General features: G+C 58.2%; 107 protein-coding genes, 2 tRNA genes, 1 pseudogene and 2 riboswitches (2 of these 112 running past the window's edge). Of the genes and pseudogenes, 43 read left to right on the forward strand and 67 right to left on the reverse strand.

Features of this window, described 5'->3' with window-relative positions; all coding sequences use genetic code 11:
* Positions 1 to 1,899 carry the 5' portion of a TonB-dependent receptor gene (locus JSY17_RS00955; protein WP_206401108.1) on the reverse strand. It extends 105 nt beyond the left edge of the window, so the window shows 1,899 of its 2,004 coding nt (coding positions 1–1,899); its start codon is at positions 1,897 to 1,899; its stop codon lies beyond the left edge, outside the window.
* 145 nt (positions 1,900 to 2,044) lie between these two features.
* Between JSY17_RS00955 and JSY17_RS00960 the strand changes: the two genes are divergently transcribed.
* A complete protein-coding gene (locus JSY17_RS00960) occupies positions 2,045 to 2,989 on the forward strand; it encodes a helix-turn-helix transcriptional regulator (protein WP_117164817.1) in 945 nt (314 codons plus the stop codon).
* 15 nt (positions 2,990 to 3,004) lie between these two features.
* Here JSY17_RS00960 and JSY17_RS00965 read toward each other — a convergent pair whose 3' ends face one another.
* Positions 3,005 to 5,500 (reverse strand): TonB-dependent receptor plug domain-containing protein, encoded by a 2,496-nt coding sequence (locus tag JSY17_RS00965; RefSeq protein ID WP_206401111.1) that lies wholly within the window; start codon positions 5,498 to 5,500, stop codon positions 3,005 to 3,007.
* A 345-nt stretch (positions 5,501 to 5,845) separates the two neighbouring features.
* On the opposite strand from JSY17_RS00965, the gene JSY17_RS25555 reads away from it, so the two are divergent.
* From JSY17_RS25555 to JSY17_RS00995, 6 genes are all read left to right on the forward strand, one after another.
* Positions 5,846 to 6,223 (forward strand): DUF2946 domain-containing protein, encoded by a 378-nt coding sequence (locus JSY17_RS25555; protein WP_232849222.1) that lies wholly within the window; start codon positions 5,846 to 5,848, stop codon positions 6,221 to 6,223.
* Between the two features lie 92 nt (positions 6,224 to 6,315).
* Positions 6,316 to 6,921 carry an SCO family protein gene (locus JSY17_RS00975; RefSeq protein WP_117180947.1) on the forward strand — a complete coding sequence of 202 codons (606 nt, stop codon included), beginning with the start codon at positions 6,316 to 6,318 and terminating at the stop codon, positions 6,919 to 6,921.
* The gene (locus tag JSY17_RS00980) at positions 6,915 to 7,424 is read left to right on the forward strand and encodes a copper chaperone PCu(A)C (protein ID WP_162881700.1); all 510 of its coding nucleotides are present in this window, start codon (positions 6,915 to 6,917) and stop codon (positions 7,422 to 7,424) included. The genes JSY17_RS00975 and JSY17_RS00980 overlap by 7 nt, the downstream gene beginning before the upstream one ends.
* A 222-nt stretch (positions 7,425 to 7,646) precedes the next feature.
* A complete protein-coding gene (locus JSY17_RS00985; RefSeq protein ID WP_117164813.1) occupies positions 7,647 to 8,459 on the forward strand; it encodes an energy transducer TonB in 813 nt (270 codons plus the stop codon).
* Between the two features lie 85 nt (positions 8,460 to 8,544).
* Entirely contained in the window at positions 8,545 to 9,267 is a 723-nt protein-coding gene (locus JSY17_RS00990; RefSeq protein WP_117187079.1) for a MotA/TolQ/ExbB proton channel family protein, read from the forward strand.
* Between the two features lies 1 nt (position 9,268).
* Entirely contained in the window at positions 9,269 to 9,670 is a 402-nt protein-coding gene (locus JSY17_RS00995; RefSeq protein WP_117164811.1) for an ExbD/TolR family protein, read from the forward strand.
* Between the two features lie 195 nt (positions 9,671 to 9,865).
* Here JSY17_RS00995 and JSY17_RS01000 read toward each other — a convergent pair whose 3' ends face one another.
* The 5 genes from JSY17_RS01000 to ribBA all read right to left on the reverse strand — a co-directional run bounded on the left by JSY17_RS01000 (position 9,866) and on the right by ribBA (position 15,220).
* Positions 9,866 to 11,020: an ABC transporter ATP-binding protein gene (locus tag JSY17_RS01000; RefSeq protein WP_117180943.1), complete on the reverse strand. Its 1,155-nt coding sequence runs from the start codon at positions 11,018 to 11,020 to the stop codon at positions 9,866 to 9,868.
* Positions 11,017 to 11,832: an ABC transporter permease gene (locus tag JSY17_RS01005; protein WP_117164809.1), complete on the reverse strand. Its 816-nt coding sequence runs from the start codon at positions 11,830 to 11,832 to the stop codon at positions 11,017 to 11,019. The genes JSY17_RS01000 and JSY17_RS01005 overlap by 4 nt, the downstream gene beginning before the upstream one ends.
* A 3-nt stretch (positions 11,833 to 11,835) precedes the next feature.
* Positions 11,836 to 12,792 (reverse strand): ABC transporter permease, encoded by a 957-nt coding sequence (locus JSY17_RS01010; RefSeq protein WP_117180942.1) that lies wholly within the window; start codon positions 12,790 to 12,792, stop codon positions 11,836 to 11,838.
* On the reverse strand, positions 12,777 to 13,802 hold the full coding sequence (locus JSY17_RS01015) for an ABC transporter substrate-binding protein (protein ID WP_117187081.1): 1,026 nt from the start codon (positions 13,800 to 13,802) through the stop codon (positions 12,777 to 12,779). Before JSY17_RS01015 ends, JSY17_RS01010 begins: the two co-directional genes overlap by 16 nt.
* Positions 13,803 to 14,110: 308 nt before the next feature.
* A complete protein-coding gene (gene ribBA, locus JSY17_RS01020; protein ID WP_117180941.1) occupies positions 14,111 to 15,220 on the reverse strand; it encodes a bifunctional 3,4-dihydroxy-2-butanone-4-phosphate synthase/GTP cyclohydrolase II in 1,110 nt (369 codons plus the stop codon).
* A 93-nt stretch (positions 15,221 to 15,313) separates the two neighbouring features.
* Between ribBA and JSY17_RS01025 the strand changes: the two genes are divergently transcribed.
* Positions 15,314 to 15,613, forward strand: coding sequence for a DUF1330 domain-containing protein (locus JSY17_RS01025; protein ID WP_117164805.1), 300 nt, complete (start codon positions 15,314 to 15,316; stop codon positions 15,611 to 15,613).
* Positions 15,614 to 15,757: 144 nt separating this feature from the next.
* Here the strand turns inward: JSY17_RS01025 and JSY17_RS01030 are convergent, their stop codons facing one another.
* From JSY17_RS01030 to JSY17_RS01055, 6 genes are all read right to left on the reverse strand, one after another.
* Complete coding sequence (locus tag JSY17_RS01030; RefSeq protein ID WP_117180940.1) at positions 15,758 to 16,321, reverse strand: NUDIX hydrolase; 564 nt, start codon at positions 16,319 to 16,321, stop codon at positions 15,758 to 15,760.
* 1 nt (position 16,322) lies between these two features.
* A complete protein-coding gene (locus tag JSY17_RS01035) occupies positions 16,323 to 17,075 on the reverse strand; it encodes a GntR family transcriptional regulator (protein WP_117164803.1) in 753 nt (250 codons plus the stop codon).
* A 172-nt stretch (positions 17,076 to 17,247) separates the two neighbouring features.
* Complete coding sequence (locus JSY17_RS01040) at positions 17,248 to 17,733, reverse strand: flavin reductase family protein (protein ID WP_117180939.1); 486 nt, start codon at positions 17,731 to 17,733, stop codon at positions 17,248 to 17,250.
* A 14-nt stretch (positions 17,734 to 17,747) separates the two neighbouring features.
* Positions 17,748 to 19,229: an aldehyde dehydrogenase gene (locus tag JSY17_RS01045; protein ID WP_117180938.1), complete on the reverse strand. Its 1,482-nt coding sequence runs from the start codon at positions 19,227 to 19,229 to the stop codon at positions 17,748 to 17,750.
* Positions 19,226 to 20,059, reverse strand: a complete 834-nt coding sequence (locus JSY17_RS01050; RefSeq protein ID WP_117164800.1) for an alpha/beta fold hydrolase — start codon at positions 20,057 to 20,059, stop codon at positions 19,226 to 19,228. Before JSY17_RS01050 ends, JSY17_RS01045 begins: the two co-directional genes overlap by 4 nt.
* Positions 20,060 to 20,099: 40 nt before the next feature.
* Positions 20,100 to 20,690, reverse strand: coding sequence for an amino acid synthesis family protein (locus tag JSY17_RS01055; RefSeq protein ID WP_095067590.1), 591 nt, complete (start codon positions 20,688 to 20,690; stop codon positions 20,100 to 20,102).
* A 220-nt stretch (positions 20,691 to 20,910) separates the two neighbouring features.
* Between JSY17_RS01055 and JSY17_RS01060 the strand changes: the two genes are divergently transcribed.
* On the forward strand, positions 20,911 to 21,768 hold the full coding sequence (locus tag JSY17_RS01060) for an SDR family oxidoreductase (protein WP_122370923.1): 858 nt from the start codon (positions 20,911 to 20,913) through the stop codon (positions 21,766 to 21,768).
* A 170-nt stretch (positions 21,769 to 21,938) separates the two neighbouring features.
* Positions 21,939 to 23,369, forward strand: coding sequence for an NAD-dependent succinate-semialdehyde dehydrogenase (locus JSY17_RS01065; protein WP_117180936.1), 1,431 nt, complete (start codon positions 21,939 to 21,941; stop codon positions 23,367 to 23,369).
* A gap of 48 nt (positions 23,370 to 23,417) precedes the next feature.
* On the opposite strand, the gene pbpG is transcribed toward JSY17_RS01065, so the two are convergent.
* The gene (gene pbpG, locus JSY17_RS01070; RefSeq protein ID WP_404823331.1) at positions 23,418 to 24,356 is read right to left on the reverse strand and encodes a D-alanyl-D-alanine endopeptidase; all 939 of its coding nucleotides are present in this window, start codon (positions 24,354 to 24,356) and stop codon (positions 23,418 to 23,420) included.
* 258 nt (positions 24,357 to 24,614) lie between these two features.
* Between pbpG and JSY17_RS01075 the strand changes: the two genes are divergently transcribed.
* Positions 24,615 to 25,175, forward strand: coding sequence for a hypothetical protein (locus tag JSY17_RS01075; RefSeq protein ID WP_117180935.1), 561 nt, complete (start codon positions 24,615 to 24,617; stop codon positions 25,173 to 25,175).
* A 96-nt stretch (positions 25,176 to 25,271) separates the two neighbouring features.
* Here the strand turns inward: JSY17_RS01075 and JSY17_RS01080 are convergent, their stop codons facing one another.
* From JSY17_RS01080 to JSY17_RS01090, 3 genes are all read right to left on the reverse strand, one after another.
* Positions 25,272 to 25,454, reverse strand: a complete 183-nt coding sequence (locus tag JSY17_RS01080; protein ID WP_117180934.1) for a hypothetical protein — start codon at positions 25,452 to 25,454, stop codon at positions 25,272 to 25,274.
* Positions 25,455 to 25,625: 171 nt separating this feature from the next.
* Positions 25,626 to 25,979 carry a hypothetical protein gene (locus JSY17_RS01085; RefSeq protein WP_117180933.1) on the reverse strand — a complete coding sequence of 118 codons (354 nt, stop codon included), beginning with the start codon at positions 25,977 to 25,979 and terminating at the stop codon, positions 25,626 to 25,628.
* A gap of 247 nt (positions 25,980 to 26,226) precedes the next feature.
* Complete coding sequence (locus tag JSY17_RS01090) at positions 26,227 to 26,886, reverse strand: YceH family protein (protein WP_206401113.1); 660 nt, start codon at positions 26,884 to 26,886, stop codon at positions 26,227 to 26,229.
* A 158-nt stretch (positions 26,887 to 27,044) separates the two neighbouring features.
* Here JSY17_RS01090 and JSY17_RS01095 point away from each other — a divergent pair, with 158 nt between their 5' ends.
* Entirely contained in the window at positions 27,045 to 27,554 is a 510-nt protein-coding gene (locus JSY17_RS01095) for a DUF1993 domain-containing protein (protein WP_117164792.1), read from the forward strand.
* Positions 27,555 to 27,556: 2 nt separating this feature from the next.
* On the opposite strand, the gene nhaR is transcribed toward JSY17_RS01095, so the two are convergent.
* A complete protein-coding gene (gene nhaR / locus JSY17_RS01100; protein ID WP_117164791.1) occupies positions 27,557 to 28,453 on the reverse strand; it encodes a transcriptional activator NhaR in 897 nt (298 codons plus the stop codon).
* A 132-nt stretch (positions 28,454 to 28,585) separates the two neighbouring features.
* Between nhaR and JSY17_RS01105 the strand changes: the two genes are divergently transcribed.
* From JSY17_RS01105 to JSY17_RS01115, 3 genes are all read left to right on the forward strand, one after another.
* The gene (locus JSY17_RS01105) at positions 28,586 to 28,828 is read left to right on the forward strand and encodes a hypothetical protein (RefSeq protein WP_117164790.1); all 243 of its coding nucleotides are present in this window, start codon (positions 28,586 to 28,588) and stop codon (positions 28,826 to 28,828) included.
* A gap of 32 nt (positions 28,829 to 28,860) precedes the next feature.
* A complete protein-coding gene (locus JSY17_RS01110) occupies positions 28,861 to 29,622 on the forward strand; it encodes a TerC family protein (RefSeq protein WP_117180930.1) in 762 nt (253 codons plus the stop codon).
* A gap of 449 nt (positions 29,623 to 30,071) precedes the next feature.
* Complete coding sequence (locus JSY17_RS01115; RefSeq protein WP_122370925.1) at positions 30,072 to 30,770, forward strand: peptidase C39 family protein; 699 nt, start codon at positions 30,072 to 30,074, stop codon at positions 30,768 to 30,770.
* A 56-nt stretch (positions 30,771 to 30,826) separates the two neighbouring features.
* On the opposite strand, the gene JSY17_RS01120 is transcribed toward JSY17_RS01115, so the two are convergent.
* A complete protein-coding gene (locus JSY17_RS01120; protein WP_117180928.1) occupies positions 30,827 to 32,110 on the reverse strand; it encodes an NAD(P)/FAD-dependent oxidoreductase in 1,284 nt (427 codons plus the stop codon).
* 182 nt (positions 32,111 to 32,292) lie between these two features.
* On the opposite strand from JSY17_RS01120, the gene JSY17_RS01125 reads away from it, so the two are divergent.
* A tRNA-Val gene (locus JSY17_RS01125) sits at positions 32,293 to 32,369 on the forward strand.
* A gap of 133 nt (positions 32,370 to 32,502) precedes the next feature.
* On the opposite strand, the gene JSY17_RS01130 is transcribed toward JSY17_RS01125, so the two are convergent.
* A complete protein-coding gene (locus JSY17_RS01130; protein ID WP_117187087.1) occupies positions 32,503 to 32,724 on the reverse strand; it encodes a ubiquitin-like protein in 222 nt (73 codons plus the stop codon).
* A gap of 309 nt (positions 32,725 to 33,033) precedes the next feature.
* Between JSY17_RS01130 and JSY17_RS01135 the strand changes: the two genes are divergently transcribed.
* Positions 33,034 to 33,110 (forward strand) — tRNA-Val (locus JSY17_RS01135).
* A 515-nt stretch (positions 33,111 to 33,625) separates the two neighbouring features.
* Here the strand turns inward: JSY17_RS01135 and JSY17_RS01140 are convergent.
* The 11 genes from JSY17_RS01140 to JSY17_RS01190 form a co-directional block, all read right to left on the reverse strand.
* Positions 33,626 to 34,222: a hypothetical protein gene (locus tag JSY17_RS01140; protein ID WP_206401118.1), complete on the reverse strand. Its 597-nt coding sequence runs from the start codon at positions 34,220 to 34,222 to the stop codon at positions 33,626 to 33,628.
* A 732-nt stretch (positions 34,223 to 34,954) separates the two neighbouring features.
* A complete protein-coding gene (locus JSY17_RS01145) occupies positions 34,955 to 35,302 on the reverse strand; it encodes a hypothetical protein (protein ID WP_206401120.1) in 348 nt (115 codons plus the stop codon).
* A gap of 1,149 nt (positions 35,303 to 36,451) precedes the next feature.
* Complete coding sequence (locus JSY17_RS01150; protein ID WP_206401122.1) at positions 36,452 to 36,703, reverse strand: hypothetical protein; 252 nt, start codon at positions 36,701 to 36,703, stop codon at positions 36,452 to 36,454.
* Positions 36,704 to 36,788: 85 nt separating this feature from the next.
* Positions 36,789 to 37,055 carry a hypothetical protein gene (locus JSY17_RS01155; RefSeq protein ID WP_206401124.1) on the reverse strand — a complete coding sequence of 89 codons (267 nt, stop codon included), beginning with the start codon at positions 37,053 to 37,055 and terminating at the stop codon, positions 36,789 to 36,791.
* Entirely contained in the window at positions 37,052 to 37,477 is a 426-nt protein-coding gene (locus tag JSY17_RS01160) for a hypothetical protein (protein WP_206401126.1), read from the reverse strand. The genes JSY17_RS01155 and JSY17_RS01160 overlap by 4 nt, the downstream gene beginning before the upstream one ends.
* A gap of 28 nt (positions 37,478 to 37,505) precedes the next feature.
* The gene (locus JSY17_RS01165; protein ID WP_206401417.1) at positions 37,506 to 37,775 is read right to left on the reverse strand and encodes a helix-turn-helix domain-containing protein; all 270 of its coding nucleotides are present in this window, start codon (positions 37,773 to 37,775) and stop codon (positions 37,506 to 37,508) included.
* A gap of 437 nt (positions 37,776 to 38,212) precedes the next feature.
* Positions 38,213 to 39,169: a tyrosine-type recombinase/integrase gene (locus JSY17_RS01170; protein WP_206401128.1), complete on the reverse strand. Its 957-nt coding sequence runs from the start codon at positions 39,167 to 39,169 to the stop codon at positions 38,213 to 38,215.
* Between the two features lie 208 nt (positions 39,170 to 39,377).
* On the reverse strand, positions 39,378 to 39,746 hold the full coding sequence (locus JSY17_RS01175) for an NUDIX hydrolase (protein ID WP_117180926.1): 369 nt from the start codon (positions 39,744 to 39,746) through the stop codon (positions 39,378 to 39,380).
* A 205-nt stretch (positions 39,747 to 39,951) separates the two neighbouring features.
* On the reverse strand, positions 39,952 to 40,320 hold the full coding sequence (locus JSY17_RS01180; protein ID WP_117180925.1) for a hypothetical protein: 369 nt from the start codon (positions 40,318 to 40,320) through the stop codon (positions 39,952 to 39,954).
* A gap of 243 nt (positions 40,321 to 40,563) precedes the next feature.
* Positions 40,564 to 41,628, reverse strand: a complete 1,065-nt coding sequence (locus JSY17_RS01185; protein WP_206401129.1) for an NAD(P)-dependent alcohol dehydrogenase — start codon at positions 41,626 to 41,628, stop codon at positions 40,564 to 40,566.
* 119 nt (positions 41,629 to 41,747) lie between these two features.
* Entirely contained in the window at positions 41,748 to 41,888 is a 141-nt protein-coding gene (locus JSY17_RS01190) for a hypothetical protein (protein WP_206401132.1), read from the reverse strand.
* 85 nt (positions 41,889 to 41,973) lie between these two features.
* On the opposite strand from JSY17_RS01190, the gene JSY17_RS01195 reads away from it, so the two are divergent.
* Both JSY17_RS01195 and JSY17_RS01200 read left to right on the forward strand, forming a co-directional pair.
* On the forward strand, positions 41,974 to 44,787 hold the full coding sequence (locus tag JSY17_RS01195) for a sensor domain-containing phosphodiesterase (protein WP_232849240.1): 2,814 nt from the start codon (positions 41,974 to 41,976) through the stop codon (positions 44,785 to 44,787).
* A gap of 142 nt (positions 44,788 to 44,929) precedes the next feature.
* Entirely contained in the window at positions 44,930 to 45,484 is a 555-nt protein-coding gene (locus JSY17_RS01200; RefSeq protein ID WP_117187091.1) for a hypothetical protein, read from the forward strand.
* Between the two features lie 110 nt (positions 45,485 to 45,594).
* Here JSY17_RS01200 and JSY17_RS01205 read toward each other — a convergent pair whose 3' ends face one another.
* The 8 genes from JSY17_RS01205 to JSY17_RS01240 form a co-directional block, all read right to left on the reverse strand.
* The gene (locus JSY17_RS01205; RefSeq protein ID WP_206401134.1) at positions 45,595 to 46,533 is read right to left on the reverse strand and encodes a carbohydrate kinase family protein; all 939 of its coding nucleotides are present in this window, start codon (positions 46,531 to 46,533) and stop codon (positions 45,595 to 45,597) included.
* A gap of 24 nt (positions 46,534 to 46,557) precedes the next feature.
* Entirely contained in the window at positions 46,558 to 48,039 is a 1,482-nt protein-coding gene (gene xylB / locus JSY17_RS01210; RefSeq protein ID WP_206401136.1) for a xylulokinase, read from the reverse strand.
* 9 nt (positions 48,040 to 48,048) lie between these two features.
* The gene (locus JSY17_RS01215; protein WP_206401138.1) at positions 48,049 to 49,530 is read right to left on the reverse strand and encodes a mannitol dehydrogenase family protein; all 1,482 of its coding nucleotides are present in this window, start codon (positions 49,528 to 49,530) and stop codon (positions 48,049 to 48,051) included.
* A 20-nt stretch (positions 49,531 to 49,550) separates the two neighbouring features.
* Positions 49,551 to 50,651 carry an ABC transporter ATP-binding protein gene (locus JSY17_RS01220; protein WP_117180919.1) on the reverse strand — a complete coding sequence of 367 codons (1,101 nt, stop codon included), beginning with the start codon at positions 50,649 to 50,651 and terminating at the stop codon, positions 49,551 to 49,553.
* A 31-nt stretch (positions 50,652 to 50,682) separates the two neighbouring features.
* Positions 50,683 to 51,516, reverse strand: a complete 834-nt coding sequence (locus tag JSY17_RS01225; RefSeq protein WP_117164776.1) for a carbohydrate ABC transporter permease — start codon at positions 51,514 to 51,516, stop codon at positions 50,683 to 50,685.
* Positions 51,517 to 51,526: 10 nt separating this feature from the next.
* Positions 51,527 to 52,459: a carbohydrate ABC transporter permease gene (locus JSY17_RS01230; RefSeq protein WP_206401140.1), complete on the reverse strand. Its 933-nt coding sequence runs from the start codon at positions 52,457 to 52,459 to the stop codon at positions 51,527 to 51,529.
* A 74-nt stretch (positions 52,460 to 52,533) separates the two neighbouring features.
* A complete protein-coding gene (locus JSY17_RS01235) occupies positions 52,534 to 53,856 on the reverse strand; it encodes an ABC transporter substrate-binding protein (protein WP_117187095.1) in 1,323 nt (440 codons plus the stop codon).
* 239 nt (positions 53,857 to 54,095) lie between these two features.
* Positions 54,096 to 55,001: an AraC family transcriptional regulator gene (locus tag JSY17_RS01240; RefSeq protein WP_117180917.1), complete on the reverse strand. Its 906-nt coding sequence runs from the start codon at positions 54,999 to 55,001 to the stop codon at positions 54,096 to 54,098.
* A 119-nt stretch (positions 55,002 to 55,120) separates the two neighbouring features.
* Between JSY17_RS01240 and cobF the strand changes: the two genes are divergently transcribed.
* Positions 55,121 to 55,876, forward strand: a complete 756-nt coding sequence (gene cobF, locus JSY17_RS01245; protein WP_206401143.1) for a precorrin-6A synthase (deacetylating) — start codon at positions 55,121 to 55,123, stop codon at positions 55,874 to 55,876.
* Position 55,877: 1 nt separating this feature from the next.
* Here cobF and JSY17_RS01250 read toward each other — a convergent pair whose 3' ends face one another.
* Positions 55,878 to 57,146 (reverse strand): glycosyltransferase, encoded by a 1,269-nt coding sequence (locus JSY17_RS01250; protein ID WP_206401400.1) that lies wholly within the window; start codon positions 57,144 to 57,146, stop codon positions 55,878 to 55,880.
* Positions 57,147 to 57,192: 46 nt separating this feature from the next.
* Positions 57,193 to 57,552 carry a response regulator gene (locus JSY17_RS01255; RefSeq protein ID WP_117180915.1) on the reverse strand — a complete coding sequence of 120 codons (360 nt, stop codon included), beginning with the start codon at positions 57,550 to 57,552 and terminating at the stop codon, positions 57,193 to 57,195.
* A 345-nt stretch (positions 57,553 to 57,897) separates the two neighbouring features.
* On the opposite strand from JSY17_RS01255, the gene JSY17_RS01260 reads away from it, so the two are divergent.
* The 5 genes from JSY17_RS01260 to JSY17_RS01280 all read left to right on the forward strand — a co-directional run bounded on the left by JSY17_RS01260 (position 57,898) and on the right by JSY17_RS01280 (position 64,533).
* Positions 57,898 to 61,398, forward strand: a complete 3,501-nt coding sequence (locus JSY17_RS01260; protein ID WP_201014797.1) for a response regulator — start codon at positions 57,898 to 57,900, stop codon at positions 61,396 to 61,398.
* A 40-nt stretch (positions 61,399 to 61,438) separates the two neighbouring features.
* Entirely contained in the window at positions 61,439 to 62,260 is an 822-nt protein-coding gene (locus tag JSY17_RS01265) for a CheR family methyltransferase (protein WP_117180913.1), read from the forward strand.
* On the forward strand, positions 62,257 to 62,871 hold the full coding sequence (locus JSY17_RS01270) for a chemotaxis protein CheB (protein ID WP_117180912.1): 615 nt from the start codon (positions 62,257 to 62,259) through the stop codon (positions 62,869 to 62,871). Before JSY17_RS01265 ends, JSY17_RS01270 begins: the two co-directional genes overlap by 4 nt.
* On the forward strand, positions 62,865 to 64,046 hold the full coding sequence (locus JSY17_RS01275; protein ID WP_206401144.1) for a hybrid sensor histidine kinase/response regulator: 1,182 nt from the start codon (positions 62,865 to 62,867) through the stop codon (positions 64,044 to 64,046). Before JSY17_RS01270 ends, JSY17_RS01275 begins: the two co-directional genes overlap by 7 nt.
* Positions 64,047 to 64,155: 109 nt before the next feature.
* Entirely contained in the window at positions 64,156 to 64,533 is a 378-nt protein-coding gene (locus tag JSY17_RS01280; RefSeq protein WP_025259857.1) for a response regulator, read from the forward strand.
* Between the two features lie 12 nt (positions 64,534 to 64,545).
* On the opposite strand, the gene JSY17_RS01285 is transcribed toward JSY17_RS01280, so the two are convergent.
* The gene (locus JSY17_RS01285) at positions 64,546 to 66,576 is read right to left on the reverse strand and encodes a response regulator (RefSeq protein WP_206401147.1); all 2,031 of its coding nucleotides are present in this window, start codon (positions 66,574 to 66,576) and stop codon (positions 64,546 to 64,548) included.
* A pseudogene (locus JSY17_RS01290) lies at positions 66,573 to 68,057 on the reverse strand (ATPase domain-containing protein). The gene JSY17_RS01285 and the pseudogene JSY17_RS01290 overlap by 4 nt, the downstream one beginning before the upstream one ends.
* A 202-nt stretch (positions 68,058 to 68,259) precedes the next feature.
* On the opposite strand from JSY17_RS01290, the gene JSY17_RS01295 reads away from it, so the two are divergent.
* Together JSY17_RS01295 and nudC are read left to right on the forward strand one after the other, a co-directional pair.
* Entirely contained in the window at positions 68,260 to 69,072 is an 813-nt protein-coding gene (locus tag JSY17_RS01295; RefSeq protein WP_117164764.1) for a crotonase/enoyl-CoA hydratase family protein, read from the forward strand.
* 11 nt (positions 69,073 to 69,083) lie between these two features.
* A complete protein-coding gene (gene nudC / locus JSY17_RS01300; RefSeq protein WP_117187100.1) occupies positions 69,084 to 69,920 on the forward strand; it encodes an NAD(+) diphosphatase in 837 nt (278 codons plus the stop codon).
* On the opposite strand, the gene JSY17_RS01305 is transcribed toward nudC, so the two are convergent.
* The 6 genes from JSY17_RS01305 to JSY17_RS01330 all read right to left on the reverse strand — a co-directional run bounded on the left by JSY17_RS01305 (position 69,888) and on the right by JSY17_RS01330 (position 75,260).
* Positions 69,888 to 70,667 carry a TSUP family transporter gene (locus JSY17_RS01305; RefSeq protein WP_117164762.1) on the reverse strand — a complete coding sequence of 260 codons (780 nt, stop codon included), beginning with the start codon at positions 70,665 to 70,667 and terminating at the stop codon, positions 69,888 to 69,890. The two genes, nudC and JSY17_RS01305, sit on opposite strands and share 33 nt — an antisense overlap.
* 100 nt (positions 70,668 to 70,767) lie before the next feature.
* Positions 70,768 to 71,910: a Gfo/Idh/MocA family protein gene (locus JSY17_RS01310; RefSeq protein ID WP_122370848.1), complete on the reverse strand. Its 1,143-nt coding sequence runs from the start codon at positions 71,908 to 71,910 to the stop codon at positions 70,768 to 70,770.
* Positions 71,911 to 72,125: 215 nt separating this feature from the next.
* Positions 72,126 to 72,893, reverse strand: coding sequence for an SDR family oxidoreductase (locus tag JSY17_RS01315; RefSeq protein ID WP_117180906.1), 768 nt, complete (start codon positions 72,891 to 72,893; stop codon positions 72,126 to 72,128).
* A gap of 24 nt (positions 72,894 to 72,917) precedes the next feature.
* The gene (locus tag JSY17_RS01320) at positions 72,918 to 73,985 is read right to left on the reverse strand and encodes a phosphotransferase family protein (RefSeq protein WP_206401149.1); all 1,068 of its coding nucleotides are present in this window, start codon (positions 73,983 to 73,985) and stop codon (positions 72,918 to 72,920) included.
* 191 nt (positions 73,986 to 74,176) lie between these two features.
* Complete coding sequence (locus JSY17_RS01325; protein ID WP_206401151.1) at positions 74,177 to 74,494, reverse strand: SCP2 sterol-binding domain-containing protein; 318 nt, start codon at positions 74,492 to 74,494, stop codon at positions 74,177 to 74,179.
* A 55-nt stretch (positions 74,495 to 74,549) separates the two neighbouring features.
* On the reverse strand, positions 74,550 to 75,260 hold the full coding sequence (locus JSY17_RS01330) for a histidine phosphatase family protein (RefSeq protein ID WP_206401152.1): 711 nt from the start codon (positions 75,258 to 75,260) through the stop codon (positions 74,550 to 74,552).
* A 205-nt stretch (positions 75,261 to 75,465) separates the two neighbouring features.
* Between JSY17_RS01330 and sohB the strand changes: the two genes are divergently transcribed.
* A complete protein-coding gene (gene sohB, locus JSY17_RS01335; RefSeq protein WP_200977929.1) occupies positions 75,466 to 76,494 on the forward strand; it encodes a protease SohB in 1,029 nt (342 codons plus the stop codon).
* A gap of 741 nt (positions 76,495 to 77,235) precedes the next feature.
* On the opposite strand, the gene JSY17_RS01340 is transcribed toward sohB, so the two are convergent.
* Both JSY17_RS01340 and JSY17_RS01345 read right to left on the reverse strand, forming a co-directional pair.
* Entirely contained in the window at positions 77,236 to 77,730 is a 495-nt protein-coding gene (locus tag JSY17_RS01340; RefSeq protein WP_117165188.1) for a DUF934 domain-containing protein, read from the reverse strand.
* Positions 77,714 to 79,372: a nitrite/sulfite reductase gene (locus JSY17_RS01345; protein ID WP_117180901.1), complete on the reverse strand. Its 1,659-nt coding sequence runs from the start codon at positions 79,370 to 79,372 to the stop codon at positions 77,714 to 77,716. Before JSY17_RS01345 ends, JSY17_RS01340 begins: the two co-directional genes overlap by 17 nt.
* A 568-nt stretch (positions 79,373 to 79,940) precedes the next feature.
* On the opposite strand from JSY17_RS01345, the gene JSY17_RS01350 reads away from it, so the two are divergent.
* Positions 79,941 to 81,044 (forward strand): ABC transporter substrate-binding protein, encoded by a 1,104-nt coding sequence (locus JSY17_RS01350; RefSeq protein ID WP_206401153.1) that lies wholly within the window; start codon positions 79,941 to 79,943, stop codon positions 81,042 to 81,044.
* Here JSY17_RS01350 and JSY17_RS01355 read toward each other — a convergent pair.
* The gene (locus JSY17_RS01355) at positions 81,026 to 81,262 is read right to left on the reverse strand and encodes a DUF2970 domain-containing protein (protein WP_117165185.1); all 237 of its coding nucleotides are present in this window, start codon (positions 81,260 to 81,262) and stop codon (positions 81,026 to 81,028) included. The two genes, JSY17_RS01350 and JSY17_RS01355, sit on opposite strands and share 19 nt — an antisense overlap.
* 105 nt (positions 81,263 to 81,367) lie before the next feature.
* Positions 81,368 to 85,087 carry a methionine synthase gene (gene metH / locus JSY17_RS01360; RefSeq protein ID WP_206401156.1) on the reverse strand — a complete coding sequence of 1,240 codons (3,720 nt, stop codon included), beginning with the start codon at positions 85,085 to 85,087 and terminating at the stop codon, positions 81,368 to 81,370.
* A 150-nt stretch (positions 85,088 to 85,237) separates the two neighbouring features.
* On the opposite strand from metH, the gene JSY17_RS01365 reads away from it, so the two are divergent.
* From JSY17_RS01365 to nfuA, 3 genes are all read left to right on the forward strand, one after another.
* Entirely contained in the window at positions 85,238 to 87,541 is a 2,304-nt protein-coding gene (locus JSY17_RS01365; RefSeq protein ID WP_206401159.1) for a fatty acid cis/trans isomerase, read from the forward strand.
* A gap of 167 nt (positions 87,542 to 87,708) precedes the next feature.
* A complete protein-coding gene (locus tag JSY17_RS01370; protein WP_206401161.1) occupies positions 87,709 to 88,731 on the forward strand; it encodes an acyltransferase family protein in 1,023 nt (340 codons plus the stop codon).
* 69 nt (positions 88,732 to 88,800) lie between these two features.
* Complete coding sequence (gene nfuA / locus JSY17_RS01375) at positions 88,801 to 89,394, forward strand: Fe-S biogenesis protein NfuA (protein WP_025259876.1); 594 nt, start codon at positions 88,801 to 88,803, stop codon at positions 89,392 to 89,394.
* A 61-nt stretch (positions 89,395 to 89,455) separates the two neighbouring features.
* On the opposite strand, the gene cobM is transcribed toward nfuA, so the two are convergent.
* From cobM to JSY17_RS01395, 4 genes are read right to left on the reverse strand one after another with little or no spacing between them, the layout of a single operon-like run.
* Complete coding sequence (gene cobM / locus JSY17_RS01380) at positions 89,456 to 90,202, reverse strand: precorrin-4 C(11)-methyltransferase (RefSeq protein ID WP_117180896.1); 747 nt, start codon at positions 90,200 to 90,202, stop codon at positions 89,456 to 89,458.
* A 14-nt stretch (positions 90,203 to 90,216) separates the two neighbouring features.
* Complete coding sequence (locus JSY17_RS01385; RefSeq protein WP_206401163.1) at positions 90,217 to 90,678, reverse strand: cobalamin biosynthesis protein; 462 nt, start codon at positions 90,676 to 90,678, stop codon at positions 90,217 to 90,219.
* The gene (locus JSY17_RS01390) at positions 90,659 to 91,363 is read right to left on the reverse strand and encodes a CbtA family protein (RefSeq protein WP_206401165.1); all 705 of its coding nucleotides are present in this window, start codon (positions 91,361 to 91,363) and stop codon (positions 90,659 to 90,661) included. The genes JSY17_RS01385 and JSY17_RS01390 overlap by 20 nt, the downstream gene beginning before the upstream one ends.
* An 11-nt stretch (positions 91,364 to 91,374) precedes the next feature.
* Positions 91,375 to 91,560, reverse strand: a complete 186-nt coding sequence (locus JSY17_RS01395; protein WP_117180893.1) for a CbtB domain-containing protein — start codon at positions 91,558 to 91,560, stop codon at positions 91,375 to 91,377.
* A gap of 95 nt (positions 91,561 to 91,655) precedes the next feature.
* A riboswitch (cobalamin riboswitch) is annotated at positions 91,656 to 91,870 on the reverse strand.
* Between the two features lie 57 nt (positions 91,871 to 91,927).
* Positions 91,928 to 92,129, forward strand: a riboswitch (cobalamin riboswitch).
* 108 nt (positions 92,130 to 92,237) lie between these two features.
* Between JSY17_RS01395 and cobW the strand changes: the two genes are divergently transcribed.
* Genes cobW through JSY17_RS01415 form a run of 4 tightly spaced genes read left to right on the forward strand, consistent with a single transcriptional unit; the run spans position 92,238 to position 98,754 of the window.
* Positions 92,238 to 93,302, forward strand: coding sequence for a cobalamin biosynthesis protein CobW (gene cobW / locus JSY17_RS01400; protein WP_232849223.1), 1,065 nt, complete (start codon positions 92,238 to 92,240; stop codon positions 93,300 to 93,302).
* 3 nt (positions 93,303 to 93,305) lie between these two features.
* On the forward strand, positions 93,306 to 97,070 hold the full coding sequence (cobN, locus tag JSY17_RS01405; protein ID WP_206401167.1) for a cobaltochelatase subunit CobN: 3,765 nt from the start codon (positions 93,306 to 93,308) through the stop codon (positions 97,068 to 97,070).
* Entirely contained in the window at positions 97,070 to 98,092 is a 1,023-nt protein-coding gene (locus tag JSY17_RS01410; protein WP_206401170.1) for an ATP-binding protein, read from the forward strand. Before cobN ends, JSY17_RS01410 begins: the two co-directional genes overlap by 1 nt.
* A gap of 53 nt (positions 98,093 to 98,145) precedes the next feature.
* Positions 98,146 to 98,754 (forward strand): vWA domain-containing protein, encoded by a 609-nt coding sequence (locus tag JSY17_RS01415; RefSeq protein WP_206401402.1) that lies wholly within the window; start codon positions 98,146 to 98,148, stop codon positions 98,752 to 98,754.
* Between the two features lie 50 nt (positions 98,755 to 98,804).
* Here the strand turns inward: JSY17_RS01415 and JSY17_RS01420 are convergent, their stop codons facing one another.
* The gene (locus JSY17_RS01420) at positions 98,805 to 99,071 is read right to left on the reverse strand and encodes a hypothetical protein (protein WP_117165174.1); all 267 of its coding nucleotides are present in this window, start codon (positions 99,069 to 99,071) and stop codon (positions 98,805 to 98,807) included.
* 374 nt (positions 99,072 to 99,445) lie between these two features.
* Here JSY17_RS01420 and JSY17_RS01425 point away from each other — a divergent pair, with 374 nt between their 5' ends.
* Positions 99,446 to 100,771, forward strand: a complete 1,326-nt coding sequence (locus JSY17_RS01425; protein ID WP_117165173.1) for a sigma-54 dependent transcriptional regulator — start codon at positions 99,446 to 99,448, stop codon at positions 100,769 to 100,771.
* Here the strand turns inward: JSY17_RS01425 and JSY17_RS01430 are convergent.
* Both JSY17_RS01430 and pnuC read right to left on the reverse strand, forming a co-directional pair.
* Entirely contained in the window at positions 100,715 to 101,293 is a 579-nt protein-coding gene (locus JSY17_RS01430) for an AAA family ATPase (RefSeq protein ID WP_200980265.1), read from the reverse strand. The two genes, JSY17_RS01425 and JSY17_RS01430, sit on opposite strands and share 57 nt — an antisense overlap.
* Positions 101,290 to 101,853, reverse strand: coding sequence for a nicotinamide riboside transporter PnuC (gene pnuC, locus JSY17_RS01435; protein WP_117165171.1), 564 nt, complete (start codon positions 101,851 to 101,853; stop codon positions 101,290 to 101,292). Before pnuC ends, JSY17_RS01430 begins: the two co-directional genes overlap by 4 nt.
* Before the next feature lie 237 nt (positions 101,854 to 102,090).
* On the opposite strand from pnuC, the gene JSY17_RS01440 reads away from it, so the two are divergent.
* Entirely contained in the window at positions 102,091 to 102,921 is an 831-nt protein-coding gene (locus tag JSY17_RS01440) for an undecaprenyl-diphosphate phosphatase (RefSeq protein WP_117165193.1), read from the forward strand.
* A gap of 2 nt (positions 102,922 to 102,923) precedes the next feature.
* On the forward strand, positions 102,924 to 103,388 hold the full coding sequence (locus JSY17_RS01445; RefSeq protein WP_408636079.1) for a DUF1294 domain-containing protein: 465 nt from the start codon (positions 102,924 to 102,926) through the stop codon (positions 103,386 to 103,388).
* On the opposite strand, the gene JSY17_RS01450 is transcribed toward JSY17_RS01445, so the two are convergent.
* Positions 103,353 to 103,697, reverse strand: coding sequence for an MmcQ/YjbR family DNA-binding protein (locus tag JSY17_RS01450; protein WP_117180886.1), 345 nt, complete (start codon positions 103,695 to 103,697; stop codon positions 103,353 to 103,355). The genes JSY17_RS01445 and JSY17_RS01450 overlap by 36 nt on opposite strands.
* Positions 103,698 to 103,815: 118 nt before the next feature.
* On the opposite strand from JSY17_RS01450, the gene pcaD reads away from it, so the two are divergent.
* From pcaD to JSY17_RS01470, 4 genes are all read left to right on the forward strand, one after another.
* Positions 103,816 to 104,607: a 3-oxoadipate enol-lactonase gene (gene pcaD, locus JSY17_RS01455; protein WP_206401171.1), complete on the forward strand. Its 792-nt coding sequence runs from the start codon at positions 103,816 to 103,818 to the stop codon at positions 104,605 to 104,607.
* Positions 104,608 to 104,671: 64 nt separating this feature from the next.
* Positions 104,672 to 105,631 carry a LysR substrate-binding domain-containing protein gene (locus JSY17_RS01460; protein WP_206401172.1) on the forward strand — a complete coding sequence of 320 codons (960 nt, stop codon included), beginning with the start codon at positions 104,672 to 104,674 and terminating at the stop codon, positions 105,629 to 105,631.
* A 74-nt stretch (positions 105,632 to 105,705) separates the two neighbouring features.
* Positions 105,706 to 106,317, forward strand: coding sequence for an FMN-dependent NADH-azoreductase (locus tag JSY17_RS01465; protein ID WP_206401174.1), 612 nt, complete (start codon positions 105,706 to 105,708; stop codon positions 106,315 to 106,317).
* A gap of 305 nt (positions 106,318 to 106,622) precedes the next feature.
* A complete protein-coding gene (locus JSY17_RS01470; RefSeq protein ID WP_117180882.1) occupies positions 106,623 to 107,702 on the forward strand; it encodes an alpha/beta hydrolase family protein in 1,080 nt (359 codons plus the stop codon).
* On the opposite strand, the gene JSY17_RS01475 is transcribed toward JSY17_RS01470, so the two are convergent.
* From JSY17_RS01475 to JSY17_RS01500, 6 genes are all read right to left on the reverse strand, one after another.
* Positions 107,657 to 108,331, reverse strand: a complete 675-nt coding sequence (locus JSY17_RS01475) for a glycosyltransferase (protein WP_200980229.1) — start codon at positions 108,329 to 108,331, stop codon at positions 107,657 to 107,659. The genes JSY17_RS01470 and JSY17_RS01475 overlap by 46 nt on opposite strands.
* Entirely contained in the window at positions 108,328 to 108,927 is a 600-nt protein-coding gene (locus JSY17_RS01480) for an SAM-dependent methyltransferase (RefSeq protein ID WP_206401175.1), read from the reverse strand. Before JSY17_RS01480 ends, JSY17_RS01475 begins: the two co-directional genes overlap by 4 nt.
* Positions 108,924 to 109,682, reverse strand: coding sequence for a PIG-L deacetylase family protein (locus JSY17_RS01485; RefSeq protein ID WP_117180879.1), 759 nt, complete (start codon positions 109,680 to 109,682; stop codon positions 108,924 to 108,926). Before JSY17_RS01485 ends, JSY17_RS01480 begins: the two co-directional genes overlap by 4 nt.
* A gap of 2 nt (positions 109,683 to 109,684) precedes the next feature.
* The gene (locus tag JSY17_RS01490) at positions 109,685 to 110,695 is read right to left on the reverse strand and encodes an acyl-CoA dehydrogenase family protein (RefSeq protein ID WP_206401179.1); all 1,011 of its coding nucleotides are present in this window, start codon (positions 110,693 to 110,695) and stop codon (positions 109,685 to 109,687) included.
* Entirely contained in the window at positions 110,692 to 112,875 is a 2,184-nt protein-coding gene (glgX, locus tag JSY17_RS01495; protein WP_117180877.1) for a glycogen debranching protein GlgX, read from the reverse strand. The genes JSY17_RS01490 and glgX overlap by 4 nt, the downstream gene beginning before the upstream one ends.
* A 163-nt stretch (positions 112,876 to 113,038) precedes the next feature.
* Positions 113,039 to 113,084, reverse strand: the final stretch of a protein-coding gene (locus JSY17_RS01500; protein WP_117187123.1) for a DUF2934 domain-containing protein. The gene runs 311 nt beyond the window's last position; only the last 46 of its 357 coding nucleotides appear in the window; its start codon lies beyond the right edge, outside the window — the gene reads right to left on this strand; it ends in the stop codon at positions 113,039 to 113,041.

Consider the following 113,084-nt stretch of genomic DNA (forward strand, 5'->3'; position numbering starts at 1 on the left):
CAGGTTGTTGCCGTACAGCGCCAGTTCCAGATCGGGTTTCGGTAGCCAGGCAAGGCGTGCATCCACCAGGCTGTAGCCGCCTTGCGACACTTCGTTGTCGACATCGAAATAATGCTTGCCGGTGTAGCTGATGCCGACACTCGGGCGCAGTTCGCCCAGCAGGTTGTCGAAGTAGAAGCTGCGTTCGGCCGAAGCGCGCAAGGTGCGTCCGGGTGTGTAGGTCAGGCTGTTGCCCTGGCGGTCGGAGTCGAGCATGCGGTTACGGTTGACGGTCCCGGCCAGACGAATCAGGGTGGCTTCGTCGGCGCGCCAGTCCAGGGACATTTCCGCCCCTTCACTGCGCGCCTTGCCGATGTTGCTCAAGGCCTGGGTGCCGGTGCCGGCGGCGCCGATGAACTGCTGCACGTCGTCGATATCGATGCGGTACAGCGCGGCGTTGAGCCACAGACGCTTGTCCAGCAGGCTGGATTTGACGCCGACTTCCATGTTCAGCGATTTCTCCGGCGAGTAAGCCACCGAGTCGGCGGTGATGGAGCCGATGCGGTTGTAGCCACCGGCCTTGAAGCCTTTGCTGACCGAGGCATACAGGCGGGTATCCGGCGTCGCCTGGAAGCCCAGCGCCACTTTGGGCGTGGTGCTGGTGAAGGTATCGTTGCCCGTATAAACGAAGCCCGGCGTGAACAGTGCGTCCGCCTGGGTGTAAGTGGTTTCGGCCTTTTCCTCGCTGTGGCGGGCACCCAGGGTCAGGTCCCAGCGTGGTGCCAGATGCCAGGTGAATTCACCGAACACGGCTTTCTCAGTGTTTTCGATACGGCTGTCGGCGAGCCCGAAGGAGCCGAGCAACGGCGCGCCGGTTTCAGGTTCACGCTGTGAATGGCTGCGGCTCTTCTGCCAGTACAGACCGCCCACTGCATCCCAGGCACGGTCTGCGCCCTGGGTGGAGAGGCGCAGTTCCTGGCTGACGGTGCGCTGTTTTTCCGGCCACAGGAAGCCCATGTCGCCGAACAGGCGTTCGTGACGATAGTTTTGCAGCGAGGTGATGGAGGTCAGTTTCAGGGAGTCGCTGAGGTTCCAGTCCAGAGTCGCGCTGCTGGTTTCGACCCGGCGTACATACACCGACTCCATCAGCGGCACACTGGCCCGCCGCTGCTCGTAGGTGGCGTCGGCCAGGTACTGCTCGTTGTAGGAGGTCAGGCGATCACGGGCATAGGCCAGTTTAAGGCTGAAGTCTTCGTTGGGCCGGAACGTCAGCGCGACGTTGCCGCCACCGTTGTCGCTGTCGCCATGATGTTCGCTGCGGGTCAGTTCGCCATTGGTGTCATCGTGGTAGACCGTGCCCTGAATGAACAGCCTGTCCTCGATCAGCGGGGCCGAGCCGCTGGCCGCGACTTGTTGATGCAGGTTGCTGAAGCGGCTTTGCAGAGTGGCCGTCGGGGTGTTGTCCGGCTGGCGGGTAATGATGTTCAGCGCCCCGGCATGGGCGTTGCGTCCGTACAGGGTGCCTTGCGGTCCTTTGAGCAGCTCGATGTGTTCGACGTCGAGCAACTGCTGATTGAAGGTGCCCAGGTACTGCGGGACGCCATCGACGTAGATCGCGACCGGGGCGTTGTAAGGGTCCGAAGAGGAAATCCCGCGCATGCTCAGGCTGGGGAACACGCTGGCGCCGGTATTGCGTATCAGCAGCTCGGGGAACACTCGCTCCAGATCGCCACTGTTATAGACGTTGGCGCGCTCAAGGTCGTCGGCATTGGCCACCGACAGCGCCAGATCGGTCTGATCCTGGGCCTGGGTCCGTTTGCTGGCGGTCACTTGCATTTCCGGCAGGTTGAGAACATCGTCCGCCAGAGCTTGGCCGGATACGGCGAACATGATCGCCAGGCTGAGGATAGAGCGCTGCATGAGAAGACTCTGCTGTGATGGAAGCCGCTATCTTCTGGTTATGGTTATGTTGTTGCGCGTGCGATCGGGGTATTAATGCGCGCAATCGGCACTATAGTTGATAAGTGTTATCATTTGAGTCTGATTCCCAAAAGAGTACGTGCCGATGAGCCTCAATCATTACCACGCTGATTATGAGTTGCCCAAGGTGCTGACCGAAGAGGTGGGCGATGAGCTCGATATCCGCCTGATCGAATGGCAGGTCGAGGAAGACCGGCACCTGGATGCTTCCTGCGAGGCTTCGCTGACTGTCTCCTATCACGCCAACTGCGCGGGCTGGCGCAGCTTTGCCGATACCTCGCCCTTGAGCTGGCGCGAAGATCATTGCTGTCTGTTTCACTCGACGGTGCCGTTACAGGGCGTGGGCTTTGTTCCGGCCGGTACTCGCTGGCGCGGGGTGAACATCAGCTTTGCGGCTCACCGGCTGGGCATGCTTGACCTGGCCACCCAACTGTTCGAGTACGACGGCCCCTGGGAGAAAACCCGCACGCTGGACAGCGCGGCGCGTCTGGCACAGTTCCCTGCGCCACACGTAGTGCGACGCATTGGCCAGGAAATGCTCGGCTGTCGGCTGGAAGGCGTTGCCAGGGACTTGCTGCTGCGCGGTAAGGCCTATGAAATGCTCGGGCAGTTGACCGCACATATTCAGGACCTGGCGCGCTTCACCGGACTGAGTGCCGGCGGTCGCGATCTGGCCCGTGTCGAGCGGGCGCGCAAACTGCTGGAGGCTCATCCCGAGCAGGAATGGACCATCGAGTCACTGGCGCAGTGTGTGGAACTCAACACCAAGAAACTCAAGCAGGGTTTTCGCGACGTCTACGACAGCGGCGTGTACGGCTATCTGCAGAAAGTCCGTATCGAGCGGGCTGCGCAACTTCTAAAGCAAAGGGGATCGGTCAGCGAAGTGGCGGCGGCAGTCGGGTATTCCAATGCCAGCCACTTCGCCAAGGTCTTTCGTCGTTACTACGGCATCAATCCGCTGCATTTCAGTACGCTGGCTGCCAATGGCATGGATGAGGTGGCGATCCGCGCCGGTGCCGATCCATTCTGAGCCGCAAGACGTGCTTCAGAAGTCATAGGCGATCTTGCTGTACCAGAATCCGCCACCCGGATAGAACGGCGGGTTGCTGTAGAGATTCAGGCCATTGGCCGAAGGGATTGCGTTCTTGTCCGGGCGCACATCGAAAATGTTGGTGCCTCCCAGGCTGACCGTGATGTTTTCCTGAATGGTGTAGGACAGGTCCAGATCGGTAATCCATTTGGCACCGAAGCTGCGGTCGCCACTTTCCAGTTGTTGCAGTGTCTTGACCTTGCCGTAACGGGTGGTCTGCAGGTTCACATTCAGGTCGCCCAGGGTCCAGTTGGCACCCAGAACCCATTTGGTCTTGGGTTGGGCATCGGTGAGGTCGCCTTCCCGGGCACGACCGACCCAGGTCAGGCTGCCGCCGGTATTGTCGCCCAGGCCTTGCAAGGCCGAAGGCGCGTTCTTGACGTCGGTGATGATGGTCTTGTTGTAATTGAATCCGGCGCTCCAGCGCACATCGCCAAAGGCACCGTAACGGCTGGAATGATCGAACACGATATCCAGGCCGCGAGTGCGGGTGTCGAAGGCGTTGGCGTAATACGAGGTCCAGGTGCTGTTGTCCACGCCCTGGGCCGTGAGAATCGGTGCCAGTGCCGGGCCGTAAAGGCTTTCGGTGCGTGCGATGCGGTCGGCGATCTCGATCCAGTAGGCATCGACCGTCAGGCTGGTGCGCGGTGCCGGTTGCCAGGTCAGACCCAGGCCCAGGTTGCGGGATTTTTCCGGGTCCAGAGGTGTGGCACCCAGCGCTTGGGCCAGCGCCGAGTTGACCGGCGCAATGCGGGTCACGGCGGGCACGACGGTGCCGTCGGGGGCCGTGCCGACCCGGTTGTCCGAGATGCTGTAGCCGATCTGGGTCAGGGAGGGCGCCCGGAAGCCTGTGCCCACTGTGCCGCGCACCGCGAAGGTGTCGGTGAATTCATAGCGGGAGTTGAGCTTGGCACTGAGGGTGTTGCCCGAGTCGTCATCGAAATGCTCTGCGCGCAGTGCCAGATCGATGAACAAGGGCTCGATGGGCGTGATGCCGAAGTCCACATAAGCCGCATAGTTGTTGCGTTTGATGCTGGTTGCATCCTGAGGCGAAATGACCGCCGCAGCCTGAGCGGCAATCGAGGCCAACTGGCCTGCCAGCGGATTGGGCTGGCCACTGGGCAGAGTGGCCGGGAAACGATAGCCACCCACTTGATAGGCCTGTGCGTCACCGGCGAAGGTCCGGAAGCGCTCCCAGCGATGTTCCAGGCCTGCGGAAACCTGTAGCGGGACGCCGAACACGCCGTCAAAGGCGCGGGTGATATCCAGGTTGTTGACCCACTGCTCGAAGCGATAGGTCGCCAGGTCATCGAATGAAGTCGGGGAGGCCGGCCCCAGTGACGGGTTGATGGTCAGGTCACTGTATTGATGATTGTTGTTGCGTCCGTATGTGGTGCTCAGGTCCCAGTTCCAGCCCAGGGATTCGCCTTTGGCGCCGATCAGGTACTGGTAGTCGGTGTCATCCAGGTTGTTCAGCGGGTAGTAGCCGTCGGGGAACAGTTCCGGAATGTTGGCGTTGCCATTGGGGTAGCGGAAATAGTTGTTGATGATGGCGTCGCGTTGGCCATAGGTGCCGTAGGAATACAGCCGGGTCTGCTCATCCAGGGGCAGTTCGGCGTTGTAGGCCAGGTTGAAGGCCTTGATCTGCGGATCGCCATTCTTGACGCCTACCCGGTCCCAGGTCGCTTCGCGAGGATCGCCGGGGAAATAGGCATTGTTGGTAGCCTTTTCATTCCAGCTGGCATCGCCGCGTTTGCGCGCATCGGCGGACAGGTGCAGGAAACCGCCATCCCCCAGTTCGAAGCCCGTATCGCCCTCGAACTTGGTCACTTCGCCTTCACCGCTGTAGAGCCTGCCATAGGTCACGCCCAGGTGGCCGCCCTGGGCGCTGGATTTGAGGATGACGTTGATCACGCCCGCGATGGCATCGGAGCCATACTGGGCAGCGGCGCTGTCCTTGAGGACTTCGATGCGCTCCACCGCGCTGATGGGGATCATGTCGATATCCACCGAGTTGGCACCGCTGCTGTCGGTGGAGCCGTTGGCGGGGAGGGCACTGTTATGGCGTCGCTTGCCATTGACCAGCACCAGTGTGTAGGCCGGTGCCAGGCTGCGGTTGGACAGAGGGCGGATGGTGGAGTTGTAACCGGCGACGTTGGTGCCGTAATTGAACGAAGGCAACAGCTTGGCGATGGCTTCGGTCAGGTCGGCGCGGCCGGTCTTGAGCAGTTGTTCGCTGGTGACGATATCGATGGGCGCCGGGCTGTCGGTCACCGTGCGTTCGGTGCCGCGAATCCCGGTGGAGATGACCGTGACCTTGTCCAGACGGGTATCATTGCCGGCTTCTTCTGCTGCCTGCACGGGCGTTATCAAGCCCAGACCGGCAAGGGCGATGCCTTTCAACAGGTGAGGGGGCAGGGACGTTCTGGCTGCTCGAGCAGTGAAGGCCATGGGTGATGATCCTTGTCAGTTTCGGGAAGTTTTTCTGAGCCTCCACTGGTAAGGGTCGGTCTGTAAGCGGGAATATATGGTTATGAAACAATCATGTGAAAGTTCTTTTCGGCATAAGCTAATTATGAAAAATATGTATTTATATTTTAAAGTAGATAAATTAATTGCATTTTATGGTCGGTGAATAATCTGTTCTGACCGCCCCGAGCATCTCAGTTGCGCTGCCTGCGCCACTTTGTCGCACCTCGGGCTGTGGCCCGTAACCGCACGCTTCCTGCCTTTGCCTGCATGCCGTCCGTGGATTCGCGGTGTTCGGCGCAGCGTGAGAGTGGTAGATTCGCGACCATGAAATTCGTCCGAACCCACCGCTCGCTCATTGCCTGGATGCTGTATGGCTTCATCCTGTTCAATGGGTTCATGTGCAGCATCAGCCATGGGCAGATGCTGGGGACGTTTTCCTCTGTAGAGGCCGCCGATATCTGTGGCGATCACCCGGACACTTCCCTGTCTATGGAAGGCCCGGACGAGGCCAGGCATGCGTTGGTCATGCAACTGGCGATGCTTGACTGCACCTTTGCCGGCAAGCTGACCGGTTTCGTGGTGTTCTTCATCGGGCTGGGCTGGCTGCTTCGCTCGCGCAATGTCAGGCTGCGCATCCCGCCGGGCCTGATGCGCGAGTCTTCCCGTCACACTTCGCCGGGGCTGGTGCCGCAGGCACCCTGAAGCCCGGTCTTGCGTTCACTGGTTGTCTGCAGCGCATCCGGCATGTGACGTGCTGCATGCCTTGCCTGTTTTCCTTCAAAGGACCGTAATGCATGACTCAATACCTGACCCGTCGCGAAGTGCTCGCGGGCCTCTCATTGCTGAGCCTTGGCGTTCTGACCGGTTGCAATAACTCCAATGCCTTGCCGTTCAAGTACGGCAAGGATCTGAGCAACAAGATCATCGGGCGCAACTTCAAGCTGCGCAACGCTCAGGGCGACGTGCTGACCCTGTCGAGTTTCCGGGGTTACATGCCGATGGTGTTTTTCGGCTTTACCCAGTGCCCGGCAGTCTGTCCGACCGCATTGGCCCGGGCGGCGCAGATCAAGAAACTGATGGGCGCCGATGCCGATACCTTCCAGGTGGTGTTCATCACCCTGGACCCTGAGCGTGACACGCCAAAAGTCATCGAATCCTACGTAAAGGCTTTCGATCCAAGCTTTGTGGCGCTGTCCGGCACTCTGGAAGAAACCGCGGCCACGGCCAAGGAATTCGGCGTGTTCTACGAGAAGGTGCCGCTGGGCGACACTTATACGATTTCCCACACCTCCACCAGCTATGTGTTCGATACCCGTGGCGTGTTGCGCCTCGGCCTGTCTCACTCGCTGTCCGCACAGCAATGCGCGGAAGACCTGCTCACTTTGATGGAAGTATGTTGATGAATACTCTGATCCGTAATGCCCTGACCACTGCCCCGTGCAAAAGCCTGCTGCTGGCCCTTTCCGTGCTGGGTTTCAGCCTGCAGGCCCATGCGCAGACCACCGTTGACGATGCCTGGGTACGTGCCACGGTTGCCGGGCAGCCAGCGACCGGCGCTTTCATGAACATCACTTCGAGCACGGGCGGCAAGCTGGTGGAAGTCAGTTCGCCTGCCGCGAAAGACGTGCAGATCCATCAGATGAGCATGAAGAATGATGTGATGAACATGCAGCAGGTCAAATCCATTGACCTGCCGGCTGGCAAGACAGTAGTGCTGGACTCCAACGGCTATCACGTGATGCTCATGGGGCTGGTGGCTCAGGTGAAGGAGGGCGATCAGGTGCCACTGACCCTGACCGTCGAGGACGACAAGGGCGTCAAGGAGTCGATCAAGGTCAGCGCACCTGTCAGGGCGCTGACTGCTCAGGGGCATTCCGGCCATGGCGATCATAGCGGCCACTGATTGAGGTTTGTCCCGGTCTGTTCCAGGCCCCGTCATGCCCGTGCATGCCGGGGCTTTTTTAATGGTGAGATTTTTATATTCAATTAAAGAATAACAGGAGAACTAAATATTCTTTTCAGGAACAAGCGCGATCAGGGATGATTGCCCGGCGCTACCAACTTGGAAAGGTGACTGATACCAACAGAACCTGGATTTTTACTGAAAAAATGCAGGAGTGTATCAATGGGCAATGTCCAGACCGCAGCCAGTGCGCACGAAGTGCCTTGGCGCCAAACGCCGAGCGGCGAATTGGTCGATCTGGGGCGTCCTTTTCGGGGACCCTTGGCGCAGTCGCGGTTGCACCGTACGCCCAAGCCGGTTCTTGGACGCCGTGAAGCCGTTCTGCTCGGTGCATTTGCTCTGGTGCTGCATGGTGCTGTGATCTACTGGCTGAGTCAGGCCAAGACACCTGTTCTGCCGGTTGTCCCGCCGGAAATCCCGCCGATGACCATCGAATTCTCTCAGCCCGCGCCGCCCGTGGTTGAAACGCCGCCACCGCCGCCGGAGCCAATCGTTCAACCCGTAGTCGAGCCGCCGCCTCCCGTGGAGGATGAGCTGGCCGTCAAGCCACCACCCAAGCCAAAACCCAAACCGGTCGTGAAGCCGCCACCTCCCAAGCCTGTCGCCAAGCCTGTGGAGCAACCGCCAGCGCCACCTGCTCCGCCACAACCGGTTGCAGCGCCCGCGCCACCCGCGCCGCCTGCACCGGCACCGGTGACCCCGGCTTCGGCCAGCGCCGGTTACCTGCGCAACCCGGCTCCGGAATACCCGGCGTTGGCCATGCGCCGCGGTTGGGAAGGGACGGTTCTGTTGCGAGTGCATGTACTGGCCAGCGGCAAACCCGGCGAAATACAGATTCAGAAAAGCAGTGGTCGTGACTCGCTCGACGAAGCCGCCGTAACGGCAGTCAAGCGCTGGAGCTTCGTTCCCGCCAAGCAGGGCGATGTCGCTCAGGACGGCTGGGTCAGCGTACCCATCGACTTCAAGATCAAATAACGGTTGCAACGATTCAATGCGGGCCACCTGACAAAAGGAGCATCGCGACACCAGAACCTGACGTATCAGCACGAGAGCACAGATCATGAACTTACTGGCATCCCCTTTTGAATCCATCGAACACGCGGTCATCTGGCTGCTGGTGGTCTTTTCCGTCGCGACCTGGGGCCTGGCCTTGCTCAAGGGCGTACAGTTTTCACGTCTGAAATCCCAGGATCGCAAGTTCCATAAACAGTTCTGGGCGGCCTCCAGCCTGGATTCGGCCGCCGAGCTGGCTCAGCAACAGCCTGGCGCTGCCGCTCGCGTTGCCCAGGCCGGTTATGCCGCCATTCAGGTTCATGAAGGCGGACAGCAGACGGACCTGAGCCAGTCGATCAACCATCAGGATCGTCTGGAGCGTGCCTTGCGTCAGCAGATCGTGCGTGAGCGTCGTTCGCTGGAAACCGGTCTGGCTATCCTGGCCAGTATCGGCAGCACTTCGCCCTTTATCGGTCTGTTCGGTACGGTGTGGGGCATCATGTCGGCACTCAAGGGCATCAGCGCAGCGGGGTCCGCCAGCCTGGAAACCGTGGCCGGCCCGATCGGTGCGGCACTGGTTGCAACCGGTGTCGGTATCGCGGTCGCAGTACCTGCGGTGCTGGTCTACAACTACTTCCTGCGTCGCCTGAAGCTGACCGCTGCCGACCTGGACGACTTTGCCCATGATTTCTACAGCCTGGCGCAGAAACACTCATTCCGTGTCCTGCTGCACCCGGTCCTGACCAAGAATGGCGCCGGTGCTGGCCAGAAAGTGAAGGAGGCGTCCTGATATGGCCTTCTCCACTCAAGACAATGACGAAGTACTCAGCGAAATCAACGTAACGCCTCTGGTGGACGTGATGCTGGTACTGCTGGTGGTGTTCATCGTCACCGCGCCGCTGCTGACCAACTCGATTCCGATCAATCTGCCCAAGACCGAAGCGGTCGCCCCGGCAGAGCAGAAGGACCCGCTGGTAGTGAGCATCGACGGGAAGGGCAAGGTATTCATCAACAAGGACGAGATCCAGGCAGATCTGCTGGAAACCAATCTTCAGGCCGCCAAGGCCAAGGATGCGCAGGTTCGTGTGCAGCTTCAGGCGGACAACGATGTGAACTACGGCGAAGTGGCTCGCGCCATGGCCTCGATCGAACGTGCAGGTATCACCAAGTTATCGGTGATCACTGCCAAATAGAGCAATACCCTTCAAGACAGTGAAGCCTTTAAGGCCGTATCCCCAGGTAGGTACGGTCTTTTTTTTGCCTGTGGGTTGGCGTTTTTCGCGAATGAATTGGCTCCTGCGGGCAAGAGTCCCGGCAGGAGCCAATTCATTGGCGAACGGTCTTGCGTGCGCAAGCAATGTGGCGGCAGGCGTGTAGAGTCCGCTGCCTCAATGCGCCCCGGCTGCCTTGTTCAGATCGCCTTCGGCCCATTCGGTGTAGATACAGGCATCGGCAGTCGCCCAGCGTACCAGTACCGGATCTCCAGCCTGCAACTGCAGACCGGTGGCCGACAGTGCCTTGACCGTCATGGCTGTGCCGCCGGGCGTGACAACTGCGCAGGTCTGGCTTTCACCGAGAAACAACACTTCCGTCACCTTGGCAGTCACCTCGTTCCAGCCCTGTTCCAGCGGTGTCGCCGCAGCCTGCTGAAGACTCAGGGCCTGGGCTTTTTCCGGGCGGATCATCAGCAACAGGTCCTGATCGGTTTTCAGGCCGGAAGTCAGTCGGATCGACAGTGGCGCGCCTTCAAAGGTCGCCACCGCATTGCCTTGAGCCTTGAGCTTCAGGAAGTTCGAGTTGCCCAGGAACGAAGCGACAAAGGCATTGGGCGGGTTCTGATAGAGGTCATAGCCGGTGCCCAGGCCGACGATCTTGCCGTGGCTGAAGATCGCAATGCGCTGCGACAGGCGCATGGCTTCTTCCTGATCATGAGTCACGTAGACAATGGTGATGCCCAGGCGGCGATGCAATTGCCGCAGTTCATCCTGCAGATCTTCACGCAGTTTCTTGTCCAGCGCGCCCAGGGGCTCGTCCATCAGCAGAATGCGTGGTTCGTAAACCAGTGCCCGGGCAATGGCCACACGTTGCTGCTGGCCGCCGGACAGTTGCGAAGGGCGGCGATGGGCGAACTGTTCCAGTTGCACCAGCTTGAGCATGGCATCCACGCGTTTGTCGCGCTCGGCCGCCGGCAGTTTGCGGATGGCCAGCGGGAAGGCGATGTTGTCGCGTACCGACAGGTGCGGAAACAGCGAGTAACGCTGGAACACCATGCCGATATCCCGCTTGTGGGGCGGTACGTTCACCAGTGACTTGCCACCCACCAGGATTTCTCCCGAACTGGGCGTTTCGAACCCTGCCAGCATCGACAATGTGGTGCTCTTGCCTGAGCCGCTGGAGCCCAGGAAGGTCAGGAATTCACCGTCCTGAATATCCAGATCGATGTTGTCCACGGCAGCGAAATCGCCGTAATGCTTGTTCAGGTTGCACAGGCTGACCAGAGTGTTCGGGTCGTGTTGCGCGTTGTCTTTGATTACGGCGCTCATGAGGTACTCCGGGCTTCGTTGCGGCGACGCAGGGTCGCGGCGATGAACATGACCAGCACCGACAGGGCGATCAGCAGCGTCGAAGCGACTGCAATGACCGGGGTCAGATCCTGACGCAGAGTGGTCCACATTTTGACGGGTAGGGTTTGCAGGGTCGGGCTGGCCATCATCACGCTCAGGACCACCTCGTCCCACGACACCAGGAACGCGAACAGCGCACCGGCGATCATGCCGGGGCGAATGGCCGGGAAGGTGACCTTGATCACCGCCTGCATCCGCGATGCGCCACAGATCACGGCAGCATCCTCGATGGACTGGTCGAACAGTTTCAGCGAGTTGATGATCGAGATGATGGTGAACGGCAGCGCCACGATCACATGGCTGACCACGAAGGAAAACAGCGTGCCGGTGTAGCCCAGCTTGAGGAACAGCGCATACACGGCCACGGCAATGATCACCAGCGGCACGATCATCGGCAGGGTGAAGAGGCCATACAGCATGTCACGGCCCGGAAAGCGTCCGCGCACCAGCGCAAAGGCGGTGGGCAGGCCCAGGGCGACGGCGCTGATGGTGGTCAGCACGGCGACCTTGAAGCTGGACATCGCCGCGTCCATCCATTCCGGATTGGAGAAGAACTGTTGATACCACTTCAGGGTCCAGCCCGGTGGCGGGAACACCAGCCACTGGGAGGAACCGAACGAAAGCAGCACGATGAACAGGATCGGCAGCAACAGAAACAGCGCGATCACGCCGGTGGTCAGGTACAGACCCAACCGCAGGCGCGTGCTCATGGCATTGGGAGTCAGGAGCATGGCTTACCTCGCATTGCTGGCGCCGACCGGGGATTCCGGCTGGAGCTTGAGATAGAAGTAGAACAGCACCAGGGTAATCAGGATCAGCAGCGCGGCTGCGGCGCTGGCCAGTCCCCAGTTCAGGAAGGATTGCACCTGCTGGACGATGAACTCGGGCAGCATCATGTTCTGTGCGCCACCGAGCAGAGCGGGGGTGACGTAGTAACCCAGCGACATGACGAAAACCATCAACCCCCCGGAAAACAGTCCCGAGCGGCACAGCGGCAGGAACACCCTGAAGAAATTGGTCCACGGGCTTGCGCCGCAGATGGAGCCGGCCTGCAACACCATCGGGTCAATGGCCTGCATGGTCGCCTGCAACGGCAGCACGATGAACGGAATCATGATGTAGCTCATGCCGATCACCACGCCAGTGAGGTTGTGCACCATCTCCAGTGGCTGATCGATAATTCCCATCGCCATCAGTGTCTTGTTGACCACACCGGAAGCCTGGAGCAGTACCAGCCAGGAGTAGGTGCGGGCCAGCAGGCTGGTCCACATCGACAGCAGCACGATATTGAGAATCCAGCGGCCCCAGCCGCGTGGCACCAGGGTAATCGCCCAGGCCAGCGGGAAACCCAGCAGCACACTGAACAGGGTTACCAGACCCGCCACCGAGAAGGTGTTGAACAACACTCTGGCGTAGGCGGAGTTGGCGAACAGTTGTTCGTAGTTGCCCAGCCCCGGAACAGGTTCCAGCACACCGCGAAGCAACAGACCTATGAGTGGTGCGAAGAAAAAAAGCCCCAGAAAGAGCAGTGCCGGGAGCAGGTTGCGACTGCCGCGCCAGCGTTGTGACAAAGACGTTTTTGGCTGCATCTTCACTGCCTTGGTGCAAGCCGCGCCAGCGGTGCTTGACGCACCACCGGCCGGGTTGGGTTGACGGGAAGCAATAGCCGTCATTTTTACTTGACCAGCCATTCGTTCCACCGTGTCGCGATATCAGGACCGTTCTTGGCCCAGTAGGCGAAGTCGAGAGTGATCTGCTCCGAGGCATATGCGGTCGGCAGGTTCGGTGCCAGTGTCGAATCCAGACGCGGTACGCTGTCCAGGTTGACCGGTGCATAGGCGCTGAGGTTGGAGAAGTCGGCCTGGCCTTTGGGACTGGTCGCTTCGGCGATGAACTTCATGGCAGCGGCCTTGTTCTTGGCCCCTTTGGGCACGACCAGGAAATCGGCCATGACCAGGTTCTGCTTCCAGCTCACGCCCACAGGTGCGCCATCCTGTTGCAAGGCGTAGACACGGCCGTTCCACATCTGACCCATGGACGCTTCACCCGAAGCCAGCAGTTGCTGGGATTGAGCGCCGCCGCCCCACCAGACGATGTCTTTCTTGATGGTGTCGAGTTTCTTGAAGGCGCGGTCCAGATCCAGCGGGTAGAGCTTGTCAGGCGCAACGCCATCGGCCAGCAGTGCCAGCTCAAGCACACCAGGGCTTGGCCATTTGTAGAGCGCGCGTTTGCCGGGATAGGTCTTGGTGTCGAACATGGCAGACCAGTCTTGCGGGGTCTTGGCGCCTACCTTGCTTTCGTTGTAACCCAGTACGAAGGAGAAGAAGAACGAGCCTGCGCCGTGATCCGAGACGAAGCGCGGGTCGATCCGGTCGCGTTTGATGGTGGTGAAATCAAGGGGTTCCAGCAGGCCTTCGCTGGCGGCACGCAGGGCGAAGTCGGCTTCCACATCCACGACATCCCATTGCACGTTGCCGCTTTCCACCATGGCCTTGAGTTTGCCGTAGTCGGTAGGACCGTCCTGCACAACGGTAATGCCGCTGGCTTTGGTGAAGGGCGTTGCCCAGGCCTGCTTCTGTGCGTCCTGGGTAGAGCCACCCCAACTGACGAAGTTGACGCTTTCGGCGGCCATGGCTGTGAGACTCGAGATAGCCAGAATGCCAGCAGCAAGAGCTGCAGTTGCTCGTTTGTTCAACACCATTTTCACGCCCTCATTTGTTGTGTTTTGAGCGGGCTTTTCATGCCCGCGTATTCGGGAGCAGTAGGTCCAGTGGACCGGAGAAACTGGTGACCGTGTCGGGTGCTGTTGTTGGCTTTCTCCCCCGGCGGGGGACACCTGACAAAACCTTCGGTCTACGGAATGTCATATTATGGTATTCCAAACTTTGTGCAAGTATTTTGCCTTGTCGGAACCCGTTCATTTTGCTTTTTTTACCGGTGAAACCCCTGTTTTACGGGGGTTAGCGTCTCTTCTTCTATCGTGTTACCTGCTGCCTTCCAGTGCTGAAATCAGCCAGTAAAGGGAATACTTTCAACCACTTCCAGATCGTATCCGGTCAGTCCGGCGTATTTGAGGGGAGGGCCCAGATGGCGCAATTTGCCCACGCCAAGGTCTTGCAGAATCTGTGCGCCAGTGCCGACTTCCGAATAAATGCGTGACTGCGAACGGGTGTATTGACGCGGCGGCTGGGTAAGCTGCGGAATACGTTCCAGCAGTGCCTGGGAAGATTCGTGGTTGGCCAGCACCACGACCACGCCGCGACCTTCTTCGGCGACTTTCTGCAGCGCAGCCCAGAGCGTCCAGTTCGCCGGCCCCGTGTACTCGGCACCTACCAGATCGCGCAGTGGATCGACCACGTGTACGCGCACCAGTGTCGGGTAATCGCGCTGGATATCGCCCATGACCATGGCCATGTGTACGCCACCTTCGATCCGGTCCTCGTAGCTGAACAGGCGGAAGGTCCCGTGAACGGTCGGCAGTTCGCGTTCGCCGATGCGCACGACAGTGTGTTCGGTGCTCAGGCGGTAGTGGATCAGATCGGCGATGGTGCCGATACGGATGCCATGCTTTTCGGCGAACAGCTCCAGATCGGGGCGGCGGGCCATGGTGCCGTCATCGTTCATGACTTCCACGATCACCGATGCAGGCGTCAGGCCTGCCAGACGCGCCAGGTCACAGCCGGCTTCGGTATGACCGGCACGGGTCAGCACACCGCCTTCGCGGGCGCGCAGCGGGAAAATATGGCCGGGCTGGACCAGATCATCGGCGCAGGCTTCGGGATTCACGGCAGCCTGAATGGTGCGGGCACGGTCTGCGGCGGAAATGCCGGTGCTGACACCCGTGGCGGCTTCGATGGAAACGGTGAATGCCGTGGCGAATACGCTGCCGTTGCTGGGCACCATCTGCTCCAGCCCCAGACGCTGGCAATGTTCGTCGGTCAGGGTAAGGCAGATCAGGCCACGGGCTTCGCGGGCCATGAAACTGATGGCCTGAGGCGTGCAGAGATCGGCGGCGAGCAGCAGGTCACCTTCGTTTTCCCGGTCTTCGTCGTCCACCAGCAGGACCATCTTGCCCTGACGGTAGTCTTCAATGATGTCTTCGATGCGATCGAACGCCATACTCAGGATCTCGGTGTTATGGATGAAAAATCGTGGTATACCATAAGACAGAATATTTCACAGATTCCCTATCATTGAAACAGTGAGATCGCGATGAAGGCTTATTGGATTGCAAATGTGGATGTCACCGACCCCAAGCAGTACAGCGAATATACCCAGCGAGCGCCAGCGGCATTTGAATTATTTGGTGGCAAATTCATGGCGCGCGGTGGGCGCTCCGAAGCCGTCGAAGGCCGCGACACGCCACAGCGCACCGTGGTGATCGAATTCGAGTCGTATGAGCAGGCTTTGGCCTGTTATCGCTCGCCCGAGTATCAGGAAGCGATGAGTCATCGCCAGGGCGTGGCGAAGGCCGAGATTGTGATTGTCGAGGGGATCGCGCAGCAGGAGTAATGCCGATCAGTCAAGGCAGTCACTTGTAGAAGGGGCCTTGGCCGCGACGATGCAGCTTGCAGGCAACACATGTTCAGCGCTTTCAAGCAGGTCGTCGCGGCCAAGGTTCTCCCATGAATTCTGACCTTGCCGCCTGATTGGCTTTTACCGGATGAAATGCACCTTGCCGGTATCGTCATTGCCCATGTACAGGCCATATACCCCGGCCTGACGTTCGGCGATGTAGCGTTCGAGGATTTGCCGGATGGCGGGGTAGTAGATGCTGTCCCACGGGATGTCTTCGGGGGCGAAGAATCTGTAATCCAGCGTCTCCGGCCCGAACTGGCCGGTAACCTCCAGGGCTATGGCGCGGAAGACGATATACACCTCGCTGATCCTCGGCACGCTGAAGATGGAGTAGGGCGAGATGATTTCTGCGCGTACGCCGCTTTCTTCCCAGACTTCCCGCAGGGCGGCCTGTTCGGTGGTTTCGCCGCTCTCCATGAAACCGGCCGGTAGCGTCCAGGTGCCGGGGCGTGGTGCGATTGCCCGCTGGCACAGCAGGTATTTGCCTTCCTGCTCGATGATGCAGCCGGCAATGATCTTCGGATTGACGTAGTGAATGTAATTGCAGCTGCCGCACATCAGTCGCGCATGGGTATCGCCCGGTGGCACGCGCTGATCGAGATCGGCACTGCCACATTGCGGACAAAAGCGCGGCGCAGGCATGTCAGCGTCCTATTCGGGGTTCTTTGATGGCAATCGGCGCAACGATGTCGCGGACTTTGGCGTCATCGTCCTGCTTGGACTTGAGGTATTCCAGTGCCACAGCGGCAGCATTGCGTACGTGATCGACCGAAGCCTGGTGGGCGGCCAGAGGGTCGCCGCTCTTGATGGCTTCGACGATGCGTTCCATTTCCTGGCTGCTGGCACCGCGTCGGTTGATCTGTGACACCGAGGTGGCTCGCAGGTAGCTGATGCGCGCCTGCAACTGGCGCAACTGGGTGGCGGCGATGTGATTGCCCGAGCCTTCGAGCAGTACATCGTAGAAGCTTTGCACCGAATCGATGACCTGTTGCAGTTCGCCATCGTCGAGCGCCTTGCGGTTTTCCTCGAGGGCCTTTTCCAGGGCACGGATATCCTTTGCCTTGGCTCGCAGGGTGAAAAGCTGCACGATCAACCCTTCGAGCACGCAACGCAGCTCATAGATGTCGCAGGCATCTTCCAGGGTAATGATGGCGACCCGCGGCCCCTTGGCGTCGGCAAACTCCACCAGCCCCTCGGACTCCAGATGGCGCAAGGCTTCACGCACGGATGTCCGGCTGACCCCGAGACGATCGCACAGGTCTCGCTCGACCAGACGATCTCCCGGCAGGAGCTGGAAGTTCATGATCGCGCTGCGCAGTTTGTCCAGCACGATTTCGCGCAGGGTAACGGGGTTGCGATTGACCTTGAAGTTGTCGTCGAGTGGCAGGCGTTTCATCGGGTGTGCTCGGAGTGGGGCTGTCTATGTGAAAAACACGGCCAGAACAAGGACGGTCGCGTTCATGGCGTCAGCCTGAAAACCGGCCGGGCTGACGCATGACCGGGCATGCATCGCCCGGAAGGACGCCGAGTTTATCATGCCGTTGCTCTTGACTACCAAGAACCCCGTCTCATGCAAAAGGTGGCAGAGCCCCCAGTTTGCCGCGGTAGTAGAGCATCGGCGTCGCAGGTGTTTCGGGCAGGATCAGGTTTTTCACCGCGCCAACGATGATCGCGTGATCGCCGCCGTCATATTCGCGCCACAGTTCGCACTCGATGATCGCCGTTGCCTTGCTCAGTAAAGGGTTGCCGAGGTCGCTCAGGTGCCATTCGATGCCCTTGGTCTTGTCCTTGCCCTTGCTGGCGAACGCATAGGCTTCAGCCTGTTGATCGGCAGAGAGCAGGTGGATGGCGAACTTCTTGCTGTCGCGCAGCACGGGGTAGGTGTCGCTGGCGTAGTTCGGGCAGAACAGCACCAGTGCCGGGTCGATGGACAGTGCGCTGAAGGCGCTGGCGGTGATGCCTACCAGACTGCCTTCGGCATCCAGTGTGGTGACGATGGTCACGCCCGAAGGAAAGGACGCCATGACTTCTTTATAAATGCCGGGTTCTATCATTGCCGCCGCCTCACTCAACGCATTACAAAAGGATCAGGCATGGGGGCCTGCGATAGATTGATCCATACCGTTTTCAGTTCGGTATAGGCCAGGACCGAGTCAATGCCGCTTTCCCGGCCATAGCCGCTGTTCTTGAACCCGCCGATGGGGGCCATGGCAGATACGGCTCGATAGGTGTTGACCCAGATGATACCTGAACGGATGTCCCGTGCCAGACGGTGTGCGCGGCCCAGGTCCCGGGTCCAGATACCGGCTGCCAGGCCGAACTGGGAGTCGTTGGCAATCGCCAGGGCTTCGGCCTCATCCTTGAAGCGGATTACCGAAGCGACAGGACCGAAGACTTCTTCCTGCATGATCTTCATGGAATTGCGGTCGCACTCGAACAGGGTCGGCTCGTAGAACCAGCCTTCGCCTGCCGTTTCGGGCCGCTTGCCACCCAGACGCAGGCGTGCGCCTTCGGCCAGAGCGTCAGCCACCAGGCCTTCGACTACGGCCAGTTGCTGGGCAGTGGCCATCGGGCCCATTTCAGTGGTTTCGTCCTGGGGGTTGCCGATGCGGATGCGGCTGGCGCGTTCGGCCAGACGTTCGACGAACTCGTCGTAGATCTCGTCCTGGACCAGCAGTCGCGAACCGGACACGCAGCTTTGCCCCGATGCGGCATAGATACCGGCGACCGCGCCATTGATGGCGCTGTCCAGATCGGCGTCGGCAAAGATGATATTGGGGGATTTGCCACCCAGTTCCAGCGACAGCTTGGCGAAGTTTTCGGCACTGCTGCGCACCACATGGCGCGCGGTTGCAGCGCCGCCGGTAAAGGCGATCTTGCGCACCAGCGGATGACGGGTCAGCGCCGCGCCGGTACTTGGGCCGTAGCCGGTCACGACATTCACCACGCCCGGTGGAATACCGGCTTCCAGCGCCAGACGCGCCAGTTCCAGAATGGTCGCCGAGGCATGCTCGGAAGGCTTGAGCACGATGGTATTGCCTGCCGCCAGTGCCGGAGCCAGCTTGATGGCGGTCAGATACAGCGGGCTGTTCCAGGGAATGATTCCGGCAACCACGCCCATGGGTTCATGGACCGTGTAGGCAAACAGGTCGGGCTTGTCGAGGGGCAGGGTGCCGCCTTCGAGTTTGTCCGCAAGACCGGCCGTGTAGTGGAAAAACTCCGGCAGATAGCTCACCTGACCGCGGGTTTCGCGGATCAGCTTGCCGTTGTCGCGGCTTTCCAGTTGCGCCAGTTGTTCCTTGTTTTCGGCGATCAGGTCGCCCAGCCTGCGCAGCAGCTTGCCCCGTGCCGTGGCTGTCAGACCACGCCAGGCCTTGCCTTCAAAGGCCTTTTGCGCGGCCTGGACGGCGCGTTCCACGTCTGCTTCATCGGCGTCGGGCAACTGCGCCCAGGGTTCGGCCAATGCAGGGTTGAGACTGTCGAAGGTCTTGCCGGAAAGTGCGTCGACCCATTGGCCGTCGATGCACATCTGAAAGCGCGTGAGAGTCATGCAACGATTCCCTTTGCCGGGTTATGTAGAGCTGCCGACTTGTCGAGAAAGTCCAGCAACACCTGATTGACCAGACGCGGCGATTCCACCGGCATCATGTGCCGCTGCTCGGGCAGTATCGCAACTTCTGCACCATGGATACGCATTGCCAGTTGACGGGCCATGTCCGGCGTCGAACCGGGGTCCAGCTCGCCGGTGGCAATCAGCGTCGGTGCGCGAATATCGCCCAGATCGTCGGCGCGGTACATATCCTGTGTGGCGAACAGCTTGTAAGTGGTCAGGTAGCCCTGTGGATCGTTGCTGGCCAGATTCTGGCGGATGGCAGCGATCTGCGCAGGGTTGGCCGCCTGGTATTCCTTGCTGAACCAGCGCGACAAGGCCTCTGCGGCATTGGCGTCGGGTCCGTGTTCGGCTGCCTGGCTGGTGCGTGCGATCACACCGGCACGTTGTTCGGGGGTGCGATTGAACACACTGTTGAGAATGACCATGCCGGACAGGTATTGCGGGAAGTGCAGGGCGAAGGCCCGCGCCACCAGCCCGCCCATCGAGAAACCGATGATCGTGGCCTGAGGCAGGCCCAGGTGGTCGAGCAGTTCACGCAGTTGTTCTGCATAACCGGGCAGGCCGGTATCCGGGTCCGGGCGCGGACTCGAACCATGACCCAGCATGTCGTAGGCAATGACTCGGTAATGCGGGGAAAGGCCGACAATCTGACCGCCCCACATTTCTTTGTTCAGACCCACCCCGTGAATCAACACCACAGGGTGGCCCTGGCCGGTGGCCAGATAACTGGTTCCGGCCGGGGTGCGTTCAGCGGTGAGCTGAATCATGGATCGCTCCTGCGCAGACATTATTGTTGGGGGTGGATGATCACTGGGCCTTCTCGGCAGCCAGTTCTTCCAGATCGATATAACGGTTGCCGATACGCGGATGCAGGCGGCCACCGTTGGCTGCACCCAGTACGACGATGATTTCGTCGGCGCGCGGTGCGTCTTCGATCTGCATTTCCAGAGTGATGTAGTGCGAACGCAGACCTTCGTCATCCTTGTGCATCATCGGGATCTGGATGGAAGTGCCCGGGCCGCCGCGCTTGTTGGTGAAGCTCAGGTAGCTCTTGGCCTTGACCGCTTCACGGTAGTGATTGCCGAAACGCAGGGTGTGAATCACCGCCGAAGCGTGTTCGATCTCGCCCTCGGCGCCGACCACTGCGGCCTTGCCGTAGGCTTCGATCTTGTCTGCACCGCCGATGGCGGCAGTCAGGCGCTTGACCATCAGTTCGCCCAGCTCGGAGCAGTTGGCGCGGATTTCCGGCTTGAGGTCTTCGACAAAACCACGACCGAGCCAAGGGTTCTTGATCACGACAGCCAGGCCGACCATGGTCACTGGTTTGTCGGTCGCCTTGCCGCCTTCGATGAAGGTTTCTTCGGTGTAATTGACGATCTTGCGAATTTCAAAGCTCATGTAGGACTCCCGGATCGAGCACTGTTGTATTTCGTATGATGGTATACCATAAGATTGTGTGTGCAAGTGCTTTATTCGGGCACGCTGTAAAAACCTTCTCCGGTGACCATTCGTCAGTGGTGTCCTGCGGTTCTTTGAACGTTGTCCGGCGTTAGCAGGCCAGATATTTCATGGGCCATGGACGGTTTTCGTCTCCTTCAGCCCACTACAGGAGAAAGAAATGACTGACTACCCAAGACCTCCTTTTCCGCAACAGGCGCAATCGGTGCCTGGTTCGCAAGCGAAGATGGAGCCCTATCCCGACTGTGGCGAGCAGAGCTACCGCGGTTCTGAACGGCTGCAAGACAAGATTGCCCTGATCACAGGTGCCGACAGCGGCATTGGCCGTGCAGTGGCCATTGCCTTTGCACGGGAGGGGGCCGATGTCGCGCTCTCTTACCTTGATGAGCATGAGGATGCTCAGGAAACCGCTCGCTGGGTCGAGCAGGCTGGCAGGCAGTGCCTGCTGCTGCCGGGGGATCTGGCGCAGAAAGAGCACTGCCGCAACATCGTCGAGGAAACGGTTGGACGCTTTGGTCGTATCGATGTGCTGGTCAATAACGCAGCCTTCCAGATGACTCATGAAACCTTCGAGGACATCTCCGATGAGGAATGGGTGAGAACCTTCGATATCAATATCACGGCTATATTTCGCATCTGTCAGGCGGCAGTGCCGCACATGGCTGCGGGCAGTTCGATCATCAACACCAGCTCGGTAAATGCCGACATGCCCAAGCCGACCCTGCTGCCTTATGCCTCCACCAAAGGCGCGATTGCCAATTTTTCCGGCGGTCTGGCGCAATTGCTTGGCGAGCGTGGAATCCGGGTCAACAGTGTCGCGCCGGGACCGATCTGGACACCCCTGATCGTGTCGACCATGACCGACGAAGAAGTCCGCAATTTCGGTAGCCAGACGCCGCTGGGGCGTCCGGGACAGCCTGTCGAGGTGGCACCGATTTATGTGCTGCTGGCTTCCGACCAGTCCAGCTATACCTCCGGTGCGCTGTATAGCGTGACGGGCGGCAAGCCGATTTTGTAGCGAACATTCTGCTTTCGCTGCAATCCCATGCAGTGATGGCCTGTCGATGAGGTACCGACAGGCCGTTGCTGTTTGCCTATGTCATTCATTTTTGACTGTGCCTTGACTCTTGCGGGGATATCCCCGTAAGTTGATCGACTCAGTCATGCATCAACTTCAGGAGAAATGCCATGTATCCCGATGTTCAGCTCTATATCGATGGCCAATGGCGTGCAAGCCGCGATGGGCGCACCTTGCCGGTCATCGATCCTGCCACCGGCCAGTCGCTGGGAACCGTGGCTCATGCCAGCATTCCCGATCTGGATGAAGCCCTGGCGGCAGCTGAACGTGGTTTTGCAACCTGGCGCGCCACTTCGGCCTACGACCGCTACAAGATCATGCAGAAGGCTGCGCAACTGCTGCGCGAGCGTGTCGACAGCATTGCCCGCATCATGACCCAGGAACAGGGCAAGCCGCTGGCTGAAGCGCGTATGGAAACCCAGTCCGCCGCCGATATCATCGACTGGCTGGCCGAGGAGGGGCGTCGTAGTTATGGGCGTCTCGTGCCGTCGCGCAATCCGTCCATCGAACAGAAGGTGATCAAGGAGCCGGTCGGCCCCGTTGCCGCGTTCACGCCCTGGAACTTCCCGATCAACCAGGTGGTGCGCAAGCTGTCGTCGGCACTGGCCGCCGGTTGCTCGATCATCATCAAGGCCCCGGAAGAAACCCCGGCATCGCCTGCCGAACTGATCCGTGCCTTTGCCGATGCCGGTGTGCCGGCGGGCGTTATCGGTCTGGTGTATGGCGTGCCTGCCGAAATCTCCAATTACCTGATCCCGCATCCGGTGATCCGCAAAGTGACCTTTACCGGCTCCACGCCGGTTGGCAAACAGTTGGCGGCTCTGGCGGGCCAGCATATGAAGCGCGCCACCATGGAGCTGGGCGGTCATGCGCCTGCATTGGTATTCGACGATGCCGACCTTGATCTGGCTGCGCGAGTGCTGTCCACCGCCAAATTCCGCAATGCGGGTCAGGTCTGTGTCTCGCCGACGCGAATTCTGGTGCAGCGCAAGGTATTCGAGGCCTTTACCGAGAAGTTCGTGGGGCTGACCCGCGAGGTCCGGGTCGGCAATGGCCTGGAAGCGGGCATTACCATGGGGCCGGTAGCGAATGAGCGTCGTATTCCGGCGCTGGTGGATCTGATCGAGGATGCCGTGGGTGCCGGTGCGAAACTGGAAACGGGCGGCAAGGCCGTTGAAGGGGCAGGGTATTTCTTCGAGCCGACCGTGTTGAGCGGCCTGACTCGGGAGATGCGCATCATGAACGAAGAGCCTTTTGGCCCTGTTGCGTTGCTGGTGCCGTTCGACACAGTGGAAGAGGTGATTGCCGAGTCCAACCGCGTGCCGTTCGGTCTTGCCTCTTATGCCTTCACCACTTCGATGAAGACTGCCCAGGCGCTGAGCAATGGTATCGAAGCCGGCATGCTGTCGATCAACCATCAGGGTATCGGCTTGCCGGAAGTCCCGTTTGGCGGGATCAAGGACTCGGGTTACGGTTCCGAAGGCGGTACCGAAGCCATTGAGGCCTACCTCAATACCAAGCTGGTGACGCAATTCAATTAAGCTGACTCAGTGGGAGCGGATCGGACGGCGCTCCGCTCCCACGCAGTTTTATTCCCGTGCCTGCTGAATGCCGTTCTGCTTCATCACCAGATTCTTCTCCTTCTTGTACTGCAAGGCGACTTCCGGCGCAGGGCCGCTCTGGCCGGTTTCCATCCAGCGGCGCAGGCGGCTGGCATCGGCAAAGTGCGTGTATTTGCCGAAGGCATCGAGAATCACTACTGAAACCGGGCGGTTGGCCATGCTGGTCAGCAGTACCAGACAATGGCCTGCCTGGTTGGTGAAACCGGTCTTGGTCAGCTTGATGTCCCAGTTGTCCTTGCGCACAAGGTGGTCCGTGTTGCTGAAGCCAAGGCTGTAAGTCGGCTTGCGGAAGGTCACGGTCTTTTCCGGGGTAGTGCTCAGCTCGCTGATCAGCGGGTATTTGCGAGCAGCCATGATCAGCTTGGTGAGGTCGCGTGCCGTGGAAACGTTATAGACCGACAGCCCGGTAGGCTCGACATAGGCCGTATGCTTCATGCCCAGCGCCTTGGCCTTGGCGTTCATCGCCAGGATGAAAGCCGGGTAGCCGCCCGGATAACTATGGGCCAGGCTCGCGGCGGCACGGTTTTCCGAAGACATCAGGGTGATCAGCAACATGTCCTTGCGGTTCATTTCGCTGCCCAGCTTGACGCGGGAGAACACGCCTTTCATTTCCGGGGTCTGGGAAATGTTGACCGGAATGACTTCGTCCATCGGCTGCTTGGCATCCAGTACGACCATCGCTGTCATGAGCTTGGTGACCGAAGCGATCGGCACGATAACGTCAGGATTGTGTGAATACAGAACCTTGTCGGTCTGCATATCAATAACCAGTGTGCTGCCGGAAGCCAGATGAAGCTGTGAAGGATCCCGGTTCAGAGCCGCGATTTCGTTTGCAATGGCATGGGTGGAAACTACAGGGCCTGTAAGTGCAAATAAAAGACCCAGAAGTGGCAGACGAATTTTCAAGAACAGGGCTCGCTCGATAAATGTGCAGTTTTGCACGTGGATATAGGAAAAACGCTGCATTTTAGGAGCGGAGTTTGTTCAAAGTCGATGGGGTGAACAGGACGTTTCGTCAATTAATTCACGAATCGTGGTTTTATTAAGTTGCTGTTAAGTAGGAAAGCCAGGAATTGATGGCGTGCCTTGAATATTCGTGGTGTCGCAGGCCGACACCGATTAGCATCCACGCCATCAATGCTCATCGATTTAAGGAAGCGTGCAATGCTCAAGGGGTTTATCGGCAAGGATTACGTTGTTCTGGTGATCGCTGCATCTCTGGTCGCTGTCGTGCTGCTTGTCACCGGCTTTTTTTCACGACCTGCCGACTGGGCGGGTTGGGTCCAGGCTACCGGGCTGATCGTAGGCATGATGGTTGCTGTGGCCGTGCCGGGTATCCAGCGCAAGCAGGAGGCGGCAGTGGCTCACAAGCAATTGCGTGAACGCGAGACCGGCTATGCCCGCCGTATTCAATACCTGTGCGGCGAGTTGACCGAGCTGCAGGCCAGAACCAGCCTCAATCTCACTCATTTGCGTGCCAGTGACCGGCATCGTCTGAAATACACCTTGCAGGATTATCTGCACCGCCTGTTCGAGTCCCACAAACATGATTTGAATGATGATCGTGTCGTGCTGGCTTATGAGCTGCGTCAGGTGGCCAACGACCTGATCGATGAACTGGACAGCGGTCGTACGGACCGTGTCGTGTTCGTCGCACTGGAGAAACGTCTGCAGAAGCTGGCTCATCGCTGCCAGATCAATGCGGCAATGGCCGAGCGCGTCTGAGGTTTTCCCGGGCCCATAAAAAAGCCCACATCGAAGGATGTGGGCAAGGGGATGTGCGGAGCAATCGCACGAAGCCTGTGAAATCGGGTACTGCACTCAGCCGTTGAGCTTATGGCTTTCCAGCTTCTCGGAGCTGGCCTGGGCTGCAGGCAGAGAGGCGAAAGGGCCGCTGACGGGCTCGCCGTTGTGCATCAGATACCAGCAGGCCAGAAGGCCGCGTTCTCTGAGTGTGGCCGGGACGGCGCTGCCAACTACTGACATGATCTGAACCTTGTTCATGGCTGTCTCCATCAATCAATGGCGCTACTTTACGCAGCCATCGTCTCCGACAGAAATCATCGTTCTCGATAGTGGTCATTGATAATCGCGAGGGTTGCGCGCCTTGACGGGCAACCCCGGTTTGATGACAAAGCAACGAAAAGCCCCGCACTTGGCGGGGCTTTTGTCGGGTTACCAGTGACCGCGTGGTGGGCCATAGTAGACGGGTGGTGGTCCATAACGGCGGTAGTAGCCCGGTGGCGGAGCCGGGTAGCGTTCCACGACCTCATAAACCGGGCGCGGCTGGTAGTAAACCACTGGCGGAGGAGGTGGCGCGTAGTAGACCGGCTGCGGTGGAACATAGACCGGCTGGCGTTCTACATACACTGTCCTGTCATGGCTGGACGAAACTGCAGCTCCAACCACGGCAGCGCCGACGATTGCACCCAGTACGGCTGGCCCACCCCAGCCACGATCAGCGTTGGCCTGGCCTGCCAATGCCAGGGCACCTATAAACAAGGCAATTTTGGGGATATGACGAATCATGACTGTTCCTCGCTCTCAACCCGTTGTCGCGGGCCTGCATTACGCTCAAGCACTGCCACGGGATAACTCTAAGACATCGTAATCGGAGAAATCTGCGAAGCCATTAGGTAAATTTTGTGTAAGGGGGCCGGCGATGTTTGTGTAGCGGATTCATCGTGGGGGCTCGGAGCAGATTCTACGCTGGCTCCGAGGGGTTAATCCAATACCGTTCGGTAGGAAGTAAACGTAATCAGGTAAGCCTTCCCGTTTACTCCAGCCTCGCCAACCGCTCCTCAAGCGCCGCAATCCGCGCTTCCAGTTCATCCAGCCTCTCGTTGGATGCTGATGAGGATGAACGCTCCGGCTGGTTTTGCCGGGCTGCCAGAAGTTCCTGCAGGTCCGCCGGGTCTCCCAACGAATGCATGTAGCGATCTTCGCGCTGGCCGGGCTGGCGTGGCAGCAGGGTTGCCAGACCCCGGACGATGAGGCGATCCAGTTGGTGGACGACCTGTTCGCTGTCTTCGAAGTCGTGCATGCGATTGCTGCGGGTCAGCAGTTCGTTGCTGGTCTGTGGGCCACGCAGCAGTAGCAGGCCGGTCAGGATCATCTGGGCTGGCACCAGTTCCAGGTGCTTGTCGACCTTGTGCTCCCAGCGGTCGGCGCGGCTGCCCATGACCAGGCGAGCGAGGCCCCGGTTTTCCAGGGCGCGCAGGCTTTGGCCGACCTGGCCCTGAGTCAGGTTCATCACCGGATCACGGCTGGTTTTCTGGTTGCAGGCAAGAACCAGCGCATTGAGTGTCAGCGGATAGGTTTCCGGGCTGGTGGCCTGTTTTTCGATCAGGCAGCCGAGAATGCGTACTTCGGTGCTGTTGAGTCGCAGCGCCTCGGTGCCATCGGCTGATTCGGTTGCAGAAGGTTCGGTGGTCATTACGCTTTTTCCCTGAGCGATGGCGGGGTGTCAGCCTATGGGTTGCACTGAATTATTTCCAGTGCGCCGATGATTCGCTGCATGGCACTGAGAAAAGACTCGCCATCTTTCCTCAAGAGCATGTCTATAATTCCTGACTTTCACTTTCAGGATCTGTCATGTCTATTTCCCTGTACGCCGCTTCCGTCCCTGTATTCCAGCAAATGCTCAACGCGCTGAATGACGTTCTGGTCAAGGCCGAGGCCCACGCGACCGAGAAGAAAATCCAGCCTGAAGCCCTGTTGCAGGCGCGTCTGTTCCCGGACATGCTGCCTTTTACCCGTCAGATTCAGATCGCCGTGGATTTCGCCAAGGGCGCTTCGGCTCGTCTGGCTGGCGTCGAGATTCCGAAATACGAAGATAACGAAACCACCTTTGCCGATCTGCAAGCCCTGATCGCCAAGACTCTGGCCTTCATCGCCAGCATCAAGCCGCAAGATGTCGACGGCAAGGAAGGCATTGAGATCGTTCTGCGTCCTGGCACCGACAAGGAAAAGCGCCTCAACGGCCAGGCTTACCTGCTCAGCTATGCCTTGCCGCAGTTCTTTTTCCATGTCACCACGGCCTACGATCTGCTGCGCCACAATGGCGTGGAAATCGGCAAGCGCGATTACATGGGCAAATTCTAGGCTCAGTCGGTAAACAGCTTGTTTCGGGCACTCTCGGTAATGGCGACAATGCCGGGGTGCTTGACCTTGCGTTCGACGGTAATGGCATAGAACGATTCGGTCACCGATTCGGTATGGCCAATGATCTTCACGTCGTATTGACTCTGTACTTCATCGGCGATCACGCTGGGGGCGACGAATACGCCACTGCCGGATTTACCGAAAGCCTTCATCAGGGCGCTGTCGTCGAACTCGCCGATGATCCGTGGCTGGATTTTCTGTTCGGCGAACCAGCGCATCAACCTGCCGCGTACCACGGTGTCCTGCCCGGGAATCAATAGCGGCGCTCCATGCATGCACTGCGGAAAGTCTCCCCACAGACTTTCAGCCACGCCCTGGGTGGCGAAGAAGCTGACGCCGCACTCTCCCAGTTTCTGGTTGTAGCCTTTGATGTCCAGATGTGGTGGCATAGGGCTGTCAGATATCACCATGTCCAGTTTCTGGATCGCCAGGTCAGCCAGCAGGCGTTCGAGCTTGTCTTCACGGCAGGTGATGCGGATCGACTCGTCAAGCTCCATGGTGGGCGCAATCAGTCGATAGACGATGGATTTGGGTACGACATCTGCCACGCCGATGCGAAACAGGATCTGTTGTTCGTCGGGCTGCGAGCGCAGCATGGTTTCCAGTTCATTACCCAACTGGAACATCTGTTCGGCATAAGGCAGTGCCAGGCGACCGGCTTCGGTCAGTTCCAGTTGCCGCCCTACACGGCGGAAGAGATCGACGCCCAGGGTCTCCTCGAACAGGCTGATCTGGCCGCTGATGGTCTGGGGTGTGAGGTTCAATTGTTCGCAGGCACGCACGATGCTGCCGGTTCGGGCCACGACCCAGAAATAGTGAAGTTGGCGGTAGTTGAGCATAAAGATTGCCGATTCGGTAAAACCGAAGTATACACCTTGAAAAATCGAATTTTTCTGATGTTTCCATGTCTCTAGAATGCTTCGCTGACGCCGGACCAAAGGTGATGTCCGGCCTTGCATATCGAGGGAAGCATGATCAAACCCGTTTACGCCGCATTGCTGACATGTTCACTGGTTGTGATGGCTGGCTGTGACCAGGTAGAAACATCGACCAAGCAAATCCTGGACACGGCTGCCAACACAGCCAAACAGGCGATTGACGATACCCATGAAGCTGCAACCAAGGCACTGGAAGATACCCGCAAGGATCTTTCGGTACTTGAACCCAAGAAACAGCCCGAGTCTCCCGAAGAGAAGTCTGGTAAAGAAATCTAACGCTTAACATTGGCTCAAGCAGGACACGATCTATGGAATACCTTTTGGAACTCGTTACAAGTCCCGCAGCCTGGATTGCCTTGGCCACGCTGGTGGTGATGGAAGTCGTGTTGGGTATCGATAACCTGATCTTCATTTCCATTCTGACCAACAAGTTGCCGGAGCATCAGCGCGCCAAGGCTCGTCGCCTGGGTATCAGTGCGGCTCTGATCATGCGTCTGGGCCTGCTCAGTACCGTGGCCTTCATCGTCCAGTTGACCGAGCCTGTACTCGAAGTGTTCGGCCAGGCGTTCTCCTGGAAGGACATGATCCTGATTGCGGGTGGCCTGTTCCTGGTCTGGAAGGCGACCACGGAAATCCATCACAGCATGGACAGCAAGGTCGAAGAGGAAAAGACGATCGGATCCGCTGTCACCCTGAGCATGGGCGCGGCAATCTTCCAGATCCTGCTGCTGGACCTGGTGTTCTCCATCGACAGCATCATCACGGCTGTGGGCATGACCGAACACTTGCCGATCATGATTATCGCTGTGGTGTCTGCCGTGATCGTGATGATGGTGGCTGCCAACCCGTTGGCCAAGTTCATCAATGACAACCCGACGGTGGTCATGCTGGCCCTGGGCTTCCTGATCATGATCGGTATGACGCTGATCGCTGAAGGTTTCGGTGCCCATGTGCCTAAAGGCTACATCTACGCCGCCATGACGTTCTCGGCCGCTGTTGAGATCCTCAACATTCTGGCTCGCAAGGCCAAGCGTAAAAAGGCTGCTGCCGAGCAGGCTGCCAAAGCCTGATCCCCGGATCGGCGAAGCAAAAAAATGGTCGGCCCTGTAACGGGGCCGACCATTTTGCATTTCATGGGCGCTGATCAGTGAGCTGTTGCAGGCTGTCTTTTATCAAGCCGGACCACTGGTGTCGGTCGAACGGCGCGAGGTTGGTGACGACGGGAAATTCTCAGTACTCCCCAAAGCATGGCGCCTGCAACCATCAGCCATGCCACGATCAGCATCACGATTGTCATTTCCAGGCTCATAAGTGCCTCCGTATTTGCCGCTTCTTCTTGCTGTCTGAATAACTGACAGTCTAGTCCCTCACATGTTTCGATTAATTGACGGCTATGACCAATTTGATCTATCCAGTCACTCTGACTGTGTCAGAAGGCTATACCCACGCGCTGTGCCGCTCTATGATCGATGCCCGAGTCGGGTCGCGCGTTACCTGACACCAGTTGAAGTGAGTGAAAATGCTGCCGGTATCTTTCTTGTTCAACGCTGCCAGATCCCGGCGGCCATGGTGGGTGATTGCCCTTGTATTGAGCCTGAGCGCCTGCACCTCGATGGTCACACCACAGATTCAGCGCCTGCCGGATCGAGTGGAACTCAATTCTGTGCCGTTCTTTCGTGGCAACGCTTATCAAAGTGGGCCCGGGGCGTTGGCGGGCATGCTGGCCAACCGTCAGGTGCTGATTACGCCCGGTCTGCTCGATAAACCGCTGCAATTGCCAGGCGGCGAGGGGCGACTCGAAAGCAGCATGCAGAACGTGGCGCGCCAATACGGCTTCATGGTTTACCCGCTCGATGGCGAATTGCACGCCTTGCTGGAGCAGGTTTCGGCGGGTTATCCGGTGATGCTGCGCCTGTCCGACGGTTCGGCCTGGTGGAAAGAGCCCCGGTATGTCGTGTTGGTGGGCTACAACCGCATCAAGCAGACCGTTCTGTTGCAGGCTGGCATGAATCGTCGGCAGTTGATGAGCTTTGGCAGCTTCAACTCTGCCTGGAAGGATGCAGGTAGCTGGGCGATCCTGATTCAGGGGCCGAGACAACTGCCTGCCAATGTGGATCGGCAGCGCTGGCTGAAAGCTGCCAATGAGCTGTCCCAGGCGGGGCAGGAGCAGGCGGCGGGTGAGGCGGTCAAGACGCTGGACCGGCAGGGTGTTAAATAAGTTTGGTCTGAAGGAGTGAAAGCCCCCGACCTGCAGGGGTTTCACTCTGTTCAGCTTCAAAAACCCAGTCTGTCACGCAGGCTGTAATACCAGGCGCCCAGGGCTGTAAGCGGCGTGCGCAGCAACTGGCCGCCGGGGAAGGGGTAGTGGGGCAGGTCGGCGAATGCATCGAAACGCTCGGCCTGACCGCGCAAGGCTTCGGCGAGCACCTTGCCTGCCAGATGGGTGTAGGTCACGCCATGTCCGCTGCAGCCCTGAGAGTAATAGATGTTGTCGCCCAGGCGTCCGACCTGCGGCAAGCGTGACAGGGTCAGCAGGAAGTTGCCGGTCCAGGCGTAATCGATTTTCACGTTCTTGAGCTGCGGGAAGGCCTTGAGCATCTTGGGACGAATGATGGCTTCGATATTGGCCGGATCCCGCGCGCCATACACCACGCCGCCGCCAAAGATCAGGCGCTTGTCGGCACTGAGGCGATAATAGTCCAGCAGGTAATTGCAGTCCTCGACGCAGTAATCCTGAGGCAGCAGGGATTTGGCCAGCTCTTCGCTCAGCGGTTCGGTGGTGATGACCTGAGTGCCGCATGGCATGGATTTGGCTGCCAGCTCCGGCACCAGGTTGCCCAGATAGGCATTGCCGGCCACGATGATGAATCTGGCGCGGACTTTCCCTTGAGCGGTATGCACGACCGGACTGGCCCCGCGCTCGATGCGGATCGCCGCCGACTGTTCATGAATCACGCCGCCCAGCGACTCCACGGCCGCCGCTTCGCCCAACGCCAGGTTCAGCGGATGGATGTGGCCGCCGGTCATATCCAGCATGCCGCCGATGTATTGTTCGCAGGCCACGACTTCGCCGATGCGACGCTTGTCCATCAATTCCAGATGCGTATGTCCGTAGCGCTCCCACAGGCGTTTTTGCGCTTCCAGGTGCGCCATCTGTTTATTGGTCAGGGCTGCGAACACGCCACCGTCCTTCAGGTCGCACTGAATGCCGTAGCGCGAAACCCGGTCACGAATGATCGTCGCGCCCTCGAACGCCATCTGGCCCAGTAACTGCGCCTGTTTTGGACCAACGCTACGCTCGATGACATCGATATCGCGGCTGTAGCTGTTGACGATCTGCCCGCCGTTACGACCCGAAGCACCAAAGCCGACCTTCGCGGCCTCGAGTACTGTCACCCTGAAGCCATGCTCAAGCAGGAAGAGGGCGCTGGAAAGGCCGGTATAGCCTGCGCCGATGATGCAGACATCTGTCTCCACTTCACCCTGCAAGGCAGGACGTTCCGGCGCTGGATTGGCTGAGGCTGCATAGTAGGACTGCGGGTAGAGCGTGTTCGCCATCCTGAAGCTCCGTTTAAAATTCTTGACGTGTGCCGTGATCCTACCCCAGTTAAAAAGCCTCTGCCAGCCATCCGCTAAAACATATTCGTCCGTGCAGCACCTAAAAGCGTTGCTAATTCATAGGCTTAGCTGAAAAAGTGATTGACAGGCCAGTCAATATCCGTAGAATGCGCTCCCACAGCAGGCACGTAGCTCAGTTGGTTAGAGCACCACCTTGACATGGTGGGGGTCGTTGGTTCGAGTCCAATCGCGCCTACCAGACAAAATCCGCTCTGCTGGGCGGTAGAGAAGGGCGATCCGAAAGGGTCGCCCTTTTTTCGTTCGGCTGACGGAAAGCCGCATGACGATCACGATTCAGTCTGCCGACCTGTTATTGCACCGCAACCTCATGACTACAGTCGAATTACAAGATGAAGGGTGCTCTCATTCTGGATGTTGTAATCGCTCAAGGCTTTTTGGTCTTCAAGCAGTTTCCCGGAAAAGATGAGCCTTTGTTCCGTAGCAGGAATGCCATACCTGTTCTCGAGATTGTCTTTCACATTCCTGATCGTATCCGACGGCTCTACTTCCAGAACCAGGTTTTCTCCGGTCAGTTTCTTCACATAAATAATCATTTCGTCACCTGCGGTCGAAGGGCATAGGTGGCGCGAATGGGCGTGTCTCGATCGTCTTTCGGGTAGATTTCTACAGTTCGCTTGCGCGCCTGAATACAGGTTAAAAGCGAGGTTCAATGACCGAAACTGACAGAAATGCCAGTGCCAGGCGCTTTCGGACCGCTGGCCAGGCCTTCTTTGTCGGGATGTGCTGAGGTGGCTTGATGAGACCCAGGCTGAGTGTGAAGGCAAAAATTCGAATATATCAGTGGGTTAGTGCGAAAAGCCGTTGACACCTCTTTCAATATCCGTAGAATGCGCTCCCACAGCAGGCACGTAGCTCAGTTGGTTAGAGCACCACCTTGACATGGTGGGGGTCGTTGGTTCGAGTCCAATCGCGCCTACCAGACAAAATCCGCTCTGCTGGGCGGTAGAGAAGGGCGATCCGAAAGGGTCGCCCTTTTTTCGTTCCTGAGAAAACGTTCACAAATTACAGGCAGTGTTCACAGAAGGCAACGTGAACAGAAAATTTGGCCTGTGGTGAGCGTTCACACGTCATTCACAGTGATGTTCACGGCAGCGTTCACACAAGAAATTGTGAACGACTTAGCCTAACTCATTGATCTGAAAGGTCGGAACACCTTCTTGTTAAGGTGGTGGGCATTGTTCGTGCCTCACAATGACGGCTTCTAACCATCTGAGCTACGTGCCTGCTGTGGTGGGTAAGTAGCTAAACGTCTGTGGCACCAAGCCAATGAGCTATCAATGTATGAGAGAGGCGACCAGTCAGTGTATGAGTCTGTCTGGTAGGAAGACATGCCCTCATTTTCTGGCTGGGGCGCATGAGCGCATGGGGGTAGGGAGGGGGTGTAGGGGGTAGTGCTATTTATGCATTGTCCCCTGATATTTTCTAGGGGAAATTCTAGGTTTTACGTACCCCAAGTTTATATGCAAGCTCTAAAGCTTCCTCCATCAACTTAATGGCTTCCTTGTATTGAGCTGCGTAACCTTGCTCCCTTAAAACACCTTCAGGTCTAAGATCCTGAACCACTGCGTCTAGTAAGCCGTAAAATGTAACAATGTCAATTGCAAATTGCTCTGGTAATAATCCCAGTTTCTCCAGATGGGCCTTGAAAACCTTGTTGTAATCAGGCTGTATCGAAACTATTGATTGCTCTTTATGTTCTTGAAAGTGTGCCTTTTTTTTAGCCGCTAAAGCGCTATCTCTGTTGTTCGCTATCATGAGGTCGGTGTAGGTTTGTTTTGCGTCATTGAGATAGTTTCTTATATTTATCATTTTTACTATGTATGAGACCTCTGCTAGCAGGGCGGCTTGAACTGTTTTTCTTGCGTTGTGATCCCTCCTAACTGCCCCTATGGCTTGGGGGATAAATCCTAGGCACGCACCAGCGACGACTGACCAGAAAGGTATCCAAAGGTTGGGTGTAGGGGTTAAGGCTTTTAGCTCTCTTACAATTTGAATGTAACTTAGTAGCTGTTCTGGAGGAATTGTATCCATATCAAACTCCTAGGCTGTGACAATCGCGATGCGCTATTTTGGTTGACAATTTTTGTTGATTGTAATATAAGATCAATATATGGTAAACGGGCCTGCCTAGCTACTCAGGTAAACTGTATGTCCCTAATAGGGGGCGCTTCAAGGTTAGTAGTGTCATAGCGTAGCCTTCAATGGCGTAGTGTTGATATGAACGCTGAGAGGACAATGGGAGGATGGTTAGCAAAACTCCCCAGTAAGGCGTAACTGATACGTCAGCATATCCCCTCTGGCTTTGTTAGAGGGGTAGGTACTGGTAGCTAAACTATCGGGCACAGCAGGCTAAGCCCCTGTGAAGAACGGCCAATGTGGGAACGCATTGAGCACCCTAAGAGGGCATAGATACAGTTAGAGTATAACGCTCTCTTTGATCTAGCTATACCTTTAATTCAAGGAAAGAATTGAATGCACGACTCAACTCCTGAATCTATTAGGCTCATATTGAAGTCAGCTTCTGCGTTCCACCCTATAGGTCTGCTATGTAATTTACTTCTACTTTCTACGATTGTTGCATCCACCATGATTGCCATATTCAAAGGCAAGGTGCTAGGCGCTTTGCTGTTGGTGCTCTCAGCGTTTGTGATTCGGGTGATAGTCATGTGGGGGTTGAGGCTATATCTGTTTCGTAAGTACAGATAGAGATGTGGTGGTTATGCTCTGAGGTCAATGCATCTCACCTCAGTTAATAAATAATTATTACGGTTTAACAAGAGACATACGTCTAATATCTGCATCAAACTCGCCATCAACCTTAGCTTTGATATTGAGGTATTTCTCTACGTCTTCTTTCTTAGGGCGTCCTACTGGTCTAGTTATGCCAGCGAGCTTAAGCATCTCCTTCACTGCTGACACATTACCATTGATAAGCTCTACCTTGAGTTGTTCTATAGACTTGTCGAACCAGTAAAGTCTATGTTCTTCTTTCCAGCCTTGTAGGTCTGCATGACTGTCTAGCAGTGTTAGGCTTACGCCTATCTTCTCAGCTAGCTCAATGTGTGAGAAGGCTTCTATGTATTCCTTTCTGTATGTTTCTTTAATGTTCATTCTTTTTCTCTCTTAAGGGTAGTAGTGGGCTTTCAGCAGGAGTCACTGCGTGACAGCAGAAGCAAGAGCACGCCACGGAGTGGCAACGCAATAAAGAAAGATCAAGAGCATATATACTGGTGGGTAGTTTGCTTTTGATCTTCTCTTTTAATGCGTGCTCTTGTCGGCTATGCCGACGTTGCTTTTGCTTTTAAGTGTAAGAGTGGTGGCTAAACTATTAAAGATCAAGATCCCTTAAGGGTCTTTAAGAGAAAATGATCCGAGAGTGACGCCGTTGATCTTTGTTAGGCTGGAGTAAGTGAAAATGTCACTTCTATATCCGACCGCATTAATTGCTGAGGGGTAAGAGTGGTGTCTCTTACTATCCGAGCGTATTTCACTGTAGGGTTACAGAGATGTCTTCTCTATATTCGGCCGTATTAAATCAGGAGATAGCAGAGAGAGGTTTTCTCTCTATATCCGACCGTAATTATAACTGAGGTAGAGAAGGGTAGGAGTCAGCAAAGCGTACCTCAAACTCTAGCATCTCCCGAACACTAGGGTTACGCTCAAGGAACATGCTCATTCCGCCAATAGCTAACCTAGCGCATTGACATATTCTACGTGCCTGTCGGTCACTCATTGGCTTGAGTTCTTCAAGGTAGATAGATTGTTTAATAGCCTCAGTGCTTAGCTCTGGAAGCATACAAGCTCTGAGTACATGGGCTGGGCTAGCGCTCATAGTCCCATTGTTAACGCCTCCTGCTGTCATACAGGAACCATAAACATAATCATCAAGCCAACTATAGTACTCGGTGTGAGCCACTTTAAAATGCTTAGCGTAAGGATTTATAGTTACTTTGGGTTTAGGGCCGCGTCTCTTGCCTGTAGCGCTCTCAGGGGCTGTGAGAGGCTGAGTCCTGCTAGAGAGGTGGTGACTGATGAGGTCAAGGAAAGGACGCCTAGGAGAGCTATTACAGGGGCTAGGGGGGTCATAGTCATAAGGGGCATGAAGCATAGTATGAGTGGTGTACTCACCTAGCACCTCACTAGTGTTCTTGTCTATAACGTAGCTACCTACTGTAGAGGTTCGATGGTTTGTAGTGATGATGTTGCGTATGTCTGTATTAAGTGGGACGGTCATTGCCTATCCTTCTCATTCGTCAGGGGTTACACCTTATAGTCAGCGCTCACTGCTGGGGTTTTATTGATGGTCTTTTCTGTCTCCCAAGTCAGTTGGCCTACAGCTTGTAAGGACATTCGATGCTTTAGGGCTAATGCGTAGATGGCATCAGGATCGCCCTTAGCTGTAAGTATCTCTCTAGCTACCTTACGTTTGAGCTTGACAGGGATGATGGCTTTGATTGTGGATTGAATGTTAGGTATAAGTATGTAGTCTTCTTCTGAAACTATATGAGACATGTCATGGCTCCTACAATGAGTCTAGATACTGTTAGTAGTGTGAGGAGGATGGTATAGATAAAGATAGCCCATGTTATACAAGGTTTCATGATCTAGGCTTTAGCTTCTCTATGTCGTCAATAGCCTTATGCAGCATGAATGCTGTAGTGAATACACCTTCTAACTCATGGTGGCGCGGGTTGATGCAAAGGAAATTACCCCTTTGGTTCATTTGATATTGTACATCCTTGTAAAACTTAGGCTCGCCTACAAGGCTTTCATTCTTCAAGGCAGTAGCTTTAATAGTTTTTTCAAGCTCAGCCTTGCGACGCTCAAGATATTTTCGCTCACCTTCTGATAGGTAGTAGTTCATTGCTCAACTCCTAGTCGTTTGTAAATGTTGGCTTTAATGGCCTTCATGGCGTCAGCTTGATTTTTACCTGTAGCTGCTGGCCCGCTAATAATGCTTTTGTTAACGCCTTGAAAGTTTCCATTCTCATCGTAGATATTATTTGTAGGCGTGCTGTTGTTGCGTGTCTGTCTAGCTGTCTCAATAGCTGCTTGAGCATTGATGCCTTCACGAATGAAAGGATCATTTTTATAAAGTCGCTGTAGAGTTTGTTCCTTAATCTGTTTCATCATGGCTACGGCATCCTTGGGGTTATCTAGGCCATGAAGCGTCTTAGGTCGTTCTGATAGCTGCCAGCCAGAGTTATGTGCAATGTCTTTAATTTCCTCAACACTGCGTCCAGTCTCTTGAGAAATGGCCACTAGGTCGTTATGTGTATACTTCATATTGTGTTTCCTTCTTATGGAGAGTCACTCACAGAGTGACGATGCGATATTTATAAGGGGAGGCCTGAGAGGGAGCAGATTTTTTGCGTTCTACTATGCCTGAGTTAATCAAGTGTTTGATTACTCCTTCTACAGAACGCTTAGATAGGGCAGACGCCCTACAGAAGTCACTACCTGAGATAGTTGACCAACCCTCATTATCGGCTTGGTTACGAATCATTAGATAGATTATTTTTCTAGATAACGTATTAAGTTGTTGGTGTTGTGTTGCCACAATTTCTTCTAGCGTAATGCTCATTGCTGTTGCCTCTATTGGTTTTATATAAGCTCTCCCCCTATATCCCCCTGATGTAGGGCTCATAATATTTTCTAGGTAAAAACACAGAGCTTTCCCATCGCATAACTAGCTGTGCAAAGAGAAGGATGTTGGAGAGAGGGGGGTGCTAGGGGATATACCTATACCCATTTTGGAAGGGTGGGTGCAAACACCGAGGTGATATTTCTATCATTGTTACTATGCTATACCTTGATTTTAGGGAAAAGACGACAAATTTTTTTTAATTTTCTCGAATTAATTCAATTATGTCGAAAAGTGCCCGTTCATACCCCCTAGCATCAGCCTGTAGCAAGGCCCAGTTGTAAGCCCCTATAAGCCTGCTAGGGAGGTGTTATATCTACAGGTAGTAAGTCTGTGAGGTTGGTTCCTTACGCCTCACCAGTGAGCTTACAGAGGCTTTAATCAATAAGGTGGAGAACATCCACAGCATTCAAGTGAGAGTATCTAGCTACAGACCTAGTGTCTCTATGACCGGACACAATCATTATCTGAGCATTGTTAAAACCCTTCTTAGCTACGTTAGTAATTCTTGTATGTCTCAACTGGTGGAGTCTTACACTATTGTCTAGGTTGGTGGCTATGCGTGCCCTTCTAACGGCCTGTGAGACGCTGTGAGGGGCTACAGTGAACAACCTGCTCTTGGGTATACGCTCAGCTACAGCGCGTCTCATAGCCTCTCTGAATAGCTCTACAGCACGCAAGGTGAGAGGAACAGAGCGTGTACCATTCTTCCCGTCTACAACATCAGCTATACGTTGATCTAGGTGCAGACAGTTAACTGTGAGTTTCAGTATCTCAGAACGCCTCATGGCTGTTTCATAGGCAAGCTCAGCTATCAGAGCCATGGTAGGTGATAACTCATTCAAGATGAGGTGCAGTTCACCAATGGTCACTACCTTGTCACTCGACTTTCCTGGCTTGGGCAGGACTATTTCCTGTACGGGGTTAGCTATATCTATCAGCAAGCCCCGCTTTGCATACTTGAAGAACCGAGAGAGGAACGCTAACTGATGCCTACAGGTGGCAGCTTTCACTGTCTGTAAGCGTCTTAGCTTGAAGTCATTAATCATTTTGGGGGTGATGTCATGGATGGGCTGGGGGAAGGCTTGAGCAAGCTGCTCAACAATCTGGATGGCATGGTCATAGCTGCCCTTGCCCTTGAGGTGGGATTCACAATAGGTCATGCCTAGGGTGAGTATGGTGTGATGCTTGTGGTCCTTGTGAATAGCTTCCTGCTTGTCAGCCCATGCTTGAGCCTCAGCTTGAGTAGGGAAGGTAGCTGATTGAGCAGGTCTGCCCTTGATGCGTACCTGAGCATTCCAGTTGCCAGAAGGAAGGGAGCGAATGTTAGCCATATTTGACGCCTCATAGTGTGAATGGGCGTTCTCTCAGGGCCTTGAACCACAAGGGTTGTAGGCCAGCAGGGTGCCTGCTTGACATGGTGGGGGTCGTTGGTTCGAGTCCAATCGCGCCTACCAGATAAAGTCCGCTCTGCTGGGCGGTGAAGAAGGGCGATCCGAAAGGGTCGCCCTTTTTGCGTTTATCGTGTTTGAAACCTGTCCCCTATTTGTTGTTGGGGCGGGCGAAGGACTTGACGATGGATTTGGTCGCCGTGCTGGCCTTGAGGTCGCTGATGTTCGCGGTAGCGAGCCATTTGCAGGCAGAAATCTCGTTCCGGGGCGAGGGTTCGCTGGAGGCCGGGATCATGGTTGTGAAAATGTGATGAATGACCCGGTCCTTTTCATATTCATCCACATACATTAACTCCAGGTTCTCAAGACCCGTTTCTTCACTCAGTTCGCGTACGGCTGCCTGCGCAGGCGTTTCTCCCGCTTCGATCCTGCCGCCGGGCAGTGCCCATTTCGATTTCGGCTTGCGAACGTAAAGGATCTGATCGTCACGCTTGCAGATGACTGTCGCTCGTTCTTTCATTTTTCCACCTTTTAACGTCCAGTCATCCTTGATATCTGCACGACTGCCATGAAACTTGAGATTACTGTTGCAAAAGACTCAAGTCATAAAAATGTAATAAAAATGCAATCAAGCATAATCAGTGCCAGAACGGTTATTGGAAGAATAGTCTGCTGTAACGAAAGAACCCGGCGTATGACCGGGCTCTTGTCGGGTGTCAGGTGCGTTACATGAAGCCGGATACGGGGATGTGCTCCGCCATCTTTCGGTAGGTCTTTTCATCGGTTGCGGCAAGCAGGCTTCTTCCATCCTTGAGCGTAGCCACGAAGGTTATTTCCTTTTCTTCGTTTGCCAGCAGCATGCCTGCTGCAGCGCCTACAGGACCAAGCACCAGAGCGCCTGCAATGCTCTTTCCTATTGCGTCGTCCATTCTCCTGTTGGTGACTTTGCTGGCAACTTCCACTGACTTGATTTCGTCCTGTTTGAAACAGATTCCAGGCCACGGGAAGAGAGGGGTTACAAGCGTAATGGTGCCAGAGCGGTACTCTCCATTACCTTGAAGAAAATCACCCGCTAAAACATTGATCTTAGCCATATGTGTTTCCCCATCGTTTCATCCAATGGCTATTGCGCGCTCCATAAAGGGGCATGTCAACCGACAGGGGGTAAGGAGAAGGGCTTTATGACGAATGGTTTGATGAAATTTGCAGTTATTTGCAGCAAGATATTTCGGTGATGACACTTGTTAAGCAGAGACTTGAAATCGAGACTTCGGGTTATATGAATTTCGACTGCAGGAGCGGGCTGTCCGACAAGTGGGACAACCCGCAGATCAGCATCAGGCTGCCGAGGCTTCCTGCTTCAGTGTCGCCATGTCGATCACGAAGCGATATTTCACATCGCCCTTGAGCATGCGCTCGTAGGCTTCGTTGATGTCCTGCATGGCGATCAGTTCGATATCCGAAACGATGCCGTGTTCGGCACAGAAATCCAGCATTTCCTGGGTTTCCTGAATGCCGCCTATCAGGGAGCCTGCCAGACTGCGACGCTTGAAGATCAGTCCGAACACCGCCGGTGATGGATGGGGCTCGGCTGGCGCGCCCACCAGGGTCATGGTGCCGTCACGCTTGAGCAGTCCCAGAAAGGCGTCGAGATCGTGAGGTGCTGCGACGGTATTGAGGATGAAGTCCAGGCTGTTGGCCTGCGCGGCCATCTCTGCGGCATCCTTGGAAACCACGACTTCATCCGCCCCCAGGCGCAGGCCGTCTTCGCGTTTATTGGGCGATGTCGTGAACAGCACCACATGCGCGCCCATGGCATGGGCGATCTTCACGGCCATGTGACCCAGTCCGCCAAGGCCGACAATGCCCACTCGCTTGCCTGGTCCGACTTTCCAGTGATGCAGAGGGGAATAAGTGGTGATGCCCGCGCACAGCAGTGGCGCGACAGCGGCCAGATTGTCGCTGTGGGAGATGCGCAGGACGAATTTCTCCTTGACCACGATAGTGTCGGAGTAGCCACCAAAGGTGTTCTCGCCGCCAAAGACCGGGCCGTTATAGGTGCCGGTAAAACCGTTTTCGCAGTACTGTTCTTCACCTTCGGCACAGGAGGCGCAATGCTGACAACTGTCGACCATGCAGCCGACACCCGCCAGGTCTCCCACCTTGAAGTTCTTGACATCGGCACCCACGGCACTGACCCGACCGACGATTTCGTGTCCCGGAACCGAAGGATAAAGCGTGTTGTGCCATTCGTTACGGGCGGTGTGCAGGTCCGAGTGACAGACGCCGCAGTACAGAATGTCTATCTGCACATCGTCGGCCCCGGGAGTGCGGCGTTCGAAACGATAGGGTTTGAGGGTGTCATTCGGTTCTTTTGCGGCGTAACTGTAAGTCTTGACCATTGCGATCACCTTGTGAGGAAGGTTGAAGGAAATAGAAAGCCAGGGTAGCGGACAGGCTTCAAGTATTGCAGCGTGACCCGATTTGACCCGCTCAAGAAGCGGATAGTGCCGAGCGCGCTTCAGCTTTTCTGTCGTGATGAAGCTTTGGTGTACTTCGTAATACGCATTTTCTTGCCTTCAATCACATATCCTGCTTGCCACCCTTGGGCGCTGCCGTCGAAGATAGCCGTAGTGAGTGACAGGATTTGGTGTTTTTCCATGCAGGTTCCCCCTTTGTCCCCGGCCTTGTATCAGCCCACTGATGATTCCCGGGCCGCATTGCCTGTGCCTTCCAATGAAGAGTCCATGAAAGCCTTGCTGCGTGAGGCACGCAACAGCATGCCCGATGTGGCCTGGGCGGCCTACGGTGCCGGGACGCACAAGCGCCTGCTGGGGAGTGGATCTGTACCGGCCGATTGGCCGGGCGAGATTCCCTGCGACGGTTTCGATGGCTTCTGCAGCAAGCGACAATTGCATCGCTGGGTTGTGGGGATGGGGGAAACTCCATTGGGCTGGCTGCTGGCGCCCAGAAGCGAATCGGCCAATCCGGCACTGGCCGATCTGGCCTTGCGATTGGGCTATCTGTTGCAGAGTGTCGCGCTGGTAAGGGCGCAGAATACTCAGCGGGTCCTTTATGAAATCAGTTATCTGGCCAGTTCGACACGGGACCGCAGCACTTTCCTCAAAGGCATCCATAAACAACTGGCGACGTTGATCGATGCGGAAAACTTCTACCTGGCGCTGTACGACAGCCAGCGAGACAAGATCACTTATCCCTACTACATCGACGTAGCCGATCACGAGGCGATGGAGCCGGAAAGCTTCGAGTATCTCGACCGTTCGCGGCTGTCCATGACGGGCCATGTACTGTCCACCGGTCAGCCGATGTTCGTCGATGCCGCGGCAATCAGGCAGGCCCAGGCCCAAGGGCGATTCTTCTGTGAGGGACGTCATCCCGAGTTCTGGATGGGCGCACCGCTGAAGAAGGCATCCGACGAAGTCTTCGGCATGCTGGCCATGCAGGTATATGACGTCTCGCGCATCTACAGTGTCGAAGACCGTGCGCTGTTTCTGGTGGTTGCCCGGCATGTGGCGATGGCTCTGGACCGGATTCTGCACCGGGCCGACCTTGAGCATACCGTGCTGCTGCGCACCCAGCAGTTGTCGGCTGCCAACGATGCCCTCAGGCAGGAAGTGGCCGATCGCGAACGTGCGGAGCATCTGCAGAGTGCGTTGTTCCAGATTACCGAGCTGTCCAGCCAGCCAGGTGACATGGCAGAGCTGTTCCATAGCCTGCATATGATCGTCGGCGAGTTGCTGGTGGCCTACAACTTCTATATTGCTCTGTACGACAGCTCTACCGGAGAAGTGACATTCCCCTATTACAGCGATGAGCGACTGACAACACCGCCCCGGTCACGGCGCGGCCAGCGTGGCTTTACCGAGTATGTCATCCGCCAGCGCCGTCCTTGCCTGATCGATCGTGAAGATGCCTACAGGCTGGAAAGGGAAGGCGAGATCGAGATTCAGAATGACTCCAATCGGTCGTCATCCTGGCTGGGCATACCCTTGTTCGAGGGGGATGATGTCCGGGGCGTGCTGGCAGTACAGAGTTATTCGCAGAATGTGAGTTACACACTGCGGGATCAGGAACTGCTGACCTTCGTCTCCCGGCATATCGATACGGCTCTGTCCCGGCGAAGTGCTGCCGAAGCGATCCACACCGCCAATCTGCGTCTGGAAGCGCGGGTGCAGGATCGGACCCGCGAACTGGATCTGGTCAATGCCCGGCTCCAGCATGAAAATTCCCATGACTCGCTGACCGGACTGCCGAATCGCAGTCAGTTGCAGCAGAGCCTGAAAGAGGCCTGGCAGGCTTTCTGTGGTCGTGACCAGCAATTGGTGGTCATGTTCATTGATCTGGATCGTTTCAAGGTGGTCAACGACAGCCTCGGTCACCACTTTGGCGATATTCTGCTGGTTCAGGCGGCAGCCCGTCTGCGCAGTTGTATTCGTGATGGTGATCTATTGGCGCGCCTGGGTGGCGACGAGTTTGCGATCCTGGGGATCGGGGCACCGCTGGCTGTCGGGGTCGGCATTGCCGAGCGCATCCTGGAAGCCTTCGATCTGCCGTTCTTTATCAGCGGTCAGGCTGTCTTTTCCTCCTGCAGTATCGGCGTGGTCGGTGCTGATCGTCAGTTTCATCAGGAGCCCGCCGAGTTGCTGCGCGATGCCGATACGGCAATGTACCGGGCCAAGAATGGCGGGCGTGACAGCTTTGTGGTGTTCAATCAGGAGTTGCGCCGCGAGGTTTCCGATCAGGTCGAACGCGAAGGCGCATTGCGCAAGGCGCTCAAGCGGACCAACGAACTGATTCCGTATTTTCAGCCGATCATCTGCGTCAATACCGGCAAGCTGCTGGCCCTCGAAGCCTTGATCCGCTGGCGTCAGCCCGATGGCCGGGTCATCGCTCCCGGCAGTTTTCTGCCGGCTCTGGAAGGCTTGCGGCTTATCGGGCGGCTGGACATTTACATGTTGCAGCGCGTCATTGCCATTCTGGCCGACCCGGCCAATGCCCACTGGCCACCGGTGCATGTCAACTGTTCCAGCTACAGCATCACTCGCCCCGAATTTGCCGGTGAGGTCCTGACCCTGTTGACGGAGTACGGCGTTGCGCCTTCGCGCCTGTGTCTGGAACTCACCGAGGGCGCGCTGGTGGCCGATCCCGAGCAGGCCCGTCAGTCCATGAAGCGGCTGGCCGATCAGGGCATGTCGGTGGTATTGGACGATTTCGGTGCGGGGTTCTCCTCGCTAAGCTATGTGCACCAGTATCACTTCAGCGGCCTGAAGATCGATAAATCCTTTGTTCTCGAACTGACCACCAGTGCCAGAAGCCGGGCGATCGTGCGCGCCATCGTGCGGATGGCCGAATCTCTGGACCTGACCGTGGTGGCCGAGGGTGTCGAAGATCACGCCACTCTGGAATTGTTGCGCGGGATGGGGGCCGGTCAGGCGCAGGGCTATCATTTCGCGATGCCGTTGCCTCTGGAGCAGCTCGACCTGAGCAAGAATATCGAGTTGGGCCTGCACTGGACCCAGACCGGCAATGACTTGCCATGAACGGCATAGTCTCTCCGTTTCTTTCTGGGGATTGGTTGAAGTGCATTTTCAAAGTCTTTCAAAATCAAATGGTTGTGCTTTTAAAAGACGACTGGCACCGGTTTTGCTGCGAAAGGGGCGCACCCACCGCAGGAGGTGAAAGATGATTATCAACAACGGCACGCTCGAAGGTCTGGTTTCCAGATTTGTCGGGCGCAAGACAGTGGATGAGGTTTCCCAGAACTCATTCAGTACTGTTGCGGCTGCTGAGAGTCTGGTTCCGGCTGTCACTCCGGTGACCGCCAGGGCGGACAGTTCCGCGTCCCAGGACAGTACCAAGAGCAACAATGGCTATGACGAATCCTTTGCCCGGATGATGTTCAACATCAAGACCCTGGCCGAGAAAACCCTGTCCGAGAAAACCGCTGACAGCGATAACGGCCTGATCGCCTCGAACGGTTCGGGCAGTACGATCAATACCGGCACATCGACCAGCTCGATTCAGCAGGAATTCATGGATTACATGAAACAGACTGCCGAAGAGAAAATGCGTGAAAAACTCACCGGTGTCAGCAAGGCCGAATACGAAGCCATGAGCCCTGAAGAGAAGCTGGCCGTGGACAAGAAAGTCCAGGAAGCCCTCAAGGAACATCAGACGGCTGCTGTCGATGACATCAATGCGAGAATCAATGGCATCAAGGCCGGGATGCTTGCTTAAAGGCTGGTATCGTCAATCCTGATGTTTGATCGTTATCTTGTGATAGACAGCTTGCTGGCGAACAGTTGCCAGCAAGCTGCCTATCACAGGTTTTGAAATGCGCCCATCTATTATTCCAGCTGATGCCGATACGGCAGATCCGGTCCCACCCTGGTGCAGGTCAGTGCCGCCGCCCTGACGGCAAAGCCGAGCATTTCATCCAGGGTTTCCCGTGACAGGGATTCAAGACCTTGCGGGGTATCCAGCTGACGCTCGCTGAGGAACGTCAGCAACGCTGCCTGGAAGGTATCTCCTGCGCCCACCGTGTCCACGGTCTTGACGCTTTGCGCCGCCACCGACCAGTTCCCGTGTTGCCGGCTAAAAATGCTGGCACCTTCCGCGCCCCGGGTCAGCACCACGAACTGGCAGCGCTTGTTCAGCCACTCCTGGGCAATGCCCTGCGGGTCGCTGTCCGGGTAGAGCAGATGCAGGTCTTCGTCGCTGACCTTGATGATATGTGCGTGCGCGGCAAAGGCGCCGATCCGGGCGCGCCAGCGTTCTATATCCGGCTCCGGGTTGAGTCGCACGTTGGGGTCCAGAGTAATCAGGCGATTATTGCTTTCCCGGGCAACCAGAGCCAGAAGGGTATCGGCAATCGGCTGCACGACCAGCGAAAACGAGCCTACATGAATACCGCGCACCTTTTCATCCAGGGCAGGCAGGTGCTCCAGCTGCAACTGCCGGTCGGCACAACCTTCGCCGCGAAAACTGTAGGTGGGCGAACCGTCGGCACCGACCGCTACCATGGCCAGTGTCGTAGGCGCTTCAAAGTCGATCAGATAGCCGGGGTTGACCGCTTCCTGATCCAGCACGGCGCGCAGGCGACGGCCCAGGTAGTCGGTGGACAGGCCGGCGAAAAAAGCGGCCTCGACCCCAAGGCGGCGCAGACCTATCGCCACGTTGAAAGGTGAACCACCGGCAACGGCTTCAAGACCCAGTCTGTTGAGCGAACCGTTGTCGTCCGCTCGGGTGAAAATATCGAAAAGAGCTTCGCCGCAGACAAGAAACATAAGTGCTCCGTGAAATGGCAGGGATCAGACTGCCCGCAATTGATCCTGATAACGTGCGTGGACATGCTCGTAAGCAGCCACATTTTTTGCGACAGGGTAGGTTTCGCTGTCGGGGTCGAGTCTGACGCAGCGTTCGCAAAGTGTTTGCAGATCCGTTGCCTGTCCATTCTCGCCAGCCCAGCACCAGGCCGCCTGGATGGCTGCACCCAGGGCCGCTGCTTCGGCGTATTCGGTGCAAATGACGGGAGTATCCATGATGTCGGCAATCATCTGTCGCCAGATGGCGCTTTTCGAGCCGCCGCCGATCAAACGGATGGTCTGGCTCTTGATGCCACTGGCCCTCAGCAGGTCCAGACCGTAGCGTAACCCGAGGCTGGTGCCTTCAACCACGGCACGACACAGATTGGCCCGGGTCAGATTGGTGCTGTTCAGACCCAGGATGCTGCCGGTCGCATCGGGCAGGGCGGGGACTCGTTCACCGTTGAGAAACGGCAGCATGAGTACACCTTCCGCTCCGATGGGTGCCTGGGCGACTGCCTGATTGAAACCGTCGATATCCAGCGAGAACAACTCGCGAACGGCACTGGTGGCATTGGTCAGGTTCATGGTGCAGATCAGTGGCAGCCAGCCATCGGATGAAGAGCAGAAGGTTGCCACCGATGCCTGTTCGCTGACCTGAGGCTGATCGGCGAAGGCGTACACGGTACCTGATGAGCCGAGACTCATGGTGATCAGGCCCGGCTTGATATTGCCGGTACCGATGGCGCCCATCATATTGTCGCCACCACCGCTGGACACCACCGCGTCCGGGTTCAGGCCCAGCAGGCTGGCGATTTCACCTCGAATCGTGCCGACCTTGTGCTGTGCCGGCAGCAATTCCGGAAGCGCGTTGCCCAGACGGCCAGTCGGGTCTATATGCGCCAGCAGCGGCAGATCCCATTCCCGGGTGCGCACATTGAAGTAGCCGGTCCCCGACGCATCGCCATAGTCCGTGCAGCAACGCCCGGTCAGCCAGTAGTTGAGGTAATCGTGAGGCAACAGGATTTTGTCGATGCGTTCGAACAGTTCCGGGTGCTGCTCCTTGGTCCACAGCAGCTTGGAAACCGTATAGCCCGGCGCTATGACCAGTCCCAGACGTTGCAGCGAGCCTTGCTCGCCACCCAGATAATCCAGCAGGCGCTGGTTCTCGGGAGTGGTTTCGGTGTCGCACCATAATTTGGCCGGGCGCAGCACCTGGCCCTGGGCGTCCAGCAGCACCAGACCATGCTGCTGGCCGGAAACACCGATGCCTTTGATCTGCAGGCCCGAAATGCCGGCCTTGGTCAGAGCGCTGCGGGTTGCCTGTTCCAGCGCGTCCAGCCATTGCTGCACATCCTGTTCGCGTCGGCCGTGGGCGTTGCTGATCAGGCTGTGCGGGGCAGAGCCCTCGCCCAGCACCCGACCGCTATCCGCATCCAGAACGATGGCTTTGGTACCTTGGGTCCCGCAATCGATTCCAAGAAACATGGTTGCCTCTCAAAGGCCGTTGGCCAGGATTTTTTCCAGTGTGCCGCTGACTCCCAGGTCCCGCAGGTTATTGACGTTCTGCTCGAAAGCGGCGACGAATTCGGCAGAGCGGGGGATTGCCAGGCCAAAGATTTCTTCCACGCCCAGTAACCGCTGGGTCAGCAACGCATCGTCGGCAACCAGCGCCTGACAGAAGTCAGCCCGTGGGTCGGGAATCCTGTAGGTCGTGCCGTTCTCGTCCACGCCCTTGAGATACAAGGCCCAGGCCGCTACCACCAGTGAGGCGCGCTGCAGATTGCCCTGATCGACAATCAGCCGGTTGATGGTCGGGATGGTGAACTTGGGGAATTTCGAGGAGCCATCCGAACACACGCGCTCCAGTTGGTCGGCAATCGCCTGATTGGAGAAACGCTCGATCAGGGTGTCCTTGTAGCCTTCCAGATCGATGCCCGGCACCGATGCCAGTTGCGGGGTGACATCCAGATCCATGTAGGTGCGGATATAACGCACGAACAGCGGGTCGTTCATGGTTTCGTGAACGAAGCGATAGCCTTTCAGAAAGCCCAGATAGGTCAGGGCCAGATGGCTGCCGTTGAGCAGCTTGATTTTCATCTCTTCGTAAGGTGTCACGTCGTCGGTGAACTGCACGCCGACCTTTTCCCAGGCCGGGCGGCCATTGACGAACTTGTCTTCCAGTACCCATTGCACAAAAGGCTCGCACACCACCGGCCAGGCGTCGTCGATATGCTTTTCATCGGCCAGTTTCAGGCGATGTGCCGAACTGGTCATGGGCGTGATGCGGTCGACCATGGCGTTGGGGAAGCTCACGTTCTCGGCAATCCAGTCATGCAGATCGGCGTCGCGCAGGGCGGCAAAGGCCAGCAGTGCCTTGCGGGTCACGGCGCCGTTGTGGGGCAGGTTATCGCAGGACATCAGTGTAAAGGCCGGGATGCCTGCCGCACGCCGGCGGGCCAGCGCGGCACACAGAAAGCCGAATACCGTGCCCGGGGTATTGGGATGGGCCAGGTCATGTCTGATCTGTGGCAGATGGGCCATGAACTGGCCGTTGCTGTCATCGATGCAGTAGCCGCCTTCAGTGATGGTCAGCGAAACGATGCGGATTTCCGGGCTGGCCAGCTTGTCGATCAGTGCCTGGGGATCTTCTTCGGCCAGCAGCATGCCGCTGATGGAGGCAATGACCCGGGTTTCGGTGTCCGGTGTGTCACCCAGCTCAAACAGGGTGTAGAGATAGTCCTGACCGGCCAGTGCATCTCGCACGCTTCGGTCTTCGGGGCGCAGGCCTACGCCGCAGATGCTCCAGTCCAGGCCTTCGCCGCTGTTCATCAGGGCATCGGTGTAAAACGCCTGATGTGCCCGGTGAAAGCCGCCGACGCCGATATGGGCGATGCCCTGGCGTGTTTCACTGGCCGAGTAGTCGGGGCGGGCAATATCGGCGCCCAGTTGTGACAGGTTCTGTTTGTTCAGTTTCATGTCAGAGGCTCTCCAATAAGTCAGGCAGCGACCAGGGCCTTGGCAATCACCAGTCCCTGCTCGTCGAACAGATGGCAATGGTCGCTATCGAGATGCAGGTTCAGGGTTTCGCCATACTGGCTGGCCAGGTCGCCACGGATACGCATGGTCAGGGCTTCGCCCGAGCGGGTGCGGACATGGCAATAGGTATCGCTGCCCAGGCGTTCGCTGACATCGGCGGTGACCTGCAACTGACACTCGCCGCTCTGGGCAATATTCAGATGCTCGGGACGGATACCCAGCGTGACCGGAGCGCCGACACTCAAACCCGCACGACTCACCGGCAAGGTGATACGTGTACCGGCATCCAGCTCGACTTCACACTCATGGCTGTCGACGCGGCTGAGACGCCCCTTGAGAAAGCCCATTTTCGGTGTGCCGAGAAAGCCTGCGACAAACAGGTTGGCCGGGCGGTGATACAGATCCAGCGGCGAGCCGACCTGCTCGACCTTGCCACCATTGAGCACCACCACCTTGTCGGCCAGAGTCATGGCTTCGACCTGATCGTGGGTGACGTAGATCATCGTGGCCTGCAGTTCCTTGTGCAGGCGAGACAACTCCAGCCGGGTCTGCACCCGCAAGGCGGCGTCGAGGTTGGAAAGGGGTTCGTCGAAGAGGAAGATTTTCGGGTTGCGCACGATGGCCCGGCCAATGGCGACCCGTTGACGCTGACCGCCGGAAAGCTGCTTGGGTTTACGTTCCAGCAGCGGTCCCAGTTCCAGGATGCGCGCCGCTTCATCCACCTTCTTCTTGATCTCGGCCTTGTCGCCACCCGCCAGATCCAGGGCAAAGGACAGATTCTTGCCCACGGTCATGTGCGGATACAGGGCGTAGGTCTGGAACACCATGGCCAGGTCGCGCTTGGCCGGAGTGACCTGGGTGATCTCGCGACCATCGAGTTCGATGCTTCCGGAAGTGACTTCTTCCAGTCCGGCAATCAGGCGCAGCAGGGTGGACTTGCCACAACCCGAGGGGCCGACGAAGACCACGAACTCGCGATCGTTCACATCCAGATCGATGCCTTTGATGATCTGATGGCCGTCGAAGCCTTTTTGCAGATTTCTGATACTGAGATTAGCCATGCTTGACTCCGTTTTTATTCTTGAATTCGGGCTATTTGACGGCGCCGAACGACAGGCCGCGGACCAGTTGCTTCTGGCTGATCCAGCCGAAAATCAGGATCGGTGCGCAGGCCAGGGTCGAGACGGCCGAGAGCTTGGCCCAGAACAATCCTTCGGGGCTTGAGTACGAGGCGATCAGCGCCGTGAGCGGTGCGGCACTGGAGGACGTGAGGTTCAGGGACCAGAACGCCTCGTTCCAGCACAGAATCAGTGACAGCAGCGCCGTCGATGCCAGGCCGCCCTTGCAGATCGGCATCAGCACCCGGAATATCTCCTGGCGGGTGCTGGCACCGTCCAGTCGCGAGGCTTCGAGGATTTCTCCGGGAATGTCCTTGAAGTAGGTGTAAATCATCCAGACCACGATCGGCAGGTTGATCAGCGTGTAGATGATGATCAGTGCCAGACGTGAATCCAGCAGGCCAAAGGTCTTGGCCAGCAGGTAGATCGGCATCAGCACCCCCACCGGCGGCAGCATCTTGGTGGAGAGCATCCACAGCAGCGTGCTCTTGGTCCGTTTGGTCTCGAAGAACGCCATGGAGTAGGCCGCCGGGATCGCCACCAGCATGCACAGGATCGTGGCGCTGAACGAGATCAGCACCGAGTTCCAGGCAAAGTGGAAGTAATCGCTGCGTTCCTGAATGTGCAGGTAGTTTTCCAGCGTCGGCGTGAAGAACAGTTGCGGCGGCGTCGCGAAAGCGTCGATCTCGGTCTTGAAGCTGGTCAGCACCATCCAGAAGATCGGGAAGAAGATCAGTGCGGCGATAAGCCAGGACAAGGCCCCGAGCAGCACGCTTTGCAGGCGTCGTGATTGTTTCAGCGTCATCATGGCAAGGCCCTCATGACTTGTCGGTGAGGTTTTTGCCGATCATCCGGATCAGGATGATCGCCGCGATATTGGCAATGACGACCGCAATCAGGCCGCCCGCCGAGGCCATGCCGACATCGAACTGCAGCAATGCCTGGATGTAGATCAGGTACGCCAGGTTGGTCGAGGCGAAGCCCGGACCGCCATTGGTGGTGGTAAAGATTTCGGCAAACACCGAGAGCAGGAAAATCGTCTCGATCATCACCACCACGGCGATCGGCCGGGCCAGGTGGGGCAGGGTCAGGTGCCAGAAAATCGCAATTGGGCCGGCACCGTCGAGTCGTGCCGCTTCCTTCTGTTCCTGGTCCAGCGACTGCATGGCGGTCATCAGGATCAGGATGGCGAACGGCAGCCACTGCCATGACACGATGATAATGATCGACAGCATCGGGTAATGGGCGAACCAGTCGACGGGTTCTGCACCGAAGAAGCGCCACACGGCGGCCAGTACACCGGAAACCGGATGGAAAATCAGGTTTTTCCAGATCAGGGCGCTGACCGTGGGCATGATGAAGAAGGGCGAGATCAACAACACCCGTACGATGCCGCGGCCAAAGAACTCGCTGGCTTCCAGCAGGGCGGAAATCAGTACGCCGAGAATCACGCTGATCGCCAGCACGCTGCCCACCAGCAGCAAGGTATTTCCGGCACCGGGCAGGAAGCCGCTGTCGGTGACGAAGTAAGTGAAGTTTTCCAGGCCGACGAATTCGTTATCGCCGGGGCTCAACAGGTTGTAGCGAATCAGCGAGAAGTAAATGGTCATGCCCAGCGGCACGATCATCCAGACCAGCAAGAGGGTCACGGAAGGGCTGACCAGAAACCATCCGGGTTTGAATCTGTTGTTTCTGGCCTTGGGGATCTCGCCGGATAAATCCGGACGAGCAGGAGTGGCTGAGGTCTTCATGGGGAACTCCGAACCGGGATTTGCCTGTCAGCGGGAGTCGAGGGGCTGACGCCCCCCGGCTTGAGTCACGAGGTCTACTTTTTCGGGTAGCCGGCTCGTTTCATGTCGCGCTCGGTGGAGTTCTGCGCCATTTTCAAGGCGTTCTCCACTGTCGACTGGCCGATCAGGGCTGCCGAGAACTGCTGGCCGACACTGGTGCCGATGGCCTGGAACTCGGGAATGGTCACCAACTGGATGCCCACGTAAGGCACCGGCTTGAGGGTGGGCGTCTTGGGTGTCACGGCCATCAGGGATTTGAGGGTGATATCGGCGAACGGCGCGGCTTTCTTGTATTCATCGGTGTAGGTCGATGCACGTGTGCCTGGCGGCACATTGGAAACACCATCTTTCTCGGCAACCAGAGCGGCATATTCCCTGGAGGTTGCCCATTGAGTGAAGGCCTGGGCGTCCTTGGTGTTCTTGGCACTGGTCGGGATCGCCAGAGACCAGGAATACAGCCACGACGAGCCTTTGTCCGTCACCTCATGAGGGGCATAGGTGAAGCCGACATGGTCTGCCACCTTGCTCTGGCTCTTGTCGGTGACAAAGGAGCCCGCCACGCTGGCATCGACCCAGATCGCGCACTTGCCGCTGTTGAACAGGGCCAGGTTTTCGTTGAAACCGTTGCTCGATGCGCCGGGTGGCCCGGACTGTTTCATGGTGTTGACGTAGAAGTTGAGGGCGTTTTTCCATTCCGGTTGATCGAACTGGGGTTTCCATTGTTCGTCGAACCAGCGTGCACCGTAGGCGTTGGCCACCGTAGTAATCAGTGCCATGTTCTCGCCCCAGCCGGCCTTGCCGCGCAGGCAGATGCCGTATTGCTCCTTGGACTTGTCGGTGAGCTTGCCCGCGAACTCGGCAATCTGAGTCCAGGTCGGACGCTCCGGCATGGTCAGGCCGGCATTCTGGAACAGGTCCTTGCGATAGTAGGTAATCGAGCTTTCCGCATAGAACGGCAGGGCGAACAGCTTGCCATCCACCGACAGACCGTCGCGCACGGAGGGGAAGACATCATCGAGCTGGTAGCTGGCAGGCAGGTCTTTCATTTCCTGCAGCCAGCCCTTGGCGCCCCAGAGTGAGGCTTCGTACATGCCGATGGTCAGCACATCGAACTGACCGCCCTTGGTGGCAATGTCGGTGGTCAGGCGCTGGCGCAGGACGTTTTCTTCCAGCACCACCCAGTTGAGCTTGATGTCGGGATGCTGTTCTTCAAAGGTCTTGGAGAGGCGTTGCATGCGGATCATGTCGCTGTTGTTGACCGTGGCGATGGTCACGGTCCCTGCAGCAGCGTTGCCGCCGAACAGGAAACCGGCGCTGAGGACTGAACTGGCAAGCAGGAATTTTGCTGAGGTCTTCATGGGTCACTCCTCTTCCATGCTCGGTGAGCCTGGAGGGTCGGTTATTGTTTTTGTCTCTTCCGGAGATGAGGAAGATGTGGGCTGATTACACCGGCCTTGAAGCGCGATGACAAATCCTGCGCCGCACTTCAACTGATACTTTTTTGCATTCGGCACAGATCTGAAAACCCACTGCAGCCGCCATCGGGCAGGCTGCAATGCAGAATCAGCGTAGACGAGAAGGGTGAAAACAGGACGAATCAGTACAGGTTCTGTTCGGTGAGGCGCTGGACGGCAAGGCGTCGGTAATGGGAGGGCGTCATGCCTTTGAGCTGCTGGAAGCGGCGGTTGAAGTTGGAAATGTTATTGAAACCCGACTCGAAACAGATATCCGTCACGGGCATGTCGCCGTCGGCCAGCAGCTCGCAGGACTTGCTGATGCGCAGGCGATTGACGAATTCCACGAAGCAGCGTCCGGTGGCCTGTTTGAACACCCGGGAAAAGTACGTGGGTTTCATCCCCAGATATTCGGCGACCTCTTCCAGAGGCAGTTCGCGCCCGTAGTGGGCAAAGATATAGTCCACCGCCCGGTTGGTCCGCTCCACACTGTGCTCGTCGGCCATGTGCGACACCGTGGTGCCCGAAAGCAACTGGAAGTCATCGCTGGCAGCCAGCAGTTCCAGCAGGATCAGAAAGTGCCCGAGCCGGGTGATGCCTCGGGAATCGGCGATCTTCTGCATCAGCTTCATGGCCTGGCGGATCGTGCGTTTGCAGCGAAACTCGATACCGTACTGGGCGCGTTCCAGCAGCGGCGTCAGGCTCTTGAGTTCGGTAAACACCTGATTGCCGCTTTCCAGCAACTCATCGGTGAAGTTGACCAGCATGTCGCGCTTGGGCACCACTTCGTCTTCCTGGATCTGACTGATCCAGTTGTGCGGCAGGTTCGGGCCGGTGAGGAACAGACTGCCGGGGTGGAAGTTGCCGATATAGTCGCCGACGAATACCTTTCCGGAGCTGGCGACGATCAGGTGCAGCTCGTATTCCTTGTGGAAGTGCCAGCGCACCAGCGGGCAGGGAAAGCCGTGTTCGCGATAGATGATCGACAGGCCATTATGGTCGTCCATCAACTCGTAGGAAGGGTCTGAGATTCTTGCTGTTCTTGTCATGGTCCGACCGCCTCCAAAGGTACCAGCCTGCTAATGTGCCTCAATTGTTCCATTCATGCCCAGTCGTCTTGTGCAAATTGCCAAGTAGCTATTTGCAGCGAAACCGGAGTCATTGCCTGATGAAACAGATCCTTCTGATCGGAATTGGTGCCGGAGATCCCGAACAAATTACCGTGCAGGCCATCAATGCCCTGAATCGTGCCAGGGTGTTCTTTCTTCTGGACAAGGGCTATGCCGAGGATGATCTGCTGCGCCTGAGAAAAGAGATATGCCAGCGCTATATCCAGGGTGACGATTATCGGCTGGTGCAGGTATGCGATCCCCGGCGCGAAGACGATCCTCAAGGCTATGAGCGCGGCATCGAGCACTGGCATGAGCAGCGGGCGGTGCTGTTCGAACGGTTGATCGGTGATGAGCTGGGGGCGCAGGAGACGGGGGCCTTTCTGGTCTGGGGTGATCCGTCGCTGTACGACAGCACCCTGAGGATTCTCGAGCAGGTGCTGGCCCGGGGCAGGGAAGTGTTCGATTACCGGGTCATTCCCGGCATTACCAGTGTCCAGGCGCTGGTGGCGCAGCATCGTGTGCCATTGAACCGGATTGGCGAACCGATTCGTATCACCACCGGCAGGCGACTGGCCGACATGGCGGCAGAGGAACTGGACAATGTAGTGGTGATGCTCGATGCGCACTGCACCTTCGAACGCTTTGTCGGGCAGGGGCTGGATATCTATTGGGGGGCTTACCTGGGGACGCCGGACGAGATCCTGCTGTCCGGTCCGCTCGATGAACTCCATGGACAGATCAGGCGGCTACGCGATGAGGCGCGCAGCCGCAAGGGCTGGATCATGGATACCTATCTGCTGCGCAAGGGATGATTCAATCCTTGCGATTCTTCGCCTCGATCCACTGTGCCATGTACTGGGTGCTTTTGTGGTGATGATGGCGAAGCATCGCGCCGGTGAAATTGGCGATGCGATGGCAGGGCAGGTCCTGGCGCAAGGCTTCGATACGTTCGATCAGGCTGTCGCAGTGCTGCCTGTGCTGGAAGCGCGTTTGCAGAAGCGTCCGGCCCGCGGCCTGAGCCTCGTTCCACAAGGTCTGATCCTGATACAGACGCACCGCCGCGCTGGCGATTTCGCTGGCACTGCGAGCAATGCTGCCCGGCCAGGGCAGGCCGCCGCTCATGGCTTCGGCGCCCACGGGCGTCGTTACCGAAGGCGTGCCGCTGAGCATGGCATCCATCAGCTTGCCTTTGATGCCGGCACCAAAGCGTAGCGGTGCCAGGCAAATACGTGCGCCGGACATCACTTCCAGGGCGTCTTCGGCCCAGTTCATGATGTGAAAGCCCTGCGCCGCGTTATGCAGTGCCGTGGCTTTGGGCGGTGTATAGGCACCGTAGATATGCAGTTGTGCAGTGGGCAACTGTTGGCGAATCAGCGGCCAGATGGCGCTTTTCATCCAGAGGACGGCGTCCCAGTTGGGGGCATGACGAAAGTTGCCGATGCTGAGAAAGTGCGCCCGCTGCTCGAAGGGCGTTGCGCTGTTCGGTACGCCATCGAGCATCAGGGGGCACCAGTGCAGCAGGGATTTCGGCACGCCAAACTGCTCGTTCAGCAGGTCGATTTCCACGTCCGAAACCATCAGATTCAGGTCGCAGCGATAGAGTGAGGCCACTTCCCGCTGTGCCAGATCGCTGCTGGCGATGTGCTTGAACAGATGTGAATGGTCGGAATCGAAAAAACCATTCAAATCATCGGGTTCCGAGGATTCGTTCAAGTGCTCTTTAAGCAGTTGATGGCGCGTGTGGCGCAGGCTCTGGAAGTCGGACGTTTCCAGAATTCGCAGGGCATCGGGGCAGTGCTTCTCTACCCGCCAGCCAAACTGTTCTTCGATCAGGAACTGGTCGAACAGCACGATATCGGGCTGAAGCTCGCTGACGAAGGTATCGAAGCTGCTGCTGTTGAGCTCGATGCGTACTTCGTCGATACCGAGGCTCTTCAGGTCGGCACGGTGTTCGCCTTCCGTTGCCGGGCTGGCGAAAGTGATGTGCCAGTGCTGTTCGAGAAAACACTGGATCAATTGCATGACATGGCCGCTGGCCGCCGAGGAACGGGGCTCGGGCCATACATAGCCAATGATCAACAGTCGGGTTTTTGCTCGGGATGGAATCTGGGCGGGGTGGACGTCATTGTTAGCCAAGGATGCTTTTTACCTTGTCGCGCAGATCATCGATGGAGAACGGCTTGCCGATCACATGCATGTCGGCCGGCACTTCGATGTTTTCCGAATAGCCACTGGCGAACAGGATCGGCAGTTGCGCACGCAGTTTGCGTGCCTGTCTGGCCAGTTCCGTGCCGCGCATGTCAGGCAGGCCCTGATCGGTCATCAGCAGATCGATGCGAGTGGCCTGGTCTTCGAGATGAGCCAGCGCTTCCTGGGCGTCCGAAGCTTCGAGTACCTGATACTCCAGTTCTTCAAGCACATCGATGATCAGCATGCGTACGATGCTGTCATCTTCGACCACAAGAATGGTGTTGGCTGCGTCGGGCATGGCGATTTCCTAGAAAATGGTAGTGAAGCTACGCACAAGGCGCAGCCTGCGGGCTTTTGTACGAAAAGTCACTGCATTTGGATCATGTTGTCTTGAAAACAGGCCAACCTGATCGAAAACAGTCGACTTTTTGCCCGTTCTATCCATCAGTAAATAAAACACAACCAGAAGTTCCATCTGATTTGATTGGATAGCTATCCTTGGCCATAAGGCTTTACTCGCTGCAGATGGCGAGCTTATCGCCGATTTATGTGTGAAATTTCAATCCTCTATGCGAGAAAAGTGAGTCTTTTTCTTGCTGTTACGGCAAACTCTACTGTTTTGATATCACGCCAGGGACTTTTCATGAACCGGACGTCTGTCGTCGATGAGCAGCGCTTTCGCAAACTACTGGTCCGCAACATCAGTCTGCCGCTGGGTGTGGGCGTTTTAAGTGCGTTTTTCTTCGCCGTCCTGATCGGCTACCTGCTTTCGGTCATCCAGTGGGTCGAGCATACGGACCGGGTCCTCAACAGCACCAACCGGGCCATGAAGCTTTCCATCGACATGGAGACCGGCATGCGCGGTTTCCTGCTGACCGGGCAGGAAAACTTTCTTGACCCCTATGAAGTCGCGAAACCCTTGCTCAAGGCCGAGTTGAAAAACCTGGAAGAGCTGGTTGTCGATAACCCGACGCAAGTGGACCGTTTCCGCCGGTTGTCCACCCTGCAGGAGGAGTGGGGGCATTTCGCTCAGGAAATGATTGAAATGCGCCGTCAGAACGGCGATTTCGTCCTGGCCACCCGGGCCGGGCGCGGCAAGCGCATTACCGATGAAATCCGTACCGAGTACGATCAGGTCGTCGCCATGGAGCAGCAGTTGCGCCTTGCCCGCAACGCCGACGTGACCCGCACGACCATTGCGTGCGTGGTGCTGTACATGATCTTTGTGCTGGCGGTCAGTGGCATCCTGGCTTACTTCGGACGGCGTGATCTGCTTTCGCTGTCCACGACATACAGCTCCAACCTGAATCAGCTTGAAGACAACGCCGAGCGTTTGCAGAAGGTTGCCTGGTTGCGCAATGGCCAGAGCGAGCTGGCCGAACAGGTGCTTGGCCAGTTGACGCTCAATACCCTCGGGCAGCATATCCTGCAGTTCTTCGCCCAGTATCTGGGGGCTGTGGTAGCGGCTGTCTATGTCCGTCAGGAGCACGGTGGCCTGTTACGTGTCGCCTCTTACGGGTTCTCCCGGGAGCATGAAGAGCAGGAGCAGACGATCTACAGTGGCGAAGGTGTCATCGGCCAGGCTGCCCAGCAGAACCGCATCGTCGCCCTCGATGGATTGCCCGGCGATTATTTCAAGTACAGCTCCGGTCTGGGCGAAGGCCTGCCGAGCAGTGTGGTGATCGTCCCGACCAGCAATGACGATCAGGTGAATGGCGTGGTCGAACTGGGCTTCATGCGCGCGCTGACCGAAAAGGACATCGAGTTTCTGGAGCTGGTGGCCTCGAATGTCGGCACTTCCATCGAGGCGGCGCGTTATCGTCAGCGTCTCCAGGAAGTCCTGACCGAAACCCAGCAGCTCAATGAAGAATTGCAGGTCCAGCAGGAAGAGTTGCGTACCGCCAACGAAGAGCTCGAAGAGCAGTCGCGCATCCTCAAGGAATCCCAGGCGCATCTGGAAACCCAGCAGGCCGAACTCGAGCAGACCAACACCCAGTTGGCCGAACAGAGTCAGGCCCTGGAAGATCAGCGCGATATCCTCGACAGCAAGAACGAAGAACTGAGTCAGGCCCAGGTGGAGTTGCAGGCTCGTGCCGACGAACTGCAGCGCTCCAGCAAGTACAAGTCCGAGTTCCTGGCCAACATGTCCCATGAACTGCGCACGCCGCTCAACAGCTCGTTGATCCTGGCCAAGCTGCTGGCGGAAAACCCGACCGAGAACCTGACCCAGGAGCAGGTCAAGTTTGCCGAATCGATCTACTCGGCAGGCAATGATCTGCTGAACCTGATCAACGACATTCTGGATATCTCCAAGGTCGAGGCGGGCAAGCTGGAAGTCCGTCCCGAGAACAGCAGTGTGTCGCGTCTGGTGGATGGCCTGCGTGGCATGTTCCAGCCGCTGGCAAGCGAAAAGAATCTGGATTTCATCGTGGAAGTGCAGCCTGGCACGCCAACCATGCTGTTTACCGATCGCCAGCGTCTGGAGCAGATTCTCAAGAATCTCTTGTCCAACGCCATCAAGTTCACCGAGAGCGGTACCGTGAGCATGATCGTTTCCCGTCAGCCGGGTGCGGGCATTGTGTTTACCGTGCGCGACTCCGGTATCGGTATTGCCCCGGAGCATCAGCAGAGCATTTTCGAAGCCTTCCGCCAGGCCGATGGCACCACCAACCGCCGTTACGGCGGCACCGGTCTGGGACTGTCGATTTCCCGCGATCTGGCAGCCTTGCTGGGCGGCTCCATCAGCGTCACCAGTGCGCCGGGCCAGGGCAGTATTTTCTCTCTGGTATTGCCCGAGCAGTACGTCGAGCAGGAGCGCGAAGAGGAGGGCAGCGAGCGGTCGGTGATCATTTCTTCGCCTGCCGTCACGCTGCCGTTGGCAAGTCAGCCGGTTGTCGAGTCCAAACCGGACATACCGCTGGCAACCTTTGCCGATGATCGCCACAAGGCACCGTTCAGCGGGCGCTGCATTCTGGTTATCGAAGATGAAGTGCAGTTCGCGCAGATCCTTTTCGATCTGGCCCACGAGCTGGGATACAACTGTCTGGTTGCCCATGCCGCCGATGAAGGTTTCAACCTGGCAGCGGAGTTCATCCCCGATGCAATCCTGCTGGACATGCGCCTGCCGGATCATTCGGGCCTGACCGTGCTGCAGCGCCTCAAGGAACTGGCACCTACCCGGCATATCCCGGTGCATGTGATTTCTGTCGAGGATCGTCAGGAAGCGGCCATGCACATGGGCGCGATCGGTTATGCGGTCAAGCCGACGACCCGTGAAGAGCTCAAGGATGTCTTTGCCAGACTCGAAGCCAAGCTGACTCAGAAGGTCAAGCGTATTCTGCTGGTCGAGGACGATGCCTTGCAGCGTGACAGCATTGCGCGGCTGATCGGTGACGATGATATCGAAATCACCGCCGTGGGCTTCGCTCATGAGGCGCTGGATCTGCTGCGGGAAAATATCTACGACTGCATGATCATCGACCTCAAGTTGCCGGACATGCTGGGCAATGAGCTGCTCAAGCGCATGTCCACCGAGGACATCCGTTCCTTCCCGCCGGTGATCGTCTACACGGGGCGTAACATGACCCGTGACGAAGAGGCCGAGCTGATGAAGTATTCGCGCTCGATCATCATCAAGGGTGCCCGTTCGCCGGAGCGCCTGCTGGATGAGGTCACCCTGTTCCTGCACAAGATCGAGTCGCAGCTCTCCAACGAGCGGCAGAAAATGCTCAAGACGGCCCGCAGTCGCGACAAGGTCTTCGAGGCGCGCAAGATCCTGGTGGTCGATGACGATGTGCGCAATATCTTCGCCCTCACCAGTGCTCTGGAGCACAAGGGCGCGGTGGTGGAGATCGCCCGTAACGGCATTGAAGCCATTGCAAAGCTCAATGAGGTCGAGGATATCGATCTGGTGCTGATGGATGTGATGATGCCGGAGATGGACGGTTACGAAGCGACCGTCGAGATTCGCAAGGATCCTCGCTGGCGCAAGCTGCCGATCATTGCGGTGACCGCCAAGGCCATGAAGGACGATCAGGAGCGTTGCCTGCAGGCGGGTTCCAACGATTATCTGGCCAAGCCCATCGACCTTGACCGGTTATTCTCGTTGATTCGGGTCTGGCTGCCGAAAATGGAACGTATTTGAGTAATGGCTGCCCAAACGATTTATTTTTTCAGGCTTTTTCATGGCACTTGATCGAAACGCGGATATCGAGCTGCAACTGCTGATCGATGCGATTTACCTGAAATACAGCTACGACTTTCGGGACTATTCCGGCGCGTCCATCAAGCGTCGGGTCAACCATGCTCTGCGTCAGTTCGATTGCAGCACCATTTCTGCCTTGCAGGAGCGTGTGCTGCACGATCCGGCGGCCTTCATGCAATTGCTGCAATTGCTGACCATTCCGGTCAGCGAGATGTTTCGCGATCCTTCGCACTTTCTGGCCATCCGCCAGGAGGTTGTGCCGCTGCTCAGGACCTATCCGTCGATCAAGGTCTGGATCGCCGGATGCAGTACGGGGGAAGAAGTCTATTCGATGGCCATTCTGTTGCGCGAAGAGGGGTTGCTGGAGCGCACCATCATTTATGCCACCGATATCAATCCAAGCTCCCTGGAAAAGGCCAAGCAGGGCATCTTCTCCATGGAGAGCGTGCGGGCCTATGCCGAAAACTATCGCAAGGCCGGTGGTCAGCGCGAGCTCTCGGATTACTACACCTCGGCCTATGATTACGCGATCTTCGACAAGACCTTGCGCGAGAATGTCACTTTCGCCGATCACAGTCTGGCCACTGACAGCGTTTTCTCCGAAACGCAGCTCATTTCATGCCGTAACGTGCTGATCTATTTCAACAAGAACCTTCAGAACCGAACCTTCGGGTTGTTCCATGAGTCATTATGCCATCGCGGATTTCTGGCCTTGGGCAGCAAGGAGACTCTGGATTTTTCCGAGTACAGCGATTCTTTCGAAACATTGGTGAAACCGGAACGGATCTACCGGAAAAAATGAAAACCACCTTCAGTGTCGAGTCGGCCGATTGCATTCTGCCGGCAGTGGATGCCATTGTCGTCGGTGCCTCGGCGGGTGGTGTGGAAGCATTGCTGAAAATATTCGGCATGCTCAGGCCGGGCTTTGCTCTGCCGATCATTGCCGTCCTGCATCTGCCGGAGGAGCGCCGCAGCCAGTTGGCCCATGTATTCCAGAATCGTCTGGCAATCCCGGTCAAGGAAGCTGACGACAAGGAGTCCATCATGCCCGGCACGCTGTATTTTGCGCCTGCCGGTTATCACCTGTCGGTGGAGAACGATCACAGCTTTTCATTGAGTCAGGAAGAGCGCGTTTTTCATTCGCGGCCCAGCATCGATATTCTGTTCGATTCGGCTGCGGATGCCTTTGGCTCACGCCTTGCAGGCGTATTGCTGACCGGTGCCAATAACGATGGGGCGCTCGGCTTGGCAAAAATAAACAGATACGGTGGTTTTACCGTGATTCAGGATCCGGATCAGGCCCTGGCGCGCACCATGCCAGAGGCGGCTCTGGCGCTTCATTCGCCTGATTACCTTCTGCCTTTGAATGAAATAGGCCAACTGCTGGTCAAGCTGGAACGAATCACATGCTAAATGAAATCCAGGCAAAACTGCTCATAGTCGACGATTTGCCGGAAAACCTGCTTGCCCTGGAAGCATTGATCAAGCGCGATGACCGCACGGTGTACAAGGCCTTGTCGGCCGATGAAGCCTTGTCCCTGTTGCTGCAGCATGAGTTCGCCCTGGCCATCCTCGACGTGCAGATGCCCGGCATGAACGGTTTCGAGCTGGCCGAGATGATGCGCAGTACGGAAAAGACCAAACATATCCCCATTGTGTTTGTCAGCGCGGCGGGGCGTGAACTCAACTACGCCTTCAAGGGTTACGAAAGCGGAGCCGTGGACTTCCTGCACAAGCCGCTGGATATCCACGCGGTCAAGAGCAAGGTCAATGTCTTTGTCGAACTGTATCGCCAGCGCAAGGCCGTGAAAATGCAGGTCGAGGCGCTGGAGCAGAGTCGCCAGGAACAGGAAGCATTGCTCAAGCGTCTGCAGGCGACCCAGGGCGAACTCGAACATGCCATTCGCATGCGCGACGACTTCATGTCCATCGTCTCTCATGAGGTGCGCACGCCCCTCAATGGCCTGATTCTGGAAACCCAGTTGCGCAAGTTGCATCTTGCCAAGGACAACACCTCGGCGTTCACCCTGGACAAACTGCGCGGCATGGTCGAGCGCGACGAGCGCCAGATCCAGAGCCTGATCCGGCTGATCGAGGACATGCTCGATGTGTCCCGCATCCGCACCGGCAAGCTGTCGATCCGGCCCAATGCCTTTGATCTGAGCGAGCTGGTGGGCCAGTTGCTGGAAAACTTCGCGGCTCAGATTGCTGCGACCGAATCCACCGTTACCCTGTTTGCCGACGAGCCGGTCATCGGGGTCTGGGACGAATTCCGGATCGAGCAGGTGGTGGCCAACCTGCTGACCAACGCCATGCGCTACGGTGCCCGCAAGCCGATCGAGGTGCGTGTGTATTGTGCAGATGGCGAGGCACGGGTCGAGGTGACCGATCAGGGGATCGGTATTTCCGAGGAAAACCAGAAGCGCATCTTCCAGCAGTTCGAGCGGGTAACGGCCAAGCATGCAGTGGCCGGCCTGGGACTGGGTCTGTTTATCTCCGAACAGATTGTCCTGGCCCATGGCGGCCGGATTGTCGTGGAAAGCGAAGAGGGCAAGGGCTCGACATTCCGGGTCTGCCTGCCGCTCTAGGATTGATACCTCCCACGGGGTTGTGCGAAGTTTCAGAAAAATTTGCGCAACCTCTACAACGCGCCGTGGTCGTATTGGCAGCTACTATTTACAGAACAAAGGCAGTTCCATGAGCGCTGATGCAGAAAACGTCGTACTAATCGTCGAAGACGAACCCTTGATTCTGATGCTGTTGGCCGACTATCTGTCGGGCGAGGGCTATCGGGTCTTGCAGGCCTCCAACGGCGAGCAGGCGTTCGAGATTCTGGCTACCAAGCCTCATCTGGACCTGATGATCACCGACTATCGCCTGCCAGGCGGTTTCTCCGGCGTGATGATTGCCGAGCCGGCGGTCAAGCTGCGCCCTGAACTGAAGGTCATCTTCATCAGCGGCTACCCGGCGGAAATCCTGGATTGCGACAGCCCTATCACCCGCAAGGCGCCGATCCTGGCCAAGCCATTCACCATGGAAACCCTGCACACCCAGATTCAGCGCCTTCTGGCCTGAGACTCTGGCCATTCAGGCTTCAATCATCTCCCGCACCTTGGATGTCAGGTGATCGAACGCAAAGGGTTTGGTGATCATCTGCATGCCTGTGTCCAGAAAGCCCGAGCGTGCGGCTGCATGTTCGGCATAACCGGTAATGAACAGCACTTTCAGCTCAGGCCTTAACTGCCGGGCTATTTCCGCCAGTTGTCGACCGTTCATGCCGGGCAGGCCGACGTCGCTGATCAGCAGGTCGATGCGCTGATCCGACTCCAGGACCGGTACCGCGCCTCGTGCATCGCCTGCCTCTATGTAGGCATATCCCAGCTCGCTGAGTACCGCGCAGACCAGGGCTCGTACGGCCGGATCGTCTTCGACTATCAGGACGGTTTCGCCTTCTTTGGCGCAAAGGGTATTGCCCTGATAACTCTGTTCTTTTTCGGGTTGATCGCCCTGGAAGCGCGGCAGAAACAATTGCACGGTAGTGCCGCGACCGACTTCGCTCTGGATGGCAACATGGCCATGAGATTGTTTGCTGAAGCCATAGATCATCGACAATCCGAGCCCCGTACCCTGGCCGATGGGTTTGGTGGTGAAGAACGGATCGAAGGCACGGCTGACAATGGCCTCCGGCATGCCGCAGCCGTTGTCGCTGACGCTCAGGACCACATAGTCGCCCGGCAAGAGGTTTTCATGGGCGTTGGTGAACGACTTGTCCAGCCGCTGGTTGAAGGTTTCGATCTGCAAATGCCCACCATCGGGCATGGCGTCCCGGGCATTGAGCACCAGGTTCAGCAGAGCATTTTCCAGCTGGTTGGGATCGGCTTCGGCTGTCCATAGCTCGGCATTGAAGCGCATGTCCAGGTGAATGCTTTCATTGAGGCTGCGCTGGATCAGTTCGCCCATGGAACTGACCAACTGGTTCATCTCCACTGGTTTGGAGTCCAGCGACTGGCGCCTGGAAAACGCCAGCAGTCGATGGGTGAGGGCGGCGGCACGGTTGGCCGAGGTCACGCCCAGGTCGATCAGTTTGTCCAGGTCTTCGACACGGCCCCGTTCCAGGCGTCGCCTGATCAGTTCGAGGCTGCCGATGATACCCGTGAGCATGTTGTTGAAGTCGTGAGCGATACCGCCCGTCAATTGGCCGACGGCCTCCATCTTCTGTGACTGACGTAGAATTTCCTCTTTATTGCGCAGTTGTGTCGTTCGCTCTTCGACCTGCTGCTCAAGGGTTTCGTTGAGACTGCGCAGCTGGGCTTCGGCCTGCTTGCGCTCGGAGATATCGGAAGTCACTCCGACAAGGGCGCTGACCCGGCCGTTCTTGGCGCGGATGGCCCGGGCGCGGACATCGACCCAGTTGACTGAGCCGTCCGGCCAGATATCGCGGTATTCGATGATGAAATCGACGCCCGTATCCAGGCTGCGTTGCAAGGCCGATTGCATGCGGGGCTGATCTTCGGGGTGAACCGTTTCCAGCCAGTCGTCGTAGCTGAAATTGTCGTGTTCTTCACGACCATAGTGGGATTTGCTGATGGCCGAACAGGTGAGCACAAGAAATTCGGCTTCCAGTTGCCAGGAGCCGAGACGACCTGCCTTGAGTGCGTTTTGCAGGCGTCTCTCGCCTTCCACCAGGTCTTCCATGCGTGCCCGTGCTTCGTACTGCCGCCTTCGTCCACGCACAGCCGTTGACACCAGACTGACCAGAGTCGCGGGATGGAAAGGGCGTTCCAGAAAGGTGACATTGCCCAGCAGACTGCCGAGCCGCGTCGAAGGGTTCTGCTCCGGTCCGCCATGGTGAGTGAGCAACACCACGGGCAGATCGGACCAGGCTGGCTGGTTGGCCAGCAGGCTGAGCAACGGGTTGATGTCCCTGCCGCGCAATGCTTCGTCGGCAATCACTGCAAGTCCGGCACCCATACTCAGTTCGTGGCCAAGTTCATTGAGGTCGCGGGCGATCGTAGCCCGATAGCCCGCTTCCTCAAGGATCATTACCGCAATCTGGCTGTCACGCCCTCTGGGGGCCAGAATGACAGCCCGTTCCGATAACAATCCGCTGGCACTCACTCGTCTTCATCCTTGAGCAGTGGCTTGCTTTCGCCAAAGTAATCGGGAGCACCTCGCAGGATTCCCTGAAAGGCTGCCAGTGGATCGCCTATCCTCAGGCCGCTTCTGCCGATTCGGTATTCGCGAATCGTCGATTCGTGAGTACCGGTTCGCTTCTTGATGATGGATATGGCCCGGCGGATCTGGCCGAGCGCCTCGAAGTAGCGCAACAGTATCACTGTGTCCGCCAGATAGGTAATGTCTACTGGCGCTTGCATGTCACCGATCAGACCGTGCTGTGCCACGGTCATGAAGGTAGAGGCGTTCTGTCGGTTGAGATAGAGCAGAAGTTCATGCATGTGCAGAATCAGCGAATTCTCTTCCGGCATTGCCGCCTGGTAGCCGTTGATGCTGTCGATGACTACAGTCTTGATCTGTTTTTCATCCACACAACGACGAACCCTGTGGGAGAACTCCCCCGGTGACAATTCAGCTGCGTCCACCTGCTCGACCAGCAGGTTGCCGGTGTCCTGCAGGGCCTTGAGATCGATACCTATCTTTCTCATCCGCTCGAACAGCAGCCCCAGTTCTTCATCGAAGATGAACAGGCCGACCCGTTCGCCACGGGCGACGGCTTCAGCGGCAAATACCAGGGCGATCAGGGATTTGCCAGTGCCAGCCGGACCGAGGATCAGCGTACTCGAGCCTCCGTCTATACCGCCACCGAGCAGTTCGTCCAGCTCCTTGATGCCGCTGCTGAGTTGCTTGTGGACATAGTCGCTGCGGTGTTATGCCGCGACCAGCCGTGGGAACACATGGACACCATCCGGCATGATGGTGAAATCATGAAAGCCGCCGCGATACTTCTGGCCGCGATATTTGACGATCTTTATGCGTCGCCGCTCCGCGCCGTAGTTGGGCGTCAGTTCCTGCAGGCGGATGACGCCATGGGCGACGCTGTGTACGGTCTTGTCCAGCGTCTCGGCGGTCAAGTCGTCAAGCAGCAGGACGGTAGTGTCGTAGCGCGCGAAATAATGTTTGATGGCCAGGATTTGCCGCCTGTAACGCAGTGAACTTTGCGCCAGCAGACGAATTTCAGAAAGGCTGTCGATGACTACGCGGGAAGGCTTGACGCGTTCCACCACATCAAAGATCTGCCGTGTCGCTTCCCCCAGTTCAAGGTCGGAGGAGTACAGCAGGCTCTGATGCTGTTCATCATCGAGCAGGCTTTCAGGAGGTGTCAGTTCGAAAATCTCGATGTTCTTGTCCAGCTCCCAGCCGTGGGAACGTGCTCCTTCACGTAACTCTCGTTCGGTTTCCGAGAGTGTGATGTACAGGCAGACTTCACCCGCTTGGGCACCCGCTCGCAAGAAATGCAGCGCGACGGTGGTCTTGCCGGTTCCGGGTTCTCCTTCGAGAAGGAAAACGTGATTGCGTGAAAGACCACCCGAAAGGATGTCATCCAGACCTTCTATACCGGTTACCGCTTTTGAGTTTTCCAAGTATTGCCCTCTTGTTTCCGATTACAGGCAATGAATCTGGACCCCTTTTGACGGGTGCGGTTCAGACTTTTTATCCCGCAGACACTGGACTGCAGCTGATTCCGGGTCCGGGAAATGTCATAAAAGTCGCCTTACGACAGCCGGTAAGTGATTGCTATAGTCCGCTTTATTCAGACAATAACTACCCCCCGAGGATGATGCCGTGTCCGATTACCAAGCCTTTCTCGTCGAGCTGACTGACCACATCGCTCATGTGCAGATTAATCGACCGGACAAGGTCAATGCCATGAATGCCGCCTTCTGGACCGAGATCATAGAGATATTCCAATGGATCGAGGAAAACGATGAGGTTCGCGTCGTGGTCCTGAGTGGTGCGGGCAAGCATTTTTCCTCCGGAATCGACCTGGCGCTGCTGGCTTCCATCGCCGGCCAGATGGGCAAGGATGTGGGGCGCAATGCGCGCCTGTTGCGCAACAAGATCCAGCAGATGCAGGCTTCGTTCACTGCCGTGGATAACTGTCGCAAGCCGGTGCTGGCAGCGATCCATGGTTACTGCCTGGGCGGAGCAATCGACCTGGTTTCCGCCTGTGACATGCGTTATGCCGCTGCCGATGCGCAATTCTCGATCCGGGAAATCGATATGGGCATGGCCGCCGATGTCGGCACCCTGCAACGTCTGCCGCGGATCATTGGCGATGGCATGATGCGGGAACTGGCCTATACCGGGCGTACAGTCGGTGCCGAGGAGGCTCTGCGCATCGGTCTGGTCAACAGCACCTTTGCCGATGCACCGAGCCTGCTTGAGGCTGTCTTTGCCATCGCCCGTGAAATCGCCGCCAAGTCGCCCATCGCGATAGAAGGCACCAAGCAGATGATCGCCTACATGCGTGATCATCGTATCGATGACGGTCTCGAACACGTTGCCATCTGGAACTCTGCCATGCTGCAATCGGTCGATCTCAGGCTGGCCATGGCTGCGCACATGAGCAAACAGAAGCCGGTTTTCGACAATTAAGGAGTCTTGTCATGACACGCCCGGCGCGTTGGACAACTGCAGTTCTGGATACCTCGGCCACAGGTGGCTGGGCCGTGGTTCATGGTGATCAGGGTTTTCTGCTTGACGGCAATGGCGTCATGTTTCCAAGGGAATGGCTGAAGCGTCAGGACCTGCCGGTACAAAGCGAGCATGGCATCGGCCATTTCGATGGCGAGCCGGTCTATGTGCTGGTGCTCGATCGGTCGGTAGAGGTCGAAGGCTGTACCTGGCAGGGGCTGCGCCAGTTCATGCTGCAGGGCGATTTTGCGGTCTATCAGAAGCTCGGCTATGCGGCGCAGATCAGCACCTGGGCTCGCGAGCATCGATTCTGTGGTGCCTGTGGCCGCCCGACGGTGCAGATTCCCGGTGAACGGGCCATGTACTGCGAACATGACAACCTGCGTTTCTACCCGCGAATCTCGCCAAGCATGATCGTGCTGATTACCCGTGGCGATGAAATCCTGCTGGCTCGCTCACCGCGTTTCGTGACCGGCGTCTACAGCACTCTGGCAGGCTTTGCCGAACCCGGCGAGTCGGCCGAGGACTGTGTACGCCGGGAAGTGATGGAAGAAGTGCAGATCCGCATCCGCAACATCACTTACATGGGCAGCCAGTGCTGGCCGTTCCCGCATTCGATGATGCTGGGTTTCCACGCCGAATATGAAAGCGGTGAAATCGTGCCCCAGGCCGATGAGATCGAAGATGCGCGCTGGTTTCATGTCGATGATCTGCCGCCGTTACCGGCCAGCCGCTCCATTGCGCGCTATCTGATCGAAGCGTATCTGGCCCGTCGCTCAGGCGCCCCCGAACCAGTGCTGCCAGGCTAGGCGCACGGTCAGGCCCAGGACCACGATTATGAACACCGGACGAATGAATTTGGCACCGCCCTTGATGGCGGTGCCTGCGCCGAAATAGGCGCCGAGCATCACCGACAGGCCCATGCTCAGCCCGAGGACGAAGTCCACCTGACCCGAAAAGATGAATATCGACAAGGCGACGGCATTGCTGACGAAGTTCATGCTGCGCGCCACACCGCTGGCCTTTACCAGATCCACCGGATACATCATCAGCGTGCTGACGGTCCAGAAGGCACCGGTGCCCGGTCCTGCGACGCCGTCATAGAAGCCCAGCGTCAGCCCCTGAGGCAATTGCCATGTCTTCCTGATCGGTGCATTGCTGTCCAGCGGAGCCTTGGGGGTGCCGCCGAACAGCAGATACAGACCGCAGCCGAACACAATCACCGGCAGCATCTGGTTGATCCATTCGGCAGGCAGATAATGCGCGATCACCGCGCCGAGAGCCGCGCCCACGGCGGTGCCCACCAGTGCATGAGCCCATTGCCGGGGATGGAAAAGCTTGCGGCGATAGTAGGTAAAGCTGGCCGTGGCCGAGCCGAAGGTCGAGCTGAGCTTGTTGGTGCCCAGCACCAGATGCGGCGGCAGGCCGGCTGTCATCAGGGCAGGGGTGGTCAATAGCCCGCCGCCTCCGGCAATGGCATCGATGAATCCGGCGATGAAGGCAACAACGATCAGAATGGCGAGGGTGGCAAGGTCGACACTGAGTTCAAAAGGCATGTTCGGTATGGCTTATAAGGCAGGGGGGCAGAATGGCTGCCCGGAGGCGTGCATTCTACTCCCCTGTCTGCCCGGTGTCAGACAATGGTCGAAGGCGTTTTCAGATTTCACCCAGCCCGACCCAGCGCTGTTCACGTGCCGCAAGGCGGATTGCGGCTGCCAGGCGTTCGATCTGCCAGGCTTCTTCGAAGTCCGGCCCTCGCTTGCCAAGGCCGCATACGGCCTGAATCAGTGAGTGAACTTCCAGCGCCTTGAGTTCGTTGTAACCTAATTGATGGCCGGGTGCCGGGCAGAAGGCCGCATAACCTGCCTGGGCGGGACCCGCGAGTATCCGCTGGAAGCCATCGCGCCCGGTTGCGCCGCTGCGATAGATGCGCAGCTCGTTCAAGCGCTCCTGATCGAAGGCCAGAGTGCCGCGGGTGCCACTGATTTCAAAGCTCAGGTGGTTCTTGTAGCCATGTTTGAGCCAACTGCTGCTGAAAGTGCCGCGTGCACCGCTGGCAAAGCGCAGCAGGGCGTGAGTCTGATCGTCTACGGCAATCGGGCGCAGCTCGTTGCTGCCGTGGGTGGCTGGACGCTGGCGATGCACGGTGCTTGAATCGGCGCACACCGCTTCGATATCGCCCAGCAGGTAGCGGGCCATGGCCAGCAGATGGCTGCCAAGGTCGGCCAGTGCTCCACCGGCATGCGCGGCTTCACAGCGCCATGACCATGGCGAGGCTGGATCGCCCATGAAATCCTCGCTGAACTCGCCCTGAAAACTGATGATTTCCCCCAGCTCGCCTGCTTCGATCATCTCTTTTGCGAGGTCGATGATCGGGTTGTGCTGATAGTTGTAACCCACTTGCGTCACAACGCCAGCGGCCTCGGCACTGCGGCGCATTTCATCCGCCTGGGCAAGACTGACCGCCAGAGGCTTTTCGCAATACACGGCCTTTCCCGCAGCGATGGCTGCCATGGCCATGGGGAAGTGCAAATGATTGGGTGTGGTGATCGCCACGACTTGTACCTGGGGATCGTCGATCAGTTGTTGCCAGTCGCTGTGGCTGCGCTCAAAGCCCCATGCCTGAGCACATTGCTCGGCGCGGGCGCTGTCCGCATCGGCCAGAGCAGCCAGGTGAACAGGCACAGGCAACTCAAAGGCCGCGCTGACATTGCGAAACGCCAGGGCATGGGCGCGCCCCATGAAACCGGTGCCGATCAGGCCGATACCCAGTGGGGCGGTGAGAGGGATTTTCCGCATGACAATCTCCGTGATGGATTATTGTTTTTCGGAAAATATATTCCATAAAATTTAATTATGGAAATTTAATTCTTGTTTTGTGCTGGGCAGTCAAGGCATACGTAAACTTGTGGGAGGCAGCTTGCCGGTTAAAAGGCCCGAAAACCGGCAGATATTTTGCGTATGCACGCTGAAGTCGCCAGCAAGCTGCCTGCCACAAAGTGATTACTCCTGACTCAGGAAAGAAACCCGCCATCCACATTCAACGCAACGCCAGTGGTGTAGCTCGATGCTTCACTGGCCAGATACAGCACCGCGCCTGCCATTTCGCTGGGAGCAGCCACGCGCTTGAGGGGAATCTGAGCCAGCGCCATGTTGAGGATGGCGTCGTTCTTGACCAGTGCCGAGGCGAACCTGGTGTCGGTGAGGCCTGGCAGCAGGGCATTGCAACGGATACCGAAGGCCGCACATTCCTTGGCAAATACCTTGGTCATATTGATGACGGCTGCCTTGGTCACCGAATATATGCCTTGGAACTGGCCCGGGGATACGCCATTGATCGAGGCCACATTGATGATGCTGCCGCCGCCGTTTTCACGCATCAGCTTGCCGGCTTCCACCGACATGAAGAAGTAACCGCGAATGTTCACATCCACGGTCTTCTGAAAAGCACCGAGGTCCGTATCCAGCACATTGCAGAATTGCGGGTTGGTGGCCGCATTGTTGACCAGCACGTCCAGACGACCGAACTGTTGGCGAATCTGCTCGAACACGCTTTGAATCTGTTCCATCTCACCGATATGGCAGGCAATGGCCGTCGCCTTGCCACCTTCGGCGATAATCGCATCTGCAACCTGCTGGCAGCCCTCGATCTTGCGGCTGGAAACAATGACATGCGCGCCTTGCTGAGCCAGCAGCCGGGCAATGGCTTCACCGATACCGCGGCTGGCACCGGAAACGAAGGCGATCTTGCCATCAAGGTCGAATAACTGGGTTCTGGACATGGTGGTTTCCTTGGGTCACTGCACTCAAAGGCTGGATTTTTCGATCACTTGCAGGCTCATGCGCTCCAGCAGCAGGTTCATCTGAATGAACTGCGCGAAGCGTTTGTCCCGGGTCTGGCCGTGGAAGAAACGGTAGTAGATCTGCTGCACGATGCCCGCCAGACGGAACAGGCCATAGGTGTAATAGAAATCGAAGTTGTCGATACGAATGCCTGAGCGTTCGGCGTAGTACTCGACAAATTGCTCGCGGGTCAGCATCCCGGGGGCATTGCTGGGCTGGCGACGCATCAGTTGCACGGGCGCTGGGTCGTCGGCCTGTATCCAGTAAGCCAGGGTGTTGCCCAGATCCATCAGCGGATCGCCCAGCGTGGTCAGTTCCCAGTCCAGCACGCCGATGATGCGCATCGGGTTTTCGGGGTCGAGAATCACGTTGTCGAAGCGGTAATCGTTGTGCACGATGGCTGGCTGCGGATGGTCGGCGGGCATTTTCTCTGTCAGCCAGTTCCTGACCTTTTCCCAGGCGGGAGCGTCGGGAGTCATGGCTTTCTCGTAGCGCTCGCTCCAGCCCAGGATCTGCCGCTCGACATAACCCTGCGGTTTGCCCAGATCGGCCAGGCCGCAGGCCTGATAGTCGACCCGATGCAGTTCTACCAGCTTGTCGATGAAGCTTTTGCACAGTGCCTCGGTCTGCCCGGCGTCCAGATTCAATTCCGGCGGTAGGTCCGAGCGCAGAATGATGCCCTTGACCCGCTCCATAACGTAGAAGTCGGAACCGATCAGGCTTTCATCGGTGCAGTGCGCATAGGCTTTCGGGCAATAGGGGAACGCATCCCTGAGGCCGTTGAGAATGCGGAACTCGCGGCCCATATCGTGAGCCGACCTGGCTTTTTGCCCGAATGGCGGGCGGCGCAGAACGAACTCCTGTTCGGGGTAGCGGACCAGATAAGTGAGGTTCGAAGCACCTCCCGGAAACTGGCTGATCTGCGGCAAGCCGCTGAGACCGGGTATCCGGGTTTTGAGGTAGGGATCGATGAGGTGTGCGTCCAGCTCTTCGCCTGGACGAATATCCGTGGACTGGTCGGTGAGCGCCATGCTTATTCCTGCTTATTATGGTCTGCCAGGATCATTGGCTAATCTAATGAACCACGTGTCTGCGAACAACCCTGGGCGAGCCTTATAGGCTAGCGTGTTGCCCGTCGATCAGCCGGTTTGATTCAGGCGAAAAAAAACCGAAGCCCTTGAGCTTCGGTTTTCTTGTGCATCGCCAGGAGGCAGCTCCCGGATCAGACCGGAAACAGATCGCTCAGCTTCATGGCCAGCATCATGTCGCCTTCGGCGCGCAGCTTGCCGCCCATGAAGGCCTGCATGCCATCGGTCTCGCCGCTGACGATGCCTTTGAGGGTTTCGCTGTCCATGATCAGGGTCACGTTGGCGTCAGGGTTCTCACCTTCCTGCAGTTCGCAGGTGCTGTCCTTGACGATCAGGGCGTAGTGCTTGTCTTTGTCAGTGATGTTGAAACCGAAAACCAGGTCCAGGCCCGCAGCGGCGCTTGGGTTGAACTTGGCTTTCATGGTTTGGACAGCTTCGGCTACTGAGGTCATGGTCTTATCCTTTTAGGGTTGGTTCTGGCGCCGTTCAGGGCGCGATTTGCCGGACTCAGCGGTAAGTGATGAGTTCCGGCGCCTTCAGCAGTTGCAGGTGTGTGTCACTGTTGAAGGAAGCCAGGGTTACCTTGCTGCCACTGAATTCCAGTCGGTTCAGCGAGGTGTTGACGATATGCCAGTTAAGCTCGAATGCCTGCTGCGCGGGCATTCCGGTAACAAGGTGCAGCAAAGCCGTGATGGTGCCGCCGGAAGTGAACACGGCGATGCGCTCATGTCTGCCGGCCGCTTCGATGATTCTGTCCAGGCCCGCTTTTACGCCAGCGACGAATGCCAGCCAGCTTTGCATGCCTGGTGTGTCGTGTTCGCCGCCCAGCCAGCGGCTGACGATCTGCGCGAACAGGCGCTGGAATTCGGCCGGGTTATGGCCAGCATTGCGCAGGATATTCAGGGTGTCGGGTTCATCGGGGAGCATGGCGGGTATCAGGGCGCGCACGACACCCTCGGCATCGAACTCATTGAAGGCGCTGTCGATTTCCAGTGCAGGTGCTTCAAGGCCGGCCTCGGCCAGTTGGGCCAGAGCATTCTGTGCAGTGTCTTTCTGACGCCGCAGATTGCCGGACAGGCAACGGTCCAAGCGTAGCCCGAGTTGTGCCAGATGCGCGCCGAGTACCTGAGCCTGACGGATACCGACAGGCGACAGGACGTCGTAATCGTCTGCACCGAATGAAGCCTGGCCATGTCGTATCAGATAAATGCTGCCCACGTCCGTGTCGTCTCGGTACGTTGAAGGTCCGGCGAGGTTATGGGGGATGGCCGGGGCCTGTCAACGAAAAAACATACGCTCGTTTGAAATTACTGTTTTAACTATTTGCAACAGGTAGCGCGCTGGTGAACGCCCGGACGCGTCGGTATGCTTTAGCCATCGCAGCCCTTGACTGGTAAGGGCGCAACGCAAGTGAGGAACATCTGTGGATTTTGTCGCCGATTACGCAAGTTTTCTGGCCAGGACGGTGACGCTGGTCATTGCCATCGTCATCGTGCTCGTGGCTATTGCGTCAGTACGTGGAAAAGGCCGTCGCAAGTCGGCAGGACAGCTTCAGGTCACCAAGCTCAACGAGTTCTACAAAGGCTTGCGCGAGAATCTGGAGCAGGCACTGCTCGACAAGGATCGCCTCAAGGTCTTGCGCAAGGAGCAGGCCAAGGCTCTGAAGAAAGAGAAGAAACAGGCCGAGCCCGAAGTCAAGCCACGGGTCTACGTGCTGGATTTCAATGGCGACATCAAGGCTTCTGCCACCGAAAGCATGCGTCATGAAATCACCGCATTGCTGACCCTGGCCACTGAAAAGGACGAAGTGGTCCTGCGCCTGGAAAGCGGCGGCGGCATGGTTCACAGCTATGGCCTGGCATCATCGCAACTGGCGCGTATCCGTCAGGCGGGGATTCCGTTGACCATCTGCATCGACAAGGTCGCGGCCAGCGGTGGTTACATGATGGCCTGCATCGGCAACAAGATCATCAGCGCTCCGTTCGCGATCCTCGGTTCGATTGGCGTCGTGGCGCAGTTGCCCAACGTGAACCGGCTGCTGAAAAAGCACGATATCGATTTTGAAGTCCTGACCGCAGGTGAGTACAAGCGCACTTTGACCGTATTCGGCGAAAACACCGAGAAGGGCCGTGAGAAGTTCCAGCAGGACCTGGATATCACCCATGACCTGTTCAAAGGCTTCGTTGCCAGTTATCGCCCGCAGTTGTCCATCGATGAAGTGGCGACCGGTGAAGTCTGGCTGGGTATGGCGGCTCTTGAGAAGCAACTGGTCGATGAATTGCAGACCAGCGATCAGTATCTGGCCGAGCGGGCCAAGGAGGCAGAGGTCTTTCACTTGAACTACGCCCAGCGCAAGAGCCTGCAGGAGCGGGTGGGGCTGGCGGCCGAATCATCGGTGGATCGGCTGGTGACCGGCTGGTGGAATCGTTTGACCCAACAGCGTTTCTGGTGATGCCTTCGCGAATGAATTGGCTCTGTCCTCGTTAAGTGTTGTGGTGTCTCTGGTATAGCGTTGGTAATGCTGTAGGAGTTCGCCCGCCGCCCCGGCACCGCGCTGTCGCGTAGCAAACAGGTGCCGTGTGGTTGCTGATTGAGGGTCCGGCTTGAGGCCGCCTTGCGCCTTTACGGCGCGTCACTTTGGTTTCGGCCAAAGTAACCAAAACCATTGCTCCGGGTTCGGCCCCGCCTGACGGCGGGGTTCCTTCGCTCCGGCACTGATCCGGCGGTCGCCGCAATGGGCCATCCATGGCCCTGTGCGGCTAACTCTGCATCCATGCAGAGTTACCACCGGATCAGTGCCTCCACTCAGCCTTCACCAACGTCGCGTTCTGCAGCGCCCTCACGATTGCGGCAAAGAGCTTTTACGCTTGCGCTTTTTAAACCGAGATGGTCCAGACGCCGCCGATTGCGACGTAAGGGAACCCCGGCTTGCCGGGGCCGAACCGGAGCCCATGGTTTCCCCCCTTTGCCGAAACAAAGGGGGCCGCCGTAAAGGCGGAACCGGTAGAACCAGCACATACCGATAATGGATATGTCCACCGGAAAACGTTTTACCCCACGAAAAATACTTTTAATTCATGGTCTTGCTTGATGAGAGGCAGCTTGCTGGCGACAACGGTGAAGTCGCCAGCAAGCTGCCTCCCACAGTCCTCTGACGGACTACAGAGCGAATCCCTTCGCGAAACACTGCCCGTCAGCGACGACGGAACAGCGGCAGAGGCTCGTCGGTTGCAGCCTGGTAGGTCACCGAGAAGTCCTTGAGGCCTTCCAGGGCGTCGTAAGGGTCTTTGTCGGCGCGGACGGCGAAAGCATCGAAACCGCAGCGACGCAGGTAGAACAACTGGTCACGCAATACATCGCCAATTGCCCGCAACTCGCCCTTGTAGCCATAGCGATCACGCAGCAGGCGTGCATTGGAGTAGCTGCGGCCATCGGTGAAAGCCGGGAAGTTCAGGGCAATGACCTGGAACTGGTCGACATGCTCGCCGATCTCTTCAGCTTCCTCATCGCTGTCCAGCCATACGCCAAGACCGCCATCGCGGGCCTTGAGTGCATGGCCGTGTTCACGCCACAGCGCCAGCGGAACGATCAGGTCATCGCAGTTGGACAGGCTGTCGAAAGTCGTTTCCTTGGGCAGCAGGTGCCAGGTTTCGTCGATGACTTCGTTGTTCTTAATGATTCGCTGCATAGACGCGCTCCTTGAAAGGGTCAATGCCAATACGCTGGTAGGTGTCGATGAAGCGTTCGTCTTCGGTGCGTTTCTCGACGTAGACGTCAATCAGCTTCTCGATCACATCCGGCATTGCTTCCTGGGCGAAGGAGGGGCCGAGGATCTTGCCCAGGCTTGCATCGCGGCTGGCACTGCCGCCGAGCGAAACCTGATAGAACTCTTCGCCTTTCTTGTCCACGCCCAGAATGCCGATATGGCCGACGTGGTGGTGACCGCATGCGTTCATGCAGCCGGAAATGTTCAGGTCCAGTTCGCCGATGTCGAACAGGTAGTCCAGATCATCGAAGCGACGCTGGATGGATTCGGCGATCGGGATCGACTTGGCGTTAGCCAGGGAGCAGAAATCACCGCCAGGGCAGCAGATGATGTCGGTCAGCAGGCCGATATTCGGAGTGGCGAAGCCGCCTTCACGCAGTTCGTTCCAGAGAGTGAACAGCTCCGATTGCTCGACGTCGGCCAGAATGATGTTCTGCTCGTGGGAGGTGCGCAACTGGCCGAAGCTGTAGCGGTCGGCCAGGTCGGCAACGGCGTCCAGCTGTTTGTCGGTCAGGTCTCCAGGAGCAACGCCGGTTGGCTTGAGCGACAGGGTCACGGCAACGTAGCCCGGCTTCTTGTGGGCCAGGACATTGCGGGTACGCCAGCGGGCGAAGCCGGGATGTTGAGCGTCCAGGGCGGCCAGCTCGTCGTGCTGGTCGCTGAGAGCCTTGTATTGCGGGTCGACGAAGTGCCTGGCAACGCGCTGCACTTCGGCTTCGGTCAGAGTGGTCTGGCCGCCGCGCAGGTGAGCCATTTCGGCTTCGACCTTTTCGGCGAAGACTTCAGGCGTGAGTGCCTTGACCAGAATCTTGATCCGGGCCTTGTACTTGTTGTCGCGACGACCGTAGCGGTTGTAGACCCGCAGGATGGCATCCAGATAGCTCAACAGATCCTGCCATGGCAGGAATTCGTTGATGAAAGCGCCAACTACCGGAGTACGGCCAAGGCCGCCACCGACCAGGACGCGGAAGCCCAGCTCGCCGGCAGCGTTGTACACCGGCTCCAGGCCGATATCGTGTACTTCAATGGCTGCGCGGTCGCTTTTCGAGCCATTGATCGCGATCTTGAACTTGCGCGGCAGGTAGGCGAATTCCGGGTGGAAGGTGGTCCACTGCCGAACGATTTCACACCATGGGCGCGGGTCGATCACTTCGTCGGCGGCTACACCGGCGAACTGGTCGGTGGTCACGTTGCGCAGGCAGTTGCCGCTGGTCTGGATGGCGTGCATCTGCACGGTGGCCAGTTCGGCCAGAATATCCGGCACGTCTTCCAGGGCCGGCCAGTTGAACTGGACGTTCTGGCGGGTACTGATATGTGCATAGCCCTTGTCGTAATCGCGGGCTATCTTGGCCATCATGCGCGTCTGACGCGACGTCAGTTGGCCGTAAGGCACGGCAACGCGCAGCATCGGCGCGAAACGCTGGACATAAAGACCGTTTTGCAGGCGCAGCGGTCGAAACTCTTCTTCGCTCAGTTCCCCTGCCAGATAGCGTCGGGTCTGGTCACGGAACTGCTTGACGCGGTCCTCGATGATCCGCTGATCGTACTCGTCGTATACGTACATATAGGTCCTGTTCTCAGGCTTCGTAATGAAGCAAGGTCTGCTGCGTCAAACGCGACTGTTGTAAACACGGTCTGCCTTTGCTCGCGAAGCCTTGCGCCATCCAGACAATTCTGCGCGCACGGTCGCGCACTCCCTACGGAGCGCGGCGAAGATACCAGTTTGCAGATATCGGTAAAAGTGATGTTTATATATATGCAAATCGTTAAAAGCGATAAGCAAAAGATGCTGGTCATATGACCTTGCTTGCCGTGTGGAAAATTATCGACTTTACTCATTGTCTGGCGATGCCTGATGAGGGCACGACCTGATTCTTTCATATGCAATCACCTATAAAACCGACAAGAGGCGATGCGATGAGCAAGCACCCGAAGACCACCCGGTCCGATAGCCATGTGGATGCCTGGGCTATTTCCTTCATCATTCTGCTGGCAGTAGGCGCTGCTGTTTTCTGGGTCAGCGGGCAATAGCGCAACCTGACTTTTCGAGAGGCAGATTGCGCGGCTCTCCAGTATTCGGAGTGGGTGGCCGATAACCATTCATCGCTTGGTCATTCCAAGGCTTTGTGAATATGAATGGTTTTATCTGTCGCTGCCTGATCATTCTCGCCGGTATATGGAGCGGTTCGCTGCTGGCCGCTTCCGTCACTTTTCTCAGCCCGGGCTTTGCGGCCGATGGCTACTGGCAGAGTTATGCCCGTGTCATGCAATCTGCTGCCGAAGGCACCGGCATGTCACTCGAAGTGTTGTACACCGACCGCGATACCCGGAAGTTGCTGGCCATGGCCCGAGAAGCACTGCAGGGCGCTGGCGAGCGTCCCGACTATCTGGTTTTTTCCAATGAACTGAATGTGGCCCCTCAGGTGCTGCGTCTTTCCGAGGGTAGTGGCGTCAAGCTGCTGGCCGTCAACAACACATTGACCGAGGATCAGATGCGGATTCTCGGTGATCTTCCCGCGCGATACCCCAATTTCCTCGGCAGTCTGGTCGGTAATGATGAGGAGGGCGGCTATCTGACGGCCAAACGGCTGATCAGCCTCTATCCCGGACTCGCCGACGGTAAGCCCGTCGAGATGCTGGCGTTTTCCGGCACCAACTCCACCCCGGTTTCCCTGGAGCGTGAGCGCGGTATGCGCCGTGCACTTGCCGAGTTTCCGCAGGTTCATCTGCGCCAGATCGTGCTGGGTGGCTGGCGTCGGGACAGGGCGCAGGAACAGGCTCGTGTACTGCTCAAGCGCTATCCGGATATCCGTCTGATCTGGGCTGCAAATGAGCAGATGGCTTTCGGTGCCATGGATGCCTTGCGCGAGCGTGGCGGCGAGCCGGGCAGGGACATCCTTTTCAGTGCCATTAATGGCACGAAGATTTCGTTGCAGGCGCAGTTGAGTGGTCATCTGAGTGTGGTGGCGACCGGGCATTTCACCATTGGTGGCTGGGCGATGCTTCTGTTGCATGACTATGAGATGGCTGATGTGCAGACTCGCAAGCGCATCGGCGATCGCTGCGTCCGTGTGCTGGAACTGGTGGAGCGACATGATGCCAGGCGGTTTCTGGAGGCGGCCAAAGTCGAGCGTTACTATCTGGACAGGCAGGCATTCAGCCGCGAGCCGGTGGGTGATGATTCGCCGTTTGCCCTCAAGAACATGCTGCCGATGGTTCAGCCCGAGGCGAAATAAAGCACCAGTTGCACGATGCCGAACAGGGTCAGAGCGAAGAAAACGGTAAACAGCAGGCCCAACAGCAGAAAGTGGGAAGGTTTGCCGTGGGTGAAGTCGCGCTGGCGATTCCTGTTGCTTTGCACGCCAAAGGCAGCAGCCATGACGCTGTGCAGCATTTGCCAGAAGGTGGGTGGCTTGCCCTGGTCTTTTGGCGAGTCATCGGATGGATCGTCCATAAGCCCTCGCTGACCGGCCTTCAAGTGATCGGGTCACTTACAGCATAGCCAACGTCGCCTTTCCATGAGCGGCGATGCGTCCATGGAAAGGCGGCAGGCGACGGATTACTCGTCGTAACCCAGGTTGGGGGCCAGCCAGCGTTCGGTCACGTTCAGATCCTGACCTTTGCGAGCGGTGTAGCTTTCGACCTGATCCTTGTCGATCTTGCCCACAGCGAAGTATTGCGCCTGCGGATGGGCGAAGTACCAGCCACTGACAGCGGCAGCCGGGAACATGGCGTAGTGCTCGGTGAGGAATACACCGCTCTTGCCGGGCGTATGGGGCGGCGTACCTTCAGGCAGCGGGTCGAGCAGGGCGAACAGGGTGCTTTTCTCGGTGTGATCCGGGCAGGCCGGGTAACCCGGTGCCGGGCGGATGCCCACATATTGCTCCTTGATAAGCGCTTCGTTGTCCAGATGCTCGTCCCTGGCGTAGCCCCAGTACTCCTTGCGCACCTGTTGGTGCAGCCATTCGGCGCAGGCTTCGGCCAGACGGTCGGCCAGTGCCTTGACCATGATCGAGTTATAGTCGTCGCCCTTGTCCTGATAGGCCTTGGCCACTTCTTCGGCACCGATGCCGGCAGTGGTGATGAAACCGCCTATATAGTCGGTCACGCCGCTGTCCTTGGGCGCCACGAAATCGGCCAGGGAGAAGTTCGGCTTGCCATCGGTCTTGATGATCTGCTGGCGCAGGTGATGCAGCTTCGCCAGTGGCTGGCCGTCTTCGCCGTAGACTTCCAGATCATCGTCATTGACCTGATTGGCAGGCCAGAAGCCGAATACCGCACGGGCGCTGATCAGTTTTTCGTCGATCAGCTTGCGCAGCATCTGCTGGGCATCGGCAAACAGCGTGGTGGCAGCTTCGCCGACCACTTCGTCGGTCAGGATGCGCGGGTATTTGCCGGCCAGATCCCAGGAAATGAAGAACGGCGTCCAGTCGATGTATTCGGCCAGCACATCCAGGTCTATATCTTCAAGGATGCGGGTGCCGGTGAAGGTTGGTTTGGCCGGTTCGTAGCTGTTCCAGTCGAATTGCGGCTTTTTCGCCACGGCCGCGCCATAGCTCAGGCGTTCGGTACGGGCGCTGCGAGCCGAGGTGCGTTCCCGGACTTCGACGTACTCGCGGCGGGTTTTCTCGATAAAGCCGGCTTTCAGTTCCTTGGACAGCAACTGGGTGGCTACACCCACGGCGCGGGAAGCGTCGGTGACATACACCACGGCGTCGTTGCTGTATTTGGGCTCGATCTTGACCGCCGTATGCGCCTTGGAAGTGGTCGCGCCGCCGATCATCAACGGCAGATGGAAATCCTGGCGCTGCATCTCGCGGGCGACATGGACCATTTCGTCCAGCGAAGGCGTGATCAGGCCGGACAGGCCGATGATGTCGCACTTCTCGTCGCGAGCCACTTGCAGGATCTTCTCGGCTGGCACCATGACGCCCAGGTCAACGATGTCGTAGCCGTTGCAGCCCAGTACCACGCCGACGATGTTCTTGCCGATGTCGTGCACGTCGCCCTTGACCGTGGCCATCAGGATCTTGCCCTTGGCTTCGGGCTTGTCGCCTTTTTCCAGCTCGATGAACGGGATCAGGTGCGCCACGGCCTGCTTCATCACGCGGGCGGATTTCACGACCTGCGGCAGGAACATTTTCCCGGAGCCGAACAGATCGCCCACCACGTTCATGCCGGCCATCAGCGGGCCTTCGATCACTTCGATCGGGCGCGAGAAGGACAGGCGGGATTCTTCGGTGTCTTCGACGATGTGAGTGGTGATGCCCTTGACCAGCGCATGCTCGAGGCGCTGATTCACCGGCCAGTTGCGCCACTCTTCGGTTTCGGCTTCCTTGACGCTGCCATCACCCTTGAAGCTGTCGGCAATCGCCAGCAGCGCGTCGGTGCCTTCGGGGGTACGGTTGAGCACCACGTCTTCGACCCGCTCGCGCAATTCGGCCGGGATCTGGTCGTAGATTTCCAGCTGACCGGCGTTGACGATACCCATGCTCAGGCCGTTGCGGATCGCATGCAGCAGGAATACCGAGTGAATCGCCTCGCGCACCGGGTTGTTGCCGCGGAACGAGAACGACACGTTGGAAACGCCGCCGGAGCTCAGGGCATAGGGCAGTTCGTCACGGATATAGGCGCAGGCATTGATGAAGTCCACAGCATAGTTGTTGTGCTCTTCGATGCCGGTAGCAATGGCGAAGATGTTCGGGTCGAAGATGATGTCTTCCGGCGGGAAGCCCACTTCATTGACGAGGATGTCGTAGGAGCGCTTGCAGATTTCCTTCTTGCGCGCTTCGGTATCGGCCTGACCGGCTTCGTCGAACGCCATGACCACCACCGCAGCGCCATAGCGCTTGCAGAGTCGTGCATGATGGATGAACTGCTCGACGCCTTCCTTCATGCTGATGGAGTTGACGATGCCCTTGCCCTGGATGCATTTGAGGCCGGCTTCGATCACGTCCCACTTGGAGGAGTCGATCATGATCGGCACGCGGGAGATGTCCGGCTCGCCTGCGATCAGGTTGAGGAAGGTCACCATGGCCTTCTTCGAGTCCAGCATCCCTTCGTCCATGTTGATGTCGATCACCTGGGCACCGGCTTCGACCTGCTGCAGGGCGACTTCCAGGGCTTCGGTGTAGTTGTCTTCACGGATCAGGCGGGCGAAGCGGGCGGAACCGGTGATGTTGGTGCGCTCGCCGACGTTGACGAACAGCGACTGGCGATCGATGGTGAACGGCTCGAGACCCGACAGGCGGCAGGCCTTAGGAATATCCGGGATCTGGCGCGGCGCGTAGCCGGATACGGCTTCGGCAATCGCCTTGATGTGCGCAGGCGTGGTGCCGCAGCAGCCGCCGACGATGTTCAGGAAGCCGCTCTGAGCGAATTCCTCGATGATCTTTGCCGTCTGGCTGGGCAACTCATCGTATTCGCCGAAGGCGTTGGGCAGGCCGGCGTTCGGGTGCGCGGAAACATGGGTGTTGGCCTTGGTGGCCAGCTCCTGCAGGTAAGGGCGCAGGTCACTGGCACCCAGGGCGCAGTTCAGGCCTACCGAGATCGGTTTGGCGTGGCTGATGGAGTTCCAGAAGGCTTCGGTGGTCTGGCCCGACAGGGTACGGCCCGAAGCATCGGTAATGGTGCCGGAAATCATGATCGGCAGCTCGAAGCCGATTTCCTCGAAGACACCCTGCACGGCGAAGATCGCCGCCTTGGCGTTGAGGGTGTCGAAGATGGTTTCGATCAGGATCAGGTCGGCACCGCCTTCGATCAGGCCGCGAGTGGCTTCGGTGTAGTTTTCGACCAGTTCGTCGAAGGTCACGTTGCGATAGCCGGGGTTGTTTACGTCCGGCGACAGGGAGCAGGTGCGACTGGTCGGGCCGAGTACACCCGCGACAAAGCGCGGCTTGTCCGGGGTTTCGAGGGTCTTGGCATCGGCCACCTTGCGCGCCAGGCGTGCGCCTTCCACGTTCAGCTCGTAGACCAGCGCCTCCATGCCGTAATCGGCCTGGGAAACCTGAGTGGCGTTGAAGGTGTTGGTTTCCAGAATGTCTGCGCCGGCATCCAGATAGGCCTTCTCGATGGCACCGATCACATCGGGACGAGTCAGGACCAGCAGGTCGTTGTTGCCTTTGACATCGCTCGGCCAGTCGGCAAAACGTTTGCCACGGTAATCCTCTTCCTCGAGCCTGTAGCTCTGGATCATGGTGCCCATGCCGCCATCGAGGATCAGGATCCTCTGTTTCAGAGCGTTGAGAAAGGCTTGATGGCGGGCGCTGCGGTCAGACATGGGAATACCTTGGAAAGGCCGATACAGAGGGCCGAGATCATACCAAACCGGAGCGCTTTTGGTGTTGATGGCGGCTTTGCATGAAAATAGCTCATGTTGAAACCCGCTATCCCCTGTAGAATTGCGCGATTTGATTTCAAGGCCCCGGATATGCCGTACCGCTCGTTGCAAAGCCTCGTTCTGCTGTTGTGGTGCTGCGCTGTCCAGGCTCAGGGAGTGCCTGCGGCATCGGCACCGAATATTTCCTATGTGCGTGATATCCAGCCGATCCTGACTCAGAAGTGTGTGGCCTGCCATGCCTGTAACGATGCGCCTTGCCAGTTGAATCTGGGCAGCGGCGAAGGCATGAGTCGCGGGGCCAACAAGATGCCGGTCTATCAGGGCGAGCGCAGTGCCGCGATGACACCGACTCGTCTGTTCTATGATGCGCAGGGCACCGATGCCTGGCGGAGCAAGGACTTTTATTCGGTGCTCGATGCCCAGGGCAGTCAGGCTTCCCTGATGGCCCGCATGCTGGAACTGGGCCACAGTGCGCCATTACCGCCCAACAGCAAGATCCCGGACGACATCGTGCTGGGCCTGAACCGGGAAAACCTCTGCCCGTTACCGGGCGAATTCCCGGCCTATGCCCAGGCGCATCCCACGGGTGGCATGCCGCTGGCAGTGGCCGGTCTGAGCGATGCCGAATACCAGACCCTGCAACGCTGGCTGGCAGCCGGTGCGCCGGTTGAGCAGCAGCCCATCAGGCCCAATATCGCCGAGGCTGCTCAGATCGCCGAATGGGAAGCCTTGCTCAATCGTCCGGGCTCCAGAGAAGCGCTGGTGGGCCGCTGGCTGTACGAGCATCTGTTTCTGGCTCACGTCTATTTTGAAGGCGGCGATACCGGGCATTTCTTCCAGTGGGTCCGCTCGCGCACGCCAAGCGGCAAGCCTGTCGATCTGATTGCCACCCGGCGTCCCAACGACGATCCGGGCAATGACTTCTATTACCGGCTGATTCCCGTACAGGGCGTGATCGTCCACAAGACTCACATCACCTACCCGATGAGCCCCCAGAAGCTCAAACGGGTCAAGGAACTGTTTTACAGCTCCAGCTGGAGCGTGAATGCAATGCCTGGCTATGGCCCGGGGCATCGTGCCAACCCGTTCCTGACCTTCGAGGCGATTCCGGCGCAGGCGCGTTATCAGTTCATGCTCGATAACGCCGAATACTTCGTGCGCACCTTCATCCGCGGGCCGGTGTGCCGTGGCCAGATTGCGACCGACGTGATCCGCGACCATTTCTGGGTGCTGTTCCAGGAGCCGGGTCATGATCGTTACATCACCGATGCCCAGTATCGCGGGCAGGCAACGCCTTTGCTGGCCATGCCGGGTCAGAACGATGAAGTCGGCAGCATCCTGAGTCTGTGGCTTTCGTACCGGGACCGTCGCAACGCCTATGAGGATCTGCGCCGCGACAGCTACGCCAGCATGACGCCACCGAGCTGGTCGACGCTGTGGGCCGGTAACGATAACTCGCTGCTGACGGTGTTCCGTCATTTCGACAGCGCCTCCGTGACCAAGGGGTTGATTGGCGATGTTCCGCATTCGCTGTGGCTATTCGACTATCCGCTGCTGGAACGCACCTATTACCAGTTGGCAGTGAACTTCGACGTCTACGGCAATATTTCCCATCAGGCCCAGACCCGGCTTTATTTCGACCTGATTCGCAACGGCGCGGAAATCAACTTCCTGCGTCTGATGCCGGCAGACAAGCGCGAGAAGATGCTGAGTGATCTGTATCAGGATTCCGGCAAGTTCAAGATGTGGCTGGACTACCAGCGCATCGATGGCGATACCGCCAGCGGCCTGAAACTCGACGGGCATCATCCTCGTCAGGACTTCGCACGGCAGTTGATTCAGCGCTCCGGTACGCTCAATGCCGCACCGGACCCGATCAACCGCTGTCTGGGCGCTTACTGCTCGCGGCCGGGTATCGGTCCTGCCTTTGCCCAGGCAGAACAGTCCCTCAGTCGGCTGGTTTCACGGCCTGCTGCGGGCCTCAAGGTCATCGATCAGTTGCCCGAGGCGACCATGTTGCGTGTCGAAGACGCCAGCGGCAAACGCATGATGTACAGCATGCTGCGCAACCGCGCTCACAGTAACGTGGCCTTCCTGCTGGGCGAGTCCTATCGTTATCAGCCGGGCCTGGACACCCTGACCATTTACCCGGGTGTGCTCAGCAGCTATCCGAACTTCATGTTCAACATCCCGGCCGCTGAAGTGCCCGGTTTCGTCGATGCCATGCAGCAGGTCAAGGATCAGGCCGGGTTCGAGAAAATTGTGGAACGCTGGGGTGTGCGGCGTACCCATCCGCTGTTCTGGACCTATTTCCATGACATCAATCGGTATATTCAGGAGACCGAGCCGCGAGAGAGCGGTGTGCTGGACATGAACCGCTACGAAAACCTGTAGAAGTCGTCGCAGGCCACGTAAATCGTGGCCTGCGGCCACTACTGTTTCCTGAACGAAACAGGATTTCTCTGATCTTTTTTGTCATCTGACTGTCCGACCCCATGCGCGTCCGGCTCACTTCGAGTGTCGGGCTTGGTTGAAAAGGCAGGTGACAAGAGGTTGGGTAGATGTTGATTTCGGTTCAGGCTTTACGGGCTTTCGCCGCGTGGGTTGTTGTGTGTCATCACTTCATGCAGATTTTTTTCGATTTCAAGGCCAGCGGTCCCGTTGGCGAGTTCTTTGTTTCCAAGGGCGCCGTGGGCGTCGATATCTTCTTTGTCATCAGCGGACTGGTGATTTACCTCTCGACCCATAACAGCGACATGCCCGCCGGGCGTTTCATCCTGCACCGCCTGATCCGTATCGTTCCCGCCTACTGGCTGTATACCGCTGCCATGGGACTGTTGCTGCTGGTGGCGGCTCCCTGGTTGCCGCATCAGGTGATCGGCTGGCAGAACTTCCTGCTTTCGCTGTTTTTCATCCCTTCTGAAAACCCCGGTGGTTATGGCCTGTACCCCACGTTGAACGTCGGCTGGACCTTGAACTACGAGATGCTGTTTTACGTGCTGTTTTCCATGGTGTTTCTGTTCGAGCAACGCCATCGGCCCCTGATCATCGCCGCAGCACTCTTTGCCGTGACCGAGATTCTGGCTCGCAGCGGCCTGATCAGCCGGTTCTACGGTAACGACATCGTCTACGAGTTCCTGCTGGGGATCGGCATCGGCATGCTGTATCGCCGGGGCTGGATCAAGGAAGGGCTATGGCTGCCATTGGCGGGTATGGTCGCCGCCATGATGGTGATTCATCACCTGACCAACGAGCAGCGCCTGCTGAACTGGGGGCTGCCAAGCGCCCTGATCGTGTTCTGCGCCATCTCGCTTGAGCCCTACTTGCGTCGCAGTCGCTTGCTCAAGTCCATGGGGGACTGTTCCTATTCGGTCTATCTGCTGCATGTTCTGGTGCTTTATGGCGGCCTGCTAATGGCTCAGCGCTTTGCCTTGAATCCGTATGTGGTATTTGCCTTCTGCGTGCCGATCATCGCCATCGGCGCATGGTGCAGTTACGAGTGGATCGAGAAGGGCCTGTATCGCCGGATGCGTCGTAGTCTGGATGCTCGTCGGGAGGGTGGAGGCGCTGTTGCTCTTTCCTGACAAAAACACTAGGACTTTGTATGCGCATCCGATTGGCGTAAACTGCCCGCAAGTCTGCGAGGAACGTTCATGACCGCTATCACTATTACCGATGCTGCCCACGATTATCTGGCCGATCTGCTGGAAAAGCAGAATACCCCGGGTATCGGCATCCGCGTGTTTATCACCCAGCCTGGCACCCAGTACGCTGAAACCTGCATTGCCTACTGCAAGCCGGGCGAAGAAAAACCTGAAGACAAGGCCATTGGCCTCAAGAGCTTCACGGCCTGGATCGACGGTTTCAGCGAAGCCTTTCTGGATGACGCCGTGGTCGATTACGCCACCGATCGCATGGGCGGCCAGTTGACCATCAAGGCGCCAAACGCCAAGGTGCCGATGGTCAATGCCGACAGCCCGATCAACGAGCGCATCAACTACTACCTGCAAACCGAGATCAATCCGGGGCTCGCCAGCCACGGTGGTCAGGTGACCCTGATCGACGTGATCGAGGAAGAAGAGCGCAATATCGCCGTTCTGCAGTTCGGTGGTGGTTGCCAGGGCTGCGGTCAGGCCGATGTCACCTTGAAGGAAGGTATCGAGCGTACCTTGCTGGAGCGTATTCCCGAGCTGTCGGGTGTGCGTGATGTGACTGACCATACCCAGAAAGAAAACGCTTACTACTGAGTTGTTTTCTCCGCGAATGAATCCGTTCCTGCCGTGGGAGCGAATTCATTCGCGAACATCTTCAGGGCCTGAACAGATGCGCATGTCCGGCGCGATACAGCGATGAATCGCCAAACGTATCGTCAGCCAGTACACGACCGACCAGAATCAGCGCCGTACGCTTGAATCCCTTCTCCTGCACCTTGTCGTGAATGTCGGCCAGGGTGCCCAGAACCCAGTCCTGATCCGGCCAGCTTGCGCGATGGACCACGGCTATCGGGCAGTCCGCGCCGTAATGCGGTATCAGTTCTTCGACGATTTTCTGCAGGTTGCTGACCCCGAGATGAATGGCCATGGTGGCGCGATGCTGGGCCAGGCTTGCCAGCTCTTCGCCAGCGGGCATCGACGTCTTGTCGGCGTAGCGGGTCAGGATCACGCTCTGGGAAATGTCCGGCAATGTCAGTTCGGTACCCAGCAAGGCTGCGCAGGCGGCTGTGGCCGTTACACCGGGAATGATTTCAAAGGGAATGTCCAGCTCGCGCAGGCGGCGAATCTGTTCGCCAATCGCGCCATACAGGCTCGGGTCGCCGGAGTGCACCCTGGCCACATCCCGGCCTTGTTCATGAGCAGATTTCATCAAGGAGATGATCTGTTCCAGGTGCAGCTCGGCACTGTTGACCACCTGAACGGCTCGATTGCCATCCAGTACTGCCACCGGCACCAGTGATCCGGCATAGATGATGACCGGGCAGCTATGGATCAGTCGTTGTCCCTTGACGGTGATCAGATCGGGATCGCCAGGGCCTGCGCCGATGAAAAAGACAGTCAATATATTCTCCTGAATCAGGCGGGATGAATGAACAGTGGGTTATCGACTCTGCTCGCCAGGGCAAATGTTGCACAGGCGTTCTTCTGGCGTTCGATCACCAGTGTTGCCGGGCTTTTGCTCAATTGGCTGGCCAGTGCCAGCGCTGCGCTTTCGGCAACCCCGAGGCAGCCTGTGTGCCGGAAAGCCGTTGGTGAGCGGTGAGTCAGTTGTGGTTCGTATTCTGCCATTTGCGAGGCGCTGAAGAAGATCAGCGGCACTGACAGCTTTTCAGCCAGTTCCTGCAACCCCGGCTCGTCCTGTTTGAGGTCGATGGAAGCGAGGGCGGTGATGGCGTCCACTTTCAGGTCGTGGGCTTTGAGGCTGCTTTCGATCAGTTCCAGCAGCTTCGCCGCCGTGCAGCCGCGCTGGCAACCCAGGCCTGCCACAAGGACAGGGCCGGATTGCTCGATGCCATGATCAGGCGTGGAGGTCGGCATTGTTGCGACGGAACAGCCAGGCACTGATCAGACCCAGGGCCACCCAGAACAGCGCATTGGTCAGCAGCGAAGCCAGGATGAACTGCGATTCCAGAGCTTCGGGGGCCAGGCTCTCATGCGTCAATGGCTGTGGCGCGCCAAGCAAATGCGGTAAGACCATAATGGCCGCGCCCAGCACCTTGAGCAGCCAGTTCTGGCTGAAGGCGATCAAGGCCAGACCCGCAGCCGTGGAGGCCGCAGTCCCGATCCACCAGTATTGGCGCAGGTTCAGATCGGCAGCCGCAGTACCTGGCAACTCCGGTGGCAGGCCCAGCGTCGGCGCGAGGACAAAGACCGCAAAACCGGCCAGCCCCCACAGCGCGCCCTGGGAGGTGCGGCCCGGTGCGCGCAGCGTATAGAGCGCCACCAGCATCAGGGCAAAACCCACCGCGACCACCAGATTGCCGCCGGTCGTAGAGAGAATGCGCTGCCAGCCGTCCTCCGGCTCCCAGGCTTCTTCATCGTGGCTGTGTCCTGCAACCGAACCCTCGGTGTGCTCATGTTCGTGTACGTGCTCGGCGGGCGCCTTTTCGTAGGTTTCGGCCTGAAGAATCAGGGGCGAGACCCAGAAGCTTTGCAGCAGGGTCAGCAACAGGGCCGCCAGCAGACCGCTGAAACCTGCCGTCTGAATGATTCGCTTGAACATGGCGTCGGGTCTCAATGGCAAGGGAAGGCGGCGCTGTGGCGGGTGTCGTGGGCAGCGTTGTGAACGGCGGCAATGTGCGAGAAACCGGCGAAATACACCAGGCAGGCACCAAGAATCGCTGCACCGATGGCGGCGGTCAGGCGTTGGGCCTGGGTGGAAGTGGTGGTGCTCGACTGGCTGCTGCTGATGGTGGACATGGCGCTTCCCTCTGGTTTCGTCAGGCAGGCATGCGCACAGGAACCTGCTGACGGACGTCAGAAGGCTTCAACTGCGCCCGCCCACCGCGGGTGTGTCATTGAGTCGGTATCGGGCCGGTCTCCGGGCTCGCGAGGGGTATCGACATTCAGCTTCGACGCCTTCAGGATCACCTTCCCATGCCATGGCACAGTGGCTCTGATCTTCTCTCGCTTACCGTTGCGGGGGCAGCACCGGACTGACTCAGGGGTAACTGAGCGCACCGGTTTCCCGTTTCACCCCGTGAGGGGCACCCGTAACAAGCTGTGTAGGAGAGCATGGGCGGCTGTGAACGTCAATCTGAACGATTGACCTGCCTTCGACCTCTGCGTAGCCTTGCGCACTTGAGGTTCTCGGCCTTGTGTGAAAGGTCGGGCTAAGACGGGAATGCGGTCCAAGCCGCAGCTGCCCCCGCAACTGTAAACGGTGATTTCATTGCATGGCCACTGCGCGAGCGGGAAGGCGCAATGAATGCCTGTCCTTTCGACACGCCGCCGTAAGCCAGGAGACCTGCCTCGAACCGGGCCACAGGCCCACGAATTCTCACTACAACCGGGCGGGGTGATCCGGTGGCGAATCGATCCGTGTGCAGCGCACGGTTCTCGTCCTGCTTGCCCGCCGTATTGCCAAAGGGCATCCGATGAAAACACTGGCCAAACTTCCCGTCACCATCGTTACCGGCTTCCTGGGCTCGGGCAAGACCACCCTGTTGCGGCACATGCTCGATAACGCCGAAGGGCGTCGTATAGCAGTGATCGTCAATGAATTCGGCGAACTGGGTATCGACGGCGAAATCCTCAAGCAATGCACCATCGGCTGTACCGAAGAAGAAGCCAGCGGCCGCGTCTATGAGCTGGCCAACGGCTGCCTGTGCTGCACGGTGCAGGAAGAGTTCTTCCCGGTGATGCGTGAACTGGTGGCACGTCGCGGTGATCTGGACCATATCCTTATTGAAACCTCGGGCCTGGCGCTGCCAAAACCTCTGGTCCAGGCCTTCCAGTGGCCGGAAATCCGCAATGCCTGCACCGTCGATGCGGTCATCACGGTCGTGGACAGCCCTGCGGTAGCGGCGGGCACTTTCGCCGCTTTCCCGGATCAGGTGGATGCCCAGCGCAAGCTCGATCCGAACCTGGACCACGAATCCCCGCTGCATGAGCTGTTCGCCGATCAGTTGGCCAGCGCCGATCTGGTGATTCTCAACAAGGCCGACATGATCGACGCCGAAGGTCTGGCTGCGGTACGTGCCGAAGTTGCCGAAGAGCTGCCACCGGCGGTCAAGGTCATCGAAGCCAGCAATGGCCGTCTGCCAATCAATGTACTGCTGGGCGTGGGTGCCGAGTCGGAGCTGCATATCGACGGTCGCAAGACCCACCATGACCATCACGACGATGAGGATCATGACGACCACGATCACGATGCTTTCGATTCGATTTCCATCAAGTTGCCACAGGCTGACGAAAGCCTGCTGCTCGATGCCCTGACGCAACTGGTGGTCAAGCACGGCATTCTGCGGATCAAGGGCTTTGCTGCCATCCCCGGCAAGCCGATGCGCCTGCTGATCCAGGGCGTGGGCACGCGCTTCGACAAGCATTTCGACCGCGCCTGGCGCGCCGACGAAGAGCGCATCACCAATCTGGTGCTGATCGGTCAGGAACTGGATGCCGTGGCGCTGGAAGCGCAACTCAACGCTGCGATTGCCGGCTGATCCATGCACTTGCTGAGAACCCAGCCGGGCGGTTTCGTACCCGACGACAGCATTGCCGACCTGGGGCAGACGCCGGCCGAGCTGGTGATTCTCTGCAGCGGTGATTCAAGCCTGGCTCTGCTGGCCGAAGCTGCGCAGCAACTGCCCGACGATTACCCGAGCCTGCGTCTGGCCAACCCGATGCAGGTGCAGAACCACGCCTCGGTGGATTTGTATGTCGATGAGGTGTTGCGCCATGCCAGGGTCATTCTGATTTCCCTGCATGGTGGCATCGGCTACTGGCGCTATGGTGTCGAGCGCTTGATGGAACTGGCGGCCCAAGGCGTGCAGGTGATTCTGGTGCCGGGCGATGATCGTCCCGATCCGGAACTGAGCGACCTGAGCACCGTGCCTGCCGAGGCCCGGGACCGGCTCTGGCAGTTCTTGCGTCAGGGCGGCTTGCAGAATGCTCTGGATCTTTATCGTTGCATGGCCAGCAACTGGCTGGAGCGCGATTATCCATGGGCCGAACCCCAGCCATTACCACGCACGGCCATCTATCACCCGCACAAGGCGACGGCTACGCTGCCGGACTGGCAGGCAGACTGGACACCGGGGTGTCCGGTGGTCGCGTTGCTGTTCTATCGCTCTCACTTGCAGGCGGCCAATACCGGTTTCATCGATGTGTTCTGCGAGCGCTTACAGGCCGAAGGGCTCAACCCCTTGCCGATTGCGCTGGCCAGTCTCAAGGAGCCGGGTTGTCTGAGCATGGTCGAGGACTGGCTGGATGAAGTCGAAGCCGAGCTGATCCTCAATACCACGGGCTTTGCCCAATCCAGTCCCGAAGCGCCGCATCTGCGGCCGTTTCGTCGCAATGTGCCGGTGATTCAGGCCATCTGCGCCCAGGACAACCAGCCCGCCTGGCAGGCCAGCGAGCAGGGGCTTGGAGCGCGGGATCTGGCGATGCACATTGCCTTGCCGGAACTGGACGGGCGAATCATCAGCCGGCCCATCAGCTTCAAGGACCTGGCCTGGCGCAGCGAGCGTAGCCAGTCGGATGTGGTGTGCTATCGCGCCCATCCCGAGCGTATGGACTTCGTCGCGCAACTGGCACGACGCTGGATCGAACTGGCGCGCCTGCCCAATTCCAGCAAACGGGTGGCGCTGATCCTGGCCAACTACCCGACCCGCGATGGCCGGATCGGCAACGGGGTAGGGCTCGACACACCTGCGGCGGCGCTGAATATCCTGCGCGCCATGCAGGATGAGGGGTATCCGCTGGCGCAACTGCCCGAAAGCGGCACTGCGCTGATTCAGCAATTGCTGGGCGGCGTCACCAACGATCTGGACAGTATCGATCTGCGCCCTTGCCAACAAAGCATGGCGCTGGACGAGTACCTCGATGCCTTCAATGACTTGCCTCAGGCCAGTCGCGATGCCGTGAATAGCCGCTGGGGCGCGCCGCAGAACGACCCGATGTTCCGCAGCGGGCGGATGATGATTGCCGGTATCCGCTTTGGCCTGACCTTTGTCGGCATCCAGCCAGCCCGCGGCTATCAGGTGGACCCCAGTGCGGTCTACCACGACCCTGATCTGGTGCCGCCTCACGGTTATCTCGCGTTCTACTTCTGGCTGCGCAAGGCCTATGGTGCCCATGCGCTGCTGCATGTGGGCAAACATGGCAATCTGGAATGGCTGCCGGGCAAGGGCGTCGGTCTGTCTCAAGACTGCTGGCCCGATGCAGTGCTGGGCGCAATGCCCAATATCTACCCCTTTATCGTCAACGATCCGGGCGAGGGTGCCCAGGCCAAGCGTCGCACCCAGGCGGTTATCATCGACCATCTGATGCCGCCTCTGACCCGCGCCGAAACCTACGGTCCGCTGCGCAATCTGGAACTGCTGGCCGACGAGTATTACGAAGCGCAACTGCTTGACCCGCGCCGGGCGCAGGAACTGCAGCGTGACATTCTCAGACTGGTGCGCGAAACCCGTATCGACCGCGAACTGGCGCTGGACGACTCCATCGGCAGCGACGCCGATGCCGCCATCTGGCTGCCGCGTCTGGACACCTACCTGTGTGACTTGAAGGAGTCGCAGATCCGCGATGGCCTGCATGTCTTCGGCCAATCCCCCCAAGGCCGTCTGCGCATCGACACGCTGCTGGCACTGCTGCGCATTCCCCGTGGCGATGGGCGTGGCGCGCAGTCGAGTCTGTTGCGTGTGTTGGCCAAGGCTCTGGCGCTGGATTTCGACCCGCTGGATTGCGAACTGGCCGAACCCTGGAACGGTCCGCGGCCGTCTGCCTTGCTGGCAGTGAGTGACGATCCGTGGCGCACTACCGGCGATACCCGAGAGCGGCTTGAGCTGTATGCCGCGATTCTGATCGAGCGAGTCGTTGCAGAGGAGGCGATCGACGAGCTGCCGGATCATCCCGAGCTGACACTGGTTCTGGAGAGCCTTCGCGATGTGGTCGCCCCGCGCCTGGATGCCTGCGGCCGCGGAGAAATGCGCGGCCTGCTGGATGCCCTGGATGGCCGTTTCGTGCCTGCCGGGCCGAGCGGTGCACCGAGTCGCGGGCGGCTGGACGTGCTTCCCACTGGCCGCAACTTCTTTACCGTCGATGTGCGCAACCTGCCGACCACTACGGCCTGGCGCATCGGCTTCCAGTCGGCCAACCTGTTGCTGGAACGCCATCTTCAGGATCATGGGGATCACCTGCGCCAGCTCGGCCTGTCAGTCTGGGGCACGGCCACCATGCGCACCGGTGGCGACGATATTGCCCAGGCCATGGCCCTGATGGGCGTGCGTCCGGTCTGGGCGACCGGGAGTCAGCGGGTCGATGATTTCGAGATTCTGCCGCTGAGCCTGCTGGATCGCCCCCGTGTCGACGTGACCTTGCGGGTGTCCGGGTTCTTCCGTGACGCCTTTGCCAACCTGATCCGCCTGTTCGATGCTGCGGTGCAGGCCGTGGCAGCGCTGGATGAGCCGGATGATCTGAACCCCCTGGCCGCCCGTGTTCGTGAAGAACGCCGCAGCTTTCAGGAAGCCGGTCTGAGCGAAGACGAAGCGGCGCGTCAGGCGGGCTGGCGCATCTTCGGAGCCAAACCCGGTGCTTATGGCGCGGGTGTGCAGGGAGCGATTGACGGTCGCCTGTGGCAGAGCCGTGACGATCTGGCCGAGGTCTATCTGAACTGGGGCGGCTATGCCTATGGTGCCGCCGATGAAGGCACTCCGGCCCGCCAGCAGTTCGCGCACCGGCTGACGCAGGTTCAGGCCGTGTTGCAGAACCAGGACAATCGCGAGCATGACCTGCTCGATTCCAACGACTATTACCAGTTTCAGGGAGGCATGCTGGCGGCCGTCGAAAGCCTGATCGGGCAGAAGACTGCCAGCTACCATGGTGACAACAGCCAGCCGGATTTGCCCCGAATCCGTACCCTCAAGGAAGAACTGAACCGGGTGATTCGCAGTCGGGCGGCGAATCCGAAGTGGATCGAAGGCGTCAAGCGTCATGGTTATAAAGGCGCATTCGAGATGGCTGCGACCATGGACTTCCTGTTCGCGTTCGATGCCACCACTGAACTGATCGATGACCATCAGTATGCATTGCTGACCGATGCGTACCTGCTTGACCCGTCGACCCGCGACTTCATCCGCGAGCACAACCCCGATGCCTTGCGCGACATGACCGAGCGTATGCTCGAAGCCCAGCAGCGTGGGCTCTGGCAGGAGCCGGGGGACTATCGCGAAGCGCTGGAAGACCTGTTGCTGGATATAGAAGAGAGCTGATGACCTTGTCTGACCCAAGCATGACCGATACCCCACATTTTCCTCTGGCGGCTGTGGTGGGCGCCGATGATCTGAAACTGGCGCTGTGCCTGACGGCCATCGACCCGAAAATCGGTGGTGTGCTCATCGAAGGGCCGCGCGGCATGGCCAAGTCGACCCTGGCCCGTGGTCTGGCGGATTTGCTGGCCAGTGGTCAGTTTGTCACCTTGCCGCTGGGGGCTACCGAAGAACGGCTGGTCGGCACCCTGGATCTGGATGCGGCGCTGTCCGAAGGGCGTGCCCGGTTTTCTCCCGGTGTTCTGGCCAAGGCGGACGGTGGCGTGCTGTATGTGGATGAAGTCAACCTGCTGGCCGACCATCTGGTGGACCTGCTGCTGGATGTCGCTGCCAGTGGCACCAACCTGGTGGAGCGCGATGGCATTTCCCACCGCCATGCGGCGCGATTCGTGCTGATTGGCACCATGAACCCGGAAGAGGGCGAATTGCGCCCGCAACTGCTGGACCGTTTCGGCTTGAATGTGGCCTTGAGCGGACAGACGTTGCCGACCGAGCGCAGCCAGATCATCCGTCGTCGCCTGGATTTCGATGCCGACCCTCAAGCCTTTTGTCTGGCGTGGCAAGGTCGGCAGCAGGCCTTGAAGCAGCGTTGCGAGCAGGCCCGTGCGCTGTTGCCCGCCATCGAGCTTGATGACCGTTCGCTGGGGCTTGTGACCGAGCGCTGCTTTGCGGCGGGCGTCGATGGCATGCGTGCCGATCTGGTCTGGCTGCGTGCTGCGCGGGCTCATGCCGCATGGCGTGGCGTCGGGATGATCGAGGAGCAGGATATCGATGCGGTGGCCGAGTTTGCCTTGAGGCATCGTCGACGCGATCCTGCGCCATCGACCCAGAACCCCGAACCGCCACAGGCCAGACCACAGGAACCTCAGCCGCAGAGCGGGCAGGGCAACTGGGGTGAGCTGCCTGCCAGGCCTGTACCCACCGGTGCGCGCCGCGAAGTGCCGAGCTGGCCAAAAAAGCCCTAGGCATCCGCCCTCGTTCGGCAAAGGGGGCGGATGCCAGTCCCCGTCCTGGCCGGCTGACTTCCGGGCGTCATGGTGCAGCGCGCTCTGGTCTCGACGGTGCGATTGCCTGGTTGCCGACACTGTTGCGCGGTCGTCCGCAAAACCGCCATGACCTGGTACGCCAGCCTCGCAGCAGCCGGCCGAGCGAGTTATTGCTGGTGATTGTCGATGCCTCGGCCTCGACACATCGTCATCAGGCATTGAGTCAGGCCAAGGGCGTGCTGGCTCAGGTCTTCGACGATGCCTATCGCCGTCGCGCCAGACTGGCGCTGCTGACTGCCAGCGGCAAGGCTCCCCAGTGGAAGCATCAAGGCCTCAAGGCTTCGGCGGCATTACGGCCCTGGCTGGATGCTCTGGGTGCAGGCGGAGGAACACCGCTTTTCGCGGCTATCGAGCAGGCAAGGGAATGGTTGAAAATGCGTCACCGGCGTTATCCCGCCGAACATGTGCGCCTGCTGATCCTCACCGATGGCCGGGTCAGGGATATGCCGCAATGTGCAGGGTTCGACTGCGAGAGTCTGCTGATCGATATCGAGAAGGGACCGATCCGGTTGGGCCGGGCGCGGGAACTGGCAGGAAGGCTGGGTGCCGATTATCGGCATATCGAAGAGCTTCGCGAATGAATTCTTTCCTGAAGTGGAAGCGAATTCATTCGCGATAAAGAGTTACTCCATCAAGCCGGCATGGTCCACGGCTGGAGGCTGTAGCCTTCATTGCTGATTTCTTCGCGAGCCTCTTTCAGAGCGCTGGCAAGTTGCACAGGGTCGGAGTAAGTGCTGCTCGGGATCTGTTTACGACCGATCAGTGCGCAGGTGCGATCGATCACTGTAAGGCTCAGTTCGCCGCTTCCGGCCTGGGCTGCCCAGGCAACACACTGGAAAGGTGCAAAGGCGTTTCCAGCGATCAGAAGTGCATCGTTGAAGCGCAGTGGGGCGTTCATTTTCAATTCCTCAAAATGCCCATATCAGTCCAGTCACGTCGGCGGGCTTTACCGTTCGGCTGGTTACCTGTGTTGATGCCGAACAGGGTGGGATGAGTCACACCGCTTGCCGGATATTTTCAATTTTTTTACATCCATGGCGTATTCGGCTTGATCTGAGGCAACTTTTACGGTGTTCGGTTCAATGACCGGCAGAATTTCCTGGCCGCCAAAACGTTACAACCTGTTTAATTACTTTTCGTTATGAGCGATATATTTAAACGGTACAAGGGGGTGTCAAATATTTGCTAACGTAACATTCGGGCTCGTCAACTTACTGTTTATAAAAAGATTTTAACAACTCAAATCCAAGTCGGGCGCCAAGGAAACCTAATATGCATGAAGCGGCCCAAACACGACGTTTGTTGATTGTTGATCCCAGTGACGATTGTCATCAGTTGATCCCTGTCCTGCAGACTGCCGGATGGGCTGTGGACAGCAATACACTGGAAGCAGCGCTTAACCAGCGTTGCGATGTCGGTCTGATTCGTCTCATGCCTGAGCATTTCGAGCATCCCGAAATGGTCAAGGAGCTGATTACCCGCAGCAATACACAATGGATCGCCGTGCTTGCGCCCAATGATCTGCGGCGCGAAAAGATCGGCGATTTTGTCTGCGAGTGGTTTTTCGATTTCCATACCTTGCCTTTCGATGTGGCCCGCATGCAGGTCACGCTCGGACGGGCTTATGGCATGGCGCGCCTGCGTGCCCAGGGCTCGAACCAGGTGTCGAGCGGCGATCACGAGATGCTGGGCGAGAGCCGCCCCATAAGGGAATTGCGTCGGCTGCTGGGCAAGCTGGCGCCTACCGAGTCGCCGGTATTGATCCGTGGTGAGCGGGGTACAGGCAAGGAACTGGTGGCGCGTACCCTGCACATGCAGTCGCAACGCAGAAACAAGCCCTTCGTTGCTGTCAATTGCGGGGCCATTGCCGAACATCTGTTGCACACCGAGCTGTTCGGCTATGAAAAAGGCGCATTCAATGGTGCCCTCGAGCGCAAGATCGGTCGTATCGAGGCGGCCAATGGCGGAACGCTGTTTCTGGACGATATCGGTGATCTGCCACTGGAAATCCAGGCACATCTGTTGCGTCTGTTGCAGGATCGGCATATCGAGCGTTTCGGGGGTAACGAGCCGGTTCCCGTGGATGTCCGGGTGCTGGCTGCGACCCATGTGGACCTTGAAACGGCGATTCGCAAGAAGCGTTTTCGAGAAGATCTTTACTACCGCCTCAATGTCCTGCAGGTCGGCACGGCACCGTTGCGCGAGCGGCATGGCGATCTGGCCATGCTGGCCAACCACTTTGCGCATTTCTACAGCCAGGAAACCGGCAGGCGGGCACGCAACTTCAGTCAGGACGCGCTGATCGCCATGGGCAAGCATGACTGGCCCGGTAATGTGCGCGAACTGGCCAACCGGGTACGGCGCGGGCTGGTGCTGGCCGAAGGGCGGCAGATCGAAGCGGCGGATCTTGGGCTGCTCGGTGAAGAGGACATTGCCAGCAGCATGGGGACGCTGGATGACTACAAGTCACGGGCCGAGCGTCAGGCGTTGTGCGATGTGTTGACTCGCCACAGTGACAACCTCAGCGTTGCGGCCAAGGTTCTAGGTATTTCGCGGCCGACTTTCTATCGTCTGCTGCACAAGCATCAAATCCGCTGAGTCAGTCAGTAGCTGCGTGACGGCCTTCAGTGCCTGCTCGCGGCGTGCCTCCCAGTTACCTCCGATAACCTGATAGTTCTGTTCGTGGCGCTCCAGCCATTGCCGACTGTCCTCGAAAAATGCCTGACGCTCGCTCAGTTGCGGCTGGCAGCGCTGTCCATCACTGATCCAGTCGACGCCTTCGGGAGAAAGCAGTAGATGCAGGTCATAGTGCCTGCTGAGCAATTGCTGCTCGATCCACTGCGGGCAATCCCCGAACAAGGTCTTGCTCCAGAGCATATTGCTCAGCAGATGGGTGTCGAGAATCAGCAGTGGCGGGGCGGTAGCGTGGGCGGCGTCCTCCCGGGCCAGTTGGCCCCGGGCAATATCGGGAATATCGCTGTAGACCGTGTCGCGACCTTTCTCCTCGATGAAATGACGCACGTATTCACCCACCAGCAAACCGCCGAAACGCTTGTGGATTTCGCCGGACAACCAGCTTTTGCCGCTGGATTCGGGACCTGCCAGAACCAGGACTTTCATCGCGCCAGCGCCAGATCGTTGCGCCATTCACGCCAGCCCTGCACAGCCAGCAGGGTAAAGAGCCCATATAGCGCAGCGGTCAGGTACAACCCTTTGTAGATGAACAGGCCAACGAAGATGACATCCAGAACGATCCACAAGGGCCAGCACTGGAGCCGCTTTTGTGCCATCCACACCTGAGCCACAAGGCTGAAACCGGTCAGCGCTGCATCGAGCCAGGGCTGTGCAGCATCGGTCAAGTGAGCCATGAAAGCGCCGAGCACCAGGCTGATCAGCGCGCCGATTGCCAGACCGCCCAGGACCGGAACGCCGGGCAGAACCGTGACCGCACGCACTGGCAGGCCATTGCCGTGGCGGGTCCATTGCAGCCAGCCATACACCTGCAGGCCGGCGTAGATCACTTGCAGCAGCATGTCCGAATAAAGCTTTACGTCAAAGAAGATCCAGATATAGATCACCACCATCACCAGACCGATTGGCCAGCACCAGGGGTTCTGCTTCACTGTAAGCCAGACTGCTATCACGCCGAGGGCGGCAGCGAAGAGTTCAAGTCCGGACATGGCGGCTCCCGAGAGTGGTCGATGAGATGAGTGGGCGCGCGATTGTAAGCGCTTATCTGCAAGACCGGGAGTCTCATCGACAAGTCGCGTGAGGCTTTACCTGCGCAGGTCTGCTAGCATCTCGGCGCTTTTACGCATCCTCTTCAAGAATTGTTCAGGTTCGGATGCTCATAGTTACAACCTTTTTGCAAAACAACACTAATGAGCGAGCCGCAGGCAGCGCTTTATGGGGGAATGATGGAGCTTTGGACCGCCGTTCAGGCGTTGATATTGGGTATTGTCGAGGGGCTGACGGAGTTTCTGCCGATTTCCAGTACGGGACATCAGATCATCGTCGCCGACTTGATAGGCTTCGGCGGCGAACGGGCCATGGCGTTCAATATCATCATCCAGTTGGGTGCCATTCTGGCCGTGGTCTGGGAGTTTCGGCGCAAGATCATCGATGTGGTCGTGGGCCTGCCCAAACAGCAGCAGGCGCAGCGTTTCACTATCAACCTGCTGATCGCTTTCCTGCCCGCCGTGGTGCTGGGGGTGATTTTTGCCGACCTGATTCACCACTACCTGTTCAACCCCATCACGGTCGCGACCGCTCTGGTGATCGGTGGCGTGATCATGCTCTGGGCCGAGCGTCGCCAGCATGTGGTACGTGCCGAGACCGTCGATGACATGACCTGGCGCGATGCCTTGAAAGTGGGTTGCGCGCAGTGTCTGGCAATGATTCCGGGGACTTCACGCTCGGGTTCGACCATTATCGGCGGTCTGCTGTTCGGCCTCTCTCGCAAGGCGGCGACCGAGTTCTCGTTCTTCCTGGCCATGCCGACCATGGTCGGTGCCGCCGTGTATTCGGGCTACAAGTACCGGGAGCTGTTCCGTCCCGACGACTTTGCGGTGTTCGCGGTAGGTTTCGTCGTCTCGTTCATTTTCGCCATGATCGCCGTGCGTGGTCTGCTCAAGTTCATCGCGACCCACAGCTATGCCGTGTTCGCCTGGTATCGCATCGCCTTTGGCCTGTTGATCCTCGCGACCTGGCAGTTTGGCTGGATCGACTGGGCAGCCGCCAAGGCATGACCCTGCCACGGCAGCGTTCTTCGACTCAGAGACCGAACCGGGGCAGCGCTCCGGTTCAGCACTTGAATCTCAAGGTCTGCATCCTTGCGCTGCTGTGCGTGATGCCTGCCTATGGCGCGGGCCTGTCCTGGTTCAAGACCGGCATGCCCATTGTGCTTGCGGCTTATGTACTCGTCAGCCTGCTGGCGTTTGTGCTTTACCGGCATGACAAGCGTCAGGCCGGCAATGGCGGCTGGCGTACTCCCGAGAACGTTCTGCACATGGCCGAGCTGTTCGGCGGTTGGCCCGGCGCTTTGCTGGGCCAACAGGTTTTCCGGCACAAGACGCGCAAGGTGTCTTTCCAGCTGGTGTTCTGGCTGATCGTGCTGGGGCATCAGTTGTTCTGGATCGATCAGCTGTTTCTCGACAGCGGCTGGTTCAAACCCTGGCTTTCACAGTTTGAGCGCTACCTGCAGGCGCTTCGGTAGCCTGCCGACCACCAGTTGATGGGAGCGGGTCAGCAAGTCCTTGATCTCTTCGTCGCTCATGGTCTTCGGCTGCTGGACACTGATCCAGTGGGCTCGTGCCAGATAAGGAGCCGGACGAATTCCCGGGCGATCCACATAGCCCAGAAACAGATCCGGATTGACCTTGAACGACAGGCCCTGGCCTGCAAGGTCCATCACCGCGAACATCTTCTTCTCGGCAATGGAAAACACGCGTACGCCACCCCATTTGTAGTCTTCACGGGCTCCGGGCAGGCTCAGGCAGAAGCGGGCGATCTCTTCGGTTTGCATGGTTTGGGCAGGCCTCCATTTCTAAATTGTTCGATAGTCGCACGAATAATCCCCGAGCGGATTGTTTGCCCATGCGCCTGTGTCTACTGTGCATCTTTTGTCTTGTCAGGAGCCTGGAATGTCTGCCGTGCAATTCGCTGAAGGTGAGCTCAATTATCTGCTGGAAGGCCCGGCCGATGCGCCGGTGCTGGTGCTGTCCAATTCTCTTGGCACCGATCTGCATATGTGGGATGCGCAGATTCCGGCATTCACCCGGCATTTTCGCGTATTGCGCTATGACACTCGCGGCCATGGTCGTTCGCTGGTCAGCGAAGGTCCTTACAGTATCGAGCGCAATGGGCGTGATGTGCTGGCATTGCTGGATGCGCTGGACATCGACAAGGTGTCTTTCTGCGGTCTGTCCATGGGCGGGCTGATCGGGCAATGGCTGGCGATCAATGCGCCCGAGCGTCTTGAGCGCGTGGTGTTGTGCAACACCGCATCGAAGATCGGTACGCCTGAGGTGTGGAACCCGCGTATCGAGACCGTGCTGCGCGATGGCAAGGACGCCATGGTCGCGCTGCGCGATGCGTCCATTGCTCGCTGGTTCACGCCTGAGTTCGCGGTGGCCGAACCTGCCAGGGTCGAGCCCATCGTCGGCATGCTGGCGCAGACTTCGCCTCAGGGCTATGCCGCCAACTGTGCCGCTGTGCGCGATGCCGATTTCCGTGATCGGATTGCTTCCATCGATCTGCCTGTTCTGGTGGTGTGCGGCACTCAGGATGCCGTGACCACGCCGGCAGACGGGCGCTTCATGATCGAGCGTATTCAGGGCGCGCAGATGATCGAACTGCACGCGGCGCATCTGTCGAATGTCGAGGCGGGGGAGTCGTTCACCCGGCCGGTGCTGGCATTTCTGACTGGCGAATGACCCGCGCTGTTCCGCCCGGCGGAGCGCTGCCATAATCGCCTGTCAGTAATGCGAGGGTGGCCCGGTGTTTGATCTCAATGATCTGTTCTATTTCGTTCAGGTGGTCGAATGCCAGGGCTTTGCGGCGGCCAGTCGCAAGCTCGGTATTCCCAAATCCAAGCTCAGTCGCCGGCTGGCCGGGCTTGAAGAGCGACTGGGGGTCAGGCTGATTCAGCGTTCCACACGCAAGTTTGCCGTCACCGAAAGCGGTCGCGATTACTACGGCCACTGTGTCGCGATGATGGTCGAGGCCGAGGTTGCCGAAGAAACCATCGCCCGCTCCAGGGCCGAGCCTCAGGGGCGAGTGAGTATCAGTTGCCCGCCGGGTCTGGCAGCCATGGGCGTCAGTGAAACCATTGCCCGCTTCATGGTCGCCCATCCCAAGGTTCAGGTGCATGTGGAAAGCTCCAATCGACGTGTCGATCCATTGACCGAAAACATCGATATCGCCTTGCGCGTGCGCTTTCCGCCTCTGGAGGATGACGGGTTGGTGGTCAAGATTCTCGGGCACAGTGCCCAGCGGCTGGTTGCACATCCTGAGCTGGCCAGCCAGTTGTCCGCCACGCCCACTTTTGAAGAACTGTCGGCAATGCCCAGCCTCGATCTTCCGTCATCGACTCACGACCATCGCTGGGTGCTGAGCACCGGGGCTGGCGAATATACCGAGGTACGGCACACGCCCAAACTGGTCTGTTCCGATCTGACGACCATTCGCCAGGCTGCATTGCATGGAGTAGGTGTCGCGCAACTCCCCGAGGTTCTTGTCAGAAAGGCTTTGCAGGATGGCCGATTGGTAGAACTGTTCGCCGAATCCCCACCCAAGTGCGGCATCGTGCATGCCGTATTCGCCTCGCGCCGTGGCTTGCTGCCGGCAGTCAGAGGGCTGCTGGATGCGCTGGATGAAGACTTCAAGGTATTCCAGGCCGATATGGGAAATAGCCGCTGTTCTGAATATGGAACGAAGTATCATGTTTTTGCCGACTAATCGCTGATTGGGATTGTGGATAGGATTCTCGCCACTGATCGCCCGGTGGCGATTCTCAATTCAGGAAGTCCGTTATGAAAGTTCTGCACATCGATTCCAGCATTCTTGGCGACCATTCCGCTTCACGTCAGCTCAGCCGCAGTGTTGTCCAGGCTTATCAGGCCACCCATGTCGATAGCCAAGTGATTTATCGCGATCTGGCCAGCGATGCCCTGAGCCATTTCTCGGCTGCCACTCTCGCTGCCGCAGGCACTCCGGCTGAAGGACGGGATGCCGCTCAACAGCAGGAAGTCGATGTAAACGAGGCGATCTTGCAGGAGTTTCTGGACGCTGACGTGGTGATCGTGGGCGCACCGATGTACAACTTCACCATTCCCAGCCAGCTCAAGGCCTGGATCGACCGGATCACCGTTGCCGGTCGTACTTTCCGCTACAGCGAAGCAGGCCCGGAAGGTCTGTGCGGCGGCAAGAAAGTCATTATCGTTTCCACCTCCGGTGGTTTGCATGCCGGCCAGCCGACGGGCGCCGGTCATGAAGAGCTGCTCAAGGCCCTGTTCGCCTTTATCGGTGTAACCGATCTGCAATTCGTACGCGCCCATGGCCTGGCTTATGGCGAAGAGCCTCGTGCCAATGCCATGAGTGCCGCACAGCAACACATTGAGCAGAACCTGTTTGCGGCGGCCTGATCGCCACGAATTCTGCTTCTGAACCCGCCAGCCCGGCGCATTGATCTGCGTCGGGCTGGCGGTTTTTTTGCTGTGTATACGCTGCAATCCGAAACCTTGACAGCTTCCTTACAGGTACGCGGGCCTGTCCGGCAGTAAAATGGCCCCAGCCGGAACATAGACGTCCGATAAATAGTCTGGCCCGGCTTATGCACTATTTCTCGTTCAGAGACTCTCATTAGCTGTGAGAGCCGGGGTGCCGGGGCATGAGGCCCGATACAGGCGCAGAAATGGATTGTTCGGGACTACAAAGGATGAGTCTTCAAATGATACGTCTTTGTGCAGCGATGCTGGTTTTTCTGCTCAATGGCCTGATTTCAGTGCAAGTGCAGGCTGATGAGCAATGGAGCGCAGGCTTTCATGAGCTGAGCTTTCCCGACCCTCTGGATTCGCAGTTGATGCAGGCTTTTGCCTTCTACCCCTCTACGCAGGAGGAGCAGGTGAGCGTGCTGCAGGGTTACCGGGTCGAAGCCGGCGAAGATGCACCGATTGCCATGGGGCGCTTCCCCTTGCTGCTGTTGTCCCACGGCAACACAGGCAATCCGCTGGCCCTGCACGATCTGGCGACCTCTCTTGCCCGTCAGGGCTTTGTGGTGGTGGCCGTGATGCATCCTGGCGATAACTATCGCGATCACAGCCGTCTGGGCAGCCTGAGCAACCTTTATGGTCGCCCGCTGCAGATTTCCGAAGCCATCAGCGCAGCCTTGCTCGACCCCATGCTGTCGCCTTATCTCAATGCCCGTCAGGTCGGTGTGATCGGTTATTCGGCCGGTGGCGAAACCGCATTGATCCTGGCCGGTGCCCAGCCCGACCTCAAGCGCCTGCGCCAGTATTGCCTGGAGCGGCCCGACGATCGCGATGCCTGCAAGACTCAGGGCGAACTGGTGGCTGACCGGGATGACCTGCATGCCCAGGCCGACCCGCGTGTAGGGGCGTTGATGCTCATGGCACCCTTGAGCCTGATGTTCGGCCGCCACACCCTGAGCGAGGTGCATGTGCCGGTGCTGATGTACGCCGGGGATGACGACCAGTTGCTGCCTATCGACAAGAATGCCGAGGCTCTGGCGCGCAAACTGCCGCAGGTATCGGATTACAAGTTGCTGGCAGGAGCAGGGCACTTCGTGTTCATGGCCCCGTGCAGCGATGAGCAGCGCGCAACCATGCCAGTGCTGTGCACTGATCGCGAAGGCGTCGACCGCGAAGACATCCATCGCACCCTGAGTGCCGAAGCGGTACGTTTCTTCAGCACTACGCTGGGCTCATCCGCTGCGGATCGCTCCGGCATGCAGACGGCCAATCATCAGTTGCCCGACTCGCTGCTGCCTTCGGCCAGCGACCTCAGGTAATCGCCAAAACCGCCGCATGCCCGTGGATCGAGTCGGGTGCTGGTGGTGACTCTTGGTCTGCAACTCCAGGCGATGCGGGCACCGCTGAGTTCCAGCTGGCGGACAAGATGAACATCCTCGTGACAGGCCAGCAAGGGAAAACCTCCGGCCCGCAAATAGGCAGCAGCACTCACCCCCAGATTGGCACCATGAATGTGCCGATGCCCGTCGCGATGTTGATAGTGCTGTTCAAACAGCGTCTGCACTGAGGCTGACAGGCCGTTGTCCTGTATGGGAATGGTGATGGTTCCACAGACGGCATCGGCATCCAGTGCCAGTTGTTCCACCAGCCAGTCGGCTGCCACGTTGCTGTCGCCGTCGGTGTTGGCCAGCCAGCGGGCACCTTGCTCCAGGAGGTAGCCTGCGCCTGCCGCGCGTGCCTGTCCGACATTGCGTGCGGTCACATCAAGTGTGCTGACACCGTACTCCAGGGCGATATCGGCCGAGTGATCGGTACAGCTGTCCAGCACCACGAGTATCGTGACCTGCTCGCCATTCAGGCCCGGGTGCCTGCTGGCCTGGAGCAGGCTTTCAAGGCAGGCTCCGAGCAGTTTTTCTTCGTTGTGCACCGGGATCAGAATACCTATCAACGGAGATTTTCCCGAGTGGCTACTGAGGTTCGATCGTGACTCCAGAGGTCCAGCAAAAAGTCATCTTCGTGATGACTGAACAAGTGGTGCATCTCCAGGCGTTCGTCCAGCATCTGATGAACCTGCTCGGCATTCAGGGGGCATTCTTCGATGTCCGGTCGCCAGTGGCAGGCCAGTAACTGCCCACCGGACTTGAGGGAGGCCAGTGCACAATCGATCCAGCGCTGCAGGTCCTGGAGATCCAGGTAATAGCCCAGTTCGCTGAATACGATCAGGTCGAACTGTCCCTCTGGCCATTGTTGCGGAAGCTGGGCATGCAGCACGCTGGCGTGCTTGAACGGTGCAAGGCGTTCACGGGCAAGATCCACGGCCAGGATAGAAGTGTCGCAACACAGTAAATGCTCGCAACGCTCGGCCAGGCCGGCGCTCAGTTCGCCATTGGCGCAACCGGGTTCGAAAATCGCGGTATATCGTTCGCGGGGCAGGGCGGCCAGGGTCAGGGCGCGTTTGCGGCGCTCGTACCAGCGTTGCCGGAAGGCCCATGGATCGTTGTTGTCGCGGAAAATTTCATCGAAATACTGCTCCGTGACACTCATATGAAAACCACCTCGAAGGGTTGCAACAATCGTTCAAGAATCCCGGCAGGCAGTATCGGCGCAAGGCCGATGTCTGGATCGCCCTGCAACTGGCTGGCAAAGGCATGAGCCGCATGGCGCTTGCGGGCAATGGTCATGGGGTCAAGCAAGACCTTGCGGGCACGCTCCCAGGGCAGGCGGTCATCTTCAGGGCTTGCCCAGTGCCAGGCCCAGACCGGGACTTCATTGAGTCTGGCACCAACCTTGGTACAGGCCCGTGCACAGGCACGCCCGACCGCTTCATGATCGGGATGACCATCTTCGGCCCAGGTGGTGAACACCACATCGGTGGGCAGCAGATAGCGTTCGATGAACGCTGCCAGTTTTTCCTCCTGAGCGGCGACGGCACTGTCCGGGAAGCCGCCACGAATCCATTGCAGGCGATGCAGGGGCAGGTCCAGACGACGCAAGGCTTCGGCGCTTTCCTGAGGGCGGATCACGCTCAGGCGTTCGGCGGGCCAGAGTTGCGAGCCGGGATGGCTGGCGCTGCCGTCGGTGACCGACAGCAGTTTCAGGTTGCGTTCCAGTTGTGCCAGCTGACACATCAGGCCGCCGCAGCCGAGGATTTCATCATCCGGGTGAGGTGCGACAATGACCGCCCGTGAGTGGGGAGGAACCAGCAGATCGGCGCTGATGACGGGGGCGGCGGCCAGTTTCTGTGAGGCATTCCAGGCTTTGAGGCTGGTGCCGCGACCGGCAATCAGTTTTTTCTTCATGGTTACCAGGCGGCACCCCAAGGGCTATTCGATACCTTGCCTGCCAGTTGCCCCAGCACCGCCAGATCTTTCTCGGCATGGCTCTGGCGCAGAAAGACCGGCAGGTCGGCAATCAGGCGGGCGAAATGGGCGTCCTTGCAGTAAGGGGTTGCCCCCAGCGCACGCCCTACATGGTGGATGACCTGTTCGGCGGTGTTTTCGACATGGGCACGACAGCGTCGAGCCAGTTGTTCGGCATCATCGGCAGGAGCCCGGTCCAGACTGGCAGCCGCAGCTCCCAGAAGCTGGCCGGCGCTGTACAAGGCCACATCCACTGCGCCCAGATGGGCGAGGGTATGGGGTTCTTCCTTGACGGCCTGTGCCAGAAGCCGTTGCGCCAGTGCTCTCGAAGCGCCATACCAGCAAGCCGCAATACCGATGCCGCCATGCCAGAAGCCGGGACGCGACAGGTACGCACCGGGCGTGCCGACTAGCGAACCGGTGGCCTGTTCGAATTGAACCTCGATACTGCCGGTTGCTCCCATGCCGACGGCTCGCCATCCGCCGGACGCGATATGTATACCGGGTTGATCGAGGGCCACGGCCACCAGTTGCTGACGATTTTCTTCATCCCAGGCGGTGATCAGCGCGTGGCTCAGGACCGCCGCCCCCGAACACCAGGCCTTGCGCCCGTTGAGTCGCAGCGAGTCGGCCTTGCCGCTGATGTTGACCCTGGCATTGGGCGGCTCTGCAGCCCACATGCCCCAGGTCGTACCGGGATCGGGCGGCTCGGCACCCAGTTCCTGCATGATCGCCAGGGCGTCGGTATGGCCCTCATAGAATTTGCACAGCCCCAGATCATGAGCCGCCACACACGCCAGCGCATGCCAGCGCTCCAGGGTCTTGCCGCTGGCGGGCATCGGCAGGCGATCGAGTCCTTCGTTCACCAATGCCCGCAGGCACTCGCCCAGCGCCTGCGGATCGGCATAGCCGTGCCTGCGCCAGTCGAGAAACTCCTTGAGTGCCTGGGTCATGACTGATCTTCACGCTGCAGCTCGAACAGCAGCAGTGAGCGGGGTGTCACTGTGTAGCGAGAACCGAAGTCAAATTTCTCCTTGCTGCGCACATCTTCCTGACTGGTATCGATCAGGCAGGTGAAGTGCGTGCCTTCGGGCACCTGCGGGAAGGTGAAATCCACACCTTCATGATGAGCATTGACCATCAGCAGCAGGGTGGCATCGGCTCCCGGACGGCGAATACCGGTTTCCTGAGCACGACCGTCCATCAGCATGCCGAGGCAGCGGGCGTGGCTGTCGTGCCATTGCTCGACGCTCATTTCATTGCCGTCCGGTGCCAGCCAGGTGACATCCTTGACGCCGATCTCCTCGTTGTAGTCGCCTACCAGGAAGCGGCTGCGGCGCAGGATCGGGTAGCTCTGGCGCAGCTTGATCACGCGTTTGACGAATTTGAGCAGCGCCTTGCCATCGGAATCCAAGTCCCAGTTGACCCAGCCGATCTCGCTGTCCTGGCAATAGGCATTGTTATTGCCGTGCTGGGTGCGGGCGAACTCGTCGCCGGCCACCATCATCGGTGTGCCCTGGGCCAGCAGCAGGGTGGCGAAGAAATTGCGCATCTGGCGCAGGCGCAACTGGTTGATTTCAACATTGTCCGTCGGGCCTTCGACACCATGGTTCCAGGACAGGTTGTTATTGCTGCCGTCCTGATTGTTCTCGTCGTTGGCTTCGTTGTGCTTGTCGTTGTAGGACACCAGGTCATGCAGGGTGAAGCCGTCGTGGGCGGTGATGAAGTTCACCGACGCCTGAGGGCGACGTCCGCGCTGATTGAACATGTTGCCCGAGGCAGTCATGCGTCCGGCAAAGTCGGCTAGCTGATTGTCATCGCCTTTCCAGAAGGCACGCACGGTGTCGCGGAACTTGTCGTTCCACTCCATCCAGCCCGGCGGGAAACCACCCACCTGATAACCGCCGGGGCCGCAGTCCCAGGGTTCGGCGATTAGTTTTACCTGGCGCAGGACCGGGTCCTGGCGACAGGCGACCAGGAAGCTGTGCCGCTCATCGAAACCGTCGTGGTAGCGGCCCAGAATGGTTGCCAGGTCGAAACGGAAGCCATCGACATGCATCTCCGAAGCCCAGTAGCGCAGGGAGTCGGTGACCATCTGCAGTACGCAAGGGTGGCTCAGGTCCAGGGTGTTGCCGGTGCCCGAGTCGTTGATGTAGAAGCGCTTGTCGTCCGGCATCAGCCGGTAATACGAGGCGTTGTCGATGCCGCGCATGGACAGGGTCGGCCCAAGCTCGTTGCCTTCCGCGGTGTGGTTGTAGACCACATCGAGAATGACCTCCAGCCCGGCATGGTGCATGTGGGCGATCATTTCCTTGAACTCGGCGATCTTGCCGTGTGCCAGGTAGCGCGGGTCCGGGGCGAAGAATGCGATGCTGTTGTAGCCCCAGTAATTGGTCATGCCTTTTTGCAGCAGGTGCTGGTCATTGACGAAGGCATGCACCGGAAGGAGTTCGACGGCAGTCACTCCCAGCTTGCGCACGTGATCGATGACTTCCTCGACCATCAGCCCGGAAAAGGTGCCGCGCAGTTCTTCCGGTACGGCAGGGTGGCGCATGGTGAAACCGCGCACGTGGGTCTCATAGATAATGGTCTTGTCCCAGGGCGTACCGACTCGCTGGTCCCGGCCCCAGGTGTAGGCCGGGTCGATGACTTTGCTCTTGGGCACGAAGGGCGCGCTGTCACGTTCATCGAAGCTCAGGTCGCCATCCGGGTGGCCGATGGTGTAGCCGAACAAGGCTTCCGACCATTTCAGCTGGCCGACCAGTTGTTTGGCATAGGGGTCGATGAGCAACTTGTTATGGTTGAAACGATGACCGTTCTTCGGGTCGTACGGGCCGTAGACCCTGTACCCGTAGATCAGGCCGGGATGGGCGTCGGGAAGGTAGCCGTGAAAGATTTCATCGGTGTATTCCGGCAGCTCGATACGCTCCAGTTCAATCTCGCCGCTGGGGTCGAACAGACACAGTTCGACCTTGGTCGCGTTGGCGGAGAACAACGCAAAGTTGACTCCCAGGCCGTCCCAGCTGGCGCCGAGGGGGAAGGGCAGACCTTCACGAATGCGTGAGGTCGAGCTGGCCGGTGTTTCGTGAGTCGTCGAAGTATCGCTTTTCACGGTTCTGGACTTTGTATTCATGATTCCTTCCTGACTCGATGATGACTTTCCGGGCAGCCGAAAACGCTATCGAAACCTGACAGCTTCAATACTGCTGAAGAGAGATGCCGGGGTTGCCGCAGGTCACGTCCTGATCGACGCGACATCTGCGGCAGTGGGCAGGTACTGGACCTGCTGTGGTGTTTCAGGTTGTCGGTGGCTTGCGTGGCTTTTTCGCCGCAGGCTTGGGC

It is taken from the genome of Pseudomonas capsici, from assembly GCF_017165765.1.
Taxonomy (GTDB): Bacteria; Pseudomonadota; Gammaproteobacteria; order Pseudomonadales; family Pseudomonadaceae; genus Aquipseudomonas; species Aquipseudomonas capsici.

Bases quoted from the DNA above. Each gene is read 5' to 3' on its own strand.
- JSY17_RS01035 (WP_117164803.1), bottom strand. From the start codon at position 17,075: ATGAAACGCCTGCCACTCGACGACAACTTCAAGGTCAATCGCAACCCC.
- JSY17_RS01340 (WP_117165188.1), bottom strand. From the start codon at position 77,730: ATGCAGCGAATCATTAAGAACAACGAAGTCATCGACGAAACCTGGCAC.
- JSY17_RS01180 (WP_117180925.1), bottom strand. From the start codon at position 40,320: ATGGCTAAGATCAATGTTTTAGCGGGTGATTTTCTTCAAGGTAATGGA.
- JSY17_RS01005 (WP_117164809.1), bottom strand. From the start codon at position 11,832: ATGCTCCTGACTCCCAATGCCATGAGCACGCGCCTGCGGTTGGGTCTG.
- JSY17_RS01215 (WP_206401138.1), bottom strand. From the start codon at position 49,530: ATGAAACTGAACAAACAGAACCTGTCACAACTGGGCGCCGATATTGCC.
- JSY17_RS01490 (WP_206401179.1), bottom strand. From the start codon at position 110,695: ATGACCCAGGCACTCAAGGAGTTTCTCGACTGGCGCAGGCACGGCTAT.
- JSY17_RS01090 (WP_206401113.1), bottom strand. From the start codon at position 26,886: ATGACCACCGAACCTTCTGCAACCGAATCAGCCGATGGCACCGAGGCG.
- cobW (WP_232849223.1), top strand. From the start codon at position 92,238: ATGAAAACACTGGCCAAACTTCCCGTCACCATCGTTACCGGCTTCCTG.
- JSY17_RS01200 (WP_117187091.1), top strand. From the start codon at position 44,930: ATGATTATCAACAACGGCACGCTCGAAGGTCTGGTTTCCAGATTTGTC.
- JSY17_RS01260 (WP_201014797.1), top strand. From the start codon at position 57,898: ATGAACCGGACGTCTGTCGTCGATGAGCAGCGCTTTCGCAAACTACTG.
- pnuC (WP_117165171.1), bottom strand. From the start codon at position 101,853: ATGTCCGGACTTGAACTCTTCGCTGCCGCCCTCGGCGTGATAGCAGTC.
- cobF (WP_206401143.1), top strand. From the start codon at position 55,121: ATGAAACAGATCCTTCTGATCGGAATTGGTGCCGGAGATCCCGAACAA.
- JSY17_RS01030 (WP_117180940.1), bottom strand. From the start codon at position 16,321: ATGCCTGCGCCGCGCTTTTGTCCGCAATGTGGCAGTGCCGATCTCGAT.
- JSY17_RS01000 (WP_117180943.1), bottom strand. From the start codon at position 11,020: ATGAGCGCCGTAATCAAAGACAACGCGCAACACGACCCGAACACTCTG.
- JSY17_RS01085 (WP_117180933.1), bottom strand. From the start codon at position 25,979: ATGATTCGTCATATCCCCAAAATTGCCTTGTTTATAGGTGCCCTGGCA.
- JSY17_RS01010 (WP_117180942.1), bottom strand. From the start codon at position 12,792: ATGGCTGGTCAAGTAAAAATGACGGCTATTGCTTCCCGTCAACCCAAC.
- JSY17_RS01365 (WP_206401159.1), top strand. From the start codon at position 85,238: ATGCCGTACCGCTCGTTGCAAAGCCTCGTTCTGCTGTTGTGGTGCTGC.
- JSY17_RS01190 (WP_206401132.1), bottom strand. From the start codon at position 41,888: ATGGAAAAACACCAAATCCTGTCACTCACTACGGCTATCTTCGACGGC.
- JSY17_RS01055 (WP_095067590.1), bottom strand. From the start codon at position 20,690: ATGAGCTTTGAAATTCGCAAGATCGTCAATTACACCGAAGAAACCTTC.
- JSY17_RS01045 (WP_117180938.1), bottom strand. From the start codon at position 19,229: ATGACTCTCACGCGCTTTCAGATGTGCATCGACGGCCAATGGGTCGAC.
- JSY17_RS01310 (WP_122370848.1), bottom strand. From the start codon at position 71,910: ATGCGGAAAATCCCTCTCACCGCCCCACTGGGTATCGGCCTGATCGGC.
- JSY17_RS01160 (WP_206401126.1), bottom strand. From the start codon at position 37,477: ATGAAGTATACACATAACGACCTAGTGGCCATTTCTCAAGAGACTGGA.
- JSY17_RS01395 (WP_117180893.1), bottom strand. From the start codon at position 91,560: ATGTCCACCATCAGCAGCAGCCAGTCGAGCACCACCACTTCCACCCAG.
- JSY17_RS01120 (WP_117180928.1), bottom strand. From the start codon at position 32,110: ATGGCGAACACGCTCTACCCGCAGTCCTACTATGCAGCCTCAGCCAAT.
- JSY17_RS01280 (WP_025259857.1), top strand. From the start codon at position 64,156: ATGAGCGCTGATGCAGAAAACGTCGTACTAATCGTCGAAGACGAACCC.
- metH (WP_206401156.1), bottom strand. From the start codon at position 85,087: ATGTCTGACCGCAGCGCCCGCCATCAAGCCTTTCTCAACGCTCTGAAA.
- JSY17_RS01425 (WP_117165173.1), top strand. From the start codon at position 99,446: ATGCATGAAGCGGCCCAAACACGACGTTTGTTGATTGTTGATCCCAGT.
- JSY17_RS01385 (WP_206401163.1), bottom strand. From the start codon at position 90,678: ATGCCGACCTCCACGCCTGATCATGGCATCGAGCAATCCGGCCCTGTC.
- JSY17_RS01170 (WP_206401128.1), bottom strand. From the start codon at position 39,169: ATGGCTAACATTCGCTCCCTTCCTTCTGGCAACTGGAATGCTCAGGTA.
- JSY17_RS01275 (WP_206401144.1), top strand. From the start codon at position 62,865: ATGCTAAATGAAATCCAGGCAAAACTGCTCATAGTCGACGATTTGCCG.
- JSY17_RS01150 (WP_206401122.1), bottom strand. From the start codon at position 36,703: ATGTCTCATATAGTTTCAGAAGAAGACTACATACTTATACCTAACATT.
- JSY17_RS01195 (WP_232849240.1), top strand. From the start codon at position 41,974: ATGAAAGCCTTGCTGCGTGAGGCACGCAACAGCATGCCCGATGTGGCC.
- JSY17_RS01175 (WP_117180926.1), bottom strand. From the start codon at position 39,746: ATGAAAGAACGAGCGACAGTCATCTGCAAGCGTGACGATCAGATCCTT.
- JSY17_RS01095 (WP_117164792.1), top strand. From the start codon at position 27,045: ATGTCTATTTCCCTGTACGCCGCTTCCGTCCCTGTATTCCAGCAAATG.
- JSY17_RS01270 (WP_117180912.1), top strand. From the start codon at position 62,257: ATGAAAACCACCTTCAGTGTCGAGTCGGCCGATTGCATTCTGCCGGCA.
- glgX (WP_117180877.1), bottom strand. From the start codon at position 112,875: ATGAATACAAAGTCCAGAACCGTGAAAAGCGATACTTCGACGACTCAC.
- JSY17_RS00980 (WP_162881700.1), top strand. From the start codon at position 6,915: ATGTTGATGAATACTCTGATCCGTAATGCCCTGACCACTGCCCCGTGC.
- JSY17_RS01480 (WP_206401175.1), bottom strand. From the start codon at position 108,927: ATGAGTGTCACGGAGCAGTATTTCGATGAAATTTTCCGCGACAACAAC.
- JSY17_RS01185 (WP_206401129.1), bottom strand. From the start codon at position 41,628: ATGGTCAAGACTTACAGTTACGCCGCAAAAGAACCGAATGACACCCTC.
- JSY17_RS01440 (WP_117165193.1), top strand. From the start codon at position 102,091: ATGGAGCTTTGGACCGCCGTTCAGGCGTTGATATTGGGTATTGTCGAG.
- JSY17_RS01115 (WP_122370925.1), top strand. From the start codon at position 30,072: ATGCTGCCGGTATCTTTCTTGTTCAACGCTGCCAGATCCCGGCGGCCA.
- JSY17_RS01040 (WP_117180939.1), bottom strand. From the start codon at position 17,733: ATGATAGAACCCGGCATTTATAAAGAAGTCATGGCGTCCTTTCCTTCG.
- JSY17_RS01065 (WP_117180936.1), top strand. From the start codon at position 21,939: ATGTATCCCGATGTTCAGCTCTATATCGATGGCCAATGGCGTGCAAGC.
- JSY17_RS01470 (WP_117180882.1), top strand. From the start codon at position 106,623: ATGATACGTCTTTGTGCAGCGATGCTGGTTTTTCTGCTCAATGGCCTG.
- cobN (WP_206401167.1), top strand. From the start codon at position 93,306: ATGCACTTGCTGAGAACCCAGCCGGGCGGTTTCGTACCCGACGACAGC.
- JSY17_RS01060 (WP_122370923.1), top strand. From the start codon at position 20,911: ATGACTGACTACCCAAGACCTCCTTTTCCGCAACAGGCGCAATCGGTG.
- JSY17_RS25555 (WP_232849222.1), top strand. From the start codon at position 5,846: ATGAAATTCGTCCGAACCCACCGCTCGCTCATTGCCTGGATGCTGTAT.
- JSY17_RS01390 (WP_206401165.1), bottom strand. From the start codon at position 91,363: ATGTTCAAGCGAATCATTCAGACGGCAGGTTTCAGCGGTCTGCTGGCG.
- JSY17_RS01320 (WP_206401149.1), bottom strand. From the start codon at position 73,985: ATGGCGCTCACCGACCAGTCCACGGATATTCGTCCAGGCGAAGAGCTG.
- JSY17_RS01130 (WP_117187087.1), bottom strand. From the start codon at position 32,724: ATGATTATTTATGTGAAGAAACTGACCGGAGAAAACCTGGTTCTGGAA.
- JSY17_RS00975 (WP_117180947.1), top strand. From the start codon at position 6,316: ATGACTCAATACCTGACCCGTCGCGAAGTGCTCGCGGGCCTCTCATTG.
- JSY17_RS01325 (WP_206401151.1), bottom strand. From the start codon at position 74,494: ATGACCTCAGTAGCCGAAGCTGTCCAAACCATGAAAGCCAAGTTCAAC.
- JSY17_RS01350 (WP_206401153.1), top strand. From the start codon at position 79,941: ATGAATGGTTTTATCTGTCGCTGCCTGATCATTCTCGCCGGTATATGG.
- JSY17_RS00990 (WP_117187079.1), top strand. From the start codon at position 8,545: ATGAACTTACTGGCATCCCCTTTTGAATCCATCGAACACGCGGTCATC.
- JSY17_RS01220 (WP_117180919.1), bottom strand. From the start codon at position 50,651: ATGGCTAATCTCAGTATCAGAAATCTGCAAAAAGGCTTCGACGGCCAT.
- JSY17_RS01315 (WP_117180906.1), bottom strand. From the start codon at position 72,893: ATGTCCAGAACCCAGTTATTCGACCTTGATGGCAAGATCGCCTTCGTT.
- JSY17_RS01235 (WP_117187095.1), bottom strand. From the start codon at position 53,856: ATGAAGACCTCAGCAAAATTCCTGCTTGCCAGTTCAGTCCTCAGCGCC.
- JSY17_RS00960 (WP_117164817.1), top strand. From the start codon at position 2,045: ATGAGCCTCAATCATTACCACGCTGATTATGAGTTGCCCAAGGTGCTG.
- JSY17_RS01110 (WP_117180930.1), top strand. From the start codon at position 28,861: ATGGAATACCTTTTGGAACTCGTTACAAGTCCCGCAGCCTGGATTGCC.
- JSY17_RS01255 (WP_117180915.1), bottom strand. From the start codon at position 57,552: ATGCCCGACGCAGCCAACACCATTCTTGTGGTCGAAGATGACAGCATC.
- JSY17_RS01465 (WP_206401174.1), top strand. From the start codon at position 105,706: ATGAAAGTTCTGCACATCGATTCCAGCATTCTTGGCGACCATTCCGCT.
- JSY17_RS01485 (WP_117180879.1), bottom strand. From the start codon at position 109,682: ATGAAGAAAAAACTGATTGCCGGTCGCGGCACCAGCCTCAAAGCCTGG.
- JSY17_RS01155 (WP_206401124.1), bottom strand. From the start codon at position 37,055: ATGAACTACTACCTATCAGAAGGTGAGCGAAAATATCTTGAGCGTCGC.
- nhaR (WP_117164791.1), bottom strand. From the start codon at position 28,453: ATGCTCAACTACCGCCAACTTCACTATTTCTGGGTCGTGGCCCGAACC.
- JSY17_RS01240 (WP_117180917.1), bottom strand. From the start codon at position 55,001: ATGACAAGAACAGCAAGAATCTCAGACCCTTCCTACGAGTTGATGGAC.
- xylB (WP_206401136.1), bottom strand. From the start codon at position 48,039: ATGTTTCTTGGAATCGATTGCGGGACCCAAGGTACCAAAGCCATCGTT.
- JSY17_RS01140 (WP_206401118.1), bottom strand. From the start codon at position 34,222: ATGGATACAATTCCTCCAGAACAGCTACTAAGTTACATTCAAATTGTA.
- pcaD (WP_206401171.1), top strand. From the start codon at position 103,816: ATGTCTGCCGTGCAATTCGCTGAAGGTGAGCTCAATTATCTGCTGGAA.
- JSY17_RS01205 (WP_206401134.1), bottom strand. From the start codon at position 46,533: ATGTTTCTTGTCTGCGGCGAAGCTCTTTTCGATATTTTCACCCGAGCG.
- JSY17_RS01050 (WP_117164800.1), bottom strand. From the start codon at position 20,059: ATGATTCAGCTCACCGCTGAACGCACCCCGGCCGGAACCAGTTATCTG.
- JSY17_RS01430 (WP_200980265.1), bottom strand. From the start codon at position 101,293: ATGAAAGTCCTGGTTCTGGCAGGTCCCGAATCCAGCGGCAAAAGCTGG.
- nfuA (WP_025259876.1), top strand. From the start codon at position 88,801: ATGACCGCTATCACTATTACCGATGCTGCCCACGATTATCTGGCCGAT.
- JSY17_RS01230 (WP_206401140.1), bottom strand. From the start codon at position 52,459: ATGAAGACCTCAGCCACTCCTGCTCGTCCGGATTTATCCGGCGAGATC.
- JSY17_RS01355 (WP_117165185.1), bottom strand. From the start codon at position 81,262: ATGGACGATCCATCCGATGACTCGCCAAAAGACCAGGGCAAGCCACCC.
- JSY17_RS01265 (WP_117180913.1), top strand. From the start codon at position 61,439: ATGGCACTTGATCGAAACGCGGATATCGAGCTGCAACTGCTGATCGAT.
- JSY17_RS01025 (WP_117164805.1), top strand. From the start codon at position 15,314: ATGAAGGCTTATTGGATTGCAAATGTGGATGTCACCGACCCCAAGCAG.
- JSY17_RS01370 (WP_206401161.1), top strand. From the start codon at position 87,709: ATGTTGATTTCGGTTCAGGCTTTACGGGCTTTCGCCGCGTGGGTTGTT.
- JSY17_RS01410 (WP_206401170.1), top strand. From the start codon at position 97,070: ATGACCTTGTCTGACCCAAGCATGACCGATACCCCACATTTTCCTCTG.
- JSY17_RS00985 (WP_117164813.1), top strand. From the start codon at position 7,647: ATGGGCAATGTCCAGACCGCAGCCAGTGCGCACGAAGTGCCTTGGCGC.
- JSY17_RS01420 (WP_117165174.1), bottom strand. From the start codon at position 99,071: ATGAACGCCCCACTGCGCTTCAACGATGCACTTCTGATCGCTGGAAAC.
- JSY17_RS01345 (WP_117180901.1), bottom strand. From the start codon at position 79,372: ATGTACGTATACGACGAGTACGATCAGCGGATCATCGAGGACCGCGTC.
- JSY17_RS01080 (WP_117180934.1), bottom strand. From the start codon at position 25,454: ATGAACAAGGTTCAGATCATGTCAGTAGTTGGCAGCGCCGTCCCGGCC.
- JSY17_RS01165 (WP_206401417.1), bottom strand. From the start codon at position 37,775: ATGAGCATTACGCTAGAAGAAATTGTGGCAACACAACACCAACAACTT.
- JSY17_RS01450 (WP_117180886.1), bottom strand. From the start codon at position 103,697: ATGCAAACCGAAGAGATCGCCCGCTTCTGCCTGAGCCTGCCCGGAGCC.
- ribBA (WP_117180941.1), bottom strand. From the start codon at position 15,220: ATGGCGTTCGATCGCATCGAAGACATCATTGAAGACTACCGTCAGGGC.
- JSY17_RS01145 (WP_206401120.1), bottom strand. From the start codon at position 35,302: ATGAACATTAAAGAAACATACAGAAAGGAATACATAGAAGCCTTCTCA.
- JSY17_RS01015 (WP_117187081.1), bottom strand. From the start codon at position 13,802: ATGGTGTTGAACAAACGAGCAACTGCAGCTCTTGCTGCTGGCATTCTG.
- JSY17_RS00995 (WP_117164811.1), top strand. From the start codon at position 9,269: ATGGCCTTCTCCACTCAAGACAATGACGAAGTACTCAGCGAAATCAAC.
- JSY17_RS01225 (WP_117164776.1), bottom strand. From the start codon at position 51,516: ATGATGACGCTGAAACAATCACGACGCCTGCAAAGCGTGCTGCTCGGG.
- JSY17_RS01075 (WP_117180935.1), top strand. From the start codon at position 24,615: ATGCTCAAGGGGTTTATCGGCAAGGATTACGTTGTTCTGGTGATCGCT.
- nudC (WP_117187100.1), top strand. From the start codon at position 69,084: ATGACACGCCCGGCGCGTTGGACAACTGCAGTTCTGGATACCTCGGCC.
- JSY17_RS01105 (WP_117164790.1), top strand. From the start codon at position 28,586: ATGATCAAACCCGTTTACGCCGCATTGCTGACATGTTCACTGGTTGTG.
- JSY17_RS01305 (WP_117164762.1), bottom strand. From the start codon at position 70,667: ATGCCTTTTGAACTCAGTGTCGACCTTGCCACCCTCGCCATTCTGATC.
- JSY17_RS00965 (WP_206401111.1), bottom strand. From the start codon at position 5,500: ATGGCCTTCACTGCTCGAGCAGCCAGAACGTCCCTGCCCCCTCACCTG.